106 protein-coding genes, 1 tRNA gene and 2 pseudogenes (2 of these 109 only partly in view) are annotated in these 112,983 nt (G+C 71.8%); 58 read left to right on the forward strand and 51 right to left on the reverse strand.

The genetic code is table 11. The features are described 5' to 3' along the window. On the forward strand, positions 1-647 hold the 3' portion of the coding sequence (locus F4554_RS03220; RefSeq protein WP_179785985.1) for a sigma-70 family RNA polymerase sigma factor. It extends 571 nt beyond the left edge of the window; the window shows 647 of its 1,218 coding nt (coding positions 572-1,218); the start codon falls outside the window, past its left edge; the stop codon is at positions 645-647. 241 nt (positions 648-888) lie between these two features. On the opposite strand, the gene F4554_RS03225 is transcribed toward F4554_RS03220, so the two are convergent. The 3 genes from F4554_RS03225 to F4554_RS03235 form a co-directional block, all read right to left on the reverse strand. After that, the gene (locus tag F4554_RS03225) at positions 889-1,848 is read right to left on the reverse strand and encodes a carboxymuconolactone decarboxylase family protein (protein WP_238341205.1); all 960 of its coding nucleotides are present in this window, start codon (positions 1,846-1,848) and stop codon (positions 889-891) included. A gap of 216 nt (positions 1,849-2,064) precedes the next feature. Beyond that, positions 2,065-2,451, reverse strand: a complete 387-nt coding sequence (locus F4554_RS03230; protein ID WP_179785987.1) for an MmcQ/YjbR family DNA-binding protein — start codon at positions 2,449-2,451, stop codon at positions 2,065-2,067. Between the two features lie 65 nt (positions 2,452-2,516). Further along, positions 2,517-4,175, reverse strand: a complete 1,659-nt coding sequence (locus F4554_RS03235) for an FAD-dependent oxidoreductase (RefSeq protein WP_179785988.1) — start codon at positions 4,173-4,175, stop codon at positions 2,517-2,519. 221 nt (positions 4,176-4,396) lie between these two features. On the opposite strand from F4554_RS03235, the pseudogene F4554_RS33435 reads away from it, so the two are divergent. From F4554_RS33435 to F4554_RS03255, 5 genes and pseudogenes are all read left to right on the forward strand, one after another. After that, positions 4,397-4,651: pseudogene (locus tag F4554_RS33435) on the forward strand (nucleotide-binding protein); the annotation flags it as partial. A gap of 85 nt (positions 4,652-4,736) precedes the next feature. After that, positions 4,737-4,994 (forward strand): hypothetical protein, encoded by a 258-nt coding sequence (locus tag F4554_RS33440; RefSeq protein ID WP_337796316.1) that lies wholly within the window; start codon positions 4,737-4,739, stop codon positions 4,992-4,994. Between the two features lie 91 nt (positions 4,995-5,085). Beyond that, positions 5,086-6,033, forward strand: a complete 948-nt coding sequence (locus tag F4554_RS03245) for a nucleoside hydrolase (RefSeq protein WP_179785990.1) — start codon at positions 5,086-5,088, stop codon at positions 6,031-6,033. Between the two features lie 451 nt (positions 6,034-6,484). Further along, on the forward strand, positions 6,485-8,065 hold the full coding sequence (locus F4554_RS03250; RefSeq protein ID WP_179785991.1) for an alkaline phosphatase D family protein: 1,581 nt from the start codon (positions 6,485-6,487) through the stop codon (positions 8,063-8,065). Between the two features lie 44 nt (positions 8,066-8,109). Continuing rightward, positions 8,110-9,057: a galactose-binding domain-containing protein gene (locus F4554_RS03255; RefSeq protein WP_179785992.1), complete on the forward strand. Its 948-nt coding sequence runs from the start codon at positions 8,110-8,112 to the stop codon at positions 9,055-9,057. A gap of 149 nt (positions 9,058-9,206) precedes the next feature. Here F4554_RS03255 and F4554_RS31395 read toward each other — a convergent pair whose 3' ends face one another. Beyond that, entirely contained in the window at positions 9,207-11,381 is a 2,175-nt protein-coding gene (locus F4554_RS31395) for an HNH endonuclease signature motif containing protein (RefSeq protein WP_202889123.1), read from the reverse strand. Between the two features lie 447 nt (positions 11,382-11,828). Between F4554_RS31395 and F4554_RS03265 the strand changes: the two genes are divergently transcribed. Further along, positions 11,829-12,137 (forward strand): ATP-binding protein, encoded by a 309-nt coding sequence (locus F4554_RS03265; RefSeq protein ID WP_179785993.1) that lies wholly within the window; start codon positions 11,829-11,831, stop codon positions 12,135-12,137. 29 nt (positions 12,138-12,166) lie between these two features. Here F4554_RS03265 and F4554_RS31845 read toward each other — a convergent pair whose 3' ends face one another. Beyond that, entirely contained in the window at positions 12,167-13,642 is a 1,476-nt protein-coding gene (locus F4554_RS31845; protein ID WP_179785994.1) for a phosphoribosyltransferase, read from the reverse strand. A gap of 384 nt (positions 13,643-14,026) precedes the next feature. Here F4554_RS31845 and F4554_RS03275 point away from each other — a divergent pair, with 384 nt between their 5' ends. The 4 genes from F4554_RS03275 (at position 14,027) to F4554_RS03290 (ending at position 17,965) form a co-directional block, all read left to right on the forward strand. After that, complete coding sequence (locus F4554_RS03275) at positions 14,027-14,800, forward strand: sigma 54 modulation/S30EA ribosomal C-terminal domain-containing protein (protein ID WP_179785995.1); 774 nt, start codon at positions 14,027-14,029, stop codon at positions 14,798-14,800. Between the two features lie 68 nt (positions 14,801-14,868). Continuing rightward, complete coding sequence (locus F4554_RS03280) at positions 14,869-15,291, forward strand: CBS domain-containing protein (RefSeq protein ID WP_179785996.1); 423 nt, start codon at positions 14,869-14,871, stop codon at positions 15,289-15,291. 20 nt (positions 15,292-15,311) lie between these two features. Next, positions 15,312-16,889: an AAA family ATPase gene (locus F4554_RS33445; protein WP_202889124.1), complete on the forward strand. Its 1,578-nt coding sequence runs from the start codon at positions 15,312-15,314 to the stop codon at positions 16,887-16,889. A 77-nt stretch (positions 16,890-16,966) separates the two neighbouring features. Further along, complete coding sequence (locus F4554_RS03290; protein WP_179785997.1) at positions 16,967-17,965, forward strand: sigma-70 family RNA polymerase sigma factor; 999 nt, start codon at positions 16,967-16,969, stop codon at positions 17,963-17,965. Between the two features lie 71 nt (positions 17,966-18,036). Here F4554_RS03290 and F4554_RS03295 read toward each other — a convergent pair whose 3' ends face one another. After that, the gene (locus F4554_RS03295) at positions 18,037-18,495 is read right to left on the reverse strand and encodes a DoxX family protein (protein WP_202889125.1); all 459 of its coding nucleotides are present in this window, start codon (positions 18,493-18,495) and stop codon (positions 18,037-18,039) included. Between the two features lie 102 nt (positions 18,496-18,597). On the opposite strand from F4554_RS03295, the gene F4554_RS03300 reads away from it, so the two are divergent. Both F4554_RS03300 and F4554_RS03305 read left to right on the forward strand, forming a co-directional pair. Beyond that, on the forward strand, positions 18,598-18,801 hold the full coding sequence (locus tag F4554_RS03300; RefSeq protein ID WP_179785999.1) for a hypothetical protein: 204 nt from the start codon (positions 18,598-18,600) through the stop codon (positions 18,799-18,801). 31 nt (positions 18,802-18,832) lie between these two features. After that, positions 18,833-19,312 (forward strand): STAS domain-containing protein, encoded by a 480-nt coding sequence (locus F4554_RS03305; protein ID WP_202889126.1) that lies wholly within the window; start codon positions 18,833-18,835, stop codon positions 19,310-19,312. Here F4554_RS03305 and F4554_RS03310 read toward each other — a convergent pair. Next, complete coding sequence (locus F4554_RS03310; RefSeq protein ID WP_179786000.1) at positions 19,223-20,239, reverse strand: sigma-70 family RNA polymerase sigma factor; 1,017 nt, start codon at positions 20,237-20,239, stop codon at positions 19,223-19,225. The genes F4554_RS03305 and F4554_RS03310 overlap by 90 nt on opposite strands. Before the next feature lie 590 nt (positions 20,240-20,829). On the opposite strand from F4554_RS03310, the gene F4554_RS03315 reads away from it, so the two are divergent. From F4554_RS03315 to F4554_RS03325, 3 genes are all read left to right on the forward strand, one after another. Continuing rightward, positions 20,830-21,513, forward strand: coding sequence for a putative N-acetylmannosamine-6-phosphate 2-epimerase (locus tag F4554_RS03315; protein ID WP_179786001.1), 684 nt, complete (start codon positions 20,830-20,832; stop codon positions 21,511-21,513). Positions 21,514-21,600: 87 nt separating this feature from the next. Beyond that, the gene (locus tag F4554_RS03320; protein ID WP_179786002.1) at positions 21,601-23,274 is read left to right on the forward strand and encodes a DUF4127 family protein; all 1,674 of its coding nucleotides are present in this window, start codon (positions 21,601-21,603) and stop codon (positions 23,272-23,274) included. Between the two features lie 85 nt (positions 23,275-23,359). Beyond that, positions 23,360-24,388 carry an N-acetylglucosamine kinase gene (locus tag F4554_RS03325; protein WP_179786003.1) on the forward strand — a complete coding sequence of 343 codons (1,029 nt, stop codon included), beginning with the start codon at positions 23,360-23,362 and terminating at the stop codon, positions 24,386-24,388. A gap of 66 nt (positions 24,389-24,454) precedes the next feature. On the opposite strand, the gene F4554_RS33450 is transcribed toward F4554_RS03325, so the two are convergent. The 6 genes from F4554_RS33450 to F4554_RS03355 form a co-directional block, all read right to left on the reverse strand. Next, a complete protein-coding gene (locus tag F4554_RS33450; RefSeq protein ID WP_202889127.1) occupies positions 24,455-25,210 on the reverse strand; it encodes a UTRA domain-containing protein in 756 nt (251 codons plus the stop codon). A gap of 46 nt (positions 25,211-25,256) precedes the next feature. Further along, positions 25,257-25,454 carry a hypothetical protein gene (locus F4554_RS03335; RefSeq protein ID WP_179786004.1) on the reverse strand — a complete coding sequence of 66 codons (198 nt, stop codon included), beginning with the start codon at positions 25,452-25,454 and terminating at the stop codon, positions 25,257-25,259. Positions 25,455-25,592: 138 nt separating this feature from the next. Then, positions 25,593-26,060 carry a carboxymuconolactone decarboxylase family protein gene (locus F4554_RS03340; protein ID WP_179786005.1) on the reverse strand — a complete coding sequence of 156 codons (468 nt, stop codon included), beginning with the start codon at positions 26,058-26,060 and terminating at the stop codon, positions 25,593-25,595. After that, on the reverse strand, positions 26,057-26,944 hold the full coding sequence (sigJ, locus tag F4554_RS03345; RefSeq protein ID WP_179786006.1) for an RNA polymerase sigma factor SigJ: 888 nt from the start codon (positions 26,942-26,944) through the stop codon (positions 26,057-26,059). Before sigJ ends, F4554_RS03340 begins: the two co-directional genes overlap by 4 nt. Position 26,945: 1 nt before the next feature. Then, positions 26,946-27,566 carry a GNAT family N-acetyltransferase gene (locus tag F4554_RS03350; protein ID WP_179786007.1) on the reverse strand — a complete coding sequence of 207 codons (621 nt, stop codon included), beginning with the start codon at positions 27,564-27,566 and terminating at the stop codon, positions 26,946-26,948. Then, positions 27,563-29,185 (reverse strand): serine hydrolase, encoded by a 1,623-nt coding sequence (locus F4554_RS03355; RefSeq protein ID WP_179786008.1) that lies wholly within the window; start codon positions 29,183-29,185, stop codon positions 27,563-27,565. The genes F4554_RS03350 and F4554_RS03355 overlap by 4 nt, the downstream gene beginning before the upstream one ends. Before the next feature lie 157 nt (positions 29,186-29,342). On the opposite strand from F4554_RS03355, the gene F4554_RS03360 reads away from it, so the two are divergent. The 3 genes from F4554_RS03360 (at position 29,343) to F4554_RS03370 (ending at position 32,210) form a co-directional block, all read left to right on the forward strand. After that, complete coding sequence (locus F4554_RS03360) at positions 29,343-30,023, forward strand: class I SAM-dependent methyltransferase (protein WP_179786009.1); 681 nt, start codon at positions 29,343-29,345, stop codon at positions 30,021-30,023. Beyond that, positions 30,023-31,186 carry a cytochrome P450 gene (locus F4554_RS03365; RefSeq protein WP_238341210.1) on the forward strand — a complete coding sequence of 388 codons (1,164 nt, stop codon included), beginning with the start codon at positions 30,023-30,025 and terminating at the stop codon, positions 31,184-31,186. Before F4554_RS03360 ends, F4554_RS03365 begins: the two co-directional genes overlap by 1 nt. Positions 31,187-31,259: 73 nt before the next feature. After that, positions 31,260-32,210 carry an MIP family channel protein gene (locus F4554_RS03370; RefSeq protein WP_179786010.1) on the forward strand — a complete coding sequence of 317 codons (951 nt, stop codon included), beginning with the start codon at positions 31,260-31,262 and terminating at the stop codon, positions 32,208-32,210. Here the strand turns inward: F4554_RS03370 and F4554_RS03375 are convergent. The 8 genes and pseudogenes from F4554_RS03375 to F4554_RS03405 form a co-directional block, all read right to left on the reverse strand. Then, complete coding sequence (locus tag F4554_RS03375) at positions 32,205-32,876, reverse strand: nucleoside/nucleotide kinase family protein (RefSeq protein ID WP_179786011.1); 672 nt, start codon at positions 32,874-32,876, stop codon at positions 32,205-32,207. The two genes, F4554_RS03370 and F4554_RS03375, sit on opposite strands and share 6 nt — an antisense overlap. Then, on the reverse strand, positions 32,876-33,838 hold the full coding sequence (gene nrfD / locus F4554_RS03380; RefSeq protein ID WP_179786012.1) for an NrfD/PsrC family molybdoenzyme membrane anchor subunit: 963 nt from the start codon (positions 33,836-33,838) through the stop codon (positions 32,876-32,878). Before nrfD ends, F4554_RS03375 begins: the two co-directional genes overlap by 1 nt. Then, on the reverse strand, positions 33,835-34,785 hold the full coding sequence (locus F4554_RS03385; protein WP_179786013.1) for a 4Fe-4S dicluster domain-containing protein: 951 nt from the start codon (positions 34,783-34,785) through the stop codon (positions 33,835-33,837). The genes nrfD and F4554_RS03385 overlap by 4 nt, the downstream gene beginning before the upstream one ends. Continuing rightward, a pseudogene (gene fdh / locus F4554_RS03390) lies at positions 34,785-37,490 on the reverse strand (formate dehydrogenase); the annotation flags it as partial. The gene F4554_RS03385 and the pseudogene fdh, both read right to left, overlap by 1 nt. Positions 37,491-37,502: 12 nt before the next feature. After that, positions 37,503-38,069, reverse strand: coding sequence for a molybdopterin-binding domain-containing protein (locus F4554_RS34215; RefSeq protein ID WP_202889129.1), 567 nt, complete (start codon positions 38,067-38,069; stop codon positions 37,503-37,505). A 48-nt stretch (positions 38,070-38,117) separates the two neighbouring features. After that, a complete protein-coding gene (gene selB / locus F4554_RS03395) occupies positions 38,118-39,992 on the reverse strand; it encodes a selenocysteine-specific translation elongation factor (protein ID WP_179786015.1) in 1,875 nt (624 codons plus the stop codon). Between the two features lie 12 nt (positions 39,993-40,004). Continuing rightward, the gene (gene selA / locus F4554_RS03400) at positions 40,005-41,345 is read right to left on the reverse strand and encodes an L-seryl-tRNA(Sec) selenium transferase (protein ID WP_179786016.1); all 1,341 of its coding nucleotides are present in this window, start codon (positions 41,343-41,345) and stop codon (positions 40,005-40,007) included. A gap of 63 nt (positions 41,346-41,408) precedes the next feature. Further along, a tRNA-Sec gene (locus tag F4554_RS03405) sits at positions 41,409-41,503 on the reverse strand. A gap of 190 nt (positions 41,504-41,693) precedes the next feature. On the opposite strand from F4554_RS03405, the gene F4554_RS03410 reads away from it, so the two are divergent. The 4 genes from F4554_RS03410 (at position 41,694) to F4554_RS03425 (ending at position 46,087) form a co-directional block, all read left to right on the forward strand. Beyond that, positions 41,694-42,113, forward strand: coding sequence for a DUF3224 domain-containing protein (locus tag F4554_RS03410; protein WP_179786017.1), 420 nt, complete (start codon positions 41,694-41,696; stop codon positions 42,111-42,113). Further along, positions 42,110-42,991: an SDR family oxidoreductase gene (locus tag F4554_RS03415; RefSeq protein WP_179786018.1), complete on the forward strand. Its 882-nt coding sequence runs from the start codon at positions 42,110-42,112 to the stop codon at positions 42,989-42,991. The genes F4554_RS03410 and F4554_RS03415 overlap by 4 nt, the downstream gene beginning before the upstream one ends. Positions 42,992-43,008: 17 nt before the next feature. Next, the gene (locus F4554_RS03420) at positions 43,009-45,243 is read left to right on the forward strand and encodes a catalase (RefSeq protein ID WP_202889130.1); all 2,235 of its coding nucleotides are present in this window, start codon (positions 43,009-43,011) and stop codon (positions 45,241-45,243) included. Between the two features lie 241 nt (positions 45,244-45,484). After that, on the forward strand, positions 45,485-46,087 hold the full coding sequence (locus F4554_RS03425; RefSeq protein ID WP_179786019.1) for a hypothetical protein: 603 nt from the start codon (positions 45,485-45,487) through the stop codon (positions 46,085-46,087). A 93-nt stretch (positions 46,088-46,180) separates the two neighbouring features. Here the strand turns inward: F4554_RS03425 and F4554_RS03430 are convergent, their stop codons facing one another. Next, positions 46,181-47,551, reverse strand: coding sequence for an FAD-binding oxidoreductase (locus F4554_RS03430; protein WP_179786020.1), 1,371 nt, complete (start codon positions 47,549-47,551; stop codon positions 46,181-46,183). Between the two features lie 106 nt (positions 47,552-47,657). Between F4554_RS03430 and F4554_RS03435 the strand changes: the two genes are divergently transcribed. Continuing rightward, positions 47,658-48,305, forward strand: a complete 648-nt coding sequence (locus F4554_RS03435; protein ID WP_179786021.1) for a DUF1707 SHOCT-like domain-containing protein — start codon at positions 47,658-47,660, stop codon at positions 48,303-48,305. A gap of 11 nt (positions 48,306-48,316) precedes the next feature. Here the strand turns inward: F4554_RS03435 and F4554_RS03440 are convergent, their stop codons facing one another. Genes F4554_RS03440 through F4554_RS03450 form a run of 3 tightly spaced genes read right to left on the reverse strand, consistent with a single transcriptional unit; the run spans position 48,317 to position 49,714 of the window. Continuing rightward, entirely contained in the window at positions 48,317-49,114 is a 798-nt protein-coding gene (locus F4554_RS03440; RefSeq protein WP_179786022.1) for a class I SAM-dependent methyltransferase, read from the reverse strand. Then, positions 49,111-49,305: a hypothetical protein gene (locus F4554_RS31410; RefSeq protein WP_202889131.1), complete on the reverse strand. Its 195-nt coding sequence runs from the start codon at positions 49,303-49,305 to the stop codon at positions 49,111-49,113. Before F4554_RS31410 ends, F4554_RS03440 begins: the two co-directional genes overlap by 4 nt. Continuing rightward, a complete protein-coding gene (locus F4554_RS03450; RefSeq protein WP_179786023.1) occupies positions 49,283-49,714 on the reverse strand; it encodes an NUDIX hydrolase in 432 nt (143 codons plus the stop codon). Before F4554_RS03450 ends, F4554_RS31410 begins: the two co-directional genes overlap by 23 nt. A 20-nt stretch (positions 49,715-49,734) precedes the next feature. Between F4554_RS03450 and F4554_RS03455 the strand changes: the two genes are divergently transcribed. After that, a complete protein-coding gene (locus F4554_RS03455) occupies positions 49,735-50,571 on the forward strand; it encodes a hypothetical protein (protein ID WP_202889132.1) in 837 nt (278 codons plus the stop codon). Between the two features lie 10 nt (positions 50,572-50,581). Here F4554_RS03455 and F4554_RS03460 read toward each other — a convergent pair whose 3' ends face one another. Further along, positions 50,582-52,147, reverse strand: coding sequence for a DHA2 family efflux MFS transporter permease subunit (locus tag F4554_RS03460; RefSeq protein ID WP_179786024.1), 1,566 nt, complete (start codon positions 52,145-52,147; stop codon positions 50,582-50,584). 186 nt (positions 52,148-52,333) lie between these two features. On the opposite strand from F4554_RS03460, the gene F4554_RS03465 reads away from it, so the two are divergent. Further along, positions 52,334-53,155 carry a TetR/AcrR family transcriptional regulator gene (locus F4554_RS03465; protein WP_179786025.1) on the forward strand — a complete coding sequence of 274 codons (822 nt, stop codon included), beginning with the start codon at positions 52,334-52,336 and terminating at the stop codon, positions 53,153-53,155. Positions 53,156-53,171: 16 nt separating this feature from the next. Here the strand turns inward: F4554_RS03465 and F4554_RS03470 are convergent, their stop codons facing one another. From F4554_RS03470 to F4554_RS03480, 3 genes are all read right to left on the reverse strand, one after another. Next, on the reverse strand, positions 53,172-53,987 hold the full coding sequence (locus tag F4554_RS03470) for a ferritin-like domain-containing protein (protein WP_179786026.1): 816 nt from the start codon (positions 53,985-53,987) through the stop codon (positions 53,172-53,174). Between the two features lie 88 nt (positions 53,988-54,075). After that, positions 54,076-55,206 carry a DNA polymerase III subunit beta gene (dnaN, locus tag F4554_RS03475; RefSeq protein WP_179786027.1) on the reverse strand — a complete coding sequence of 377 codons (1,131 nt, stop codon included), beginning with the start codon at positions 55,204-55,206 and terminating at the stop codon, positions 54,076-54,078. A 116-nt stretch (positions 55,207-55,322) separates the two neighbouring features. Then, complete coding sequence (locus F4554_RS03480) at positions 55,323-56,231, reverse strand: aldose 1-epimerase family protein (RefSeq protein WP_337795856.1); 909 nt, start codon at positions 56,229-56,231, stop codon at positions 55,323-55,325. 112 nt (positions 56,232-56,343) lie between these two features. Between F4554_RS03480 and F4554_RS03485 the strand changes: the two genes are divergently transcribed. Next, positions 56,344-57,240, forward strand: coding sequence for an SDR family oxidoreductase (locus F4554_RS03485; protein WP_238341211.1), 897 nt, complete (start codon positions 56,344-56,346; stop codon positions 57,238-57,240). Between the two features lie 69 nt (positions 57,241-57,309). Next, positions 57,310-58,467, forward strand: a complete 1,158-nt coding sequence (locus tag F4554_RS03490) for an NADPH:quinone reductase (protein ID WP_337795857.1) — start codon at positions 57,310-57,312, stop codon at positions 58,465-58,467. A gap of 55 nt (positions 58,468-58,522) precedes the next feature. Here F4554_RS03490 and secD read toward each other — a convergent pair whose 3' ends face one another. Then, on the reverse strand, positions 58,523-60,940 hold the full coding sequence (gene secD / locus F4554_RS03495; protein WP_179786029.1) for a protein translocase subunit SecD: 2,418 nt from the start codon (positions 60,938-60,940) through the stop codon (positions 58,523-58,525). 83 nt (positions 60,941-61,023) lie between these two features. Continuing rightward, on the reverse strand, positions 61,024-61,542 hold the full coding sequence (locus tag F4554_RS03500) for a hypothetical protein (protein WP_179786030.1): 519 nt from the start codon (positions 61,540-61,542) through the stop codon (positions 61,024-61,026). Positions 61,543-61,819: 277 nt separating this feature from the next. On the opposite strand from F4554_RS03500, the gene F4554_RS03505 reads away from it, so the two are divergent. Together F4554_RS03505 and F4554_RS03510 are read left to right on the forward strand one after the other, a co-directional pair. Continuing rightward, positions 61,820-62,845, forward strand: a complete 1,026-nt coding sequence (locus F4554_RS03505) for a 1,4-dihydroxy-2-naphthoyl-CoA synthase (RefSeq protein ID WP_179786031.1) — start codon at positions 61,820-61,822, stop codon at positions 62,843-62,845. Positions 62,846-63,088: 243 nt separating this feature from the next. Further along, complete coding sequence (locus F4554_RS03510) at positions 63,089-64,081, forward strand: alpha/beta fold hydrolase (protein WP_179786032.1); 993 nt, start codon at positions 63,089-63,091, stop codon at positions 64,079-64,081. A gap of 12 nt (positions 64,082-64,093) precedes the next feature. Here the strand turns inward: F4554_RS03510 and F4554_RS03515 are convergent, their stop codons facing one another. Beyond that, a complete protein-coding gene (locus F4554_RS03515; protein ID WP_179786033.1) occupies positions 64,094-65,275 on the reverse strand; it encodes a GNAT family N-acetyltransferase in 1,182 nt (393 codons plus the stop codon). 109 nt (positions 65,276-65,384) lie between these two features. On the opposite strand from F4554_RS03515, the gene F4554_RS03520 reads away from it, so the two are divergent. After that, on the forward strand, positions 65,385-66,437 hold the full coding sequence (locus F4554_RS03520) for a zinc-binding dehydrogenase (protein ID WP_179786034.1): 1,053 nt from the start codon (positions 65,385-65,387) through the stop codon (positions 66,435-66,437). Positions 66,438-66,696: 259 nt separating this feature from the next. On the opposite strand, the gene F4554_RS03525 is transcribed toward F4554_RS03520, so the two are convergent. The 3 genes from F4554_RS03525 to F4554_RS03535 all read right to left on the reverse strand — a co-directional run bounded on the left by F4554_RS03525 (position 66,697) and on the right by F4554_RS03535 (position 69,343). Beyond that, complete coding sequence (locus F4554_RS03525) at positions 66,697-67,215, reverse strand: helix-turn-helix domain-containing protein (protein WP_179786035.1); 519 nt, start codon at positions 67,213-67,215, stop codon at positions 66,697-66,699. Positions 67,216-67,365: 150 nt separating this feature from the next. Then, positions 67,366-68,004 carry a response regulator gene (locus tag F4554_RS03530; protein ID WP_179786036.1) on the reverse strand — a complete coding sequence of 213 codons (639 nt, stop codon included), beginning with the start codon at positions 68,002-68,004 and terminating at the stop codon, positions 67,366-67,368. A 16-nt stretch (positions 68,005-68,020) separates the two neighbouring features. Then, on the reverse strand, positions 68,021-69,343 hold the full coding sequence (locus F4554_RS03535; protein WP_179786037.1) for a sensor histidine kinase: 1,323 nt from the start codon (positions 69,341-69,343) through the stop codon (positions 68,021-68,023). Positions 69,344-69,467: 124 nt separating this feature from the next. Here F4554_RS03535 and F4554_RS03540 point away from each other — a divergent pair, with 124 nt between their 5' ends. Continuing rightward, positions 69,468-70,520: a phosphotransferase gene (locus F4554_RS03540; protein ID WP_179786038.1), complete on the forward strand. Its 1,053-nt coding sequence runs from the start codon at positions 69,468-69,470 to the stop codon at positions 70,518-70,520. Here F4554_RS03540 and F4554_RS03545 read toward each other — a convergent pair. The 3 genes from F4554_RS03545 to F4554_RS03555 form a co-directional block, all read right to left on the reverse strand. Further along, entirely contained in the window at positions 70,517-72,265 is a 1,749-nt protein-coding gene (locus tag F4554_RS03545; protein ID WP_179786039.1) for a carboxylesterase/lipase family protein, read from the reverse strand. The two genes, F4554_RS03540 and F4554_RS03545, sit on opposite strands and share 4 nt — an antisense overlap. 178 nt (positions 72,266-72,443) lie before the next feature. Next, the gene (locus tag F4554_RS03550) at positions 72,444-72,767 is read right to left on the reverse strand and encodes an MDR/zinc-dependent alcohol dehydrogenase-like family protein (protein ID WP_202889133.1); all 324 of its coding nucleotides are present in this window, start codon (positions 72,765-72,767) and stop codon (positions 72,444-72,446) included. Between the two features lie 74 nt (positions 72,768-72,841). Further along, entirely contained in the window at positions 72,842-73,864 is a 1,023-nt protein-coding gene (locus F4554_RS03555) for a helix-turn-helix domain-containing protein (protein ID WP_179786040.1), read from the reverse strand. A gap of 215 nt (positions 73,865-74,079) precedes the next feature. Here F4554_RS03555 and F4554_RS31415 point away from each other — a divergent pair, with 215 nt between their 5' ends. Further along, entirely contained in the window at positions 74,080-74,619 is a 540-nt protein-coding gene (locus F4554_RS31415; protein WP_202889134.1) for a hypothetical protein, read from the forward strand. A 75-nt stretch (positions 74,620-74,694) separates the two neighbouring features. Here F4554_RS31415 and F4554_RS03565 read toward each other — a convergent pair whose 3' ends face one another. After that, the gene (locus F4554_RS03565) at positions 74,695-76,035 is read right to left on the reverse strand and encodes a C1 family peptidase (protein ID WP_179786041.1); all 1,341 of its coding nucleotides are present in this window, start codon (positions 76,033-76,035) and stop codon (positions 74,695-74,697) included. Positions 76,036-76,216: 181 nt separating this feature from the next. Here F4554_RS03565 and F4554_RS03570 point away from each other — a divergent pair, with 181 nt between their 5' ends. The 4 genes from F4554_RS03570 (at position 76,217) to F4554_RS03585 (ending at position 78,742) form a co-directional block, all read left to right on the forward strand. Then, positions 76,217-76,555, forward strand: coding sequence for a YidH family protein (locus F4554_RS03570; protein WP_179786042.1), 339 nt, complete (start codon positions 76,217-76,219; stop codon positions 76,553-76,555). A gap of 19 nt (positions 76,556-76,574) precedes the next feature. Continuing rightward, positions 76,575-76,901, forward strand: coding sequence for a DUF202 domain-containing protein (locus tag F4554_RS03575; RefSeq protein ID WP_179786043.1), 327 nt, complete (start codon positions 76,575-76,577; stop codon positions 76,899-76,901). A gap of 183 nt (positions 76,902-77,084) precedes the next feature. After that, the gene (locus tag F4554_RS03580; protein WP_179786044.1) at positions 77,085-77,702 is read left to right on the forward strand and encodes a DUF47 family protein; all 618 of its coding nucleotides are present in this window, start codon (positions 77,085-77,087) and stop codon (positions 77,700-77,702) included. Positions 77,703-77,746: 44 nt separating this feature from the next. Beyond that, positions 77,747-78,742 (forward strand): inorganic phosphate transporter, encoded by a 996-nt coding sequence (locus F4554_RS03585; protein WP_179786045.1) that lies wholly within the window; start codon positions 77,747-77,749, stop codon positions 78,740-78,742. A 62-nt stretch (positions 78,743-78,804) separates the two neighbouring features. Here F4554_RS03585 and pstB read toward each other — a convergent pair whose 3' ends face one another. Genes pstB through pstS form a run of 4 tightly spaced genes read right to left on the reverse strand, consistent with a single transcriptional unit; the run spans position 78,805 to position 82,630 of the window. Beyond that, the gene (pstB, locus tag F4554_RS03590; protein WP_179786046.1) at positions 78,805-79,581 is read right to left on the reverse strand and encodes a phosphate ABC transporter ATP-binding protein PstB; all 777 of its coding nucleotides are present in this window, start codon (positions 79,579-79,581) and stop codon (positions 78,805-78,807) included. Between the two features lie 18 nt (positions 79,582-79,599). Further along, a complete protein-coding gene (gene pstA, locus F4554_RS03595; RefSeq protein WP_179791272.1) occupies positions 79,600-80,475 on the reverse strand; it encodes a phosphate ABC transporter permease PstA in 876 nt (291 codons plus the stop codon). Positions 80,476-80,510: 35 nt separating this feature from the next. Further along, positions 80,511-81,500, reverse strand: a complete 990-nt coding sequence (gene pstC / locus F4554_RS03600; protein WP_179786047.1) for a phosphate ABC transporter permease subunit PstC — start codon at positions 81,498-81,500, stop codon at positions 80,511-80,513. A 5-nt stretch (positions 81,501-81,505) separates the two neighbouring features. After that, positions 81,506-82,630 (reverse strand): phosphate ABC transporter substrate-binding protein PstS, encoded by a 1,125-nt coding sequence (pstS, locus tag F4554_RS03605; protein ID WP_179786048.1) that lies wholly within the window; start codon positions 82,628-82,630, stop codon positions 81,506-81,508. Positions 82,631-82,999: 369 nt separating this feature from the next. On the opposite strand from pstS, the gene F4554_RS03610 reads away from it, so the two are divergent. Further along, on the forward strand, positions 83,000-83,428 hold the full coding sequence (locus tag F4554_RS03610; protein ID WP_238341212.1) for a VOC family protein: 429 nt from the start codon (positions 83,000-83,002) through the stop codon (positions 83,426-83,428). Positions 83,429-83,444: 16 nt separating this feature from the next. Here F4554_RS03610 and F4554_RS33455 read toward each other — a convergent pair whose 3' ends face one another. From F4554_RS33455 to mshD, 3 genes are read right to left on the reverse strand one after another with little or no spacing between them, the layout of a single operon-like run. Further along, complete coding sequence (locus F4554_RS33455) at positions 83,445-84,341, reverse strand: NUDIX domain-containing protein (RefSeq protein ID WP_179786049.1); 897 nt, start codon at positions 84,339-84,341, stop codon at positions 83,445-83,447. A gap of 56 nt (positions 84,342-84,397) precedes the next feature. Then, complete coding sequence (locus F4554_RS03620; protein WP_179786050.1) at positions 84,398-86,554, reverse strand: RNA degradosome polyphosphate kinase; 2,157 nt, start codon at positions 86,552-86,554, stop codon at positions 84,398-84,400. A 45-nt stretch (positions 86,555-86,599) separates the two neighbouring features. Further along, entirely contained in the window at positions 86,600-87,574 is a 975-nt protein-coding gene (gene mshD, locus F4554_RS03625) for a mycothiol synthase (protein ID WP_179786051.1), read from the reverse strand. Between the two features lie 36 nt (positions 87,575-87,610). Between mshD and F4554_RS03630 the strand changes: the two genes are divergently transcribed. Both F4554_RS03630 and F4554_RS03635 read left to right on the forward strand, forming a co-directional pair. Further along, entirely contained in the window at positions 87,611-89,446 is a 1,836-nt protein-coding gene (locus tag F4554_RS03630; RefSeq protein WP_337795858.1) for a bifunctional metallophosphatase/5'-nucleotidase, read from the forward strand. A gap of 74 nt (positions 89,447-89,520) precedes the next feature. Further along, positions 89,521-90,585 (forward strand): LLM class flavin-dependent oxidoreductase, encoded by a 1,065-nt coding sequence (locus tag F4554_RS03635; protein WP_179786052.1) that lies wholly within the window; start codon positions 89,521-89,523, stop codon positions 90,583-90,585. A 63-nt stretch (positions 90,586-90,648) separates the two neighbouring features. Here the strand turns inward: F4554_RS03635 and F4554_RS03640 are convergent, their stop codons facing one another. Then, entirely contained in the window at positions 90,649-91,413 is a 765-nt protein-coding gene (locus F4554_RS03640; protein ID WP_092650296.1) for a winged helix-turn-helix transcriptional regulator, read from the reverse strand. Positions 91,414-91,498: 85 nt separating this feature from the next. Between F4554_RS03640 and F4554_RS03645 the strand changes: the two genes are divergently transcribed. The 8 genes from F4554_RS03645 (at position 91,499) to F4554_RS03675 (ending at position 96,702) form a co-directional block, all read left to right on the forward strand. Further along, positions 91,499-91,768, forward strand: coding sequence for a MoaD/ThiS family protein (locus tag F4554_RS03645; protein ID WP_337795859.1), 270 nt, complete (start codon positions 91,499-91,501; stop codon positions 91,766-91,768). A 15-nt stretch (positions 91,769-91,783) separates the two neighbouring features. After that, positions 91,784-92,371, forward strand: coding sequence for a sigma-70 family RNA polymerase sigma factor (locus tag F4554_RS03650; protein WP_272955869.1), 588 nt, complete (start codon positions 91,784-91,786; stop codon positions 92,369-92,371). Next, complete coding sequence (locus F4554_RS03655) at positions 92,368-93,141, forward strand: zf-HC2 domain-containing protein (RefSeq protein WP_179786053.1); 774 nt, start codon at positions 92,368-92,370, stop codon at positions 93,139-93,141. The genes F4554_RS03650 and F4554_RS03655 overlap by 4 nt, the downstream gene beginning before the upstream one ends. Before the next feature lie 26 nt (positions 93,142-93,167). After that, positions 93,168-93,497 carry a thioredoxin family protein gene (locus tag F4554_RS03660; RefSeq protein ID WP_337795860.1) on the forward strand — a complete coding sequence of 110 codons (330 nt, stop codon included), beginning with the start codon at positions 93,168-93,170 and terminating at the stop codon, positions 93,495-93,497. Positions 93,498-93,754: 257 nt separating this feature from the next. Next, the gene (locus F4554_RS03665; RefSeq protein WP_179786054.1) at positions 93,755-95,161 is read left to right on the forward strand and encodes a glycosyltransferase; all 1,407 of its coding nucleotides are present in this window, start codon (positions 93,755-93,757) and stop codon (positions 95,159-95,161) included. A 114-nt stretch (positions 95,162-95,275) separates the two neighbouring features. Continuing rightward, positions 95,276-95,362 carry a putative leader peptide gene (locus F4554_RS33945; protein WP_354938856.1) on the forward strand — a complete coding sequence of 29 codons (87 nt, stop codon included), beginning with the start codon at positions 95,276-95,278 and terminating at the stop codon, positions 95,360-95,362. A gap of 171 nt (positions 95,363-95,533) precedes the next feature. Next, the gene (locus F4554_RS03670; RefSeq protein ID WP_179786055.1) at positions 95,534-96,385 is read left to right on the forward strand and encodes a sulfurtransferase; all 852 of its coding nucleotides are present in this window, start codon (positions 95,534-95,536) and stop codon (positions 96,383-96,385) included. After that, entirely contained in the window at positions 96,382-96,702 is a 321-nt protein-coding gene (locus tag F4554_RS03675; protein ID WP_179786056.1) for a DUF1416 domain-containing protein, read from the forward strand. Before F4554_RS03670 ends, F4554_RS03675 begins: the two co-directional genes overlap by 4 nt. A gap of 160 nt (positions 96,703-96,862) precedes the next feature. Here the strand turns inward: F4554_RS03675 and F4554_RS03680 are convergent, their stop codons facing one another. Further along, positions 96,863-97,822: an NAD-dependent epimerase/dehydratase family protein gene (locus tag F4554_RS03680; protein WP_179786057.1), complete on the reverse strand. Its 960-nt coding sequence runs from the start codon at positions 97,820-97,822 to the stop codon at positions 96,863-96,865. 190 nt (positions 97,823-98,012) lie between these two features. Between F4554_RS03680 and F4554_RS03685 the strand changes: the two genes are divergently transcribed. Beyond that, complete coding sequence (locus F4554_RS03685; protein ID WP_179786058.1) at positions 98,013-99,536, forward strand: sugar transferase; 1,524 nt, start codon at positions 98,013-98,015, stop codon at positions 99,534-99,536. Positions 99,537-99,901: 365 nt separating this feature from the next. Here F4554_RS03685 and F4554_RS03690 read toward each other — a convergent pair whose 3' ends face one another. Further along, positions 99,902-101,038, reverse strand: coding sequence for an LCP family protein (locus F4554_RS03690; RefSeq protein WP_179786059.1), 1,137 nt, complete (start codon positions 101,036-101,038; stop codon positions 99,902-99,904). 405 nt (positions 101,039-101,443) lie between these two features. On the opposite strand from F4554_RS03690, the gene F4554_RS03695 reads away from it, so the two are divergent. The 5 genes from F4554_RS03695 (at position 101,444) to wecC (ending at position 105,297) form a co-directional block, all read left to right on the forward strand. Next, positions 101,444-101,581: a hypothetical protein gene (locus F4554_RS03695; protein WP_179786060.1), complete on the forward strand. Its 138-nt coding sequence runs from the start codon at positions 101,444-101,446 to the stop codon at positions 101,579-101,581. 6 nt (positions 101,582-101,587) lie between these two features. After that, positions 101,588-102,202, forward strand: coding sequence for a heme-binding beta-barrel domain-containing protein (locus F4554_RS03700; protein ID WP_179786061.1), 615 nt, complete (start codon positions 101,588-101,590; stop codon positions 102,200-102,202). Positions 102,203-102,263: 61 nt separating this feature from the next. Then, on the forward strand, positions 102,264-102,734 hold the full coding sequence (locus F4554_RS03705; protein WP_179786062.1) for a Fur family transcriptional regulator: 471 nt from the start codon (positions 102,264-102,266) through the stop codon (positions 102,732-102,734). A gap of 180 nt (positions 102,735-102,914) precedes the next feature. Then, positions 102,915-103,904, forward strand: a complete 990-nt coding sequence (gene ygfZ / locus F4554_RS03710; RefSeq protein ID WP_420360744.1) for a CAF17-like 4Fe-4S cluster assembly/insertion protein YgfZ — start codon at positions 102,915-102,917, stop codon at positions 103,902-103,904. Positions 103,905-104,028: 124 nt separating this feature from the next. Beyond that, positions 104,029-105,297 (forward strand): UDP-N-acetyl-D-mannosamine dehydrogenase, encoded by a 1,269-nt coding sequence (gene wecC, locus F4554_RS03715; RefSeq protein ID WP_337795861.1) that lies wholly within the window; start codon positions 104,029-104,031, stop codon positions 105,295-105,297. 6 nt (positions 105,298-105,303) lie between these two features. Here the strand turns inward: wecC and wecB are convergent, their stop codons facing one another. Continuing rightward, positions 105,304-106,500: a non-hydrolyzing UDP-N-acetylglucosamine 2-epimerase gene (wecB, locus tag F4554_RS03720; protein WP_202889136.1), complete on the reverse strand. Its 1,197-nt coding sequence runs from the start codon at positions 106,498-106,500 to the stop codon at positions 105,304-105,306. Between the two features lie 133 nt (positions 106,501-106,633). Between wecB and F4554_RS03725 the strand changes: the two genes are divergently transcribed. Beyond that, entirely contained in the window at positions 106,634-107,659 is a 1,026-nt protein-coding gene (locus tag F4554_RS03725; RefSeq protein ID WP_179786064.1) for a sialidase family protein, read from the forward strand. Here F4554_RS03725 and F4554_RS03730 read toward each other — a convergent pair. Continuing rightward, positions 107,656-109,086 (reverse strand): polysaccharide biosynthesis tyrosine autokinase, encoded by a 1,431-nt coding sequence (locus F4554_RS03730; protein WP_179786065.1) that lies wholly within the window; start codon positions 109,084-109,086, stop codon positions 107,656-107,658. The genes F4554_RS03725 and F4554_RS03730 overlap by 4 nt on opposite strands. Before the next feature lie 360 nt (positions 109,087-109,446). Here F4554_RS03730 and F4554_RS03735 point away from each other — a divergent pair, with 360 nt between their 5' ends. The 3 genes in view from F4554_RS03735 to F4554_RS03745 are tightly spaced (each overlapping or abutting the next) and all read left to right on the forward strand, a layout consistent with a single transcriptional unit that may run on beyond the window. Then, entirely contained in the window at positions 109,447-110,700 is a 1,254-nt protein-coding gene (locus tag F4554_RS03735) for a glycosyltransferase (RefSeq protein WP_179786066.1), read from the forward strand. Beyond that, a complete protein-coding gene (locus tag F4554_RS03740; RefSeq protein WP_179786067.1) occupies positions 110,697-112,058 on the forward strand; it encodes a lipopolysaccharide biosynthesis protein in 1,362 nt (453 codons plus the stop codon). The genes F4554_RS03735 and F4554_RS03740 overlap by 4 nt, the downstream gene beginning before the upstream one ends. Beyond that, positions 112,051-112,983, forward strand: partial view of an oligosaccharide repeat unit polymerase gene (locus F4554_RS03745; RefSeq protein WP_179786068.1) — the 5' portion only. Its footprint extends 645 nt past the window's final position; only the first 933 of its 1,578 coding nucleotides appear in the window; it begins with the start codon at positions 112,051-112,053; its stop codon lies beyond the right edge, outside the window. Before F4554_RS03740 ends, F4554_RS03745 begins: the two co-directional genes overlap by 8 nt.

Genomic DNA, 112,983 nt, shown 5'->3' on the forward strand with positions numbered 1-112,983 from the left:
TCAACGAGGGGTACGCCGCGAGCGGCGGCGAGCGACTCGTCCGGGCGGAGCTGTGCGCGGAGGCGATCCGGCTGGGCCGCGTCCTCGCCGAACTCATGCCGGACGAACCGGAGGCGCTCGGCCTGCTGGCGTTGATGTTGCTGGTCGAGTCGCGCCTGCCGGCGCGCACCAGCGCGGACGGTGACCTGATCAGGCTGGCCGAGCAGGACCGCTCACTGTGGGACCGGGCGCTGGTCGCGGAGGGCCAGACGCTCGTACGACGGTGTCTTCGGCGCGGGCGACCGGGGCCGTACCAGATCCAGGCGGCGATCAACGCCGTGCACAGCGACGCGCCCACCGCCGCCGCGACGGACTGGGCGCAGATCGTCGCGCTGTACGACCAGTTGCTGGCGCTCGGCCCGAACCCGGTCGCGGCGCTCAACCGTGCGGTCGCCGTCGCCGAGGTGGAGGGCGCTGCGGCGGCGCTCGCGCTGGTCGACGAGCTGGACCTGGGCGGCTACTACCTCTTCCACGCCATCCGGGCCGACCTGCTGCGCCGGCTCGGCCGGGACGAGGAGGCCGTACGCGCGTACGACGCGGCCATCGCGCGCAGCGGCAACCAGGCCGAGCGGTCCTTCCTGGAGCGGCAGCGAAACCTGCTGACCTGACGACGGCACCTGTTCGCCCGACGACGACACCAGCTCACCCGACGACGACATCAGCTCACCCGACAACGAGACCAGGTCACCTGACAGAACCGGCAGGCCCGCCGGCAGTAAGCGACCGGGCGCCGTGTCAAGTGAATCTTGACGCGGCGCCGGTGATGGGCAGCCGACAGGCGACGGGTCTGCCGGACGGATCTGTCGAGCGTTGGCCGTCTGGCTCCTCTGCCTTCTGGCTGCCTCGGCCTTACTGGTCGCGCTTCATCCAGCCGCTGACCTTTCCGCGCAGCTTCTCCTCGATGGTCTCGTCCTTCTCGCCTTCTTCTGTCAACTTCTCCTTGGCGCCCTGCGCCTGCTCCTTGGCGCCCTGCGCCTGTTCGCCGAGCCCCTGCTGGCCCTGGCCGGTTCCCCCCGCTGTTTCCCGAACGCCTTCGGCACCCTGGCGGGTGCCTTCCTCGACACGCCCCTCAGCGGCCTCGCGGGCGCCGGTGACGCCCGACGCACCCTGCTCGCCGCCGGTGCCGCCGACGAAGCGTTCCTCCGTGGACTCTTCGTACGTCGCGGCACCACCACCCGCACCGGAGCCCTCGACGAACCGCTCCTCGGTCGTGGTTTCCGCGAAGCCGGCCGGCCCGCGTCCTTCAGTGCCACGTCCTTCAGGGCCACGGCCTTCAGGCCCGCGTCCTTCGGGGCCACGGCTTTCGGGACCTCGTTCCGGCCCGCCCTGTTCGATCCTGCTCTCCTCGAGGCGGCCTTCCTCGATCCGTTCCTCACCGAGCCGGCCTTCCTCGCGACGTCCCTCCTCCTCGCGGCGCTGCCCCGGTATCGCAGTCGCGGCGCCTGCCGCGCCACCTGCCACTCCGCCTGCGGTCGTACCTGCCGCCGCGCCTCCCGTAGTGCCGACGCCTCCTCCGGAGCCTTCCTCGGTGACGTCCTCTTCGGCGACGTACTCCGCCGCGAGCTCTGCCAGGCCGAACGCACGCAGCACGCTGCCCGCGGCGTCGACGACGCGCGAGCTGCCGACGATCGGTGCGATGGCGACGCAGACGCCCTGCGCGTCCTGTACCGTCAGCCCCGCTTCCCGGGCGACCGCGAGGTTGGCGAGGTACGACGCGGGTGCGGCGTCCATCGCGATCAGTGCGGCAAGTCGGGCGATGTGGTAGGTCCGCGGGTCGAGTTCGGAGTTGGGCAACGTGTCGACGTTCATCTGGGCAAGTTGCGCGAAGATCGGGTGTTCCCCGTGCGAAAAGGCTCCCAAGGTTCCTTCAGGTGTCTGTGCCGTCATGGCGTTCCCTTCCTGGCAGACCGGGCGGCCCAGAAATGATGTCTGCCGCCCCCCACAGACCCCACAAGACATCGCGACGGACACTGCGCCTCACCCCGATCGGGTGAAAGCGCTCAGGGTCTTTTCCCCTGAACAGACCTAGGGTCGAGCCACGTCGAACTCCTTCACCAGTTGACGCGGTGCCTGGCAGCGCCACGCGTCGGTGAGCAGTTCCTCGAGCTCGTCGACCGGTACGTTGGCCAGCCGGACGAGCACGGCCGGGTATCCGTTGTAGTGCGGCTCGGTGAAGAACTTCTCGCTGTCGGAGGCGAGCAGCGCCTGCTTCTCGCCCTCGTTCGCCACCCGTACCGCCAGCACCTCCGGCTGCGGCACCCGGGCCTTCTTGGGATGGACCCGCTCCATCCACACCCAGGCGAAGCCGCGGTCCTTGCCCTTGTTTCGTACGGAGAACCCGAAGTGGTCTTCGCCCTCGGAGGTGTCCGGCAGCGCGAGCGCGATCCGGCGTACGTCGTCCTGGTCGGCCATGCCTACCTCCGGTGAGCTACTGGCGCGGGTCGGGTGGGAATCCGCCGGTTCGGCGACCTGGTTCCCTACTCGACCAGCTGGGGGTACGGAGGGCGCCGGCTGGTGGACAGGGTGCGGATCTCGCGGGGCCAGGCCAGCTCGATGCCGAGCCCGTCGGCCAGCAGGCGCTGGTAGTCACCTCGCCGTGCGGGCTCCGCGTACACCTCACGTGGCCGCCGGCCGCCGTCCAGACAGTACGCCGCCAGGGCGCCGACCGCCTCGCCGATCGCCCACTCCACCGGATGCAGGCGGTAACAGCCGTTGGTGATGTGGGTGGAGCCGATGTTCTTGTTCGCGGGCAGCAGGTTGTCCACCCGAACCGGGACGAGGGCGCCGAGCGGGATCTGGAACGGGTAGGAGTCGATGTCGACGTACGTACGGCCCGCAGTGCTCGGGTGCAGGTCGATCCGGTAGTTGCCGAGCCCTACGGAGTCGTCGAACTGCGCCGGCCCGTCCGGCCCGGCGGCCTCCACCCCGACGTGCAGTTCGGTGACGGTGAACTCCGCGCGGATCCGGCGGGACTCCCGGACGTAGGGCCGCATCGCCAGCCCGTCGGCCGTACCCGTGATGTCCGGCCGCAGCCGCAGCCCCGGATATCCCTGGCCGCCGTCCTCGCGCGGAGCGCTCGTCTGCATCCAGTGCAGCAGCGACAGGGACAGCTCGCGGCTCTCCCGCAGGGCACGCTCCCGGTCGGCGTCGTCGGCACCCAGCAGCGGCGTCTCCCAGTAGTCGTTCTGCGGCCAGTTGACCAGCGTCACGTCCGACTCCACCAACGCCTGACCCGAACTTCTGCCGGAGTGCCAACCGGAGTCGCGGCGGTAGTTCGTCCGGGCCACGATCCGGCGGTAGTGCCAGAAGTCGCGGGACCGGTCGGCGTCGGAGTCGCCGACGAAGATCGGGCGATGGCGGGGTTCGAGCGTCTCCGGGGCGACGTCGGTCCAGGACAGCTGCGGACCCGGCCAGAACGGCGCGACGTGCGTACGCCAGTGCTCGTAGCTCGCCGGCGGATCCACCGTGTGGTCCTCGCCGGGCCGGTGCTCGACGGCGAAGCACCAGGTGATCGCCTGCTGGTCGAGCGGGTTCGCGGTGGCCGGCGCGTGCGGCTCACCGGTCTGGTCCTGACCCTCCGCCCCGACGACGTGCTCGACCCCGCCGAGCGCGAGGAGATCACCGAGCTCGGTGGCGTCCACGACGTACGCGGCGGCCACCGTCACCTCGCCGCCCTCGGAGGCACGCAACGTCACCGCCTCCACCGAGTCGCCCCGGCCGTGCACCGTCACCGGCGCGTGGTGCAGCAGGACGGTCAGCCTCCCGGCTGTGAGGTAGGGCGCCAGCACCTCGTGGATCGCGGTGACGGCGGCGGCGGGTTCGGCGCACAACGGGCTCACCGAACCCCTGCCCGGGTTGAGCAACGGGTCGTCGGCCGCCTCCTTCGTCAACGGCAGGTTGCGGCGGTAGAAGTCGCGGATCCGCCGGCGCAGGTCGCGGTAGCTCGGCGAGGCGTACCGGCTCTCGATCCACGGGTGCTCGTCCGGCGGCACCGCCTGGCTGGTCAGCTGCCCGCCCAGCCAGCCGCTCTCCTCGGTGAGCACCACTCGCCGGCCCAGCCGCAGCGCGGTCAGCGCGGCCGCGACCCCGCCCAGGCCGCCGCCCACCACCAGCACGTCGGTCCGCGTCTCCCGCATCGTCCCTCACTCCCCGGTCGCCGGCTCTCTGGTCGCGCTCTTCTGGCCGTACCCGGCCGCTCGCGCCCTGGCGCTCCCGTAGCTCCGGTCGCCGACGCTACCGGTCGTCTCCGGAGCGCGGCACCGGACACCGGGCACCGGATTGGCTGACTTGGGACGTGCTCTTCGGGCGCGGGTCTCGTGTCGCGGGCCCTCGGCGAGGTAGCGTCGGACAGGTGATCGTGGTTTCAGCCGCACTGAAGGGCGGGGTCGGCAAGACGACCACGTCCGTCTACCTCGCCGCGCTCGCGGCCTCCGGCCGGCGTTCGGTCACACTCGTGGACGCCGACCCGCAGGCCAGCGCGGCCGAGTGGATCGAGTACGCCGCCGACGAGCGACTGCTGAAGGTCTCCGTCGTGGAGGCGCCCACCGAGCGCCTGCTCGGCAAGGCCCTGGACGGCGCCGACGCCGACGACGTGGTGGTCGTCGACACGCCCCCGGCACACGAGCGACTGCTCAACAAGGCGCTCGGCAAGGCGCACGTCGTGGTGATCCCGGGTCGGCGGCATCGAGACGTCCCGGGTGGAGGCGGTGCTCGAGGTCGTACCCCCCGACACCCCCACCGGTCTGGTGGTCTGTTCGGCCCGCACCTACACCCGCAGCTACCAGGAGGCGCTCGGGTCGTGGTCGGAGTCCGGCATCACGGTGTGGGGGACGGTGCCCGAACGCGTCGCCATCACCGCCGGCCCCGACGGCCCGCTGTGCCCCGACGGTCTGGAGGCGTACCGCCAGGTGTGGCGCCGCGCCCAGACCGCCGCCCGTTCCTCCCAGAGCCGATAGGCGATAGGCCCGCAGCCGTCGTCCGGAGGCGGTAGCCGGAGCCGGTCGCCGCTCTGGAGGTACGCCCGGAGGCGCCCGTAGGCTCGCCTTCATGCTTCCCGTACACACGCGAACCCTCCCGTCCCAACGCCGCGTCATCATCGACACCGACGCGAAGAACGAGGCCGACGACCAGTTCGCGATCGTGCACGGGCTCCTCTCGCCCAGCCTCGACGTCCGGGGCATCGTCGCCGCGCACTTCGGCATGCGGCCCGGCCGCAGCGAGCGCAGCATGCTGGACAGCCGCGAGGAAGTCGACCTGCTGCTGGAGATGATGGGCCTGACCGGCAAGGTCAGGGTCGAGAACGGCTCGCCGTACGCACTGCCGGACGAGCTGACGCCGATCCTGTCGCCGGGCGCGGAGCTGATCGTCGAGGAGGCGATGCGGGAGGACGAGGGGCCGTTGTACGTCGCGTTCTTCGGGCCGCTGACCGACATGGCGGCCGCGCTGCTGGCCGAGCCGCGGATCGCCGAACGCGACGTCACGGTGGTCTGGATCGGCGGGCCCTCCTACGGGCCCGAGCCCGCCGCCAACCGGCCGGAGTTCAACCTGGCCAACGACATCGTCGCGGCCAACGTCGTCTTCGCCTCCGCCCTGCCGGTATGGCAGATCCCCCGGTCGACGTACGTGATGACCGCCGTGAGCTACGCCGAGCTGGACGAGAAGGTGGCCCCGTGCGGCGAGCTCGGTGAGTACCTCGTACGCCAGTTGGTCGAGTGGAACGCCGCCCACGCACGCGGGCCGATGGAGTACCGCGCCCTGGGCGACTCACCGGCGATCGGCGTCCTGCTGAACGAGAACTGCGGCCGCATCGTCGAACGCCCCGCGCCGACCTTCCGCGCCAACGGCAGCTACGACCTGGACAGGACGCACCGTCCGATCCGGGTCTACGAGACGATCGACTCCCGCTTCCTCTTCGAGGACTTCTTCGCCAAGCTCCGCCAGTTCGCCCGGGCTGACCGTCGGTCCCCGCGGACGGTCGACCGGTTCGCCGAGTAGGTACGCCCGAACAGATTCGCCGAGTGGGTTCGGCGAACAGGCTCACCGGTTTACGGCCCCGCACCTTCCACAGCTTGTCGATCGTTGTTCGTTTTCCGTTGCCCCGTCGTGGGTAGTGCGCTTTCCGCAACGCTTCGAGGATGGTATCGGCTCGGTAAAATCTGGGACCGGTGAATTGCTGAGAACCGGTTTCGGTTCTATCTGTGTCAGTGAAGACCTCGCTGGCAGTGAAGACCCGTCTCTGGCAGCGATGACCTGTCATTGACACGTGTTGCTGTACCCGTGCGGCTGAACGAGTTGTCGTCTTGTTGTCTGGTTGCAGTTTGGTCATGTCAGGGGGCTGGCGTTGGTAGACCTACGACGTCACTGGGAACGCGAAGAACGCGCGCTCTGGAATCGCCGCGAGTTCGTCCGACTGAGTGGAATCAGTGCGTTCGGGCTCGCGTTCAGCATGGTCGACCGTACGGCGACGCACACCACCGCGGCGCCGTCGTTCCGGTCCGATCCGTTCACCCTCGGGGTCGCCTCCGGTGACCCGCTGCCGAACTCCGTGGTGATCTGGACCCGGCTCGCGCCCGATCCGATGGACTCCTTCGGCGGAATGCAGCCGACGAGGTACGCGGTCGAGTGGCAGGTCGCCGAGGACGAGGCGTTCAGGAAGGTCGTCCGGGGCGGAGCGGTGCTCGCGCAGCCCGAGTACGTCCACTCGGTGCACGTCGACGTGGACGGCCTGCAGCCTGACCGGGAGTACTTCTATCGGTTCCGCACCGGGCCGCAGATCTCCCCGGTCGGTCGAACCCGGACGGCTCCGGACCCGGCCGCTGACCTCGGCAGGCTGCGGTTCGCGACGGTCTCCTGCGCGGCGTGGTTCGACGGCTACTACACCGCGTACAAGCATCTGGCCGAGGAGGATCTGGACGTCGTCTTCCACCTGGGCGACTACATCTACGAGTACAGCGTCCAGACCAACGGCGGCCGTCCGGGCTATCCCTCGCTGCCTGACAAGTACAACCGGGTCACCACGCTGCTCAGCGACTACCGGGATCGGTACGCGCTCTACAAACTGGACCCGGACCTGCAGGCCGCGCACGCGGCGTTTCCCTGGATCGCGACGTGGGACGACCACGAGGTGGTCAACAACTACGCCGACGAATACCACCCGAGCCTGCCGCCGGCCGACTTTCTCGTACGTCGTGCGAACGCCTACCGTGCTTACTGGGAACACATGCCGTTGCGGCTGCCGCAGGAGCCGGTCGGGCCGGACGCGGCGTTGTACCGACGGTTGACGTTCGGCCGGCTGGCAGAGTTCAGCGTGCTCGACACCCGGCAGTATCGCTCCGACCAGGCCTGCGGCGACGGCTTGCAGATCAACTGCGCCCAACGCCTCGACCCGTCGCGGACGCTGCTCGGCGACGATCAGGAGAAGTGGTTGCTGGACGGTCTCGGCGCCTCGCAGGCGCGCTGGAACGTGATCGCGCAGCAGATCATGCTGTCACAGTGCGACTTCACCACCACCCCGGATCAGGCGTTCAGCATGGACCTGTGGGACGGGTACAAGCCCGCCCGTGACCGGGTGGTCGGCGGGCTGACCGAACGCCACGTCCCCAATCCGGTGGTCCTTTCCGGTGACTTCCACCGCGCGATGGCCGCGGAGGTGAAGACGGACTTCGACGATCCGGCCTCCGCCACGGTGGCGACGGAGTTCGTGGGTACGTCGATCACTTCGGGCATGGACGGCGCCGACCGCGACGAGTACGCCGAACCGTTCCTGGCCAACCAGCACATTAAGTTCTACAGCGCGCTGCGTGGGTACGTGCGGTTCGACCTGACACAACAGGAACTGCGGTCGGACTATCGGGTTGTTCCCTACATTCGGCAGCCCGGTGCGCCCGTGCAGACCAGAGCGAGCTTCGTCACCGAGGACGGTCATCCGGGTCTGCAGCCGGTCGCCGACAACCCGACGCTGGGTGCGCGTCGCTACTCCGAGAGCATTCCGCCGCCGGAGCCCCTGCAGTACCCACCGGACAAGTAGATCCGGCCCGGAACTGCCCGGGCCGAGTGGGAGGTGAGCTCGAAGTGACCGAGGGCAAGGGATCTGGAACACCGCTCGGGTCGCGGCGACGGCGGCGGATTCGTTACCCGGTGGCGCTCGTCGCGGCGTGCGCCACCGGAGTGCTCGCGTTGGTCGGGTCGGCGACCGCGCCGGCCTCGGCGTCAGTCCGGAACACCGCACCGCCGGGTGCTGACAACCTCACCTTGACAGCGACGCCGAACACGTTGCAGATCCTGGCCGTGCCCTGTGGTGCGCGGATGGTCGACGTCGCCGTACGCAACGACGCCTCGCAACCGACGTACGCCGACGTCCTGCTCACGCCCGACGCTCCGCTCAAGGCCTCGCCCGACGTGATCTCCAGCTACCTGCCGGCCGGGTACACGCTGCACACGCCCGTACAGGTGTCTGCTCCGTTGGGCAGCACCGACTCCGACGCCCAGATCATCGTCAAGGCGGGCCGGACCGGCCGCGGATCCCAGATCTCGGTACCCGTCGTGGTGAAGGCAGCGCCGAGCGGGCCGGGAGCGAACCTCGCCATCTCGTCGACGGTGAGCGCGTCGTCCACCCACCCGAACTTCAAGGCCTGCGGCGCGATCGACGGGGACAGCAACTCCGACCACTGGCAGACCACCACCGGGTGGAACGACGGTACATCGCGGGTCTTCCCTGACTGGTTGGCCGTCACGTTCGCCCAACCGCACCAGGTGAGCCGCGTCGACATGCGCACGCTGAACTCCACTCGCTACCCCGCGACCCGGTACGGCCTGCGCGACTGGGACGTGCAGGTGTGGGACGCCGGCGCCAATGGCGGCAGCGGTGACTGGCGTACGGTCGCCAGCGTGCGCGGAAACACCACCGGCGTGGTCAGCTCGACGTTCGATCCGGTGTCCACGACCGCGGTGCGCATCTTCATCATCGCTTCGAACGACGCGACGTACTCCCGCATCGTCGAACTCGAGGTCTACGAGTGACCGGCACCCGTGCCGCTTGAGGGCGCGGACGTCGCATCCCACGTCAGTTGTCCACTCACCATCCGCGTCGGCGGTCCGCGTCGCCTGTCCGAATGTCGCCTGTCCGTGTCGGGTGTCCGCGTGTCGCCTGTCGGTGTCGGGTGTCCGGGTCAGTTCAGCGCAGCCTGGGCGTCGAGGATCACGCTGACGGCGTAGTCGAGGTCCAACGGGTCGCCGGACCACCACGGAGGAGTGAGCACGTCCTCACCGAGTGCTCGCCGGAGGTCGACCCAGCGATCGAGTACGGACCGGGCGAGATTCCGGTCGGAGATGGTTCCGCTGGGATCGTGTGAGTTGCCGCTCCCGCTTGGGTCGTATGAGTTGCCGGTTCCGCTGGGGTTGTGTGCGTCGCCGCTCCCGCGGAAGTGCGCGTCCACGGGCCTGTCGGCGGGTGCACCGGTGATGCCCGGCAGTGAGGGTGTTGCCGGAACCTCGGTGCCGTCGGGTCGGTAGAAGCCGAACGTTGCGCCCGGGCGGGCCGCGAACGTGTGCCCACCTTCGTGGACGAGCCAGTGGTGGAACCGGCAGATCAGAACGAGGTTGGCCAGGCTGGTCTCGCCGCCGTGACACCAGTGGCGTACGTGGTGGATCTGGAGTCCGTGCCGGGTCGTGCATCCGGGCGCCTGGCAGGCGTGGTGTGCGCGGATCCTGACCGCTCGTGCGGTCGCGGCCCGCGGGAACCTTGTGGGGTCGCCGAGGCCGTGGACCTGGCCGTCGCCGCCGATGTGGAGGTTCGTCACCGTCGCTTCGCAGGCAAGCCTGTCCGCGGTCTCCGGAGCGAGAGGAATGCCGTCATCGAGGTGGGCAGCCTGGTGTGGAGCGGGGCGCGGAGTCCCCTCGTCGGCGGAAGGGATGGCGGCGGCGGGGGTGAACATCCCTGGCCCCGCAGCGGGGTTCAGGTGGACGATGACGCGGTACTTGTCGGCGGAGTTGAGGAACGCCGGCGTGTTGGCCAGCAGTGTCTCCGCCATCAGGACGAGCGCGTCGGCTGCCAGGGCTCCGCGGTGGCGGTGTGGGACGGCCGGCGGGGTGTCGCTCGGTGGTACGGCACTCGCTGCAGTCTGACCTGACCGGGATTCCTCCGCGGAAGAATCCGACCGCGGACCGTCCGACCGCGGACCGTCCGGCGCGGACGGGTAACAGGCCTCGGCTGAGGCGGTGGTGTCGTCGCGGCTCGCGGAGTCGGGCATGTCGGTGACGCCGGTGGGCTCGGCGGTGCCGGTGATGCCGGTGGGCTTGGCGGAGTCGGTGGTGCCGCTGGGCTCGGTGGCCCCGGCAGTGGGTCCGGATGCAGTGGGTGAGGCGGGCGGAGCGGGTGAGGCAGGTGAGGCGGGTGGTTTGGTTGTCGGGGGTGGCGCGGACTTCCTGGCGAGCAGCGTGTCGAGCGCGGCTTCGAGCGCCGCGACGACCGTCGCACCTTCGTCCGGGGCCAGCCGTCCGCGAATGACCAGTGAACCGTCCTCGTCGTAGAACCATGTGACCCCGCGCCGCATCGCTCGCCGGTGGTTCTGTTCCTTGGAGCGTGCCGCCGAACAGCCGCGAGCGATCCGGTCGAGCTGAGCAGCGGTGGCACTTCGTGCGAGGTTGAGCAACTCGTCCTCGGCGTCCGTATCACCCTCGGCGCCAGCATCACCGGCGTCGGCATCAGTATCACCGGCGTCGGCATGACTGTCGGCGTACGCCTCGCCGTTCGCATCAGCCTCGGCCCCTGCAGTGTCCGCGTCTTCGTACCACTCAGCGCCCATGTGGCTTGCGCCCTCTCGGGCCCCGCCTTCCACGGTGCCGGAGCGTTCCTGAGCGTCGGCGTGCGCTTCTGCGCCCGGGGGTTCCTGAGCTTTCGTGGGTTCCTCCGCCCGGGCGTTCGGGTTGTCGGATCGACCGGATCGAGGGCTCGGCTGAGTGGTCTCGTCACGGGTCGTGTCCCGGTCTGCGTGGGACGGACGGTGGTCGGCGCCGGCGATCCGGGTGAGGGCGCGCACCTTGGAGTAAGACAGCCGACCGGCGGCGAACTCCGCGGCGATCTTCGGGAGGCCTTCGAGTGCCCGCCCGACACGGAGGTGTTCGTACGCGGCGGACAGACTCATCCCGCAACGCCAGGACAGCCACTGTGCGGTGGACCTGCACCCGGACGTGCGCCAGCCCTCGCGGCGGTCGAAGGCGACGATCAGCCGCAGCCACTCGTGCGTGGCGATGGCGATCCTGGATGCGAGGTCGCAGATCTCGGCCTCCAGGCCCTCCAGCGACCTGGGCGCACCTCGGCCGGCCGTACTGGCGCCCGTCGTCACCGAACTCGTCGCGGAGGTGGATGTCGGCGGAGACTGTCTCCCTCCGGTACAGGTCTCGTCTGGTGCTGCGGGACGGGGGATCCGTGCCACGGGCGTGGACGCCGACACGGGCGCGTCTGTCACAGCGGTGAAGGTCGCCGCGGAGGCATTGCAATCGCTCATGTGTTCGATGCTAGACCTGGCCACGGACAAGGCCACTGGTTCCGGGATACGGGCCTGATCGGCGAGGCGCGTTCGCGCCGGATCGCAGAGCGCCGCCGGTCCCGGCAGTTGCGGCCAGGAGCCCCGGGAGACGAGTACAGGAGAAGCAGCTACCGGCCCTTCCGGATTCTTCCGCGGAAGAATCTGCGTCGGTCCGTCCTTGCGCCGAAGTCGGCGCCCGTACGCGAGCGCCTGGGAGCCGGCGCCGGTCTGGGGAAGCGATCTGTGCACAGCAGGCGCTCTGGGGTGAGGAGGTTCCCGGGCCGAGGGGGAGCCGCCCTGATCGACAACGTGTTCGCCCACACCTCCGACGGGGCTTCGTTCGTGTTGTCGGTGGCCAGGCGGCGCGGGGGCCCGTTCGTCGTCGCTGTCGAGGACGCCGGCCGCGGAATCGCCGACCTGGCCCTGACCCGGCGCGGGCGCAGCGGGGTTGGTTCCACCGGGCTGGGGCTCGATGTGGTCCGCCGCGACGCCGAGGAGGCGGGTGGGCGCCTGCTGGTCGGGCGGTCGCCGGCCGGCGGTGCGCGGGTGGCACTGGAACTCCCGCCCGCCTGAGTCAGGGTTGGGCAGTCGACGTGGGATCGTCAGTGGGATGCCTTGGCGCGCAGGTGGCTGGTGAACCAGCGGGTCGCCTCGGCCGCGACCGCCTCGAGGGTGCCGGGTTCCTCGAACAGATGGGTGGCGCCTGGTACGACGTGTACGGACTTCTCGCAGTGCAGGTGCCGGGCCGCATCGAGGTTGAGGTCGACGACGACCGGGTCGTGGCCGCCGACGATCAGCAGTGTCGGCGCCTCGACGAGTTCGAGATCGGAAGCGGCGAGGTCGGGCCGGCCACCACGGGAGACGACCGCGGTGATGTCGGCCGGAGGTTCGCCCGCCGCCGACTCGAGTGCCGTCGACTCGGCCGCTGCGGACAGGGCCGCCGCCGCTCCGGTGCTGGCGCCGAAGTAGCCGATCGGCAGGTCATGTGTCGCCGGTTGTTCGCGCAGCCAGGCCGTCGCTTCCAGCAGCCGGGTGGAGAGCAGGGGGATGTCGAAGACGTTGGCGCGATCGCTTTCTTCCGCGGAAGAAAGCAGGTCGAACAGCAGGGTGCCCAGGCCGGCGTCGTTCAGCGCGGAGGCGACGTACCGGTTGCGCGGACTGTGCCGGCTGCTGCCGCTGCCGTGCGCGAACACCACCAGCCCGGTCGCGTTCTCCGGCAGCGTGAGGTGACCGGCGAGGCGCTGCGTACCAGCCGGGATGGTGACCTCCTCGTCCACGACCGGCGGGTCGTCGTCGAGGCGTGCTCCTGCCCTCGTGCCCGACCTCGTGCCCGACCTCGTGCCCGACCTCGTGCCCGACCTTGTGCTTGACCGTGCGCCTGACTTTTCCGAGTGGGCCGAGTGGGCCGAGTGGGCCGAGTGGGCCGAGTGGGCCGAGTGGGCCGCGTCCTGTGCCTCGTGCAGTAGCGCGACGACCTCGCTGTCGGGCGTCTGCCGGAAGTCGGCGTAGAACTCCCCGATGGCGAAGAACGCCTCCGGGGTGTCCAGGCAGACCACCTCGTCGGCGGCCTTCGCGAGGTGTTCGACCGCGCGGGGCGAGGCAACCGGAGAGGCCAGGATCGTGCGGGCCGCGCCGAGCTGGCGGGCCACCTGACACGCGACCCAGGCGGTCGACCCGGTGGCGATCCCGTCGTCGACGACGATGACCGTACGACCGGCCAGCCGGGTCTGTGGGCGTTTGCCGCGGAACGCCTGCGCGCGCCTGGTGAGCTCGGCCCGTTCGCGTTCCTCGACGGCCCGCAACTCCTCCGGTCGAACGCCGGACGTCTGTACCAGCGCCTCGTCCACGAACCGCACGCCGCCCTCACCGATCGCCCCCATCGCGAGCTCCGGCTGGAACGGCACGCCCAGCTTGCGGACGACGAGGACGTCGAGTGGCGCGTCGAGTGCCCGGGCGACCTCGAACGCGACCGGTACGCCACCCCGAGGGAGCCCGAGAACCACCACGTCGGGCCCTTTGTGCGGCATCAGCCGGGCGGCGAGCTGTCGGCCGGCCTCCTTCCGGTTCCGGAAGAGCATCGTCAGCCTCCTCAACCTCGGGACGCGACTCGGGACGCACCCTCGGGGCGCAACTCGGGACGACCACCGAGTCAACGGGTCATACCCACCGTGGCGCGGGTCATGACCGGGGATCGAGTTCGATCCAATGCCCGTGCGGCGGGAAATCACAGTGGCGAAAGTCCGTCGGCCAGCCGCTGACATGCGGTCGCGAGCCCGTGCCGAGCCCGCCGGGTTGGGGCGGTTGATCCTGGGTGACCTTCGTCCCTGGCCTGTGACGTGCAGAGCGGCGAGCGTGCTGGTGGGGGCCGAAGACGAGGGGCCGGTGCGTCGCGGGGGAGTGCCGGGGTGCGTCGCGGGGAGTGCCGGGGCAGGCCGGATCGGACGCGAGCCTGAGGGGGACCGATGGCCAGATCAGCACACAGGTCGACGGCGGCACCGGGAGCTGTGGAGGGTACGCCGGTCGAGCTGACCGTCCGGGGCGAGGTGCCCGAGGAGGCCGCCGCGTACGCCGTCCGCAAGGTCGAGAGTGTCCTGGAGGCCACCCGTGCGCGTGCTCTGTACGCGCATGTCGTGGTCGTCGTCTCCCAGAACCCTGCGCAGGACCAGCCGGTTCGGATCGAGGTGGGCCTGGACGTCGACGGCGTACCCGTACGGGCGGTGGTCAGCGGACACGACGCCCTCGAGGCCGCCGACCTGATGAAGGACCGGTTGCGCCGCCGGCTGGTACGGCTACGGGACCGGGAACGTACCCGTCACCGCTGGACCGGCGAGACGTCCGAGCACGAGTGGCGGCACGGAGACCAGCCCCGTCGCCAGGAGCCGCACTTCCCGCGCCCGGTCGAGGAACGGACCGTCGTACGCCGGAAGACGTTCGCGCTGGTGCCGCTGACGGCGGAGGAGGCGGTGTACGAGATGGACGTCCTCGACCACGACTTCTACCTGTACACGGACCGGGAGACCGGACGGGACTCCGTGACCGTACGGGGCGGGGTGCGGGGAGGGGTGGACATGGAGCCGCCGGGCGCGGAGCCGCCGACCCTGAGTGAGGCGGCCGCACGGGAACGGCTGGATGCGGGTGGTGAGCCGTTCGTCTTCTACCTGGACCCCGGGAGTGGGCGTGGCCGGGTCATGTACTGGCGTTACGACGGCCACTACGGCCTGATCAGCGCGGAATGACGGCGGAACGAAGAAGGAGCCGTACGAACAAGCTGTACGAACAAGCTGTACGAACAAGGAGGTTCGAGATGACGACCGCACGGGAAATCATGCACGCCGGAGTGGAATGTGTCGGCGAACATGAGAACCTGCAGAACGCCGCCCGCCGGATGCGCCAGCAGAACGTGGGCGCGCTGCCGATCTGCGGTGACGACGACCGGCTGCACGGAATCATCACCGACCGGGACATCGTGGTGAAGTGCGTGGCGGCCGGCGGCGACCCCGCGCTGATGACGGCAGGTGAGCTGGCGCAGGGATCGACGTTCACGGTGAGCGCCGACGACGACATCGAGAGCGTCCTCCGGTTGATGGAGGAACACCGGATCCGCCGGTTGCCGGTGATCGAGAACCATCGGCTGGTCGGCATGATCAGCGAGGTGGACCTCGGCCGCCATCTGAGCGAGGACCAGGTGAGTCACTTCGTCGAGGTCGTCTCGGCCGCAAAGACCTGAGCGAGATCCTGGGCGGAGCAGTGGACGGCGAAGGTACCGCCGACTTCTCCTCCGCCGCGCTGGCCGAGAGCCATTCCGCGGTGGTGGTGTTCGTCGGCGACCGGGCTTACAAGGTGAAGAAACCGGTCGACCTCGGATTCCTCGACTTCACCACGGTGCGGGCCCGGGAGGAGGCGTGCCGCCGGGAGCTGGAGCTCAACCGGCGGCTCGCGCCGGACGTCTACCTCGGCGTTCGGCACGTCGTCGACGACGCGGGCGACACCCGGGACTGGGTGCTCGTCATGCGCCGCATGCCGTCCGCGCGCCGGTTGTCGACGCTGGTCGAGGCAGGCGTGGACGTACGCCGGGACCTGCGGGAACTCGCCCGGCTGCTGGCCGCCTTCCACGCCCGCGCTCCGCGTGACGCGAAGGTGGCGGCCGCCGGCCGGCCCGCCGCGCTGCTGCGCCGGTGGCGGGACAACCTGGCCGGGACCGAACCGTTCGTGGGCGGGGTACTGGATCCCGCGACGGTGGCCGAGATCGACCGGCTCGTCCAACGGTACGTCGGCGGGCGGGGTGCGCTGCTGGACTCGCGGGCGCGCGCGGGGCTCGTCGTCGACGGGCATGGTGACCTGCTGGCCGACGACGTGTTCTGCCTGCCGGACGGGCCGCGGGTGCTGGACTGCCTGGAGTTCGACGACTCTTTGCGGTACGTGGACGGGGTCGACGACGCGGCCTTCCTCGCGATGGACCTGGAACGCCTGGGCGCGCCCGACCTGGCCGAGAGCTTCCTCGGCTGGTACGGCGAGTTCACCGGTGGGCTGCCGGTGGCGTCCCTGGTCCACCACTACGTGGCGTACCGGGCGTTCGTCCGGGCGAAGGTGGCCTGCCTGCGGTACCGGCAGGGGATGGCGCCGGCTCAGGCGACGGCACGGCAGTTGGCCGCCCTGGCCCTCGACCACCTACGGGCGGGGGAGGTGCGGCTGGTGCTGGTGGGCGGCCTGCCGGGTACCGGCAAGTCGACCGTCGCCGGCGCGCTCGCGGACCGGCTTGGTGCCGTCGTACTGCGTACCGACCAGATCCGCCGCGAGATCCGCCGGGAGGGCCGCGGCGAGATCCACCCTGAGCAGCCGAGCCCGCGGCTGCCCGCTCCACGCGGGGAGAGTGGTGGTGTCCGGGGGGAGAGCGGCTACGGACGTGGGCGGTACACGCCGGCGCGGGTGCACGCCGCGTACCGGGAACTGCTCACCCGCGCACGTCGGCTGCTCGCTCGGGGCGATTCGGTCGTTCTCGACGCCACCTGGAAGGACGCCGCCGAACGCGACGCGGCGAGACGGCTCGCCAGGGACACCTCCAGCACGCTGACGGAGGTCCGGTGTGTGGCGCCGGCCGACATCGGTGAGCGGCGGATCCGTGCGCGGGTGCGTGACCTGTCCGAGGCGACGGTGGAGGTGGCGCGGCGAATGGAACGTACGTACGCGCCGTGGCCGCAGGCCGTGGAGATCGACTGCGCGGGCCGCCCCGAGGACGCGCTGGCGGCTGCCTGGGCCGCGGTTCGCGACCCGACGCAGACAGGCTTGTCGGTGGGGTCGCCTACGGTTTCCCCACCGACGACGTGAGGTCGACGACAGGCCGGTGACGTGAGGTCGGACCTGAGGTCGGACCTGAGGTCGGTGACGTGAGGGGAGCATCCCGGATGACCAGTTCCGTGGCGACGAGTGACCAGCGCGGTGAGCTGGGCGCACTGCTCGACCGGCACCGGGTCGAGCTGACCGGCTACTGCTACCGCATGCTCGGCTCGGCGTTCGAGGCTGAGGACGCCGTGCAGGAGACCATGCTGCGGGCCTGGCGCTACTACGACCGGTACGACGGGCGGGCCTCGCTGCGCTCGTGGCTCTACCGCATCGCGACCAACGTGAGTCTCGACGCGCTCGAGGGCCGGAAGCGACGGGCCCGGCCGATGGATCTCGGGCCGGCGCAGACGGCGGACAACTTCGCTCTCGGCGAGCCGCTCCCGGACGCTGTGTGGGTGCAACCCGTGCTTGACGGGCAGGTGCTGCCGGCCTCGGGCGACCCGGCCGAGGTGGCCGTGGCCCGCGAGTCGATCCGGCTGGCGTTCGTGGCCGCGTTGCAGCATCTGCCTCCTCGCCAGCGCGCCGTGCTGATCCTGCGGGAGGTGCTGCGCTGGCGGGCGAGTGAGGTCGCGGAGCTCCTCGGCACCAGCGTGGCCTCGGTCAACAGCGCCCTGCAGCGTGCCCGGGCCACGCTGGAGGCGAGCGACGTGACCTCCGCCGACTCTGTGCAGACGGTGCGGATGGACGACGAGGAGCTGCAGAAGCTGCTGGCCCGTTACGTCGACGCGTTCGAACGCTACGACATGGACGCGCTGGTGGCCCTGCTGCACGAGGACGCCACCCTGTCCATGCCGCCGTACGCCCTGTGGGTGCACGGTCCGGCGGAGATCGCCACCTGGATGAGCGGCCCCGGCATCGGGTGCGCGGGTTCCCTGCTGGTCCCGGTCGGGGTCAACGGGTCACCAGCGTTCGGTCAGTACCGTCGCGACCCCGCCGGTGGGCACGTCGCGTTCGCGCTCCAGGTGATCGAGATCGCCGATGGTGCGGTGACCGCGATCAACGCGTTCCTGGACACCGAGAAGATGTTCCCGTTCGCCGGCCTGCCCCTGCGCCGGGACTGAGCTTCGCACCGAACCGGCGAGCCGGCTCAGCGGCCCGGCTCTGCGGCGCCGCCGCCGGTGAACTCCCTGGCTCAGCGGCGGCGCAGGCGACCGAAGAGTTCGGTGGTGCGACCTCGGCGGCCCCAGGCGACGAAGCCGACGACCACCGCGACGATCACCGGAGTGGCGGCGTTCTTGCCGTCCATGACAGTGAGCTGGGTGATGAACGCGCCCACCATCAGGCCGATGAACGCGAGCCCGGCCAGACCGGCGAGCAGCGGGACGAGGAGGGCGATCGCGCCGGCGAGTTCGAGGATGCCGACGAGGTACATGAACCAGTCACCGAAGCCGATCTTGTCGAAGACGACCGTCGCGGACGGGTGGGCGACGAGCTTCGGTGCCGCGCTCACCAGGAAGAAGGCGGCTGTGAGTGCCTGAACCACCCACAGCGTGACGTTCATCCGGCGGCCAGGTCGGTGGCCGGCTCGTACCGCGGAGGGCGTGGGGTTGCTCGCTGTCGTGCTCGCTGGGTTGTTCGCTGTCGCGCTCACTGTCGTCTCCAGGTTCGTCTTCTGCCGCCCGTGCCGGGTGCTCCGGTCACGCGGGGATCTCCACGGGCTTTGACGACCGCGCCCCGGCGAACTCATCGGTACGTGCGGACGAACTTCGGAGCAGGCCGGGCGGAGCAGCGAGGGGAGGTGGCGAGGCGGGAGGAGGAGCAGCGAGGCGGGGAGGCGTGGCGAGGCCGGGGGAGCAGCGAGGCGGGGAGGCGTGACGAGGCGGGGGAGGCGCAGCGGGCGCCGCGGATCAGCGGGGCCGAACAGCCGGGCGGAGCGGTGCGGATCCGGGCTCGGTGACCGATGAGTTGTGCACGGTTCGCGGGTCGAAGTGATCGTGAATGACCGGTGGGGAACACGAGGGCGAACCGGCGAGGACAGGCAGGCGGCACCGGACGCGGATTCGGACGGTGCGCTGTTCATCTTCCTGGAGGGGCCGATCGAGCGCTCGGAGATTCCGGACCTGTGCGCGCGTTTCGCGGAGATGGTGGGTGAGCGACCCGGTGGGCGCGTCATCTGCGACGTCGCCGGGCTCACCGAATCGGACGCGGTCGCGGTGGAGGCGTTGGCGCGGCTGCAGTTGACGGCGCGCCGGCTCGGCTGCCGCCTGTGGCTGCGGCACGCCGGCCGCGGGTTACGACAACTGATCGAGCTGGTCGGGCTGGCCGACGTGGTGCCGACGTTGCCGGCAGGCGCTCCCACCCAACGGTGTGAGGACGGGTCAGGGATCGAGGCGGGGCGGCAGTCCGAACAGCGGGAACCACCGGTCGGTGTCGAGGAAGTTGTTCAGCCCGACGATCCGGCCCCCTGAGATCTCGATGACCTGCAGCGCCCACGGCTCGTGGCCACCGCCGGCGGCCGGGCGGTACTGACCGAAGGCGGGCGAGCCGTTGGCGACGGTCGGCAGGAGCCGCGAGCCCCGGCAGCCGCAGCCCGTGCCGAGCATCCACGCCTGGATCTCCGCGTGTCCCCGCAGCCACAGGTCGTACGGCGGCATCGACAGCGTGGCGTCCTCGCGCAGCAGCGTGGTGAGGGACTCCAGGTCGTACCGCTCGAACGCGTCGACATACCGCTTGAGCAGGTCGCGTTGCTCCTCGCTCAGCGGCGCGTAGACGTCGGACTCGGTGACGTTGGCGGCCGCCAACGTGGCGCGGGCGCGCTGGAGGGCGCTGTTGACGGACGCGACCGTGGTGCCGAGCAGTTCGGCGACCTCGTTCGCATGCCATTGCAGCACCTCGCGCAGGATCAGCACGGCTCGCTGGCGAGGAGGCAGGTGCTGCAACGCGGACACGAACGCGAGCCGGACCGTCTCCCGGCGGGCGGCCACCTCGGCGGGGTCGGCGTCCTCGGGCACCACTCGCCCGTCGGGGATCGGCTCCAGCCAGGTCACCTCGGGCAGCGCACCCGGAAGCGGTGCGGACGCGGTGGAGGCGGCCTGAAGGTCCATCGGCCGGGCCCGGCGGTTGCGGCCGTTCAGCAGGTCGAGGCAGACGTTGGTGGCGATGCGGTAGAGCCAGGACCGGAAGGCCGCCCGGCCCTCGAAGCGATCGAACGCGCGCCACGCCCGGACCAGCGTCTCCTGCACGGCGTCCTCGGCCTCGAACCCCGAGCCGAGCATCCGGTAGCAGTAGCCGGTCAGCTCCGTCCGGTGGCGCGCGAGGCTTGCCTCCAGCTCGGCGGCGTTTCGGGGCACCTCGCGCACGTCGGTCGCGGTCACGCCGGTCGCTGCTTCGGTCATCGGAACCTACTCCTGTCGATCAGCGCCACCTCGGGCGTCGATCAGCGGCCTCGATCCGCGCCGGCACCGGCCCTGGGCGGCGACGCGAACGTCCGGGCATCGTAACGGCCGGATCCGACAGAGTGCACCCACTTGAGCCCGCTGATCCCGAATACCGGCGACGAAGTGACGCTGCGCAGTCGTAGAGGGACTGTGCAGACGTGAAGGGAGCTGTGCGGTCGTGAAGGAGCTGTGCGGTCGTGGAGGGAGCTGTGCGGTCGTGGAGAGAATGAGCCGGGTGGAGCGTTGTTCGGTACGACGTCCACGGACTCCCGCAAAGGTCCGGATCAATTGCCGGTCCCAGTTGCCGGCCAGCCAAGGAGAAGAAGCCCTCGCCGTTGAGCTCGACGACCGCTTCCACATGGTCCTGACGTTCCGTGTCGCGCACGGGCTCACCGGGGATCTGGCTGGACTGGCGGCGTCAGTCGGGCAGACATTGGTACTGTCCTTTGTCTCGACTCTTGATCGTGCCCAGACCGAGCGGACGACGAGCCGAGCGGACGACGAGTGAACGGAGTGCGGATGGCGACCAGCCCGAGAGGAGTTCGGCGGTGAGCGCGGCGGTGCAGGCCCTCGAGGGCGGACTCGTGGTGTCGTGTCAGGCGGGTGCCGGGCATCCGCTGGCCGACCCGGAGGTCATCGCGCGGCTCGCGGCCTGCGCGGAAGCCGGTGGGGCGGTCGGCGTACGCGTCGAGTCGGCCGAGGACGTGCGCGCGGTACGGCGCCGGATCGGGCTGCCCATCATCGCCATCCGCAAGGTCGACGTGGGTGCGCATCGCCCGTTCATCACGCCGACGCTGGCCGACTGCGCCGCGCTCGCCGAGGCGGGTGCCGACATCATCGCCCTGGAGGCGGTTCCGGACAACCGCGCCCAGGCCGACGAGGCGGGCGACCTGATCCGGGCCGTGCGCGAACAGCTCGGCCGCCCGGTGATGGCCGACGTCGCCACCCTGGAGGAGGGCCTGGCCGCGTGGTCGGCAGGAGCGGACCTGGTGGGTACCACCCTGTCCGGCTACACCCTCGCCTCGGCGTCCCGCATCGGTCCCGACCTCGCACTGCTGGCCGACCTCGCGAGCCACGGCGTGCGCGCCGTCCTCGAAGGCCGGGTGGACCGGCCCGAGCAGGTCCGGGCGGCGTTCGGGGCGGGGGCGTGGACGGTGGTGGTGGGTACGGCGATCACCGACCCGATCTCGCTGACCCGCCGGTACGCCGCCGGTGTGCCGCGCAAGCTGTGACCGGTGTGTTGCGCAGGCAAGCTGTGACCGGTGCGCCTCCCAGTCTGTGAAGAGTGTGAGTTCGACCAACCCTGGAAGGGATTTCCCGTGCGTATCGCGTTGTTGCCCCTGGACGAACGACCTGTCAACGCGACCTTGCCCGCGCACATCGCGGCGATCGCGGGAGTGGAGGTACTCACTCCGCCGGCGGAGTTGCTGCCGCGGATGCGTACGCCCGGACGGGCCGACGAGCTGGCCGGCTGGCTGGCCGAGGTGGCCGCAGAGGTCGACGCGCTCGTGGTGTCGCTGGACATGCTGGGGTACGGCGGGCTGATCGGTTCGCGGACGACGCAGGACGCTGCCTCCGCCGTGGTGCAGCGGCTGGCGATCCTGGAGAACATTCGGCCACGCTTCCCCCGGCTGCCGATCACCGCGGTGACGACGGTGATGCGCGCGTCGCGTTCGTACAGCCCCGCCGAGGAGCCGGAGTACTGGTCCCAGCACGGTGTCGAGCTGCACGACCTTGGCGGTGCGCTGCACCGGGAGTTCCTCGGCGAGCCGCACGAACGTGAGCGGCTGGCCGCGACGGTGCCGACCGACGTACAGGCCGACTTCTGGCTGCGGCGGCTGCGCAACCACACGGTCGACCTGTTCACCCTCGGCCTGGCCGGGCGGGGAACGCTGGACACGCTGCTGGTGACCGCCGACGACACCGCACCGCGGGCGGCGGGTTCGCTGGAACAGGTCTGGCTGCGGCACTGGGTGTCGGCGACCGGGCTGGACACCCGGGTGCTGATGTATCCGGGCGCGGACGAGGTGGGGTCGGTGCTCGTGGCGCGTGCCCTGGCCGACGGTGCGGCTGGTGAGCTGCACGAGCGGGTCGAGCAGGTCGAGCAGCGCGAACAGGACGGAGCGGTGCGGATCGCCGTGGAGTTCCGCGAGGAGGGCGGCGCGGACCGGATCGCGCCGTACGAGAACGTCCCCATCGCCGCCGGGGTCGCCCGGCAGATCGCCGCCGCCGGCGCCGAGGTGGTGCCGGCTGAGCCGACCGATGTGGAGTCGAGCCGTGCGGAGTCGAGCCGTGGGGAGTCGGGCCGTGGGGAGTCGGGCCGTGCGGAGTCGAGCCGTGCGGAGTCGACTGGTGGGAAGCCGATGGGCGGGGAGGCAGGCGAAGCGGACGCGGTGATCGTGGTGCACGCGCCGGACCCGCACCGCGGCGACTGGGCACGTCGTGGCGAGGCCACCGACCGGGCAGTCGTGGAGGCGGTCGTGGACCGGGTGGCCGAGCTGGTCGAGGTGGGCCACAGCGTGGGTGTGGCCGACGTCCGGTACGTCAACGGCGCCGACCCCGCCCTGGTCCGCGCACTCGCCGACCGCGGTGTGCTGGACCGGATCCGGGCGTACGGCGGCTGGAACACCGCCGGCAACACGGTCGGCTCGGTGGTCGCGGCACTGGTCGCGCACGTCGTCGGGCACCGTCGCGGCGGCGTCGACGAGATCGCGGAGAGCCGGTTGCGCTGGCATCGGATCGTCGAGGACTACGCGTACCAGGCGGTGGTCCGCGGCGAGCTGGCGCAGGAGCAGCCGTACGGTGACCACATGTCCGTGCCCTTCCCCGACCCGGCCGACGTCGAGAGCTACCTGGAACGCTGCGCGAAGCGGCTGCCGGAGGTTGCCGAGGAGCTGGGTGGGGCCGACGCGCGCCGCTGGCTGATCAGTTCGCCGCGGCTGCCGTGGGGGCGCACCTTCGAGATCGACTTCGACCTGGTGCCGCGGGCATGAGGGGCCCGGGCACGAGGATCCTGGGCATGAGGGGCTTGGACGTGACGGGCCTGGACGTGCGGGGCCTGGACGTGAGGTTCACGGCGTGAGGATCGCGGCGGTCGACGGAGGGCAGACCGGCCTGCGCCTGCGGGTGGTCGGGTCGGACGGAAGTACGGCGACGGCGACGGCGGGCGGGTTCGACTACGACGCGGGTGACCCGGCGGCGACCGTACTCGCGCTGGTGGAGCAGGCCTGGGCCCGGCTGCCCGCGGCGCAGCGAAAGCCGGTCGACCGGGTCGGCATGGGCCTGACCGGGGACCACCGCCCCGAGGAGGTGCGCCGGATCGAGGCGGGGGTCGCGGACCTGCTGGGAGCGGCCGAGGAACAGGGCGCGGGACAGGGCGCGGGACAGGGCGCAGGACGGGTCGGGGGACGAGTCGAGGTACGCATTGCCCACGACGCGGTGACCGCGCATCTCGGCGCGCTCGGCGGGGCGCCCGGCGTGGTCGTGGTGGCGGGTACCGGCGTGGTGGCGCTGGCGAGGACGGGTGCCACGGGTGCCACGGGCACGGCTGCCACAGGTGCCACCGTGCGGGTGGACGGCTGGGGTCACCTGCTCGGTGACGAGGGCGGCGGTTTCGCGGTGGGCCGGCACGGGCTGCGGGCCGCACTCGCCGCGTACGACGGCAGAGGGCCACGGACCGAACTCGTCGCCGCGGCGGTGGACCGGTTCGGTCCGCTGGACGGGCTGCCGCGCCGGCTCTACGGGACGGGCGGCACGGTGGCCGACGTGGCGGGGTTCAGCCGGCAGGTCGCCGAGGCGGCCCGCGCGGGCGACCCGGTGGCGGTGGAGATCTGGCGCGACGGCGTGACCGCGTTGGTGGGTACGACCCGTGCGGCCGTGGCGCGCTACCTGGAGCTGGCCGCCGAGCCCGGCACGGCGGCGGGCACGGCACCGGGCACGGTGGCCGATCCGGTGGCGGTGTCGTGGGCGGGCGGGCTCATGGGAGTGACGGATCTGGTACGGGAGCCGTGGCAGCGGAGGGTCGCGGCCGAGCTTCCGCAGGCGCGGGTGGTCGACCCCGCAGGCGAAGGCCTGGACGGTGCCGTCCTGCTCGCCGCCGGCGACTGAGCGACCAGCCGACGGCGCTGAGCACGCGACGGCGTGCAGACCAGGAGCCAGGGAACCAGGCGGGAGTTACTGGCGGCGGAGCGTCTGTTCCAGGCTGTACCGGTCGCCGCGGTACAGCGACCTGGCCAGCTCGACCGCGCGCCCGCGTACGTCGTAGGTGACGCGTTCCACCAGCAGGGCGGGGGTCAGCGCGGGTACCTCCAGCAGCGCGGCCTGCTCGCGGTCGACGACGGTGGCGCGTACCTCCTGCTCGGCCCGGTCGAGGGTGATCCGGTAGCGGTTGAGCAGCGTCTCGTACAGCGAACCCTCCACCGGCGAGTCCAGCAGGTCCGGAACGAGACCGGCGACCAGCCAGACGTCCTCCAGGCACATCGGCACCGAGTTGGCCAGCCGGAGCCGGACCAGGTGGACGAGCGGCTCGCCGGGGCTCACCCCGAGGCGCCAGCCCTCCCGGGCGCCTGCGACGGTCTGCTCGGCGCGCAACAGCTGCGCCCCCGGCGCGAGGCCCCGGGTGCGCATGTCGTCGCTGAACGAGGACAGGAGTTCGCGTTTGCGGATGGCGGGTTCGGCGACGTAGGTGCCCGAACCCTGGATGCGGTAGACCACGCCCTCGCCGACGAGTTGCTCGACGGCTCGGCGTACGGTCAACCGGCTCACCCCGAGGTCGGCGCACAACTGGCGCTCGGTGGGCAGCCGCTCGTGCGGCTCGAGCCGGTCGCGGATCAGGCCGAGCAGGTGCGCGCGGACCGTGGCGTACTTGGCGACGGTGCCGCCGCTGGACTCCGCATCCGCCACGCCGATCGCCTCCCTGGCCGCGGGCACGCGCGCAGGGACCTCGCCTGCAGGGTCGCTGCCCGCAGGACACACCCTAGGAGGAAGGCTGCGGCAGCTCGCACTTCACCTTGGGGTTGGCGCCCACGTAGTTGAGCGGCCCGGCGACCACGGTCACGGCGATGGTGCCGGCCTTGGCGCAGCTCTGGTCGGAGCCTGCGAGGTAGCCCCGTTGGGCGACGGCGACGACTCCGATGAGCAGCCAGATGGCGATGATGACCCCGACGATCTTCATGTGCTGTGCTCCTGTCCCGGGCGGGCGCAGGGGCCCGCGACGCCGACGAGTGGTTGATGATCGCACGTCGCGAGCCCTACCGCTGAAACGCCTGCCGAACGCCCGACCGGGAGGGATCAGGTCGGACCGGGGATCGGATCAGCTAGCGGCGGCGGTGCGCAGCGCCCCGGCGGGGGTACGGGTGATCGCCATGATCCGGTTCCAGGCGTTGCTGTGGGAGATCGCGAAGATCAGCCCGGCGAGCTCGGCCTCGCCGAAGTGGCGGGTCGCCTCGTCCCACACGGCGTCGGGGACGGTCTCCCCGCGGTCGGCGAGCCGGGTGGCCTCCTCGGTCAGCGCCAGCGCGGCGCGTTCGGCATCGGTGAAGAACGGCGCGTGCCGCCAGGTCCCCACCGACCACAGCCGTTCGTCGGTCTCGCCGGCCTCCTTCGCCTGGTGCAGGTGCATGTCGAGGCAGAAGCTGCAGCCGTTGATCTGGCCGGCGCGGATCTTGACCAGCTCGAAGACGGCCGGCGGCAGGCCACTCTCCCGTACGTACCTCTCCACCTGCCGCATGGCGCGGACGGCCTCGCCGGCGTGCTCCATGATGTCGATCCGGCGCTTCATCTGATGCTCCTCAGCTTCTCGGGATTGCGGACGATGTGGAGCTCGGTGATCCGGCCGCCGGCGACCGTCAGCCCGACGACGCTGTCCAGCCGCCCGGCGCGGTAGCGCAGCAGGCCGGGCAGGCCGTTGACGAGCGCGTGCCGTTGCTGCGCCGGCCCGAGACTGCGAGCCGTACGGACCAGGAAGCGGGCCACCTTCTCCGCGCCCACGACCGGCCGCCGGGCCGCGAGCACCTGGCCGCCGCCGTCGGTACGAAGGACGACGTCGGGGTCGAGCAGCTCGACGAGTGCCGCCAGGTCCATGCCGTCGCAGGCGCGCGCGAACGCGGTCACCGCGCTGCGGTGCGCCTCCGCGTCCACCTCGAACCTCGGCGCGCGGGCGGCCACGTGCTTCCTGGCCCGGGCGGCGAGTTGCCGGCAGGCGGCCGGTTTACGCCCGACGGCCCGGGCCACCTCGGTGAACTCCAGGCCGAACACGTCGTGCAGCACGAACGCCGTGCGCTCGGCCGGGCTCAGCGACTCCAGGACGACCAGCATGGCCAGGCTCATCGACTCGTCCAGGGTCACCCGGTCGGCCGGGTCCCCGGTCACCAGCGGCTCCGGCAGCCACGGGCCGACGTACTTCTCCCGCCGCCTGCGGGCGGAACGAAGCGCGTCCACCCCCAGGCGGGACACGGTGACCACCAGCCAGCCGGTGAGGTCCCTGATCCTGTCGATCTCGTCGGGGTCGATACGGCTCAGCCGCAGCCAGGCGTCCTGCACCACGTCCTCGGCCTCGTCCAGACTGCCGAGCAGGCTGTACGCGACGCCGAGCAGGCGCGGCCGCAGGGCGGTGAACTCGGCCGCGAGACCCTCGGCCGCCGGAACGGAGGTGTCGTACTCCACGTCAGGAGGACGAGCCGGCCTCCGTCGGTGTGACACCGGGCGCGGTCGGCCAAGCCTCGGTGGACTCGGCGGGGTCGGTGGACTCGGCGGGGTCGAGGAACTTCGACATCCACACGTCGTCGACGTACTCGCCGTCGATCAGGAACGCCGCCCGCAGGCTGCCCTCGACCACGAACCCGTGCTGCTCGTACAACCGGCGCGCTGTCGTGTTGGTGCCGAACACCCGCAGGCTGAGCTTGCGCGCGCCGCGGCCGCGGGCGTACGCCTGTGCCGCGACCAGGAGCGCTGAGCCGACTCCCTGCCCGCGGGCGGCCGGTGCCACCGCGAACCCGTAGATCCCGAGGACGTGCGCACCCTCCGGAAACGGCACCATCGGGGTGATCCGGACGTATCCGGCCAGTGAACCGTTCGACACCGCCACCAGGTGCAGGTCGGGAGTGTTGTGGTCGTCGAAGAACGACGTGCGGGTTTCGCCTTGCAGGGAAGGGAAACCGGACGTCGAGTTCCAGGACGCGCCGTCGATGGCGAGCAGGGCGGCGTCGTCCTCCGCGCGGGCCCGCCGGACGGTGAGGCGGGTGGAGTGGTTCTGCACCGCGCCAGCCTGCCACGCGACGTCGTTCATGGTGCCTCCGGTGTGGGTGCGGACCTGGGCGGTGGAGAGGAGGTGGGGGAGGAAGTGGGCGGAGACGACGGGGCCGGAGGTGACGTACGGATCAGGGCCGCCACGCGGACCGCGAGCAGAGCGAGGCCGGTGACCGCCGCCACTCCGAGCCACAGGTGCACCGTCACCATCGACCAGAACAGCTGCTCCCGGGTGAACACCCGCCCGGCGAACGTGCCCACCAGCCAGGGCAGTCCGGCCAGCAGCACCGTGGGGACCAGCAGCCAGACCATGCCGGGGACCACCCGCCACAGCGACCGCGTCCGGCGCCGCCGCGCCCAGGCCCGGGCGCGCAGGATCTCCCAGCATCGGACCAGCAGGGTGAGCACGGTGAGCGCCGCCAGGACGTACTCGACCAGTCGCGTCGGCGGTTGCACCGGCGCCGGCTCGCGCCCCTCGAGCTGGGCGAGTACGCCCTCGGTGATCGCGTGGTAGGGCACGAGTCCGTTGTAGGTGTTGAACATCAGCGCTACGCCGTAGCCGGTGCCGGGGACCAGCGCCTGCTCGGCGTAGTAGGTCGACAGGACGCCGTTGTGGGTGAGCCGGGGCTGTCCGTCCTCGGGCCGCTCGGCCATCCAGCCCATGGCGTACGAGGTGTCCAGGTCGGCCCGTCTGGTCGGTGGGGTGTGCTCGGTGGCCAGGCTCGGTGCGGAGACGATCTGCCGTCCGGCGTACCGGCCCTGGGAGTTCTGCATCGCCAGCCAGTGACCGAGGTCGGCGGCGGTGGACACCACCGCGCCGTCGCCGCCGAGGAAGCCGTCGAGCTCGGGCCGCGCGACCGTGCGGGTGAAGGCGAGTGCGTACCCGCGGGACAGGCGCGGCGCGGTCGACGGGATCAACTTGGTGTACGCCAGCAGGGTGTCGTTCATCCGCAGGGGTGCGAACACGTTGTCCCGCAGGTAGGTCGCGAACGGCTTCCCGCCCACCACCTCGACCACCCGGGCGGCCACGTCGTAGTTGGCGTTGAAGTAGTGGAACCGCGTCCCCGGCGAGCTGACCAGCTTCGCGGCGCGCAGGCTCGTGACCCGTTCGGCCAGGCTGTGTGGCGCCGGCACTGTCTGCTCGGGGAAGCCCTGGTCGCTCAGGCCGCTGGTGTGGTTGAGGAGCTGACGGACGGTGATCCGGGCGCCGCGGGGATCGTCGCCCGCGAAGTTCGGGAGGTACGTGCGGACCGGGGCGTCCAGCCGGACCCGGCCGGCGTCGACCAGTTGCAGGACGGCCGTCGCGGTGAACGACTTGCTCACCGAACCGAGCCGGAACTGCGTGCGCGGGGTGACCGGCACACCGGCCGAGGTGTGCCCGAAGCCGCGCACGTGCACGACGTCCGGCCCGTGGGTGACGACCAGGGCGGCGCCGGGGATGGCCTGTGCGGCCAGTTCGTCGCTCACGAACCGGTCGATCGCGGCGAAGTCGGGCGAGGACGCGGGCGTTGCCGACGTTGCCGACGTTGCCGACGTTGCCGACGCGGGACGGGAGGTGGCCCCGGCGACGGCGACGAGCGCGGCGAGGGTGAGCAGCGCCGCGAGGATCGCGAGGGCCGCGGACACGAACACCGCGCGGGTGCGTGCGGTACGCCGCACTGGTCGCTCCCTCCCCCTCGGCGAGAACCGGACGATCGGGATCCTATGTGCCGAGCTGTCGCGCGACCCCGACATTTCCGTACGTTCCCTCGCAGGGACCGGCCATGATCTCTCGCGGGGGTTACGACGGACGGTGACTGCGCCATAGTGGACAGCGATGGGGGCGCGACCGAAGTGGTGGCAGCGGCGGACCGTGCGACTGGGCCGGCATCCGCTGTTCGCTCGGGTGTACGCACGCCTGGCGCCGGCGATGGACCGTGCCGGGCTGGCCGACCGCCGCCACCGGCTGCTCGCCGGGCTGACCGGCCGGGTGGTCGAGATCGGTTCCGGCAGCGGCCTGAACTTCGCTCACTACCCGGCCGAGGTCGCCGGGGTGCTCGCGGTCGAGCCGGAGCCGAGCATGCTCAGGTACGCCGTCCGTAACGCCGCCCACGCGCCGGTGCCGGTGGCGCTGGTGGACGGCACCGCCGAGAAGGTGCCCGGCGCGGACGGGGCCTTCGACGCGGCCGTCGTCTCGCTGGTGCTGTGCTCCGTACCCGACCAGCAGGCCGCCCTGGCGGAGCTGCGCCGGGTGATCCGCCCGGGCGGCCAGCTCCGCTTCCTCGAACACGTCCGCGCCGACAGCCGTGGCCTGCGCGGCCTGCAACGCGTACTCGACAAGACGGTGTGGCCGGCTCTGGTCGGCGGCTGCCACCTGTCCCGCGACACCCTCGCCGGCATCGAGGCGGCCGGGTTCGCCGTGAACCACCTGGAACGGTTCCGGTTTCCCGACGGGCCGCTGCCCTCGCCCACCAGCCCGCACATCCTCGGCACCGCCACCCGAACCGGAGGCCCGTGATGAGCCCGACGACCCCGACGAGCCCGATGTCCCCCGACGTGCGCAAGGTGACCACCCCCGCAGGTGACCCGGCCTGGCTGGTCACCGGCTACGACACCGTGAAGCGGCTGCTCGCCGACCCGCGTCTCGGCCGTTCGCACCCCGAGCCCGACCGGGCGGCCCGCTTCTCCGACGCGCAGATCCTCGGCCGCCCCGAGGAGGCCCGTCCCGACGAGGTGGCCGAGCACCGGCAGCTGCGCCGGCTGCTGGCGAAGTCGTTCTCGGCCCGCCGGCTCGCGTTGCTGCGGCCGCGGGTCGAGGCCGTGGTAGCCGAACTCCTCGACGACCTCGCGGCCCGCCCGCAGCCGGCCGACTTCCACGACGCGATCTCGTTTCCCCTGCCCGCGCTGGTGATCTGCGAACTGCTCGGCGTTCCGTACGAGGACCGGGAGGACTTCCGGCGCTGGTCCGACGACGTCGGCGACATGAGCGACGGGCAGCGTTCCGCGGCCGGGATGGCCGCCCTGCACGCGTACATGCGCGAGTTGGTCGAACGTCGCCGGGCCGAACCGGCCGAGGACGTCATCACCGACCTGGTGACCGCGCAGGTGGACGGCCGGCCGGCGTACGACTCCGACAGCGCCGCACAGCTCGGCGCCGGGCTGCTGTTCGCCGGGCACGAGACGACGGTGACCGCGATCGACTCCGGCGTCGTCCTGCTGCTCACCCACCCCGAGCAGGTCGCCGAACTGGAACGCGGGCCCGAGGCCGTGTCCCGGGTGGTGGAGGAGATCCTGCGCTTCGGGCTGCCGAATCCGGGTGCGGAGCAGGAGGGTGCGGCCGGCCTGCCGCGCTACGCCAACGCCGACATCGAGGTGGGCGACACCACGATCGCGGCCGGCGACCTGGTGGTGCTGGACCTGCGCGACGCCAACCAGGACACCGTGCGGTTCCCCGAGCCCGCGGACTTCGACGCACGGCGGACCGACAACCCGCACGTGACGTTCGGCCACGGACCGCGGTTCTGCGTGGGCGCGCCGCTGGCCCGGATCGAGCTGACGGCGCTGTTCGAGACGCTGTTCACGCGGTTCCCGATGCTGCGGCTGGCCGTACCGCCGGACCGGCTGCGGCCACGCAGCCATCTGCTCACCGGCGGCTGGGCCGAGCTTCCGGTCCGTTGGTGACCCAAATGGGAGGTTAAGTACCTCCCTGTGAGGCAAGACAGGGGAAGGAGGTCCACGGGGAAAGGGGCGAGGCGTGAGCGAGGAGATCCCCGCGTTGCGGCGGGGTCCGCACGGACTGAAACGCATCGGCGGTACGTGGGGAGAAATCCTCGCCGAGTTCCTGGGCACCTTCATCCTCATCATGTTCGGTGACGGCGCGGTCGCGATGGCGGTCGCCGGCCTGCCCGGGTCGGGGCGTACCGCCACGTCGGTCACGTCGTTCGTCGGCGTCGGCGACTGGCTGCTGATCGTCTTCGGCTGGGCGTTCGCGGTGATGTTCGCCGTGTACGTCGCGGGCGGGATCAGCGGCGCGCACGTCAACCCCGCGGTGACGCTGGCGTTCGCCGTACGCCGGCAGTTCCCGTGGAACAAGGTCGGCCCCTACATCGGGGCGCAGGTGGCCGGAGCCTTCGCCGGGGCCGCCGTGGTCTACGCGGTGTACCAGTCGGCCATCAACGCCTACAACGCGGCGGCCCAGACGCCGAAGAGCTCCGGCCACGCGCTGCCGACGTTCTCCATCTTCGCCACCTTCCCCGCGCCGTACTTCCACGGCAGCTGGGTCGGTCCGTTCATCGACCAGGTGGTCGGCACCGCGCTGCTCCTACTGCTGATCGTGGCGGTCATCGACAAGCGCAACCTGGCGCCCGCGGGCAACATGGGCCCGCTGGTCACCGGTCTGGTGGTGGGCGCGGTCGGCCTGTCGTTCGGCGCGAACGCGGGGTACGCCATCAACCCCGCTCGCGACTTCGGCCCGCGCTTCTTCGCCTGGATCGCCGGCTGGGGTGAGGTGGCCTTACCGGGTTCGATACCGGGGGCGTTCAGCTGGTACTTCTGGATACCCATCGTCGGGCCGTTCGTCGGCGGCGTGATCGGCGTGATCGTGTACGACTACTTCATCGGCGACGTCCTCGCGGCGCGGCGGGCGGAGGCGGAGCCCCGCCCGGCCGGGCGGGCCGGCGAGGGCTCGGCCGAAGTGGATTCATGACCCCTCGACCACGGCAGGGCGTTCGGGATTGTCCAGGCGAACCACGACCTGTGCCGCCTGCGCCGGTACGGCCTCCGCGGCGTACCGGTCGTAAGCGGGCAGGGTCCACCGATCGTCGCCGGGCGTCTGCCGGGCAAGCGCGGCCGGCGACAGTTCCAGGTGCACGGCGAAGTCGATCGGCAGCCAGCGGCCGAGCAGCAGCGAGCCGCTGAGCACCAGCACCCCGCCGGGCGGGACGGTCACGTAGCCGGCGCGGTGCGCCCGGTCGGTCCGCGCGTTCCAGAGCGCGGGCAGCACCCGGCCGGTGCCGCCGGGGTCGAGGGGTTCGAGCACCTCGCGGATCAGGCCGGCGTCGTCCAGCCAGTCCTCGTACAACACGTCCGGGTCCTCCCGGCCGCGTTCCAGGCGAAGGGACGCCGGGCGCAGGTAGTCCTCCGCCCGAACCCGCAGCACGGCCCGGCCGCGTTCGCGCAGTGGTTCGGTCAGCGCGTCCGCCCACCGGTCGGGGTGGGTCGCCGGTGCGCCGTCGATCGCCACCCGGATCCAGGTGGCAGTGCCGGTGCCAGGGTCGTTGTCGTCGCCGTTGGCGGGGCCGATCGGCAGGTTCGCGATCGTGTCCGCGAGTTCGGTGACCAGCAGGTCGGGGCTGACCGCACGGACCCGCATCACCGCGGCGGGGAGCCGGAGCCGCCCGTCTGGGTGGCTTGGCGTTCGCGCTGCGGCACCACGACGTACTTCGGGTCGGCCGCGGACGCCCGTCCGGCGTAGAACACGCCGAACCGCGTGCACACCCCGCCGGCGAGCAGCGAGACGCCGGCCGCTGCGGACAGCAGTCGGCTGTTCCGGTCGGACACCAGGCGGCTGCGCCGGCCGGCCAGAGCCAGCCCCGCGCCGACACCGGTGAGGATCCGCCCGGCGGACATCAGCCTGCGCGGGCGGCCGGTGCGATACGGCTCGCCGACGATCCCGCCGGTGCGTTCGATCCGGGTGGCGGCGGCGAGTTCGATCCCGGCGCCGAGCACCGCCATCCGGCGGGCCGGTTCCAGCTCCGCCGGCGGCGCGGCCAGCAACGCGGCGCCGGCCCCGCTGGCCAGCGCGCTTCCGCCGAACACGAACGGCAGTTCGCGGTGGTATTCGTGCCAGGCCGGGATCGCGGTGTCGGCCAGCAGCACCGCGGTGTAGGTGGACAGCGCCGGCCCGAGCACACCCGAGGCGAGCCCCGCCGCGCGTCCCCACGCCGGCAGCACCCCGGTCATGGTGGACACCGCCGCGGCGGCGGCCGTACCGGAGAACGGCGCCAGGATCCACGACCCCACCGACAGCGGCGAGGTCGGCTTGAACACCCGCAGCATGTTCAGGAACCGGGTCGGCCGGTGCAGGTCGTGCACCAGCGCGGCCACGCTGGCGGTCGACCCGAGCGCGGCGGCGTAGCGTCCGGTGCGGGCCAGCCCGTCCTGCCCCGTGAGGTCGGCGACCGCCGCCATCGTCGCCGACGCCCCGGCCATGCCACCGAGGAAGAGATAGAGGGGTACGTCGGGCACCTTCCAGGTCGGCTCCTTGAGGATGGGCCGCCCGTAGTAGGACCGGAACTCCGCCTTCGGAACCTGGAGTTCTTCGCGGGTCCTCACCGCCGCCTCCCCAGGAACGACGCCGCGACCGCGACCGCGACGGTGGCCGCCGCGAGGCCCGCCTGGCGCCACATCGCCGGCAGGTCGCGGGTGGTCACCACCGGGTCCGGCGGCAGGCCGTACACCTCCGGCTCGTCCAGCAGCAGGAAGAACGCGCCGTCGCCGCCCACGCCGTCGTCGGGGTCCGCGCCGTACAGCCGGGCGGTGTCCACCCCGGCCTCCTGCAGCGTCGTCACCCGCTCGCGGGCTCGTTCCCACAACTCGTCCAGCGGTCCGAACTGGATCGACTGCGTCGGGCACGCCTTCGCGCACGCCGGCTCCAGCCCGTCGCCGAGCCGGTCGTAGCACATCGTGCACTTGAACGCGCCGCCGTTGTCGGGGCGGATGTCGATGACGCCGTACGGGCAGGCCGAGACGCAGTAGCCGCAGCCGTTGCACACGCCGTCCTGCACGACCACGGTGCCGAACTCGGTCCGGAAGAGAGCGCCGGTCGGGCAGACGTCCAGGCAGGCCGCGTGCGTGCAGTGCTTGCAGACATCGCTGGACATCAGCCAGCGCAGGGCGCCCGCGTCGTCGCCGGTGGAGCCGTCGCCGGTGCCGCCGTCCTCGCCGACGGTGCGGGCGGTGGCCGGGTCGAGCTGGGCCGGCGTACCGACTGCGGGCATTCCGAGGTCGACCGTGGGACGTCGCGCCGGCGCCTCCTGCTCGACGAACGCGACGTGCCGCCAGGTGCTCGCCCCGAGCGCGCCGGTGTTGTCGTAGGAGTGGCCGAGGAAGTTCAGGCCGTCCTCGGGCAGGGCGTTCCACTCCTTGCAGGCGACCTCGCAGGCCTTGCAGCCGATGCACACCGAAGTGTCGGTGAAGAAGCCCACCCGCGGCGGATGGTCCTCCGGGTGGCCCGCGTCGGCGGCCGGGTCGGCGAGGGGTCCCGCCAGGCGGTTGGTCATCAGGTCGCCTCTCCTGTCGGGGTGTCGGCTCCCGTCGGGGTGTCGGCCGGCAGGCCGGCCCGCAGCTGGTAGCGGTCCATCATGGCCAGCAGTCCGCGCCCGCGGGGCCTGCGGCCCGGCTGGATGTCACAGGTTGCGGCCTTCGCCTCCTGGATGTGCACGTTGGGGTCGAGCACGATCGAGAGGAGCTCGTTGGCCGCGTCGCCGGTGCTCAGCCCGTTCGGGCCCCAGTGGTACGGCAGCCCGACCTGGTGGACGATGCGCTTCCGTATTCTGATCGGCTTCATCCGCGCGGTGACCAGCACCCGCGCCTCGATCGCCGTCCGCGCGGAGACGATGGTCGCCCAGCCGAGGTGGGTGAGGCCCCGCTCCTTCGCCAGCTCCGGCGACACCTCGCAGAAGAACTCCGGCTGCAGCTCGGACAGGTAGGGCAGGGTGCGGCTCATCCCGCCGGCGGTGTGGTGCTCGGTGAGCCGGTACGTCGTGAAGACGTACGGGAAAACCGCCGAGCCGGGCTCGTTCTCGCCCGAGCCGTAGCGGTTGTACCGGCGCGGGTAGCGCTGCCGGACGGGGTTGGCCTGCTGGGCGTACAACGGGTTCTCGACCGGGGACTCCTCCGGCTCGTAGTGCGCCGGCAGCGGGCCGTCGGTGAGGCCGGACGGTGCGAACAGCCACGCCTTGCCGTCGGCCTGCATGATGAACGGGTCGGTCCCGGCCAGGGCGTCCTGGGCGCGGGCGCCCTCCGGCGGGACGTAGTCGGGCCGCTTCGTGGGTTCGAAGTCGGGCACGTCCTCACCGGTCCAGCGTTCCTGCTCGGCGTCCCACCAGACGTACTTCTTGCGTTCGCTCCACGGCCGTCCCTCGGGGTCGGCGGAGGCGCGGTTGTAGAGGATCCGGCGGTTGGCCGGCCACGCCCACGCCCACTGCGGCGCGACCAGGCTCTGCTCCTGGCCGGGCCTGCGGTCCGCGGCGTGGTTGTGCTCTCCGGCGTAGACGCCGCAGTAGATCCAGCACCCGCAGGCGGTGGAGCCGTCGTCGGCGAGTTCGGTGTACGCCGAGAGCGCGCCGTCCGGCCCGACGCCGTTGATCTCCCGCAGGACGGCCTCGGCCGACGGATCCGCGGTCGGGCCCTCGGTGGGGTAGTCCCAGGTCAGGTCCAGCAGCGGACGGTCGCGCTCGTCGGTCGAGTCGGCCAGCCTGGCGCGCAGCAACCGGCCGAGGTGGTAGTAGAACCACAGGTCGCTGCGTGCGTCGTCGGGCGGCTCGACGGCCTTGTGGTGCCACTGCAGCAGCCGCTGGGTGTTGGTGAAGCTGCCGTCCTTCTCGGTGTGTGTGGCGGCCGGGAAGAAGAAGACCTCGGTGCCGATCTCCTCGGTGGACAGCTCACCGGTCTCGATCTCCGGCCCGTCCTTCCAGAACGTCGCGCTCTCGATCAGCTGGAGGTCGCGGACCACCAGCCAGTCGAGGTTGGCCAGGCCGAGCCGCTGCAGCTTGGCGTTGGCCGAGCCGACCGCGGGGTTCTCCCCGGCGAGGAAGTAGCCCTTGCACTCCCCGGCGATCTGCGCCATCACCGTCTGGTAGGTGCCGTGGTCGCCGCTGATGCGGGGCAGGTAGTCGAAGCAGAAGTCGTTCTCCGGCTGGGCCGCGTCGCCCCACCAGGCCTTCAGCAGGCTGACGGTGTAGCTGCGCATGTGGCCCCAGAAACCGGTCTGTCCCGCGTCGGCGGCGACGTAGGAGTCGAGGCTCAGGTGCCGGTGCGCGTGCGGCATCGGCAGGTAGCCGGGCAGCAGGTTGAACAGCGTCGGGATGTCGGTGGACCCCTGGATGCTGGCGTGGCCCCGCAGCGCCATGATGCCACCGCCCGGCCGGCCTATGTTGCCCAGCAGTGCCTGCAGGATCGAGGCGGTGCGGATGTACTGCACCCCGACGGTGTGCTGCGTCCACCCCACGGAGTAGACGAGCGCGGTGGTGCGCTCTCGGCCGGAGTTCTCCGTCACCGCCCGGGCGACGTCGAGGAACTGCTCGACCGGGATGCCGCAGGTCTCCTCCACGACCTCCGGGGTGTAGCGGGCGAAGTGCCGTTTGAGCACCTGGAAGACGCACCGCTCGTGTTGGAGGGTGGGATCCATCTTCGGCTTGGCACGCAGAGCCGCGCCGCCACTGCCGTACGCCTCGGCGAGCGCCGCCGCGCGGTGTCGCCGGTCGGCGTCCCCGGCGTCCGCCTCGACGTCGAACGCCCGGTCGCGCTGTCCCGCGGCCGGAGCCGTCTCCACACCCTCGTACATCCAGGAGTGGCTGTCGTAGTGGCTGTTGGAGGGGTCGTAGCCGGAGAACAGCCCGTCGAGGTCCTCGGTGTCGCGGAAGTCCTCGCGCAGGATCGCGCCCGCGTTGGTGTAGGCGGCGACGTACTCCCTGAACTCCAGGCCGTTGCTCAGCACGTGGTTGATCAGCCCGCCGAGGAACGCGATGTCCGACCCGGCCCGCAGCGCCACGTGCGTGTCGGCGACCGCGCTCGTACGGGTGAACCGCGGGTCGACGTGGATGACCCGCGCGCCCTTGGCCTTCGCCTCCATCACCCACTGGAACCCGACCGGATGGCACTCGGCCATGTTCGAGCCCTCGATGAGGATGCAGTCAGCGTTGCTCAGGTCCTGCTGGAACGTCGTGGCGCCGCCGCGACCGAAACTGGCTCCCAGACCGGGAACGGTTGCGGAGTGTCAAATGCGGGCCTGGTTCTCGATCTGCACCGCCCCCATCGCGGTGTAGAGCTTCTTCATCAGGTAGTTCTCTTCGTTGTCCAGCGTCGCCCCGCCCAGGCTCGCGATGCCCATGGTGCGGCGGGTCGGCCGGCCGTCCTCCTCGTCCTGCCAGGTGTCGCGCCGGGTCGAGAGCACCCGGTCGGCGACCATCTCCATCGCCTTGTCGAGGGGGATGCGTTCCCAGTCGGTGCCGTACGGCCGCCGGTAGAGCACGGTGGTGACCCGGCTCGGGCTGGTGACGAGCTGCTTGCTGGCGGAGCCCTTGGGACACAGCCGGCCACGGGAGATGGGGGAGTCGGGGTCGCCCTCGATCTGGGTGACCCGGCCGTCCTTGACGTAGACCTTCTGGCCACAGCCGACCGCGCAGTACGGGCAGATGGACTTGACCACCTTGTCGGCCTGCTCCGTGCGCGCCCGCAGGTGGCGGGTGTGGTCGGAGGTGACCGCGGCACCGCGGCCGAGCGGGTCCTGACCGGTGAGCTGGCGATAGACCGGCCAGCCCTCGATCCACTGTCGTACGCCCATGGCCGCCTCCCTGCGGTTCCGCGTGAGGAGTGTGGTGCGCGTTCGACCCTAGCGCCCCTCGCTGGTACTGGCGCGCGGGGCGAGCCTGCGGCTGCTGTCGGGCAGCCGCTCGGTGACGCCGCGCTCGTCGAGCAGCTCCAGCAGGGGGACCGCCACCCGGCGGGTGGTGCCCAGCGCGATCCGCGCCTGGCTGAGAGTGAACGGCTGGTCGAGGGCGGCGAGAGTGCGCCGGGCCTGGTCCGGGGCGCCGGGCAGCAGCACCACCGTGTCGGTGACGCGGAGCAACCGGCCGGCGCGTACGGCGGCGGCGAGCTCACGGGTGCCGAGACCGAGTTCGGCCAGCCGGGCGGCCTCGGGCGCGGCGAACGGTTCGGCCGCCAGGTCGTCCTCGACCGCGCGCACCGCCTTCTCCACCGCCGGGGGCAGCGTCGCCTCGGTGCCGAGCCGGCGCACCTGCCCGTCCCGCAGCAGCAGGCGGGCGGCACCGGCCACGGCCGGCAGCAGGGCGGCGGGGACGCCGAGGCGTTGCCGGAGTACGTCGGACGGCATGCCCGCGGCCAGCGGGTGCTCGCGTTCCCAGCCGGCCAGCTCCTCCGGCGCCCGTCCCAGCAGGTCCGCCCAGTGGTCGGCGTCGGCGCACCAGCCGGCGCCCACGTCGAGGCTGTCCGGCGGCAGCTCGGGCAGGCCCAGCGCGCGGAGCTCGTCGCGGCGCACCAGGCCGTGCTCGCGCAGGTGGAGGCCGGCGACGTACGCGGCGAGGCGGGTCGATTCGTCCGGGCCGGCCGGGTCGGCTGGGTCGGCTGGGTCGGCTGGGGTGGCCGGGGAGTTCGCTTCAGGTACGACCGGCGCGAGGGACCGCGCCCTGGTCCGGGCCGCACCCCGCCGGCGCAGTCCGGGCGGAGCGGCGTCCAGCACCAGCACCCCCGCGGCGACCTGGTGCCGGCCGGGGTCGCGGAGCAGGCCGCGGTCGCCGGTGCGCAGCGGGAGCGGCCGGTCGAGGGTGAGCCGGGCCGCGCCCGGTCCGAGCGGACGGACCCGCGCCGGCACCGCGGCCGCGCCGACGTGCAGCACCAGAGTCCCCGGCAGCTCATCCCCGGCGTACCGGAGCGCCACGTCGACGACCTCGGTCTCGCGCCAGGCGTCCGGGGTGACGAGGGCGTCGCCGCGGCCGACGTCGGAACGGTCGACGCCGCGCAGGTTCACCGCGACCCGGGCGGTCCCGGGGACGCTCCGCAGGTCCTCGCCGAGTGCCTGCAGGCCGCGGACCCGCACCAGCCGGTGCTCCCCCCGGCCGGCGACGGCGAGGGTGTCGCCGACCGTGAGGGTTCCCGCGGTGAGCGTGCCGGTCACCACGGTGCCGGCACCGCGCACGCTGAACGAGCGGTCCACCCACAGTCGTACGTCGGCGTCCTGGTCCGGCGTCGGCAGCCGGCGGGTCAGCCCGACCAGCTCGGCCAGCAGGTCGTCCAGCCCCGCGCCGGTGCGGCCGCTGACCGCGACCGAGGGCACGGCGCCGAGCGTGCTCGCCGCGAGCTGTTCCAGGGCCTGTGCCCGGGCGGGTTCGGGGTCGGCGAGGTCGGAGCGGGTGACGACGAGCAGCCCGTGGCGTACGCCGAGCGCGTCCAGCGCGGCGAGGTGCTCGGCCGACTGCGCCCGCCACCCCTCGTCGGCGGCCACCACGAACATCGCGGCCGCCACCGGACCCGCGCCGGCGAGCATGTTGGGGACGAAGCGTTCGTGGCCGGGCACGTCAACGAACGCCAACGGCCGGCCGCCGGGCAGCCGCGTCCAGGCGAAGCCCAGGTCGATGGTCAGCCCTCGCCGGCGTTCCTCGGCCCAGCGGTCCGGCTCCATGCCGGTGAGGCGGCGGACCAGCGTCGACTTGCCGTGGTCGACGTGGCCGGCGGTGGCGACGACGTACATCCCGTGCCGTCCTCAGGTCCCCGACGAGGACACGGAACCGGAAACCGAGCTCGCGGCCACGCGGGCGACCGCGTCCGCGACCACGGTGTCGTCCTCGGGCGCGACGGTGCGCAGGTCGAGGACGCAGCGGCCCTCGTGCACCCGGCCGACCACGGGCGGGTCGCCGGTACGCAGCGGCACCGCCCACGCCGCGGGTACGCCGACGCCCCAGCTCGCCAGCTCCACCTCGGGCGCTCCACCTCCACCGACGGCCGACCGGCAGGCCACCGCGGTGGCGTCGATCCCGGCCCCGGTGAGCGCGGCGGCGAGCTTGTCCGCCCGTACCCGCAACTCCTCAGGGCCGGCGTCCAGCGCGGCGCGCACCGGCGGAACCGGCCCGCGCAGCGTCGCCTCCAGGGCCGCGAGGGTGAGCTTGTCCACCCGCATCGCCCGGGCCGCCGGGTGCCGGCGGACCCGCTCCACCATGTCGCGTACGCCGAGGATCAGTCCGGCCTGCGGGCCGCCGAGCAGCTTGTCGCCGCTCGCGGTGACCAGTGTCGCGCCCGCGCGCAGGGAGCTCGCGGCGTCCGGCTCGTCCGGCAGCAGCGGGTGCGGGGCGAGCAGGCCGGAGCCGATGTCGACCACGACGGGCACGCCCAGGCGCTCGCCCAGGTCGGCGAGGTCGGCCACGTCCACCCCGGCGGTGAAGCCGGACACGACGAAGTTGGACGGATGGATCTTCAGGACGAACCCGGTCTGCGGCCCGATCGCCGCCTCGTAGTCCGCGAGCGTGGTCCGGTTCGTCGTACCGACCTCGCGCAGCCGGGCACCGCTCGCGGCGAGCAGGTCCGGGATCCGGAAGCCGTCGCCGATCTCCACGAACTCGCCCCGGCTGAGCACGATCTCCCGGCCCTGGGCCAGGGTCAGCGCGACCAGCAGCAGGGCGGCGGCGTTGTTGTTGACGACGTGCACCCCGCCCGCGTCGGGTACGGCCCGGGCGAGCGCGTCCAGAGCGCCGCGTCCGCGCCGGGCCCGGGCGCCGGTGGCCAGGTCGTACTCCACGTCGGTCGTCCCGGCGGCGACGTCCAGCGCCTCCCGGGCGGCGGCCGACAGCGGGGCGCGGCCGAGGTTGGTGTGCACGATCACGCCGGTCGCGTTCACGACCCGGCGCAGGCTGGTGGCCGACGCGGGCAGGTCGGCGAGCACGACGTCGACGAGGGCCTCGGGCTCGACCTGGCCGGCGCGGACGCGTTCCTGCGCGGCGGTGACGGCGGCCTTCACGGCATCGCGGCCGAGGCCGCGGGTCGGCTCGGCCAGCCGGGGGTCGGCGAGGACCACGTCCGTACGGGGTACGCGGCGGCGGGCGTCGGTCATCGCGTTCTCACTCCGGGGTGGAGGACAGGCCAGGCACGTGTCGGAAAGGTGGGCGTGGCGTGGTGGCGGAGGCGGACGGGAATCGAACCCGCCAGCGACAGCTCCTGCCGCTCATCGGTGTTGAAGACCGTGCCGGCCACCAGGCCGGAGACGCCTCCACGGACCACCGCCACATCATGGCAGCCGATGGTGGGTGACCCCGCCGTGGTCCGATCCGCGTCGTCGGCGAGGTGTCTTTTCCTGCGTCTGCCGGATTCCTGACACAGATTGACAGGTACGGCTGGGACGCTCGTCTCGCAGTCCGGCGAACGGCCGGGCCAGGACAGGCCAGGACAGGGAGGAACCGCGATGGGACACCGCGCGACCGGAAGCTTCGAGATCACCCGCTGGGACGCCACCACCGAGGAGGAGGACGGCGGCGTGACCATCGCGAGCGTCCTGGTCGGCAAGGAGTTCCGCGGCGGCCTGACGGGGACGAGCGCCGCCCGGCTGCTCACGGTCACCGGGCAGGTACCCACGTCGGCGGCGTACGTCGCGGTAGAACGGATGACCGGCAGCCTGGACGGCCGTACCGGTAGCTTCGTGGTCCAGCACTCGGCGACGATGGAGGGCGACGGTGGAGAGCAGCACAGCACCATGACGGTGACCGTGGTCCCCGACACCGGGACCGGCGAGCTGGCCGGAATCCGCGGCGAGGTGACCATCACCGTGCACGAGGACGGAAGCCACACCTACGCCATCGAGTACGACTTCGGGCAGCTTCGGTGATCGACACCGGGCTGGCCGGCCGGGTGGCGGTGGTGACCGGCTCGAACAGCCCCGTCGGCATCGGTGCCGCGATCGCCCGCGCGCTGGCCAGCGAAGGCGTGGCGATCGGGCTCGCGTTCCTCCCGACCCCGCCCCCACCGGCCGAGCCCTCGACCGGGAGCGGGACCGAGGACCCGGCGGACGAACCCGGCGCACGGGCGTACGCCGAGGCGACCGCCTCCGACGGCGCCCAGGTGCTGGCGGAGGTACGCGCCGAAGGTGTCGAGGCGGAGATCTTCGTCGTCGACCTGGCGGACCCGCGGGCCTGCGCCGGTCTGCTCGGCGAGGTGGAGCGCACCCTCGGTCCCGTCGACATCCTCGTGAACAACGCCGCCCTCTCCGTACCCGACACGTTCGTCCCGCAGCGCGACCCGGTCTTCTACTTCGACGGCCACCCGGTCCTGGACGCGGCCAACCTCGACCGGCACTACGCGCTCAACACCCGCGCGCCGGCGCTGCTGATGGCCGACTTCCACCACCGGCTGCTCGAGCGTGGCGGCGGCTGGGGCCGGATCGTCAACCTCAGTACGGACGGCGCGCCGCAGTTTCCGGGCGAGGTCTCCTACGGCGCCACGAAGTACGCGCTGGAAAGCCTCACCCGTTCCGCGGCGCAGGAGATGGCCCCGGCCGGCGTCACCGTCAACACCATCGCGCCCGGTCCGGTGCAGACCGGCTGGATCGGGCCGGACCTCGCCGAGACCGCGGCGGCGATGAGCCCGTTCGGCCGGCTCGGGCAGCCCGACGACATCGCCGACATCGCTGTGTTCCTCGCCTCCGACCAGGCGCGGTGGCTGTCCGGGCAGACGTTCTACGCCGGCGGCGGCAAGCGCACGTTCTGACATCCGCCCGTCCGTTCGTGGTCGCCCGCGAGTACCGGCCCGTGCCCCGGGTAGGGGCGCAGGACGAACGCAACGACCCCTGGGGGCTGGGAATGGACGACCCGACCACGAACGATCCGACGACGGCATCCGGTGACGGGCACCTCCGCGAGGACGCCGACAGCAAGGACCGGCAGCTCGAGGCGTCCCGCGTGGACGTCGAGGGCACGCACCTGACCACCGACCAGGGCGTTCGCGTCGACCACACCGACGACTCCCTGACCGTCGGCGAGCGCGGTCCGACGCTGCTGGAGGACTTCCACTTCCGGGAGAAGATCACTCACTTCGACCACGAGCGCATCCCGGAGCGGGTGGTGCACGCGCGAGGTGCGGGTGCGTACGGCTACTTCGAGGCGTACGAGTCGATGGCCGACGTCACCGTCGCCGACTTCCTGGCCGAGGCCGGCCGGCGTACTCCCGTGTTCGTGCGGTTCTCCACCGTCGCCGGCTCGCGCGGGTCGGCCGACACCGTGCGCGACGTGCGCGGGTTCGCGACGAAGTTCTACACCCGGCAGGGCAACTACGACCTGGTCGGGAACAACATGCCGGTGTTCTTCATCCAGGACGGCATCAAGTTCCCCGACTTCGTGCACGCGGTGAAACCCGAACCCCACAACGAGATTCCGCAGGCCGCGTCCGCCCACGACACGTTCTGGGACTTCATCGGGCTGCAACCGGAGTCGCTGCACATGGTGATGTGGGCGATGTCGGACCGGGCACTGCCGCGCAGCTACCGGATGATGGAGGGCTTCGGCGTCCACACCTTCCGGTTCGTCGACGCCGAGGGGCGCGGCACGTTCGTGAAGTTCCACTGGAAGCCGCTGCTCGGCGTCCACTCCCTGGTGTGGGACGAGACGCAGAAGATCGCCGGCAAGGATCCCGACTTCAACCGGCGGGACCTGTGGAAGGCGATCGAGTCCGGCAGCTACCCGGAGTGGGAGCTCGGCGTGCAGTTGGTACCGGAGGAGGACGAGTTCGCGTTCGACTTCGACCTGCTGGACCCGACGAAGATCATCCCGGAGGAGCAGGTGCCGGTCCGCCGGATCGGCAAACTGGTGCTCGACCGCAACCCGGACAACTTCTTCGCCGAGACCGAGCAGGTCGCGTTCCACACCGCGAACGTCGTGCCGGGCATCGACTTCACCAACGACCCGCTGCTGCAGGCGCGCAACTTCTCCTACCTCGACACGCAGCTGATCCGCCTGGGCGGCCCGAACTTCGCCCAGATCCCGGTCAACCGGCCGACCGCCCCGGTCACCACCAACCACCGGGACGGCTACCACCAGCACCAGATCTACCGCACGCAGTCCAGCTACGCCCCGAACACCGTCGGCGGCGGCTGCCCGGCGGTGGGCGGTGACGGCGAGGTGTTCCGGCACTACCAGGAACGCGTCGACGGCCACAAGATCCGTAAGCGGAGCGAGAGTTTCAAGGAGTACTACAACCAGGCCACGTTGTTCTGGAACAGCATGTCCGCGCCGGAGAAGGAGCACATCGTCGCGGCGTTCCAGTTCGAGCTGGCCAAGGTCGAGCGCAAGTACATCCGCGAACGCGTCGTCGAACACCTCAACCGGATCGACCACGAGCTCGCCGTCGCGGTGGCCAAGGGAGTCGGCGTCGAGCCGCCGGCCTCGGCCGACCGCCCCAACCACGGAAACTCCTCCCCGGCACTGAGCCAGGTGCGCCCCGGCGCGCCGATCGACACCCGGATGGTCGCGGTGCTCGCGGCCGACGGCGTGGACGAGGTGCACGTGAACGCGCTGGTGGAGAACCTCTCCGGGATGGGCCTGCTGCCGGAGGTGCTCGGCCTGCGCGACGGAAAGCTCACCACCACGAACGGCTCCACCGTCGAGACCGACCGCCGGCTGAACACCATGGCGTCGGTGCTGTACGACGCGGTGGTCGTGCCCGGTGGGGCCGAGGCCGCGCAGGCGCTGTCCCGCGACGGCGAAGCCGTGCACTTCCTCGCCGAGGCGTTCAAGCACGCCAAGACCGTGGGCGCGGTGGCGGAGGGGATCGACGTGCTCTCCCGGGCGCCCATCGGTGAGGTCATGGTCGCCACCGACGCCGACCAGCCGGTCAACGACCGCGGCGTGATCACCCAGGGGCGCGGTCCGGACAAGAACCGTCTGGAGGACTTCTGCCGGATGTTCGCCGAGGCGATGAGCCTGCACCGGCACTGGGACCGCGAGACCGACGCCGTACCGGCCTGACGTACGACGCACTCGTCGAAAGGTGGTGCGGAAATCCCTTGTCCGTAAGGGATCTCCGCACCACCTCTTGTTTGTGTCCACCCCGGATTGACAGCGGTCCGGCGGCAGTCGTGCCTAGGATGATGAGTCGGTAACAGAGTCCTGGGCCGCGTGCGGTGTGTCCGGCAGAATCGGAGGAGTTTCTCCTTGCTGTGCGGCACATTCGCCCCGGCCGCCGCGTCGGCTTTCCGCGGGGGGAAACATGAGCAGGGACAACGCCAGGAGTGAGCGCGGCGGTTTCACGTGGAGTGACCCGCGGGCGTTCTTCGGCCTGTTGGTGATCATCGGGTTCGCCGGATTCGTGGCGTACCTGTCTCAACAGGCGGGTTCGTGGGACCACTACGTGAGTCTGTACGCCGGAGTGGCCGCGGTCGTCGCGGCGACGCTGGGTGCGGTGATGGGATTCTCCCTCAACCAGGGAAGGATTTCCGACGCCAAGACCGAGATGAACCACGCCGTCCTCGAACGCCAGGAGATGCAGGAAAGGATCGAGAGCGCCTACGCCGTCCTCGCCGACGCGCGGGAGACGCTGGCGAAGGTGGAGGTCGTTCTGCGCGAGACCAGCGCCCTGCGGGCGGCCCGGAAGAACGACCCGTCCAAGCACGTCGAGAGCCTCGGGTTCGAGTCCGAGACGCTGGCCGAGGCGGCGAGCTCGGTGCGGGAGCAGTTGCCCCCGGAGGCCGAGCTCGTCGACGCCACCCGGGTGCACGAGGTGGACCCGAGGTTCGACCACCTCGCCCTGAGCGCGGACGAACTCCTCGAGGAGGTGCGCGCCCGGCACCGCTACCTGCGCCGGATCGACTAGGTTCCGCAGGACGGACCCTCGACCCTGGAAACGTGTGCGAGAGAGGTCCTGGCCGATTCTTCCGCGGAAGAATCGGCCGGCCCGGCGTGCCGGTCAGGGAACGATGTTCTGGTTGAGGTGGAAGAGGTTTCCCGGGTCGTACGCCTGCTTCACCGCGACCAGCCGGTCGTAGTTGTCCCGGTAGTTGGTGGGCGTCTTCGGCTGGTCGTCCTCGGACATGAAGTTGACGTACCCCGCTTCCGCCGAGTACGGCGCGACGGCCTGGTAGTAGGCGCGTACCCAGCCGATGTTGGCCTCGTTGTCGGCCGGGTCGGGCCAGACGCCGGCGATGACGGTCGCGAACGTCATGTCCCGGTTGGCGAAGGCGGTGGCGTCGCCGTCGACGCGGTGCGCCGCGCCGTTGATCGGGTAGATGTGCATGGTGGAGTTGACGGCCGGCAGTCGCGGCCCGAACTCGCAGTGCGCCGCGATCGCCTCGTCGGTGAGCTCGCGGGCGAACGCCGCCTTCCAGTAGTGCTGCATCCCGGGCGGCACGAGCGCGTCGAACATCGAGTTGAGTGCCGGGTAGGGCATCGGGCCGAGGTGCTCGGCGACGGGCGGCGCCACCTCGCGGATCGGTGCGACGGCCCGCTCGGCGTCCTCCATCGGCCCGGCCCAGCAGGTCACCAGTCCGACGAGCGGGACGCCGTGGCGTTCGACCGGGATGAACGGCAGCGGCGGGCCGAGCTGGAACGCCGGGAACACCGACAGCCGTTCGTCCGCGGTCTGGATGAAGTCGCGGTAGAAGCGGAGAACGTCGGCGGCGTGGTCGATGTCGAAGAAGATCGGCCCGGCGTAGACGTCGCACACCGGGTGCAGCCCGAACTCCATCGACGTCACCACCCCGAAGTTGCCGCCGCCACCCCGAAGCGCCCAGAACAGGTCGGCGTTGTCGTCCGGGCTCGCGAGGAGGAACCTCCCGTCGGCGGTCACCACGTCCGCACTGCGCAGGTTGTCGCAGGACAGGCCGAGCGACCGGTCCAGGTGGCCGATGCCGCCGCCCAGGGTGAGGCCGCCGATGCCCGTGGTGGAGACGATTCCGCCCGGCGCGACCAGCCCGAACGCGTGGGTGGCGGCGTCGAAGTCGCCCCAGGTGGCTCCGCCCTCGGCGCGTGCGGTGGCGGCCCGCGGATCGACCCGTACGCCACGCATGCCGGCCAGGTCGAGCACCACTCCGTCGTCGCAGGTGCCGTACCCCGGCACGCTGTGCCCGCCGCCCCGCACCGCGAGGTCGACGTCGCTGTCCCGGGCGAAGTCCACGGTCGCGCGGACGTCGCCGGCGTTCGTGGCCCGGACGACCACCCGCGGTCTGCGGTCGATCATCGCGTTGTAGACCCGCCGTGCCGGCTCGTACTCGACGTCGGCTGCGGTGACCACGCGGCCGCGCACCCGCTCGCGGAGGTCGTCGACAGTGGGTTTGTCCATGATGTCCTCACCGCCCTCGGGCTCGTTCGCAAGCGGAGGGAAGCGAAGGGGAGGCCCCCCTTAATCACACGCTACGTCGGCCGGTGAGGGCGGTTATTCTTCCGCCATGACAAACCTGCCTGAACCAGTGCGACCCTCCGGGGCGTCGCACCTGCGTGCCTCCGACGCCGATCGGGAGCGGATCGTCAAGGTGCTGGGGGAAGCGCTGGCCGACGGGCGGTTGGACGTCCAGGAGCACTCCGATCGCCTCGACGCCGTCTACCAGGCCAAGACGATGGGCGAGCTCGAGCCGATCACCTACGACCTCGCCGTGACGTCGCCGCAGCCGCAGGCGCGACCGGCCGGCCGGTCCGCGAACGCCCCCGTGGTCGACCCGGCCGGTGCCTCCGACCGCGTCGACCAGATGATCGCGATCTTCGGCGGGGTCGAGCGGAAGGGCCGCTGGCGGCTACGCCGGCGTAGCCGGGCGGTGGCGGTCTTCGGCGGCGTCGACCTCGACCTCAGTGACGCGACGTTCGACGCGCCGGAGGTGGTGATCGAGCTGTTCGCGATGTTCGGCGGCGTCGACGTCTCCCTCCCGGAGGGCGTGGTGGTCCGCAACGAGGCCAGCGGCATCATGGGCGGGATCTCGGTCAAGACCGGCGACACGGACCCGCCGCCGGACGCGCCGGTCGTGGTGATCAGGGGTGTGGCGATCTTCGGCGGGGCCGACTTCCACGCCAAGCGCCGCAGGCGCAACCACTTCGACCACTGATTGCGGGCGGCTCAGCGACGGCGGGCGATGCACGTGTAGATGTGCTGGGTGAGCTCGATCCGATCCACGCCGAGAGTGCCGAGCGTCGTGCGCACCTTCGTGGCCAGCGCGTCGCGTTCGTCCTGTTCGCGGGCGGCGACCTGGCCGTACGACAGCAGGAGGGAGACGTAGGTGTCCACGTCCAGGTCGTACGCCTGCGCCGCCCAGTCGTACTCCGGCTGCTCGAACACCCCGGACGCGGCGAGCTCGTCCCGGCCCTCGGCGCCCAGCCCTTCGAGGTACTCCCTGAACGTCGCCGGGTCGTAGACGAAGTCGGGCTCGTCGGCGAACGCCTGCGCGTTCATCGCGTTCTGGAGGTCGTCGGCGAGGATCGGGTGGGTCCAGATCAGCACCAGGTGGCCGCCGGGTGCGAGCAGCGAGGCCGCCTTCTCGTACGACACGGCCGGGTCGACCCAGTGGAAGGCGTTCGCCGACCAGATCGCGGCGAACGGGCCCTCCTCCCCGGCGTACTCCTCGAAGAAGTCGCCGCGCACGACGAACCCGGTGTCCTCGTCGAGGTGGCGGACCAGCCGGGTCCGCAGCGCCGGCCCGGGTTCGAGAGCGACTACCGGCAGGTCGCGCGCCCGAAGCTCCTTCGTCAGCTGCCCGGTGGCGGCGCCTACCTCCAGCACGGTGTCGCCGGGCCGCAGGCCGGTGCGCTCGACGGCGCGGGCGACCACGTCGGCGGGGATGCTCGGCCGGCCCGCGTCGTAGAGGTCGACCACCCGGTCGAAGTTCAGCCGTCCGCCACGTGCGGTGTTGCCCTTCATCGCGTACCTCCGAGGGATTGGCGTACGTGCCGCAGCCAGGTCGCGCGGTCGGTGCCGTTCAGGATGTGCGCGGCGCCGGGCAGTTCGACCAGTGTGGCATCGGCGATGCCGGCGGCCACGGGGGTGCCGCCGGCCCGCATGGTTCGAGGTCCGGCACCGATGTCGGAGTCAAGCCGGGTTGGCGGCTTCACGATCGAGGTTTCGCCACGCGCGGACCGAACGCAGGTAGCCCGCGGGCATGAGCAGCCCGGCCGCCTCCTCGACGGTGAACAGCCCGAGGTCCACGTGCTCGTCGCTGCACACCGGTGCCGTGGAGTCGAGCACGTGACAGCCGTAGGTGAGGACGAGTACGTCGACGCCCGGGGAGATGGCGTACTGCCAGGCGTCCAGCATCGGCCCGACCCGCACGGCCCAGCCGCTCTCTTCCGCGACCTCCCGGGCCACGCACCCGGCCGGGTCCTCGGCGTACTCCAGCTTGCCGCCGGGCAGCTCCCACTCCTCGCGCTCGTTGCGCAGCAACAGGACGCGGTCGCCCCGGAAACACACCCCCTTGACCGAGACCAGATGGCGGTACGAACGTCTCGCCGGCGTCTGTGACATGCCGGATAGTCTGCACAGGTGTGAGGCTCAGACGCACCGTGCACGTGACGTACGCGAGCGAACCCGGCAGCCCCGACCTCGAAAACGAGGACTTCCTGTCCGCCGGGCCGCGGCTTGCCGTGGTGCTCGACGGCGTGACCCCGATGGTCCGCACCGACACCGGGTGCCGACATGGCGTGGCGTGGTACGCGCGGACGCTCGGCGGCCACTTCGTACGGCTGGCGGGCCGGGACGACGGCCAGGTCACCGTGCCGCTGGCCGACTGCCTGGCCGGGGCGATCGTCGCGACCCGGGACGCGCACGCCGGGACCTGCGACCTCGCCCACCCGGACAGTCCCGCGGCGACGGTGGCCGCGGTCCGGCTCCGCGGCGACGCCCTCGACGTCCTCGACTACCTCGTGCTCGCCGACTCGGCCGTACTCCTCGACCTGGGCGAGGAGCGCCTCACGGTGTTCACCGACCACCGGGCCGGCGACGTGGGCCGGCGGCTGCGGGCCGAGGGCGAGGTTCCCTCCGCACCCCGGGTGCGGTCCTTCCGTAACCGGCCGGGTGGCTACTGGGTCGCGGCGGACCGGCCCGAGTCGGCGTACGAAGCACTGGTCGGGACCATCGACGCGACCGGCCTGCGCCGGCTGGCGGTGGCCAGCGACGGCGCGACCCGGCTGGTGGACACGTTCGGGACGTACGACTGGCGGGGGATGCTGGACGCCCTCGCGGCCGACGACGGCCCGGCCGGCTGGATCGCGCGGACCCGGGAGACCGAGCGCGCCGACGCCACCGCGGAACCGGCGCGGCGGCGAGGGCGGGGCAAGGTGCACGACGACGCCTCGGTGGCGTTCCTGCGACCGACCCCCTGAGGGTCGGCGCTCAGCTGGCCGAGTCGGCCGGGATCGCCTCTCCCTCCGGGCCCGCCGGCCCGGCCGGACCCACCTGGCCGGGTTCACCGCGCAGCGGCACCGCCTTGATCGCCCAGCCGATCACGAACGCGGCCAGCGCGAACGGCGCCGCCCACAAGAAGACGCTGTGCATCCCGTCGGCGATCGCGGTGAGCACCGTGTCGCGCGCGGCGGCCGGAAGCTGGTGCAGGGTGGCCGGGTCGATGTGTGCCCCGCCACCGCCGGCCAGCTTGTCCGCACCCGGCATGCCGGCGAGGGAGTCGGTCAGCCGGCTGGCGAAGATCGCCCCGAACAGCGACACCCCGAACGACCCGCCGATCGAACGGGCGAACGTCGAGGTACTGCTGGCCACGCCCATGTCCTTGGCCTCGACGCTGTTCTGCACGATGAGGAGCGTGACCTGCATCAGCAGGCCCATCCCGATGCCGAGGATCACCATGTAGACCGACAGGGTGAACTTGCTGGTGTCGGTGTCCATCAGCGACAGCAGGAAGACGCCCACGGTCAGCATCGCGCCGCCGGCGATCGGGAACGCCCGGTAGCGGCCGGTCCGGGTGATCACGGTGCCGACGACGAGGGACACCACCAGCGACGCCGCCATCATCGGCAGCAGGAGCAGGCCGGAGTTCGTGGCCGACGCGCCCTGCACGGTCTGCTGGAACAACGGCAGGAACGTCACCGCGCCGAACATCGCGAACCCGACCAGGAAACCCATCAGGGTGGCCGCGGTGAAGTTGCGGTCCCTGAACAACCGCAGCGGCAGGACGGGTTCGACGGCCCGGCGTTCGGCGATCACGAAGCCGGCCACGGACACCACGCCGAGGGCGGCCAGGCCGAGGATCTGCGCCGAACCCCAGTCGTACTGCGTACCGCCCCAGGTGGTCACCAGCACCAGGGACGTGGCGGCGACGGTCAGCAGCGCGGCGCCCAGGTAGTCGATGCGGTGGCTGATCCGATGGCGAGGCAGGTGCAGGGTCGTGCCCACGAGGACGAGCGCGAGTACGCCGACGGGGATGTTGACGTAGAACGCCCAGCGCCAGGAGAAGTGGTCGGTGAGGAAGCCCCCGAGCAGCGGGCCGCCGATCGTGGCCGCCGCCATCGTCGCGGACATGTAGCCCTGGTAGCGCCCGCGTTCCCGGGGCGGGATGAGGTCGCCGATGATCGCCATCACGCCGACGATGAGCCCGCCGGCGCCGAGGCCCTGCAGGGCACGGAACCCGATCAGCTGGACCATGCTCTGCGCCATCCCGGACAGTGCGGAGCCGACCAGGAAGATCACGATGGCACCGACGAAGAGCCGCTTGCGGCCGTAGAGGTCGCCGAGCTTGCCGTAGAGCGGTGTGGAGACGGTGGACATCAGGACGTAGGCGGTGACCACCCAGGACAGGTGGTCCAGGCCGCCGAGCTCGCCGACGATTCGCGGCATCGCGGTGCCGACGATCATCTGGTCGAGCATGGCGAGCAGCATCGCGAGGAGCAGGCCGGGCAGTACGACGAGGACTTCCCGTCGAGCCGGTGGGGTCAGGGTGGTGGTCACTGGGATCTCCGCTGGTGAGACTGGCCGGCTGCGCCGCTGGGGCGCCGTGGCACTGCGCTGCCGCACGCTGGCCTACTTACCGGCCGGCTAGTAGGCTTACTTGCCGTACGGTAAGTTGCTAACTGACCGGCCGTCAAGTAAATACCTCGTCAAGTCAGGCTTCCCCGCCCCGGCCACGGAGGACACATGCCGCAACGCCCGAACGAGCCGTCCGATCAGCCCCGGCGCACCCGGTCCACCGGAAGTGGCCGGGCGAGCGGCCGGTCGGGTAGTCGCGCCACGGGGCGGTCGGAGGGGCGGGCAGAGTCCCGGACGAGCCGGTCGGAGAAGAGCCGGTCGGAGAAGGGCCGGTCGGGTGGCCGGTCGGACACCCGGAGCCGGATCCAGGAGGTGGCGCTGGAACTGTTCGCCGAGCAGGGTTACGACTCCACCTCGTTGCGGGAGATCGCCGACCGGCTCGGGGTGACGAAGGCGGCGCTGTACTACCACTTCCGGTCCAAGGAGGAGATCGTCGTCGCGACGGTGGAGGACTTCCTCGCCGACATCGACGACCTGGTCGAGTGGGCGGAGGAACAGCCCCGGACCAGCCGGACCAGGCACGAGGTCCTGCGCCGCTACTCCGACATCGTGCGCGTCCGGTTCCCGTCGATGAGGTTCTTCCAGCAGAACCCGGCCGGGATGCACCGGTCCGGGCTGGGCGAGCGGTTCCAGGAGCGGATGGGCGCGCTGCACGGAGTGCTCTACGACGGCGGGCCGCCGCAGAACCGGGTCCGGGCGCTGCTCGCGATCGTCAGCATGCACATGGCCGCGGCGCTCAGCAGGGACTCCGGCATGCCCATCGGCGTGGGCCTCGGACTGAGCGTCGAGGAGGCGAACCAGGCTGCCCTCGACGTCGCGTTCGACCTGGTCGACGCCGAGGATGCCGCGAGCGCGAAGGGCACCACCGACGCCGAGGACCCTGCGAGCGCGAGGGGCGCCGAGGACTCCGGCGACTCCGAACGCGGCTGACCTGCGTCGGGCCAGGTCAGGTCGATCCGGGGAGGTCGCCCGGATGCGGCCCGAACCGTCCGACTGCCCGGGACACCAGCCCGAGTCCGCTCAGGCCGGGCAGCCGGTCGATCTTGCGGTCGAGGGCGCCGACGACGCCGCGGCCGCTCTCGTCGCCGAAGAGATAGCCGAGCAGGAACCTCGTCTCCGACCTGGGCATCACCGTCGAACCGACCGGGCGCCACCGCGTGCGCAGCGCCCACCGGGTGAGCCGCCGGGCCCGCGCGCTGCGGGCGAGCCGGGTGCGGGCCTCGGAGGTGTAGAACGCGACGTGCCGGGTCTCCTGGCGCATGATCCGGCGCAGCACGGTGGTGAGGACGGGATGGTCCTCGCGTTCGATCACCCGGGCGTACGCGGCATGGGTGGACCACTCGTTGATCGCGCCCCAGCTCATGTGCGTGGCGATGAAGTCCTCGCCGATCGCCGCCGCCGCGAGGCACTGGCTGATCGGGCTGACGACGTTGGCGATGCCCTGGGTCCGGCGGACGGTCCGGGCCCGGCCGGGGCCGTGGTCCTCGCCGTGCACGGCCAGGATCTGGTCGATGACCTCCCCGTGCCAGTACTCCTCGTAGTTCCACATGGTGAGGAACGTCGTGATGCGCGGGTTCTGGTGCGACGGCGTGACCAGCAGGTCACGCAGGTAGCAGACCGTGTGCGTCTCGACGTCGGCCATGTAGTGCAGCGTGCGCAGCGCCTCCGCGGACAGCGGCCGCTCGCGGAACCCGTCGAAGTCGATGTCGTCGACCTGCACGGGTTGCGCCGCACGCTTGTAGGTCTCCAGTTCGAACGCCATGCCCACCTCCGACCGGCCATTCGGAGCCGGTTCGGGTACGGATGGGTGTGGGGTCAGACCGGACCGCCGGCGCTGGAGCCGGCAGAGGTCAGGCTGGCAGGCGGCGCGGCATGGCGACGTAGACCACATCTGGTTGGGACTCGGCGTCGGGTGCCGCGCAGCCGGTGAGCAGAGCGGGGCGGATGCCCTCCTGAAAGCCCAGCCGGACGTACTCGGTGTCGAAGCCCTCCAGGCCGTCGAGCAGGTAGCCCGCGTTGAAGGCGACCGTGCCGCCGTCCCCGTCGAGGTGCCCCGCGAGGCGTTCCCGGCCGCGGGTGTCGACATCCCCGGCAGCGCCCACGACCACCTCGTCCGGGCCAATCGTCAGGACGACCGCGGCGTACCGGTCGGCGACGATGCACACCCGCCGCAGCGCCGCGCGCAGCTCCTCGACGGCCAGGACGACGGTGCCCACGAAATCGCTCGGAACCTTCGTCCGCAGCGCGGGGTAGGTGTCGTCGAGCAGGCGGAGCGTGGTGAGACGCTCGTCGATGCCCAGGCTGAGCACGGCCTCGCCCGCACCGCCGAGGCCGACGGTGAGCAGGTCGGAGCCGGCGCCGAGGCTCTTGGTCGCGTCGGCGAGCATCCGCGCGGGAACGACGGCCCGGGCGGGCAGGTCGGCTCCGGTCGCCTTCCACGGCACCTGGTGGATCGCCACCCGGAACCGGTCGGAGGAGGTGAGCGTGACCGACTCCTCGTCGAACTCCAGCAGCGTGCCGGACAGCACGGGTACGGCGTCGCCGCGGATCGCGATGCGCGACATCTGGGCGACGGCGCGGGCGAACGGTGCGGCGTCGAGCGCCCCCACCGATGCGGGTGGCGCCGGCAGCTCGGGATAGTCGGCCAGCGGCATCGTCGGCAGGGTGAACTCGGTCGCGCCGGCGCTGATCTCCACCACGCCCTCGCGGGTGTGCACCCGCACCTGCCCCTGGGGAAGCGCGTGCACGATCTCGGCGAAGACCCGGCCGGGCAGCAGCAACTCGCCCGGCTCGTCGACCTCGGCAGCGAACACCACGGTGGAGCTCGCCTCGTAGTCGTAGCCGGTGAGACGGACGGCATCGTCGGCGGCGGACACCCGCAGCCCGCTCAGCGCCGGGATCGGCGCGGCGGTGCCCGCCGTGTGCCTGGCGGCGAAGGTGGCGGCCCGGCCGAGCCGGGTGCTTTCGCTGGCGAATCTCATGGCGTCCTCCGTGATGTCACTGCCCGCCCGAGCCGGTCCGGGTTCCTCCAGGGTGTTCAGACCCTAGAGGTCCCCACCGACAGGCCGGGCGGAACGGACGGAGTGACGACGCCGGGTCAGATCGCGGCGATCGTCCAGCCGACCTCGTGCCGCTGGCCGGGCGCGAGGACCACCAGGTCGGTGCCGGAGTTGAACGCGTCCGGCGGGCAGGTCATCGGCTCCACCGCCAGGCCGGAGCGGTCGAGCTCGGGCTCCGGCCGGTCGGCGGTGTGCACCTGCACCCACGGACAGCCGGCATCCCATGCCAGCTCCACTCCGGACCCCTCGGCGGTGCGTACCCGCGCGCGGACCACGCCGTCGGCGTCGGCGGCCAGCCCGGTGTAGGCGTGGTCGAGGAAGGTCGTCCCGATGGCCTTGGGCGTACGGAAGTCGTAGTCGGTGCCGGCCACCTCGGCCAGCCCCTGCGGCACCAGCCGGTCCTCGCTGACCTGGAGGTACCGGCCCGCGGGCAGCTCCAGCGTCCAGTCGTCGACCCGGCCCGGCCCGGCCACGAGGTAGGGGTGCGGCGCGCAGCCGAACGGCGCGTCGACGTCGCCTGCGTTGACCGCGGCGATCGTGCAGGCCAGGCCGGCATCGGACAGTTCGTACGCCGCCCGCAGGTCGAGCAGGAAGGGGTAGCCGGTCTGCGGGAACAACCGGTGCGCGAGCTCGACCCGCTGCGGGGAGTGGTCCACGACCTGCCAGGTCGACCAGGCGACCAGGCCGTGCAGCGCGTTGTGCCGGTCGGGTTCGGTCAGCGCGAGCTGGTGGCTCTGCCCGCCGAAGTCGTACGTGCCGTCGATGACGCGGTTGGGCCACGGTGCGAGGACCGCGCCGCGGAAGACCGGGCGTACCTCGTCGGCGGCGAAACCGGCGACCAGGTCGCGCCCGTCGTGCCGTAGCTCGCGCAGGGTCGCGCCGACCTCGGTGACGGTCGCCGTGTAGCCCGCCGCGCTGATGGAGTGTTGTTCGCCGCTCGCCTGCACGTGATGGTCCTTCCTCCGCGTCGTCCGTCGGACGAAACCATCCTGCCCTACCCGGATCTTGCCCGGCTCCGGCTCCGGGTGGCGTGCGGGCGAGTTGGGTAGGTTGAACCGCATGGCCGAGCCGACAGGAACCGGGGCCGAGGAAGCAGAGCCCATGGGTGCGGATTTCCCCGATGCGGGATCAACGAGACCAGGGCCCGCAGGAGCTGAGCCCACCGATGTCGAGGCGGACGCCGAGCTGATCGGAGCCGTGCTGACCGGCGCCGAGCTGACGGGGAAGGGTGCGATCGTCACCGGCGGCTCGCGTGGCATCGGCCGGGCGATCGTCGAGCGCCTGGCCCTCGACGGTGCCGAGGTGGTGTTCACCTACCGGAACGACGAGGCGGCCGCGACCGAGGTCGTCGCCAAGGTGGCGGCGGCCGGCGGCGTCGCGCATGCGGTACGCATGGACCTCGTCGACGCGGCCCAGGTCCGGGCGCTGTTCGCGGAGGCGGAGCGGCTGCTCACCAGGCTCGACATCGTGGTGCACAACGCGGTCGCGGTGCAGGTCAGCGAACGCACGACGTTGGCGCTGACCAGCGACGGCGACTTCGACGTGATGGTGACCGCCAACGTCCACGGCGCGTTCGTCGTACTCCAGGAGGCTTCCCGGCGGCTCCGCGACGGCGGCCGGATCATCACGATCTCCACGCTCAACACGCAGGTTCCGGTCGCCGCCAACGGGCTCTACCAGGCCGCCAAGGGCGCGATCGAACTCCTCACCGTCACCGCGTCCAAGGAGCTCGGCGGCCGCGGGATCACCGCCAACATCGTTTCGCCGGGTGCCACCGACACCGACCTGCTGCGCGCGTCGAACCCTCCGGAGGCGCTCGCCGCCATTCCGAAGATGACGGCGCTCGGCCGGCTCGGCACCCCCGACGACATCGCGAACGTCGTCGGTTTCCTGGCGCGTTCGGAGGCCGGCTGGCTGACCGGGCAGAACATCCGCGCCACCGGCGGCCTGCCCTGATGGGAACGGCCTGATGGGACGTACGTACGTGGGCGGACGGCCGGGTTTCCGTCCGAGGGGGCGGACCCGGTGACGGGGCGCAGCCTGCTCGGCCCTGGCGAGGAGGACGACGATCCCGCCCCGAGCGGACCTGTGCGCCCTGACCCTGTACGCCCTGACCCTGCGGGCCTGACCGACCTGCCGGAGTCCGACCCGCCCGACCACGACCCGCCCGCAAGCCCGGACCCGCCGGGCGTGCCGGTCACGATGCGCGCGGCGTACGTCGACCGGCTCGGGCCGGCCGAGGACATCCGGGTGGGCGAGCTCGTCGTACCCGCCCCGGCGCCGGACGAGGTGCTGGTCCGGGTGGAGGCGGTGGCGGTCAACCCGGTGGACACCTACATCCGGTCGGGTCGCTACCGGACTCCGCTGCCGGGGTTTCCGTTCGTGGTCGGCCGCGACCTGGTGGGCGTGGTCGAGGCGTGCGGTGTCGCGGCCGATGCGTTCGTGCCGGGGCAGCGGGTGTGGACGAACGGCCTGGGGTACGCCGGCCGGCAGGGCGCGGCGGCCGAGTACGCCGTCGTCCCGGTCGACCGTCTCTACCCGTTGCCGGACGGGCTGGACCCGGTTCGGTCGGTGGCGGTGTTCCACCCGGCGGTCACCGCGTACCTCGGTCTGTTCCGGCACGTCGGTGGCGTCGGCCCCGGTGACACGGTGGTGGTAGGTGGCGCCGCCGGCAACGTCGGTAGCAGCGTCAGCCAGCTCGCCGCGTTCGCCGGTGCCCGGGTGATCGCCCTCGCCCGGACCGAGGACGCCACCTGGTGCCGCAAACACGGCGCGGCCGCCGTCGTCGACTACCGCGTGGAGGACCTGCGCGAGCGGCTGGCCGAGGAGGCGCCCGGCGGCGCGACGGTGTGGTTCGACACCTCCGGGCGGATCGACCTGGAGCTCGCGGTGGAGGTCCTGGCCGACCGGGGCGCGGTGGTCCTGGTCGCCGGGCGGCCCGAGCCCGCGGCGCTGCCGATCCCGCTGTTCTACCTGAAGTCGTTGCGGCTGCTCGGCTTCGTGATCACCACTGCCCCGGCCGCCGAGCTCGCCGACGCCGCCCGGGTGGTCGGTGCACACCTCGCCGAGGGCCGCCTCGACGTACGGATCGGCGAGGTGCTCCCGCTCGACCAGGCCGCCCGGGCGCACCAGCTGGTGGAGCACCGCGTGCGCGGCCGGGTGATCCTGGTGCCGCGGACCTGACCACCAGGCCCACAGCACCAGGATCCCGCCCCGACCAAGGACGGCCGTCGCCCGCCTACACGACGGCGCCCGTACCTGACCGCTGCGCCCGCTTCCGCGCCGCCTTCTCCGGCGACTTCGTACGGACCCGCGGTGGTCCGGTACCACTCCTCGCCTGCAGCTCCACCGCCAGCGGAGTCGCCGCGAAGGTGGAGGAGTACGTACCGACGAACAGCCCCACCAGCAGCGCGACCGCGAAGTCGGTGAGCGACTCCCCGCCCAGGATGGCCAGCGCCGCCAGGATGAACATCGCGCCCAGCCCGGTGTTCACCGTCCGCGGCACCGTCTGCAGCACCGCGAGGTTGGCGCTGCGGGCGAACGGCGTCTTCGGGTTGCCGGCCCACAGCTCGCGGATGCGGTCGAACACCACCACGGTGTCGTTCACCGACAGGCCGATGGTGGTGAGCGCCGCGGCGAGGAAGACCCCGTCGATCGGCTTGCCCAGCCAGGCGAACAACCCGGTCACGATCACGATGTCGTGGAACATCGCGAGCACCGCGGCGACGCCGAACGTCCATCGGAACCGGATCGCGAGGTAGAGCATCTGCGCCAGCAGCGCCACCCCGAGCGCGATCAGCGCCTTGACCCGGAGCTCGTTGCCGAGGCTCGGGCCGATCAGCTCGTCGCGTTCCTTGGTGATCTTGCCGCCCAGCTCGCCGAGGGCCTGCTGGATCTCCAGTGCCTGGTCGGTGCTGAGCTTGCCGGTACGGACGGTGATGTTGTCGCCGCTGGACTCCTGGACCACCGCGCGCGGGAAGCCGGCGTCGGTGACGGCCTGCCGGGCGTCGTTCACGTCGACGGGCTTGCTGGTGGAGTACTCCACCAGCCGTCCGCCGGTGAACTCCACGCCGTAGTCGAGGCCGCGGACCACGATTCCGGCGCCGGCCACGATGACCACGAGGGCGCTGAGCGCGAGCCACAGCCGGCCGCGCTTCATCAGGTCGGGGTTGCGCTCGATCAGCCAGGTACGGACCCGACCGATCGAGCTGAGCCCGGTGATGCCCGGGCGGTTGCGTACGAACGAACGCCGGACCGCCCAGTCGGTGAACAGCCGCGCCACGATCAGCGCCGACACCATCGAGGCGAGGACACCGATCGACAACGTGACGCCGAAGCCGCGTACCGGCCCGGAGGCCAGGAAGAACAACAGCCCGGCGGCCAGCAGCGTGGTGACGTTGGAGTCGATGATCGCCGACCACGCACCCTTGTAGCCGCGCGACAGGGCGGTGGACAGGCCCTTCTGCTGGTTGGCGGCGTACTCCTCCCGGGCGCGTTCGAACACCAGCACGTTCGCGTCGATCGCCATCCCGATGGCGAGCACGAACCCGGCCAGGCCGGGCAGCGTCAGGGTGGCGCCGAGCGCGACCAGGATGGCGTAGGAGATCAGCGCGTAACAGGCCAGCGCGACCGTGGCCAGCGCGCCCATCAGCCGGTAGACGAGGATGATGAACAGCCCGGTCAGAGCCAGGCCGATCGCCGCGGCCTTCGCGCTCGCCTCGATCGCCTCCGCGCCGAGCGTCGGGCCGACGGTGCGCTGCTCGATGATCTCGACCGGCACCGGGAGGGCGCCGCCCTTGATCAGCACCGCGAGCTCCTGCGCCGACGCCTGGTCGAAGTCGCCGGTGATCTGGGTGCTTCCCCCGCCGATGCCGACGTTGCAGCCGACGCTCGGGTCGACCTGCGGGGAGGAGATCACCTTGTTGTCCAGCACGATCGCGATCCGCCGGGTCGGGTCGCCCGGCTGGGCACAGGCGGCCTTGCCGGTGAGTGCCTTCCACGCGCCGCCGCCCTGGCCGTTGAAGTCGATCGTGACGAACCAGCTCACCCCCTGCTGCGGGTCGGTGGCCCCGGCGGCGTCCTTCACGCCCTCGCCGGTCAGCGCCGAAGGGCCGAGGCGCAGCCGCTGGCCGCTCTCGTCGCCGATGATCCGCTCGCCCGCCTTGGCCTTCTCTCCCTGCTGGGCGACGCCGAGGACCGGGTGGAACGTCAACTGCGCCGTACGGCCGATGACCTGCTCGGCCTCGCGCGGGTCCTGGACGCCGGGCAGCTCGACGATGATCCGGCGCTCACCGGACCGGGTGAGGTTGGGCTCGGAGACGCCGAGCGCGTCCACCCGGCGGTTGAGGACCTGCAGGGCCCGGTCGGTGGACTCGGCGTTGGCCTTGGCGGTGGGGCTGTCCCGGGTCTCCAGGACGATCTGGGTGCCGCCGCGCAGGTCCAGCCCGAGCCTGGCCGGTGTGCTGACGGCGAAGTACAACGCGAGGGCGAGGACGCCGAACGTCAGCAGGGCGCGGACGAGCGGCGCGCGTGATCTCGGCGGCCGGGACGCGGGTCTGTTCCTGGAAGACGTGGAAGACGTGGACCTGGACGAGCGTGCGCGCGCCGACGGGCGGGCGGACGCGGAGGGGCGTTCGGGCGTGGAATCTCCGGACACGGTGGCTCCGAGACGGTGTGGCGGGACTGGACGCGGACGCCTGCGCGTGATGCCGCACCGGCTGACGGTGCGGTGGTCGCGGTTCAGGCAGCGTGGGGTCCCGGTGGCGCCCGGACGCCGGTGCCGCCGAGGGCGGCCGGTGCGTGACCCGTGCGGTCACGGTCGGTGGAGGGGTGGCCCGTCCGGACGTACGGGTCGGGCCGGTCCGTGGAGACGGCCCATGCCGTCGGGTGCGCGGTGCCGGGGCCGTGGGCGTGCCCGCGGGCGGCGGTGGTGCTGTGGGCGGGCCGGGTGAGATGTGCGGCTCGATTGGCCGGCTGCGACGACTGCGCCGACTGCGCCGACCGTGACGACTGGGTACGCCTGGACTGGGCGCGCTGGCGTTGCTCCGTACCCGCCGACCCGCCGGTATGCCCGCTCACGGTGCTGATCGCCCGGTGGACGCTCGCCGCGGCAGGTGCGCCGCCGGTGAGCAGACCGGCACAGACCGCCCCGGACAGAAGCAGCCCCACCAGGACTGCCCAGGTCCGCCGGAGCGCGGCCGGAGACGTCGTGCCGGCGGACGGCCCCGTGCGGGACACGGCGGTCGACGTGCGCGCCACGGCGGGTCCCTCCGGTCGGGGTCGGTCGGCGGTGCGTGTTCTGCGGTGCTGTTCGGTGGTACGTGGGGGTCGCGGCGGTACGTGGTGATTCGGCCGCGCCCGCGGCTTTGGCACCGGTCGAGATCAGCGTCCCCGGGAAGTGGTCAGTCTAGGCATGCGTGGGAAGGGCGTGCTCTCCCGCGGCGATCCGGTGGTGTTCCGCCTCCGGGCGGCGTCCGCCCCGCTCGGAGGCGGTGGCACGATCGACGCAAGGGATGCGGAGCGAGAGGCGGTAGGCATGGCGGTGGGGTCTGCGGGATCGGCTGAGTCGGCGGGATCGGCCGGGTCGGCGGGATCGGCCGGGTCGGCGGGATCGGCCGAGAACGGGTCGGCGGCCGGCGACCGGGTGTCGGAGCTGTTCGACCCGGCGGCATGGAAGCCGGTCGACGGGTTTGACGACCTCACCGACGTGACCTACCACCGCGCGCTGGACCAGGGAACGGTTCGGATCGCGTTCGACCGGCCGGAGGTCCGCAACGCGTTCCGCCCGCACACCGTCGACGAGCTCTACCGCGCGCTCGACCATGCCCGCACCACCCCGGACGTGGGGTGCGTGTTGCTGACCGGCAACGGACCCTCGCCCAAGGACGGCGGCTGGGCCTTCTGCTCCGGCGGTGACCAGCGCATCCGGGGCCGCTCCGGCTACCAGTACGCCGACGACACCGGCGCCACCAGTGGCACCGCCGGCGGAACGGCAGACCGGGCGCGGCTGGGCCGGCTGCACATCCTGGAGGTGCAGCGGCTGATCAGGTTCATGCCGAAGATCGTGGTCTGCGTCGTACCCGGCTGGGCCGCGGGCGGCGGGCACAGCCTGCACGTGGTCGCCGACCTCACCCTGGCCAGCCGTGAGCACGCGCGGTTCAAGCAGACCGACGCCGACGTGGCCAGCTTCGACGGCGGGTTCGGGTCGGCCTACCTCGCCCGTCAGGTAGGACAGAAGTTCGCCCGGGAGATCTTCTTCACCGGCCGCGCCTACGACGCGGAGGAGGCGCACCGGATGGGCATGGTGAACGCCGTCGTCCCACACGCCGACCTCGAACGCGAGGCCCTCACCTGGGCACGTGAGATCAACGGCAAGAGCCCGACCGCGCTGCGGATGCTGAAGTACGCCTTCAACGCCGTCGACGACGGCCTGGTGGGCCAGCAGCTGTTCGCCGGCGAGGCGACCCGGCTCGCCTACATGACCGACGAGGCGCAGGAGGGCCGGGACGCGTTCCTGGAGAAGCGTTCGCCCGACTGGTCCGAGTTTCCCTTCTATTACTGAGTTCTGCCGGGTTTACGGCGACTACTGCCTGTCAAGGCAGGCTTTCGTCGACCCTCCTCCGCGTTGTGTCGTTGGGCTCTGCGCTCGCAGGACCCGTGGCCGCGGTGTTTTTGGCGTGCCGATCCCCTGGTCGGCCTAGCCTGATCCGTAAGGATCCGGGGCGGACAACGAGGTCACCCTGGATCCGTTGCGGAGTGACAGCTGCGTGGGCAAGCTCGTGCCGTCCGGGGGAGGCGCTGCCCTGTGCAGGAAGCCGCAGGCGTCTTCGAGCGCTCGGGCTCCGCTCTTCGCTACCGGATGGCGGGCCCGGAGGACGGCCCCGTCGTCGTCCTGGGTGCCGGCCGCTGGCTGGACCACCGGATGTGGGATCAGCAGCTGCCGGCGTTGTGGGAAGCGGGATACCGCACCCTCACGTGGGATCTGCCGACGCCCCGGCCGCGTGGACGCCGCGCGTTCGGACGGGGACGCTTTGCCCGTAGGGTGTCCGCGCGTCCGCCCGACGCCGTACCCGACGTGTCCGTACCGGTCGAGTCCGTGCCGATCGACCAGGTGCGCACGTATCCCGCACCGGTCGTCAAGGAGAACCTGACAGTACGCGGACTGGCCGAAGCCCTGCTGGAGTTGGCGGATCGGCTCCGCGCGCATCGTCAACTCGCCCTTGTCGGCCACTCCCTCGGTGCCGAGGTGGCCCAGGAGGCCGCGTTCCTGCGTCCGGAACGAGTGGCGGGACTGGTCGTCGTCGCCGCCGGCTGCCTCACCCTTCCGCGCCGCCCGTGGCCGATGTCGTGGACGGTGCCGGTGCACCGGTGGGCGAACCTCGCGGCGCTCGCCTTCGCGTCGAGGTCGGACGCCCACATCCGGCACGGAGCCGCCCGTGCGGCCGGGGTCGGCGCGGCGACCCAGACCCACGCGTACACGGCAATGGAACGCTTTGACAAGTCGCGGTTGACACAGGTGTGGCGGGCGGGCGTGGCAGCAGTGCACCCCGAACCCGACTACCGGATCGACCAGCCGCTGCTGCTCGTACGAGGTGAGTACGACCGGACGAGCCGGCTCGGCCGGCAGGCCAGACGGTGGCTCGACCGGGACCCGCGAGCGGAGTACGAGGTGGTGGACCGGGCCGGCTACCTCGCCAACCTGGACAACCCGCAGGCGTTCAACCGCCTGCTGCTTGAGTTCCTGACCGCCCGGCATCCGGTGCCGCGAACCCGTTGGCGCAGGTACCGGGCCGGCTGAGGTGGCACCTGCTCACCGAGCGGTCGAGCGTGCCCAGGCGCGCACCGCCGCCTCTCCGCGCAGCACTGCGCTGTGCAGGTCGGCCGCGGAGACGGGCTCGCCCCGGGCGTCGGTTCGCAGCCGGGCGCGTGCCTCCCACACGCCGTCGGCGTACTTCGTCAGCACCGGCAGCCCGGCCCGCGCGAACAGCCGCTCCGTACCTGCCCGGCCTGCCTGCGCGGCCGTGCTGACCGCCACGAGTTCGGTCACGCCGTCGGCGAGGGCGCGGCGGGCCAGGCCGCGGACGAGCAGCGTTCCGATGCCGTGCCGTTGCCATCCGTCCTCGACCAGCAGCCCGACCTCGTGCGCCCCGCCCGACCGATCCTGGGGCGCGTCCTGCGGCAGGCACTGAGCCATCCCGACCAGCTGGCCGGACTCCGCGAACGCCAGCAGGGAGAAGCCCTCCGGGGGCGCCGCGAGGCGTTCGAGCCAGCGGACGGGCAGCCGTTCGCCGTCGTCGGCGACGAACCTCGCCTCCCGCGCCGACCGGCTGCACCGGGTCAGCAGGTCGGCCACGTGACCGGCGTCCTCCGGCCCGCCGAGCCGGATCCGCAGCCGCGACCCGTCCGGCAACACCACCCGGTCACCGGCGTTCGCCTGATCCCGGGCGACCACGGCGGCCACGGCGACCAGCCGGTCCACGCGGGCACGTTCCACCCAGGTGAACGGCGCCCACTCCCGGTGGACGACGACGAAACCGCGCCGGCCCGGCCAGCCGACCGTCAGGTGATGCGGAGAGTCCGGTGGCGGATGCCCGCACAGGTCCGCGCTGTCGGCGCCGACGAGCCCGCACAACAGCCCGGGCAGCGCCGCGGGGTCCTCGACCAGTCGGGCGGCCAGGGTGAGGGCCTGGCTTGGGCCGTCGACGAGTTCCTGCACCCGTGCGCGGCGGACGCGTACCGGCTCGGCACCGGCCGTGTCCCCGGCGTTGTCCGCGCGGTCCGCACCGTCGGTACTCGCCAGCGCCCGCGCGAGGTCACCCGCATCGATCGCCTCGGGGACGTCGACGAACAGGTCGTCGTGCACGTGCTCGAGGTCGCAGCCGTGGACGTCGATGCCGACGACGTTGCCGCGCACGGCGCCGAGCGCCGTGGCCAGCTGGGCCAGCTTGCCGGGAATGTCGCGGACTCTGGTCCGCACCTGCCACAAGGTCACGGATTCAGGGTGTGGTGGCTATGTTTCGGGCCGGGGCCGGTCAGTGTTGCGACCACGAAAATTCCGCTGGATACGATGCGGACGAAAGCCGCCACCGCGAAGGAGACCGATGCGCGCCGCGAGGATGTACGGCCGGCAGGACCTGCGGATCGAGAACGTTCCCACGCTCGGCAGCCCTCCGCCCGGCTGGGTGCGGCTGAAGGTCGAGGCGGCCGGGATCTGCGGCACCGACCTCGAGGTCTACCTGAACGCCCGCCGGTCGAAGGAGCCGCCGCTGGCCGAGCGCGAACCGCTGACGATGGGCCACGAGTCCGCCGGGGTGGTCGTGGAGGCCGGACCCGGCGTGGACCTGCCGGTTGGCCGGCGGGTCGCGGTCGAGGGCCACCTGTTCTGCGGGGAGTGCTTCTGGTGCCGGCGCGGCGACTACGCCCTGTGCGTGAGCCTGCGGTCGACCGGCCAGGGTGCCGACGGGGGACTGGCCGAGGAGATGCTGGCACCCGCGCGCATCTGCCTGCCGTACTCCGACGCCATCACTCCCGAGGAGGCGGCGGTCACCGAACCCACCTCGGTCGCCGTGCGCGCCGTGAGGCGTTCGCGGCTCGAACCCGGCTCGACGGTCGCCGTCGTCGGCGGCGGGACGATCGGGCTGCTGGTCGCCCAGGTCGCCCGGCTGCGAGGCGCCGAGAGCGTCGTGGTGGTGGAGCCGGTGGCCGAGCGCCGCGCGCTCGCCGAACGCCTGGGCGCGGACCGGGCGGTGAGCCCCGACGACGCCGAGGACGCGCTGAAGGACCTGACCGACGGCGTGGGGCCGGACGTGGTGTTCGAGGCGGGCGGCAGGCTCGCTGCCGTACGCAGTGCGGTGCGGTGGACCCGCAAGGGCGGCCGGACGGTCCTGGTCGGCGTCAGCGGCGACACTCTCGACCTGAACCTCATGTCGTTCCTGCTGGGCGAGAAGGAACTCATCGCCTCGCTGTCGCACACCTACGACGTCGACTTCCCCGAGGCGATCGGGCTGCTGGAGTCCGGGAAGGTCGACGTACGCCCGCTCATCACCGACCGGATCGGCCTGGAGCAGGTGGTCACGCACGGGTTCGACGCGCTGCACCAGGAGCCTGCCGCCCACTTGAAGGTCATCGTGCTCCCGAACGGCCAGCCCGCCTGACGAGCACGGAGGATCTCAGGGATCCAACTGTGGGTTCATTGATTTCGTAGGTCTGACATCCACTCGGCGAAGAATGCGCGTACGTCAGCTACTCGATCGGACCGAACGGGAAGCTCTCGATCGGGCAGGCGGTTCAGCCTCCCGAGCATGTCGGCAAAGACGGAGACATCGAATCCTGGGTCCTCGTGTTGCGCCCATGAGACAAGACCAGTTGGGCGGCTGCTCGCTGGAGGTCCGTCAGCCCGGCATCGGCGCTCATCTACGCCGCCGACGGTAGAGAGCGTTCGATGAGTGGACCCCATGCCCGAGCGATGTCGGGAGGGAGGACCAGGTCCGGCCACAGGTCGATGAGGAGGGCGCCGTCGACGTAGGTAAGGATGTCGTCGGCTGAGCCTTCGCGGAGGACGATCTCGTATACCCGCGCACGTTGACTCCGGTCGGCAAGGTCGTACGTCAGGTCAGGCGCTGACCAGTTCAGATGTAGTGGCAGCTTGATCTGGGCGAACGCCTTCCCCAGCTGCAGCCGAGGAAGTCTGGACGGAACCGGAACCAGCCGTCCGGCCCGCCCCTCGACCTCCACGAACTCGATCGAGGGCGTGAGTTCGAGTTCGAACCCGGCAGCGCGCGCGATGCGTTCCGCCGTGGCGAATGTTGGTGTCTTCGAGCCCGTCAGGTAGGCCGACAGGGTCGGTCGTGACGTACCAGCGCGTCGAGCCAACTCGGCTCGGGTCAGATTCGCCCTGCGACGGGCGTCTTCGAGCAAGTCTGCCGCAGTCACTGAGGCCTCCCGAATTCCGTATCCAGTTGGATACGGAGCAGGCTCCGGTGTCCCGTCGGGACCTGTCGCGCGGCGGTATCGCTTGGCTCGGAGTACGAGCTGTTCCGACCCGGAATGCCGGTTATGCGTTGACCCAGCCGAACGGCGCGGTCAGGGGCGGAGGTAGGCGAGGACGGCCATCACCCGGCGGTGGTCGGACAGCGACGGCGCGAGGCCGAGCTTGGCGAAGATGTTGCCGATGTGCTTCTCCACCGCGCCCTCGCTCACCACGAGCCGTTGGCAGATCGCGGTGTTCGTACGGCCTTCGGCCATCAGCGCGAGCACCTCGCGTTCGCGCGGCGTCAGTGAGGCCAGCGGGTCGCGCCGGGCGACCAGCAGCTGCGCCACCACGTCGGAGTCGAGGACCGTGCCGCCGGCCGCGACCCGGGTCAGGCCGTCCAGGAACTCGTCCACGTCGACCACGCGGTCCTTGAGCAGGTAGCCCACCGCGCCCACCCGGTCGGCCACCAGGTCGGCCGCGTAGGACTCCTCGACGTACTGCGACAGCACCAGGACCGGCGCACCGGGCAGCCGTTTGCGTACCTCGATCGCGGCCCGCAGCCCCTCGTCGGTGTGGGTGGGCGGCATGCGGACGTCGACCACGGACACGTCCGGCTCGTAGGCGACCACGGCGTCCACCAGAGAGGGTCCGTCGCCCACGGTGGCCACCACCGTGTGGTCGGCCTCCTCGAGCAACCGGACCAGTCCCTCCCGGAGGAGTACGGAGTCCTCCGCGATCACCACGCGCACGACAGGTCCCTTCGCCTCAGGCGTTCTGCGAGCTCTTGCACGGGAGTTCGGCGGTGAGAACGGTCGGCCCGCCGACCGGGCTGGTCACCGCGAGCAAGCCTCCCACGCCCCGTACGCGCTCGGTGAGTCCGGCCAGGCCGTGCCCCTTGGCGGTGTGCGCGCCGCCGACGCCGTTGTCGGTGACGATGACCCGGACGTGGCCGGCGGTTCGGCGCACCTCGACCGTGCACCGGGTGGCGGCGCTGTGCTTGGCCACGTTGGTGAGCGCCTCGGCGACCAGGAAGTACGCGGTGTTCTCCACCATCAGCGGCAGGTGCTCGCCGTCGGGTACGTCCACGTCGAGGTCGACCGGCACCGTGGACCGCCCGGCGACCGCGGCCAGCGCGGCCCGCAGCCCGCGGTCGGCGAGGATCGGCGGGGCGATCCCGCGGGACAGCGCCCGCAGCTCCTCCAGCGTCTCCCGGGTCGCGGTGATCGCCTCGGCCAGCATCGGCTGCACGGTCGCCGGGTCCCTGGCCAGCCGGCGCTGCGCGGAGGACAGGTCCATCGCCAGCCGGACCAGCCGCTGCTGCGGCCCGTCGTGGATGTCGCGTTCCAGCCTGCGCAGCGCCTGGGCCTCCGCGGAGACGGCCGCGTCGCGGCTCTCGGTCAGGTCGGACACCTGGCCGTGGAGTTCGGCCACCCGGTCGCTGGTCAGCATGGCCCGGGCCAGGGCGGCGTTGAGCTCCGCGCAGCCGCGGACCACGGCGGGCAGGGTGAACAGGAAGAACAGTCCGGCAACGGTGCTGACGGCGGCGTCGATCTGCCACGCGTCACCGAGGCGGAGCTGCGTGCCGAGCCCCTCGTAGCCGACGGTCCGGTCCAGGATCCAGATGTAGACGGAGGACGTGAGGCCGGCCAGCGTGCCCGCCCACCAGGTCAGCGTGAACGCGAACCCCAGGACGGCCGGGAACAGTCCGAGGAGGCCGTGCCCCCAGTCCGCCCAGGACTGCGCCTGCCGCAGCGGGGCGAGCATCCGGCCCACCCGGGTGTGGGGATGCCCGCCGACGTACGCGGGGCGCCGGGCCGGCCAGCCCTGCACCCGCGACAGCCGTGCCCGGTCCACGGACGCGAAGCCTCGGGCGACCTTCATCGTCCCGGCCAGAACCGGCAGCCCGAGGAAGGTGACTGTCGTTCCCACCCCGAACAGGAACAACACGATCAGCACCACGAACCGCACGATCGCCAGTGGAAACCCCACCAGGACGTAGAGCGACCGGCCGCCGAGCCGGTGCCAGTAGCCGCGGCGGCCGGTCTCGGCCGGCGCCCCGCGAGCCAGGTCAGGGGTTGCGCTGGTCATGTCAGGGACAGTACGGGCCGGTGCACGGGCTTCTCCATCCGGCGGACTCCTGGTTCGCTGGTGGGGATATCCCTACCCTCGTGGACCCTGGGTGGATCCCGTACCCGTTGGGAGGCGGTTCGGCGTGCGGCTGAGCGAGGACACCGTGGTGCGTCATCTGCGTGACCGGGGCGTGCTCGCCCCGGACACCCCGGCGAGTGCCTCGGTGCTGTCCGGCGGGGTGAGCGGGGCGACGTTCCTGGTGGTCGCGGACGGTGGGGACGGTGGGCCCGGAAGCGACGGCGTTCGGACGTACGTCGTCAAGCAGCCGTTGCCCTTCCTGGCGGTGGCCGACGAGTGGCCGGCCCGGGTCGAACGCGCCGGGGTGGAGGCGGCAGCACTTCGCTGGTACGGCGAGCTGACCCCCGCCCACCTCCCCCGCCTGGTCGACTACGACCCGGGCGGCTTCGTCGTCACCATGACCGCGGCCCCGCCCGGCTGGACCGAGTGGCGGAAGGCGCTGCTGGCCGGCGTGGTCGACGTCGCGGCCGGCGCGACGCTGGGGCGGGTGCTCGGCGCCTGGCACGCCGCCACGGCCGAGCCGGGAGTACGCGAACGGCTCGCGGCGTACGGCGACCTCACGATGTTCGTGGAACTGCGCGGCGACCCCTACCACCGCACCGTCGCCGCCCGCCGGCCCGACCTCGCCGCCCCGGTGCTCGGCTGCCTGGACGAGCTCCTCACCCGGCCGAGCTGTCTGGTGCACGGCGACTTCTCCCCGAAGAACGTGCTGGTCGATCCCGCCGGAGCGGTCGGCGGGCTGTGGGTGCTCGACCACGAGGTGGCGCACGCGGGCAACCCGGTGTTCGACGTCGCGTTCATGCTGCACCACCTGGTGATGAAGAGCGTCCACCTGGCCGACCGGCCCGACGTCGCCGCGCGGCTGGTGCGCTGCGCGGAGGCGTTCCGTACGGTATACGCGGAGGCCGGCGGTCTGGCCGTGGACGAGGAGGCGGTGGTCCGGCACACCGGCGCCCTCCTGCTCGCCCGGGTCCACGGCAAGTCGCCGGCGGCGTACCTCACCGGCGAGGAGGCCGCCGCCGTGTCCGCCCTCGGCGCGCGGGCCGTGGTGGGCGGACTCGGCGGCGTCGCGGACCTCTTCCCGCGTACTCCCGTCGGCGAGGACCTGATCGGCTAGCGGTCGGTGGCACCGGCGTTCGCCGCGAGCTCAGTGGCTCGGTGGCCACGTCGATCTAGGTCGCCTGAAAGGTGCGCCCAGAACCCGCACTGGTGCCGGGCGGCGAGGTCGACCGGCGCCACACCGCCGTCGGCCCGCGTGGCCAGCGCCGGCGCCGCCGTGTCACCGGGCCCGAACGCCCGCCAGGCAGGCAGCCCGGGCCCGTTCGGGTTCCCCGTGGCGGCGAACCTCGTCCAGTAGCCGACCATCTGGTCCGACAGCCGCTGCTGCGCCAGGTCGAGGTGCAGGCCGTAGGCGCTGAAGTCGAAGACGTACGGCAGGTCCAACGCGTGCGCGGCGCCCAGCCGGAAGTTCGGCGGCGGCGGGGCGCCGAGGTCCGGCGCGGTCCGGTCGGCGAACTCGTAGGCGTAGGTCGTGGTCCTCCTCGCCAGCAGTTGGTTGCCCCGCAGCGTCGGGCAGGCCCACGGCCGGTCGGAGATGACCGCCGCCCACGCCTGGGCCGGCGTACCGAACGCGGCGACCGGATAGTGCGCCGCGACCTGCCGGCCGGCGTCGGCGCCGAACGTGCCGGTGAGCAGGTCGAGGTACGCCTGCTCGGTCAGCGGCTGGTTGTTCTCCAGAGCCGCCGCGTTGCCGGCGCCCTCGTCGCGGTTGCCGCCGGAGATGACCGGCACCTTGCGGAAGTGCCCGGTGCGCAGCGCCTCGGCGGGGTCGCGGGGGAGGAGCGGTGTGCCGTACGCCGGCATGTTGTACGGCTGGTCGACCCCGAGCAGCTTCTCCGGCTCGACCTTGCGCAGGCAGGCCAGTGCGAGTGCGGTGCGCGGGTCGGCGCAGTGCAGGTCGGCCGCGGTCTCCTTGCCGAACTCCTCGACCTCCGCCAGCGGTGCGTACGGCGCGAACGCGGGCATGCCGGGGTACCAGGTGTTCTCCGGCCACTCCAGCAGGCACGAACCGCTCTGCATGATGCCCTTCTGGAACAGGCCCGCGGCCGCCGGAGCGGTCAGGAACGCACACGTGCTCATCCCTCCGGCGGACTCACCGGCCAGCGTCACGTTGTGCGGGTCGCCGCCGAAGGCCCCGATGTTGTGGCGCACCCACCGCAGCGCGGCGAGCTGGTCCTGCAGTCCGAAGTCGCCGCCGCCGCGCAGGCCGGGCAGGGCGAAGTACCCGAAGACGCCCAGCCGGTAGTTGACGGTGACCACCACGACGTCGCCGCGGACCGCCATCCGGCGGGCGTCGTAGCTGCTGCCCGCGCCGGAGGTGAACCCGCCGCCGTGCACCCACACCACGACCGGACGAGTGCGCTTCGGGCCGGCGGTGTTCTTCGTACCGGCCGTGTCTTTCGTGCCGGCGGAGGCCGGGGTGGTGACGTTCAGGTAGAGGCAGTCCTCGGTGGTGCTGCCGCCGGGCACCTCGCCGGGGGTCTGCGGGCACGGGTTGCCCGGCCTGGTCGCGGGCCGGACGCCGTCCCAGTGGGCCGCCGGGCGTGGGTTCGCCCACCGCAGCCGGCCGGTGGGCGGTGCCGCGTACGGGATGCCCTGGAAGAGGCGGTAGTCACCGGTCGCCGTCCCCGCGACGAGACCGCGGTCGGTACGCACGACCGGGCGGTCCGGCGTACCGGCTGTGGGTGGAACGGCTGTGGGTGGTGGAACGGCGGCGAGCGCCTGCCCGGCCAGCAGGCTCGCCAGGCTCACCGTGAGGCCGACGGCGGCGACCACCGCCGACGCACCGATTCGCTTGCGCATGCTCATCTCGCTTCGCTGTAAGGGATCCGGGCTGCGGCCCGGTACCGATCGGAACGGGACCACAGTGATTACAGCGAGCGGGCCGGCACCCCCACCAGCGGCGATGGGTGCGGACGAGCCCTACGAAAGTGCGTTTCCGGTACGCCGTACGGCGGTCGCGGCCGACGTCCGGCTTCGATCACACGGTCTTGCCGGCGAGCATCCCGTGCGGGTCGAGGACGAACTTCTTCGCCTCCCCCCGGTCGAAGTCCTCGTAGCCGTTCGGCGCCTCCTCCAGCGGAAGGACCGTCGCGTTCACGGCCTTGGCGATCTGTACGCGATCGTGCAGGATCGCCTCCATCAGCGCGCGGTTGTAGCGCATCACCGGGCACTCCCCGGTGCTGAACTGGTGCGCCTTCGCCCAGCCCTGGCCGATCCGGATGGGCAGGACCGTCGGCGGTGGGACAGCTTCCGGACTTTCGACAGTAGTCCCGGTCAGGCCCGTGGAGGGGGCGCGGATCACGGTCTCGGCGGTCCGGGAGCTTGGCGGTCCCCCGAAAGACCCGGCGACGGAGGGAAGTCCGCGAAGGTGCACGGTCACCGATCGCCGGTGGGCCTCCTGGCCAGGGTTTGGTCGGTGGGCCTCCTGGCCAGGGTTTGCCGGCGGTACTCCCGCGGCGGCAGGCCGTAGGCGGCACGGAACGTACGGCTGAAGGCGGCGGCCTGGGTGAAGCCCCAGCGGGCACCGACCTGGCTGACGGGGGTGAGTTGCTGCGTGGGGTCGGCCAGGTCGGCGCGGCACCGGTCGAGCCGGAGTTCGCGGATCCACGCGCCCACCGAGCGGCCGTGTTGTTCGAAGATCTGGTGCAGGTAGCGCGTCGAGACGTGGTTGGCCGCCGCGACCGCACCGGGAGTGAGGCCGGGGTCGGCGAGGTGGGACTGGATGAACGCCTGGATCTGCAGGTACAGCACCTGACGCCGGGGTCCGGGTGGGGGCGAGTCGTCGGCGTCGACGTGATCGGCCAGCAGCGCGGTGAGCACGTCCACCAGAACGGCGCCGAGACGGACGGACCCGGCACTGTCACCGGGCGTCGCGGACGGGGCCCTGCTGGTCAGGTGGGCGAGGAAGCGCGCGAGCAGGTCGCCCATGCCGTCCCGTCCCGAGAACGGCACCGCCAGCAGCCGGATCACCTTGTCGTGGGGCAACGGCACCATCGCCCTCGGGACCTGCGCCACCACGGACGCCGCGACGCCATCGGCAGTCACGCACGCGGTGAACGGCAGCGAGGTCGAGCACACCAGGAGGTCGCCCGGGCCGACGACCGCCCGGCGACCGGCGTGGTCGACGCACTGCCGGCCACTTTGGACCAGCGCGACGGTGTACGCCTCCGGGTCGGCCCTGCGGATCAGGTTCGGCGTACGCAGCGACCGAAGCGAGGAACACCGCAACGTGGCCACACCCCCGGCGCCGAGCTCCGTCGCCGCGAGGGCGGCCCGGAAGCCGTCGGCACGATCGGCGTCCACCTCGGTCGACGTGAGCAGCGTGTGCGAGGTCAGCTCCCGCCACGCCTCCAGCCGCTCCGCCGGCGCCAGCTCGTCGGTGTCGAGCAGGCGGTGCATTCTCCCCACCCCTTTCTCCGCGAACCGTCGTCGTCCCGGCGGGCGTCACACCGGGCGTCACACCGGGTGCGTCGGTGTCGTCCTCATTGTGCGCGCGGAGTGTCAAGAACCCCGCGCTCCGCGCCAACGACACGGGTCGGTCGCTCCGGTCGGATGGTTCCTGGCCGGGTGCCCGCGCGTTCTCGGCCCCACATCCGAAGAAAGGAAGAAATCCGATGAAGACCTTCACGTTGGCGGTCGCCGCCGTCGCGGCGTTCGGAGCGCTGGCCGTCGCGCCGGCGGCCCAGGCCACCTCCAGCCAGGCCTCGACCAGCCAGGCCACCTCCAGCCATCCCGCTACCAGCCAGGCGAGGACGTCGGCGACGACATCCGACGCGGTGAGCCTCGTGCGCCCGGCGGCGTTCGAGGACGACGTTGCGACGCCGGGCACCCATCCGTCGTTCGCGAGCGGTGAGTGCGTCACAGGGCGCGGATACGAGGTCTGCTTCAAGCGGTACGGCGACGTGATCTGGGTGCAGGGCAGCCCGGGATCCGCGGTCTGGGAGAACTGGCTACGGAACAGCACCGGCTGGCACAAGTGGCGCACAGGGGAGTGCGTGAACACGCACAGCGGCTGGGGTTACTGCAACAAGGACTTCTACGAGGACTCCTCGAAGAACGCGCTGGGTGGGCACGGAAGCGGTCTTCGTCTGCAGTCCTGCCCCATCAACACCGGCTACTGCAGTCCCCAGATCTGGATCCGGAACAACGCGTAAGCACCGGAAAACGCGGGCGGGGAGGAGATCGTCGATCTCCTCCCCGCCCGCGTCCGCGGCGCCTACTGCGACGATCTACCGGGCGCGGGCGAGCGCACCCATCGGGTCCCAGGCGGGCAGGACGATCGGCTCCTCCGCCAGCGCGGCCCGCAGGTCCTCCGGCAGCGCGTCACGGTGGACGGCGATCTCGAAGACGTACTCGTCGAACCACGAGTCGTTCATCGTGTAGAAGCCCTTGTCGGCGTCCTTGTCACCCCAGCTGTTCTCCACCCGCCAGCGGCGGATCATCTCGCCGTCGACGTCGACGCCGGTGAACAGCATGGCGTGCGTCATCGCGGTCTCGTGATAGAGCAGCCGCTCGGCCTTGTCCAGGTCGAACGTCGTGTCGTAGACCGAGCCGACGTCGTACAGGTCGGCGTCCCAGATGCCGATGTCGCGGCGCATCATCTTGCCGACGTCACAGCCGAACCACACCGGCTCACCGTTCACGATGGAGTTCCGGGCCAGCCGCTTCATCACCGCGACGTCGACGTTGAGGTAGACGACCGCGCCGCCGCCGACGACGTTGCCCAGCCGGTCGACGGTGAACGTCCGGCCGCGCGGGCTGGTCTCCCGCGGGTCGTGCACGAGACACACGTAGTCGTCGATCGGGATCCCGACGTAGCGCTGCGCGAACTCCAGCGGCGTGAGGTCGCCGTCGCGGTGGAACACCCGGTCCTTGTCCGTCCACTGCCAGGTGAACGTCTCCGGCGGCGTGCCGAGGTGCATGCACAGCGCGCGGTGCACCACGTCCAGCAGTTGCCGCTTGTGCGACCGGGCCGCGTCGGTCCCGCCGTCGCCGGCTGCCAACGCCCGCAGGTCGCGGGCGCCCTGGCGGAGCAGTTGGCGCAGGACGGAGTTCATCCGGCCGGTCGAGGACGAGCTCTGCGTCTCCGGCATCGCGGACTTGGGGACCAGCCCGTGCTTGCGGACCAGGGCCGCGAACATGTTCCACTGGCCACCGTCTCCGGCGACGTCCTGGAGCAGGAACGCGACCGTCCGGTCGTCGAGGTCCCGGTCGGCGGTGTCGATGATCGCCTCGAGGAAGTAGTTGGCGCGTTCGAGCTTGTCCCAGAACATCAGGTGGTTCTGGGAGAACTCGAACGACTTGAGGTTCATCCGCCGCATGGCCTCGACCCGCAGCAGGTTCAGGCCGGCGAACATCCAGCAGCGGCCGCTGTTCTTCTGGTTGGTGGCGGTCCAGTCGTCGAGCAGGTGGGAGACCGAGTGGTCGGTGCGTACGACGATCTCGCGGTCGAGAGTGAGGTCGTCGAGGGTGGTCTGCGTCAACGCGTTCTGGACGAGCCGGTAGGCCGGGTTACGGGTGAAGCTCTTGCGTAGGAGTGCGACGTCGTCGGTGGTGAGAGACGCATCCATGACGGGAGAATCCTCCAGGCTGGTCGTGGTGGAGTCGGTCGGTGAAGTGGGCCGGGCACGTGGTGACGAACACGGTGCGTACGTGCGGTGGGTGTGCGCGTTCGGTGAGTCTCAGAACCGACCCTAGACTCGTGCCGCCGTGTTGTCGGCAGTCCAGCCGCAAGATCGACGGAGCGTGATCATGGGGGGCACCGAACCCGACTACCGCTTCAGCCTGGCCAACGAACGCACCTTCCTCGCGTACCTTCGTACCGGCCTCGCCCTCGGTGCCGCCGGGGTGGCCGCGGTCCAGTTCCTCACCTCGGTGGAGCCGGCCTGGCTGCGGCGGGTGTTCGGCCTCGTGCTCGCGGTCGGGGGCATCGCCACCACGCTCGGCGCCTACCTGCGGTGGCGGCGCACCGCCGCCGCGATGCGCCGGGGCGCGCCGCTTCCGGCCACGCTGATGCCGCTCGGGCTGGCGTTCACGGTGTTCGTGGTGACCGCTCTGGCGATCTATCTGGTCGCGTTCGGTCAGCAGTAGCGGGACGGAGGTACGCACAGTGAGCCCGCCGGCGCAGATCTACTCCCGGGAGGGCCAGCTCGAACGGACCGCGCTGGCCTGGAACCGCACCATCCTGGTCCTGGCGGTCAACGGCGCGCTGCTGGTACGCAGCGCGCCCGCTTGTGGCGCCTGGGCCGAAGTAGCCGGATTGTGTGTACTTTCTGTCACTCTTGCGGCGTGGGCCGTCACCAATCGTGCATATCGGCGTCAGTCGGCCGGACCCGCTGCGGCTCTGCTCACCCGCGGCATGTTCACTGTCGTAGCCGTCATTGGGTTCGTGGGCGTGGGGGTACTCGACCTGCTGGCGGTGGTCACCCATCGCTGACCCAGAGCTTGACCGACCGCTGACCCAGAGTTGACCCCAGAAGTTGACCGAACACCCCGGTGCCAGGTCGCTGACCTGCCCGTTGACCCTCTCCCGCCCCGCCGCCGAGCCAGAACCCAACGACAAGCCCTAGCATTGCCATGGCCTGCTCGCCGACGGGGACCGTTCGACAGGAGTTTCGCCGTGCGCTTCCGATTCACTCCGGTGGACACGACGTTCTACGACCTCTTCGCCAAGTCCGCCAGCATCCTGGTCGACGGCGCTCGGTTGTTCGCCGAGATGCTCGCCGCCGACGCTGACCGGACGGCGAGTGCCCGGCTGATGAAGGACGCCGAGCACCGCGCCGACGAGGCGACCCACGAGATCATCCGCCGGGTCAACAGCACTTTCGTCACACCGTTCGACCGCGAGGACATCTACCGCCTCGCCGCCGGCCTGGACGACGTCATGGACTACATGGAGGCGGCGGTCGACTCGATCGTCCTCTATGAGCTGGACCAACTGCCGGAAGGCCTCGAGCAACAGGTCGAGGTGCTCCAGCGGGCCGCGGCGCTCACCGCCGAGGCGATGCCGCGGCTGCGCACGATGCGCGACCTGGAGGAGTACTGGATCGAGGTCAACCGGCTGGAGAACCTCGGTGACCAGATCCACCGGCAGATGCTCGCCAAGCTGTTCAGCGGCGCCTACGACGCGTTGACCGTGCTGAAGGTCAAGGACGTGATCGAGCTCGTGGAGCTCGCCGTCGACGCGTTCGAGAAGGTCGCCAACACGGTCGAGCAGATCGCGGTCAAGGAGTCGTGAGTACGCCGGTACGCGCGGGCTCCCGCCCGGGGTCTGGAGGATAGATGGAGCTCGCCCTCGTCGTCGCGGTCGTACTGATCGCCCTGGCGTTCGACTACACCAACGGTTTTCACGACGCGGCGAACGCGATCGCGTCCTCGGTGTCCACCCGCGCGCTCACCCCGCGCACCGCCCTGGCGCTGGCCGCGGTGATGAACCTCGCCGGCGCGCTGATCTCCGAAGGCGTGGCCGAGACGATCGGCAGCGGCATCATCACCCCGGAGACCGACGCGCACGGCATGACGGTCGTCCTCTCCGGCCTGGTCGGAGCGATCAGCTGGAACCTCCTGACCTGGTGGCTCGGCCTGCCGTCCTCGTCCTCGCACGCCCTGATCGGCGGGCTGATCGGCGCCGGTCTCGCGGCGTCAGCCTCGGTGCACTGGGCGACCATCGGGAAGAAGGTCCTCCTCCCGATGGTGCTGTCGCCGCTGATCGGGTTCCTTCTCGCGTACGTCGTCATGCTCAGCCTGCTGTGGATCTTCCGGAAGGCGAACCCGAGCCGGGCCTACCGCGGCTTCCGCGCCGGGCAGTCGGTGTCGGCGGCGGCGATGGCGTTCGGGCACGGCCTGCAGGACGCCCAGAAGACGATGGGTGTGATCGTGCTCGCCCTGGTCACCGCCGGGCTGCACACCGGGACCGACGTGCCGCTGTGGGTGAAGCTGGCCGCGGCCACCGCGATCGCGCTGGGTACGTACTCCGGCGGCTGGCGGATCATGCGCACCCTCGGCCGCCGGGTGATCAAGCTCGACCCGGCCCGCGGCATCGCTGCCGACAGCACGGCCTCCGTGGTGCTCTACGTGATGGCGATCGGCTTCCACGCCCCCGTCTCGACCACCCACACGGTGAGCGCGGCGATCATGGGCGTCGGCTCGACGCAGCGGCTGTCGGCGGTGCGCTGGGGCGTGGCCGGCAACATCGTCACAGCCTGGGTGCTCACCATCCCCGCGGCCGCCGCGGTCGCCGCGGTCGTCTACTACGCCGCTCGGCTCTTCCTGCCCTGACCGGCTGGCCGGCTGACCGGCCGGTGACGTGGGCTGACCGGCCGACCCGGCCTGCGCGCCGGTCAGCCGAACCGGCCGGTGATGTAGGCCTCGGTGGCCTTTTCGGACGGGTTCGAGAAGATCTTCTGCGTACTGTCCATCTCGATCAGGTGCCCCGGCTTGCCCTGACCGGACAGGTTGAAGAACGCCGTGGCGTCGGACACCCGGGCTGCCTGCTGCATGTTGTGGGTCACGATGACGATCGTGAAGCGTTCCTTCAGCTGGGAGATCAGGTCCTCGATCGCCAGCGTGGAGATCGGGTCCAGCGCCGAGCACGGCTCGTCCATCAGCAGCACCTGCGGCTCCACGGCGATCGCCCGGGCGATGCACAACCGCTGCTGCTGCCCGCCGGACAGCGAGCCGCCGGGCCGGTTCAGCCGGTCGTGCACCTCCTTCCACAGGTTCGCGCCCTTCAGGGATCGCTCCACCGCGTCGTCCAGCACGCTCTTCTGGCGTACGCCGTTCAGCTTCAGCCCGGCGGCGACGTTGTCGTAGATCGACATCGTCGGGAACGGGTTCGGCCGCTGGAAGACCATGCCGACCACGCGGCGTACCGCCACCGGGTCGACGTCTGAGCTGTAGAGGTCCTGGTCGTCCAGCATGACCTTGCCCTCGACCCGGGCGCCGGGCACCACCTCGTGCATCCGGTTGAGGGTGCGCAGCATCGTCGACTTTCCGCACCCGGAGGGGCCGATGAAGGCGGTGACGTTACGCGGCTCGACCGTCATGTTGACGCCCTCGACCGCCTTGAACGCGCCGTAGTAGATGTCGAGGCCGGAGACATCGATTCGTTTCGCCATGGTGTCTTCTTCCTCTTCCTAACGCTTGCGTACGGCGCTGAACCGGGCGACGGCCCGCGCGAGAAGGTTGAGGACCAGTACCAGCAGGACCAGCGTCAGGGCCGCGGCCCAGGTGCGGTCCACGGCCGGCTGGAGAGACTCCGTACGGTCCTGGTTGATCATCGTGGGCAGGGCCGCCATGTTGCCCGCGAACGGGTTGAAGTTGATCGCCGCCGTGTAGGGGCCGAGGATCAGCAGCGGCGCGGTCTCGCCCATGATCCGGGCCAGGCCGAGCACCACGCCGGTGACGATGCCGCTGAAGGCGGTCGGCACCACGACCTTGAGGATCGTCTTCCACCGGGGTACCCCGAGCGCGGCGGAGGCCTCGCGCAGCTCGTTCGGCACCAGCCGCAGCACCTCCTCGGTGAGCCGCAGCACGGTCGGCACCATCAGCAGGACCAGCGACAGGCTGACCGCGAACCCGGTCCGGCCGAACCCGAGCAGCGTCACCCACAGCGCGTAGACGAAAAGTGCGGCGACGATGGACGGGATACCGGTGAGGATGTCGACCATGAAGCTCACCGCGCGGGCGATCGGGCCGCCCCGGCCGTACTCCACCAGGTAGATGGCGCCGAACACGCCGACGGGCACCGAGACCACCGCGCTGCCGAGCGCGATGATGAGCGACCCCATGATCGCGTGGTACGCGCCGCCGCCCGCGGTGCGGGAGGTCATGCCGAGCTGGGACTGCTCCCACCAGTTCAGGTCGAGCAGGAGGTGGAAGCCCTTCGAGCCCACCGTCCACAGGATCCAGGCGAGCGGGACCAGGGCGAGGAGGAAGCAGGCCACGATGATCACCGTGGCCGCGGCGTTGCGTACGCCGCGAGCCTTCGACCGGCTGTTGGTCAGGTCCATTCCGGAGCCGGCCGGGCGGGCGGGGCTGAGCGCGCTCACCTGCTCCTCCTTCCGGCGTGGTGCAGGACGAGCCGAGCCAGCGCGTTGACCGCGAACGTCAGTACGAACAACACCAGGCCGGCCGCGATGTAGGCGCCGGTCTTCTCCGGCGAGTCGAACTCCGAGGCGTTGTTGGCGATCTTGCTGGCGAACGTCTCACCACCGGCGAACAGGCTGGCGGTGAACGGCGCACCGGGGCTCGGCGCGGACAGGATGATCATGATGGCGATGGTCTCGCCGAGCGCCCGGCCCAGGCCGAGCATGGCGGCGCTGACGACCCCGGACCGGCCGTACGGCAGCACGGTCATCCGGATCATCTCCCACTTCGTAGCGCCGAGGGCCAGTGCGGCCTCGCGGTGCTCGGCGGGGGTCTGCGCGAAAACCTCACGGGCGAACGCGGCGATGATCGGCAGGATCATGATGGCCAGGACGACGCCGGCGACGAACACCGTGCCGGTGTCGGCGATCCCCGGCTTCAGCAGCGGGATGCCCAGGTTGTGGGCGGTCAGGAAGTTGCCGACCGGTGCGATTTTCGGCGCGAGTTCGGTGATCCCCCACAGCCCGAAGATGATCGAGGGTACGGCGGCCAGCAGGTCGACGACGTACGTGACCGGCCGGGCCAGCCGCTTCGGCGCGTAGTGGGTGAGGAACAACGCCACTCCGAGCGCGACCGGCACCGCCAGCAGCAGTGCGAACCCCGAGACGAGCACGGTCGTCCACAGCAGGTCGACGATGCCGAACTTCGGCGGGTTCATGCCGGGCAGCCACTCCCGCGACAGCAGGAAGTTGGCCTGGTTCGCTCGCAGGGCGGGGACGGCCAGCCAGAGCAGGAACGCCGCGACGAAGACGACCATGGCGATGATGAGCAGACCCGATCCGCGGGCCAGGCCGCTGAAGAACCGGTCGCCACCACGGCCGGTCGGCCCCAGGTCCAAGCCCTGGGGCCGACTGTCGAGGAGTTCCTGGCGGGAACTGTTCGAGGTCATCGAGGTCAGCTGATCGCCTTGATGGTGGCCTCGTCCTTGCTGCGCACCTGCTCAGGCAGTGGGGCGTAGCCCAGGTCGGCGAGGCCGGCCTGGACCTGCTTGCTGGCGTAGGTGCTGAGGAAGCTCTTCACCATCTTGGTCTTGGCCGGCTCGAGGCCCTTCGAACACACGACCTCGTAGGTGACCAGAACGATCGGGTAGGCGCCGTCGGCCTTGGTGGCGTAGTCCAGCTTGAGCCGCTGGTCGTTGCCCTGGCCATCCGGCTTCGCGGCCCCGACGGCCTTGGCCGCCGACTCGCCCGTCAGGGCGACGGGCTGCCCGGAGCCGGTGTCGATCTTCGCCATCGGGAGCTTGTTGTCCTGGGCGTAGGACCACTCGACGTAGGTGATCGAGTTGGCCGTGGACTTCACACCGGCAGCCACCCCGGCGGACTTGTTCTTGCCGGAGCCGATGCCCGCCCAGGTCTTGGAGGGCTCCTTCTTCCACGCGCCGCCGGAGCTGGCCTGGAGGTACTTCGTGAAGTTCTCCGTGGTGCCCGACTCGTCGGAGCGGTAGAAGACCACGATCTTCGAGCTCGGCAGCTTGGCGCCCTTGTTCAGCTTGGCGATCGCCGGGTCGTTCCAGGTCTTGATGGTGCCGTCGAAGATCTTCGCGGCCGTCGGGCCGTCGAGCACCAGGTTCTGCACGCCCGCGACGTTGTAGGAGATCGCGATGGGGCCGACCGCCATCGGCACGTGCCACGCCGGGTTGCCGTTGCACCGCTTCTTGGCGGCGTCGACCTCGGAGCTGCCGGCGCCCCCTTCCGCCGCCGTCTTCAGGGCGGAGTCGGAGCCGGCGAAGTCGACCTGGCCGGCGTTGAACTGCTTGATGCCCGCGCCGGAACCGGTGGGGTTGTAGTTCACGGTGACGTCCGGGCACTGCTTCTGGTAGGTCGCGATGGCCTGCTCGATCGCGTTCTTCTGTGCCGTGGAGCCTTCCGCGTTGAGGGTGCCGGAGGGGCACGACCCGCTCTTGGTCGGCTGGGCGGCTGTGTCGCTGCCAGCCTGGGTCGGGTTGCTCCCGCAGCCGGCCAGCGCTACGGCGCCACCGAGTGCCGCGACCGCGAGTGCGGCGAACCGGGTGTGCTTCACGTCGTTTCCTTGCCCTTCGATCTCACGGAAATCCGTTGTCTCCCAGGACGGTAGGGAGGCCAGGTGACGCGCTGGACGGGCCTACATGAACGGAGGATGAACGTCGCCGGGCCGCGACGCGAAGCCCGCCCGACGCTGTGGCGGACGTCACGTGAACACGCACGCTGTGTCACTTCTTGCCGGGTTTCGGACGGGTTTGCCTCGGGGTATGCCCGAAGGTCCGGTTCGCGGGCATGCCGTGGAGTTCTGGGCTCGTCCCGCGAGCCGTCCGGTGGGTCGGGGTTCCTCGCGCCGATGAGTTCGGCCGGGCCGGGCGGTCCTGGTTCCGACACCACGAGTATCCGACAGCGTGGACCACAGGAGGCCAGGATGAGCGAACGGACGAACGACCGGATGGAGCAGGCGGGCGCAGGCGTCCGGGTGACCGGGGTGGCGACGGTGGCGGTGCCGGTCGCCGACCACGACCGCGCGCTCGCGTTCTACGTGGGTACGTGTGGATTCGAGGTGAGGTTGGACGGTTCCTTCGGCCCCGGCCAGAGGTGGGTGGAGGTGGCTCCGCCATCCGGGGGAGCGGCAGGGGGTACGACGATCGCCCTGGTCGGCGCCCGCGAGGAGGCGCCCGCCGGGGTGGACACCGGCATCCGGCTGGCCACCAGCGACGCCGGCGCCGACCACGCGTACCTGCGTGCGCATGGCGTGGACGTCGACCCCGAGGTGCTGCGCTGGCCCGGGGTGCCGCCGATGTTCGGCCTGCGCGACCCCGACGGCAACCACCTGTACGTCGTCGAGCGCGCCTGACCGCCTTCCCTCCGGGTCAGCGGCCGGAGAGGGCTTCCGCGGGCGGGTGGCGTTCGACGGCCACGGGGGTGCGGCCGGCGAGGTGGAGTACGACGGCCTCGCCGGGCTGCAGCGGCATCGGCGTCACGCCGAGGCCCGCCCACAGGTCCGGCAGGGTCGGCCGGTGGGTGCACACGGCGGTCGGTTCCGGCGCGTCCAGCAGGCGCATCGCCTGTTCGCCGACCAGTGCCGGGTCGGTGTCCTCGGCGAACGCGGGCTCCGGCTCGATCCGCACGCCGGCGGCGGTGGCGTACGGCAGCACGGTTTCCACGCACCGCCGGGCGGGTGAGCTGATCACCCGGGTGATGCCGTACGCCGCGAGCGCGCCGACGAGTTCGGCGGCCTGGGTGTGGCCCTCGTCGCAGAGGGGCCGCTCCAGGTCGTCGCCGGTCCAGCCACGCCGGGGCAGCGCCGATCCGTGCCGGACGAGCACCAGCGGCCGGGTCGCCCGCGGCGTGAAGGTGGCCAGCAGCGAGCGGTCGCGGGGATGGGTGAGCTGGCGGGCGGCCTCGCCGAACCGCAGCCAGGCCCGCCGGTCGACCTCGTGCCCGGGCGTGAAGTCCGCCCCGTCGTCGAGGGGGACGGCCTGCCAGTAGCGCACCACCTTCACCGCCCCGCCGGCCAGCGGATAGCGCACGGGGGGCATCGGCGCCCCGAGCACCACCCTGATGCCGGTCTCCTCGGCGACCTCGCGGACCGCCGCGGCCGGCGCGCGTTCGCCCGGCTCCAGCTTGCCCTTGGGGAAGGACCAGTCGTCGTACTTCGGCCGGTGCACCAGCAGCACCTCGGCGCGTTCGTACGCCGACGGCCGCCACACCACCGCACCGGCCGCCTCGACCACCCGGTCCCTGGGCTCGGTGCTCCCCTGGGTCACGGCTCAGCTCCCCACGACGGCCGGTGTACGCACCGGCGCCACCACCGGCGGCCGGCTCATGCCGCCCCCTGCCCGCCGGCCACCTTCAGCCGGTGGCGCAGCTTGACGGTGATGAGGTGCTGCTGCAGGTCACGCAGCGGCGTGCCGTCGGCGTCGAGGTGGTGGCGGACCCAGTCGCCGCCGCCTTCGAGGTGCCACGCGGACGTACCTTCGTCGAAGGCGAGGTCGAGCAGCTTGGTCAGCTCGGTCACGTGGTCGTCCTGGGTGACCTGGGCGAGCGCCTCCACCCGCCGGTCGAGGTTGCGGTGCATCATGTCGGCCGACCCGATCCACACGTCGGTGTCGCCACCGTTGGCGAACCAGAAGATCCGGGAGTGCTCCAGGAACCGCCCGAGGACGCTGCGGACGCGGATCGTCTCCGACAGCCCGGGCACTCCGGGCCGCAGTGCACAGATCCCGCGGATCCACAGGTCGATCGGGACGCCGGCGCTGGACGCCTCGTACAGTGCGTCGATCACCGCCTCGTCGACCAGCGCGTTGACCTTCCACCGGATGCGGGCGGGCCGGCCGGCGCGGTGGTGGGCCACCTCCCGCCGGATCCGCTCGACCAGCGACGTACGCACCGAGCGCGGCGCCACCAGCAGCCGGTCGTACTCCGTGCTGCGGGCGTACCCCGACAGCGTGTTGAACAACGCGCTCAGGTCCGCGGCGAGCACGGGGTCGCTGCTGAGCAGCCCGAGGTCCTCGTACAGTCGGGCGGTCTTGGGGTTGTAGTTGCCGGTGCCGATGTGGGCATAGCGGCGCAGCCCGTCGGGTTCCTCGCGGACGACGAGTGCCAGCTTGCAGTGGGTCTTCAGCCCGATCAGGCCGTAGACGACGTGACAGCCGGACTGCTCCAGTTGCCGGGCCCAGCGGATGTTGGCCTCCTCGTCGAACCGGGCCTTGATCTCCACCACCACCAGCACCTGCTTGCCGGCCTCGGCGGCGTCGATCAGCGCGTCGACGATCGGCGACTCCTCGTTGGTGCGGTAGAGGGTCTGCTTGATCGCGAGCACGTGCGGATCGGCGGCGGCCTGTTCGATGAACCGCTGCACGCTGGTGGAGAACGAGTCGTACGGGTGGTGCAGCAGCACCTCCCGCTGGCGTACGGCGGAGAACACGTCCGGTGGATGCGCGCTCTCCACCTCGGCGAGGTCGCGGTGGGTCACCGGCACGAAGGCCGGGAACTTCAGCTCGGCCCGGTCGACGTCGGCGATCGCGGACAGGCCGGACAGGTCAAGCGGCCCGGCCAGCCGGCACACCTCCTCCTCGCTGACGCCGAGCTCGGACACCAGCAGCTCCAGCACGTGCGGGTCGATGGACGCCTCCACCTCCAGCCGCACCGGCGGCCCGAACCGGCGGCGCAGCAGCTCCCGCTCCAGCGCCTGCAGGAGGTTCTCCGCGTCGTCCTCCTCCACCTCCAGGTCCTCGTTGCGGGTCACCCGGAACGAGTGGTGCTGGAGGATCTCCATGCCGGGGAAGAGCTGGTCCAGGTGCGCGGCGATGACGTCCTCCAGCGGGACGTAGCGCTGCTTGTCCACCGGCACGAACCGCGGCAGGATCTGCGGCACCTTCACCCGGGCGAAGTGCTCACCGCCGGTCTGCGGGTTGCGCACCACCACCGCGAGGTTGAGGGACAGCCCGGAGATGTACGGGAACGGGTGCGCCGGGTCGACCGCGAGCGGCGTGAGCACCGGGAACACCCGGGCGCCGAAGAGGTCGTGCATGCGGTTCTTGGCGTCCTCGCCGAGGTCGTCCCAGCGCAGCACCTCGATGCCCTGGGCCACCAGCTCGGGCAGCACGTGGTCGTGGAACGCGTCGGCGTGGCGCACCATCAGCTCCCGGGTGCGCGCCCAGATGCTCTCCAGCACCTCCTTCGGAAGCAGCCCGGAGGCGGCCCGCACGGCGACGCCCGCGGCCATCCGGCGCTTGAGGCCGGCGACCCGGACCATGAAGAACTCGTCCAGGTTGTTGGCGAAGATCGCGAGGAACCGCACGCGTTCCAGCAGCGGCATCTGGGGGTCCTCGGCGAGCTCGAGCACCCGGGTGTTGAAGTGCAGCCAGGACAGCTCCCGGTCGAGGAACCGGTCGTCGGGCAGGTCGCCCTCGGTCACGTCGTACGGGGGTTCGACGTCGTACTCGGTGATCTCGGGTCGCGCGATCTGGGTGCTCACGCTGTCATCGTTTCACCGCCGCGTGAACGAGCGGTAGCGCAGATCTCAGCCGGCCGGTTCGTGGTGGTACATCACGTCTGTGGCGGCCCGGGCGAAGCCCAGCCGCTCGTAGAGGCCGAGCGCGGCGCGGTTGTCGGCCTCGACGTACAACATCACGGTCGGCAGGCCACGGTCGCGGAGGTACGCCAGGCCGGCCGCGGCCAGTGCCTTGGCCAGCCCGCCGCCCTGGGCGTGCGGGGCCACGCCGAGCACGTAGATCTCGCCCGCCGGGCCGGGCTCGCCGCCGCGTACCTGCCCGGTGTGCACCTTCGTCCAGTGGAAGCCGGCCAGCTCGCCGTCGCGCTCGGCGACGAAGAAGCCCGCCGGGTCGAACCACCCGGCGCCGATCCGGGCGTCGAGGTCGGCGCGGGTCCAGCGGCCCTGCTCGGGGTGGGCGGCGAACGCGGCCGCGTTGACCGCCAGCCAGGCCTGCTCGTCGCTGCCGGGAACGAAGGTGCGGATCGTGACCCCGGCCGGCGGCGCGATGTCCGGAAGCGGCCGGGCGTGCGGTCCGTTCAGCGGGCGGCGCATCCAGGCCAGCGCCCGGTCGGCGGTGAACCCGGTGGCCGCGGCCAGCCGGGCCGCTCCCGGGTGCGGGCCGTGCGCCCACACCTGCACCGGCACCGGGCCCGCCTCGGCGACCAGCGCGTCGGCCAGCACCCGGCCGACGCCGCGGCCGCGGTAGTCGGGGCGGACCACCAGGTCGGCGGTGGCCGCCTCGGCCGGGATGCCGTCGGTGTCGTTCGTGCTGACCGCCGGCAGGTCCAGGTGGGCGTACCCCACCACTTCGCCGCCCTCGCCGTCGGCTCGGGCCAGCAGGTGGCGGGTGGCGTCGGGCGGGCCGAGGAGCAGGGTCGCGCGTTCGTCGAGGGCGCGCACGCCGTCCTCGGCCGCGGCGGCCTCGACCAGGGCGTCGACCGCTGTGCGTTCGGACGCCGAGAGGCGACCGGTGATCTTGATTTCACCCGGCGAGTTACCCACACCGCTACCGTACGGGTCACCCACCGAGAGCTGGGAGTGCTGGGACTCGGCGCCGTCGCCGCCGGGCTGGTGGGCACGGTCGGCGCGGACCCCGCGGCGGCCGACACCGGTCCGCGTACCGACCTCACCCTCACCGTCCTGCACACCAACGACGACGAGTCCCAGCTCCTCGGCGTCGGCGTCGACGGCGACACCGACGGCGACGGCACGATCGAGCCGGACGAGACGCGCGCCTACGGCGGCGCCGCCCGCTACACCACGCTGTGGCAGCAGCTGCGCCGGCAGGCCGAGACCGGGCGACCGGCTCAGGGCGGCAAGCGCGCCGTGGTGTCGATCTCCGGTGGTGACAACTACCTCGCCGGGCCGGAGTTCTCGGCCAGCATCGAGCGCGGTGTGCCGTTCTACGACGCGCTCGCCCTGAGCCGGCTCGGGCTGGACGCGTCCGCCATCGGCAACCACGAGTTCGACTTCGGGCCGGACGTGTTCGCCGACTTCGTGACCAGCGTGCGGAGCACCGCGGGCTCCGGCGGCTCGTTCCCGTTCGTCTCGGCCAACCTCGACGTGAGCGGCGAACCCGCGCTGGCGAAGTACGCCGGCCAGGGCGTCATCCGTGCCACCACCGTCGTCGGTGACCGCGGCGAACGCATCGGCGTGATCGGGCTGACCACGCCGGAGCTGCCCACCATCTCCAGCCCGCGCAACGTCCGGGTGCGCACCGAGCTGGCCCGGATCGCCAACGCCGAGGCGAGCGCGCTCACCCGGCAGGGTGTCGACAAGATCATCCTGGTCAGTCACCTGCAGGACATCGACAACGAGCTCGCGCTGGTGCCGCAGCTGCGCAACGTCGACGTCGTGCTCGGCGCCGGTGGCGGGGAGATCCTGGCCGACCGGGGTGACCGGCTGATCCCCGGTGACAGGGCCGAACGTGGCTACCCGCTGTGGGCGACGGACGCCGACGGCCGCCAGGTGCCGGTGGCAACCACGACGGGCAACTACAAGTACGTCGGGCAGCTCGTCCTGCGCTTCGACCGTGCCGGCCGGTTGCTCGGCGCCGACGACGAGCGCAGCCGCCCGGTTCGGGTGGCGGGTGTCGGCGCCGACGCGGTGGCGAAGGACGCGTGGACGCGCGCCAACGTCGAGGCCCCGGTCGCGAGCCACCTGGCCTCCTTGCGGGAGACGGTCGTCGCCGACAGCGAGGTACCGCTGAACGGCGTCCGGGCCGACGTCCGCAGCAAGGAGACCAACCTCGGTGACCTGGTGGCCGACTCGCTGGTGTGGGCGGGCAAGCAGAAGGCGGCGGAGTACGGCGTACCCGCGCCGGTGGTCGGCATCCAGAACGGCGGCGGCCTGCGCAACGACGCGGTGATCCCGGCCGGTCCGGTGACCGCGCTGGACACCTACGACGTCGCGCCGTTCGCCAACTTCGTCGCGGTCGTACCCGACGTGCCCCGGGCCACCCTGCGGCAGCTCCTCGAGCGTGGGGTCGCCGCGGCGCCGTCGGCCGCGGGAGCGTTCATCCAGGTGTCCGGGCTGTCGTTCAGCTACGACGTGAGCCGCCGGGCGCAGGTGGTGAACGAGTCGACCGGGGAGATCCTCACCCCGGGCGAGCGCGTCCGCGACGTCGTACTCGACGACGGGACGGTGCTGGTCCGCGACGGCCAGGTGGTCGACGGCGCGCCGGTACCGGTGGCGACGAACGACTTCTCCGCCCGCGGCGGGGACGCCTACCCGCTGAAGGGCCTGGACTTCACCCCGGTCGGCACGACCTACCAGGGCGCGCTGCGCGGCTACCTCGAGGAGGGGCTGTCGGGGAAGGTCCGGGCGGCCGACTACCCGGTCGGGGGCGAGGGCCGGATCACCGCCACCAGCTGACGTACGAGCACCGACGTGCGTGGGCCTCACGTACCAATCCCGACAATGCCTACTCGTTGGGTATGGTTTGGTGCATGAGCCCCGAGTTCCTCTGGTACATCCCGAACCAGGTCCAGGCCGGTCACCGCGGCGACGCCGTGGTCGAGGGTCACAACAGCCTGGAGGCGCTCACCAGCCACGCCCGAGCGCTCGAGGACCACGGCTGGGACGGCGCGCTCCTCGGCACCGGCTGGGGCCGGCCGGACACCTTCACGGTCGCCACCGCCCTGGCCGCGCGGACGACGACGTTCCGGCCGCTGATCGCGATCCGGCCCGGTTACTGGCGGCCGGCGAACTTCGCCTCCGCCGCCGCGACCCTGGACCACCTCAGCGACGGGCGAGTGCTGGTCAACGTCGTGTCCGGCAGGGACAACCTGGCGGCGTACGGCGACAGCGAGGGCGACCAGGCCCACCGCTACGCGCGCACCAGGGAGTTCCTCCGGATCGTGCGCAGACTGTGGACCGAGGAGAACGTCACCTACCACGGTGAGCACTTCGACGTCACCGACTCGACCGTGGAGCCCCGGCCGGTGGTGCGTGGCGATCGCAGGCACCCCCGGCTCTACTTCGGCGGCGCCTCCGAGGCGGCCGAGAAGGTGGCCGCCGCCGAGGCCGACGTCCAGCTCTTCTGGGGCGAGCCGCTCGACGGCGTGCGCGAGCGGATCGAGCGGCTGAAGGGCCTCGCCGGGAAGCTGGGGCGCGAGCACGCGCCGCTGGAGTTCGGGCTGCGGATCACCACCCTGGTCCGGGACACCACCGCGCAGGCCTGGGCGGACGCCGAGGCCAAGGTCGCGGAGATGGCGAAGGGGAAGGTGGCCGGCTCCCGGCATCCGAACTGGCGGGGTGCCGTCGGGCAGCAGCGGCTGCTCGACCTGCACGCGCGGGGAGAGGTGCTGGACGACAACCTCTACACCACCCCGGGCAGGTACGGCGGCGGTGGCGCGGGCACCACCTGGCTGGTCGGTTCGGCCGAGGACGTGGCGAAGTCACTGCGGAAGTACGAGAGCCTGGGCATCTCCCACTTCGTACTCTCCGACACGCCCTACCTGCCGGAGATCAGACGGCAGGGAGACCAGCTCCTGCCGCTGCTGCGCGACTGACGTACGAAGGCGGCCGGGCGGGAGAGCCGCCCGGCCGCCTTCGAGTCGTGGGTCGGTGCAGGGTCAGGAAGCCTCGCCGGTGAGCGACCGCGCGTCGTCGGGCACCCGCGGCGAGCCGGAGGAGTCCTCGTCGTCCTCGGGCACGGGGGTGACCGGCGGCGAGACGAAGCGGTAGCCGACGTTGCGGACCGTGCCGATCAGGGATTCGTACTCCGGGCCGAGCTTGGCCCGCAGCCGGCGTACGTGCACGTCGACGGTGCGGGTGCCGCCGAAGTAGTCGTACCCCCACACCTCCTGCAGCAGCTGCTGCCGGGTGAACACCCGGCCGGGGTGCTGGGCGAGGAACTTCACCAGCTCGAACTCCTTGAACGTGAGGTCGAGCGTGCGCCCGGCGAGCCGGGAGGTGTAGGTGTCCTCGTCGATGACCAGCTCACCGCGCCGGATGACGTTGGGGTGCTCGTCCTCGGTGGTCTGCAGGGCGAGCTTGCCGATCGCCACGCGCAGCCGGGCGTCCACCTCGGCCGGGCCGGCGTTGTGGACCAGGACGTCGTCCAGGCCCCAGTCGGCGTTGACGGCGGCCAGGCCGCCCTCGGTGACGACCACCAGCAGCGGAACTCCGATGCCGGTGGTCCGGATGATTCTGGTCAGGCTGCGGGCCTGCACCAGGTCGCTTCGTGCGTCCACGAGTACCGCGTCAGCCGGGCCCACGTCCAGGAGTGCGCTCGCCTCGGCAGGTGCCACGCGCACATGGTGCGCGAGCAGGCCGAGTGCCGGAACGATCTCCGCCGACGGCTGAAGGGCGTTCGTGAGCAGGATAATTGTGCTCACCGGACGTCTCCCCTGGTCAGTGGGGACCTGGCACTCGGGACGGCGCTGTCGCCCAGGTCCGCCGGTTGCAGGCAGGATATCCCACGTGTCTTCCCCGATGACGGTGACGGTGCGCTACTGGGCGGCCGCGAAGGAGGCTGCCGGACTGGCCGAGGAGCAGGTGGAGGCGGGCACGCTCGCCGACGCCCTCGCGCAGGCCAGGTCCCGGCACGGCGACCGGCCGCGGTTCGAGCAGGTGCTCGGGCTGTGCTCGGTGCTGGTCGACGGCGACCCCGTGGGCGGCCGCGACCCGGCGACCGTACGCCTGGCCCCCGGTGCCCGGATCGAACTGCTTCCGCCGTTCGCGGGCGGCTGAGGACGGGTTTGCTCGATGAATGAACCACCTCGCCCTCCGCGCCGTGTGGACGACATGGGTGCGGCGGCGCCGGAGGGCGCGACCGCTGACGAGGAGCTGGTCCGCCGGCTGTACGCCGAGCACGGGCGAGCTCTGTTCGGCTACGTCCTGCGGCTGGTCCGCGGTGACCGGCAGCGGGCCGAGGACGTCGTACAGGAGACGCTCCTGCGGGCCTGGCGGCATCCGGAGGCGCTCGACCCGGCCCGGGGCCCGGCGCGGGCGTGGCTGGTGACGGTGGCCCGCAACGTGGTCTTCGACGGGGACCGGGCCCGCCGGGCGCGGCCGCCCGAGGTGGGCGAGGAGGCGCTGGACGTCGTACCCACCGGCGAGGAGGATCTCGATCGGGCGATGGTGGCATGGGAGGTCATGGAGGTGCTGGCCGAGCTCCCGCCGCACCACCGGCAGGTTCTGGTGGAGGTCTACTACCGCGGCAACTCCGTCGCCGAGGCGGCCAAGCAGCTCGGCGTACCGCCGGGGACGGTGAAGAGCCGCACCTACTACGCCCTGCGTCAGCTGCGGCTCCTGCTGGAGGAGCGCGGCCTCACCGCGGAGGTGGCGCTGTGAGCGAGCACGCCTACTCCTGCGCCGAGGTACGCGCCGCGATCGGCGCGCACGTGCTCGGGGCGCTGGACGCGAGCGAGGCGGCCGCCGTCGACACCCACCTGGCCGACTGTGCGGAGTGCCGTGCGGCATACGACGAACTGGCCGGGATGCCCGCGCTGCTCGGCCTGGTCGGCGCGGAGGAGGCCGCGGCCGTCGGTACGGCGCTGCCGGAGTCCCCGGGCTCGGCGGGCTCTGCCGACGAGGTGGGCCTGCGGCGACTGCTGGCGCGGGTCCGGGCCGAGCGCGCCCTGGAACGACGCCGCCGGCTGGTCGTGGCCCTGGCGGCCGCCGCGGTGACCTTGGCGGTCGCCGGCGTCGGCGGCTGGGCGGTCGGGCAGGCGCTCGCCCCTTCCGGTCCGCCGGTCGCCGGCGCCACTCCCACGCCCGCGCCCACCCCCACATCCACGCCCACGCCCACGGCGCACGTGACCGCGCCACCGGTGCGCTGGTCGGCGACGAACGCCACCCTCGCCGTCGACGGAACCGCCACCATCAACGGCGTTCCGTGGGGCACCAAGGTCGACATCGTGCTGCACGGCGTGAAGCAGGGGCAGGTGTGCTCGCTGACGGTGTACGACCGGTCCGGTCGGCGCTGGGACGGCGGGAGCTGGCGGGTGGCCTACGGCGACGGCGTGCGGTGGAGCGGCGGCATCGCCGTACCCGCGAACGAGGTGGTCAGGATCGAGATCACCGCCACCGGTGAGCACCCGCTGCTCACCATCGACGGCTGAGCGGGCAGACCTCGTACCCTGCACGGGTGGACGACGATCGGCTGGACGCGGGCGTCCTGGGTGTCCCGCTCGGCGCCCGGGCGACGCTGGTGCAGTTCTCGACGGCGTTCTGCGCGCCCTGCCGGGCGACCCGGCACGTGCTGCGCGCCGTCGCGGCCACCGAGCCGGGCGTGGCCCACGTCGAGCTGGACGCGGAGTCCCACCTGGAGCTGGTCCGCCGGCTGGACGTACGGAGTACGCCCACCGTGCTGGTCCTGGCCGCCGACGGTCGGGTCGTCACCCGGGCGAGCGGGGTGCCGCGCCGGCCGCAGGTCGTGGCCGCCGTGGACCGGGCGGCCGACACGCGTTCGGCCTGAGCTCGTTCTGTCCGACAGTCTTTCGAACCTGAGCGCACCGACCGCGCCGAACCCCCCTCGTCTTGTGGTCTGCTCCGTTCGGGCCGGATTCGGGCCGAAAGGCCACGCCTACGGGCGTTCCATCCGGGTAGGAACGCGCGTGTGGAACAGCGGGTGCCGGGCAGGTCCGGGCGATCCCCGATGGGAGCATGCGTGGGGTCTGGGCCATGATGTCCCGAATCGTCCGGGTCACGCAGGCCGACACAAGGAGCCGGTCCATGGACCTCCGCCCACTGATCGGGGCACGTCGTATCCGCCGCGGCCGTACGTCCGACCGGGGTGACCTCGCAGCGGTGATCGCGCTCGACCCGGCCGCCGCGGCTCGTACGGCGCGGCCGACGCTGCGGGTCGCGCACTTCACCGACACCTACCTCCCGCGCCGTGACGGCGTGGTGACCTCGCTGCAGTCCCTCACCGCCGCGATGTCCGAGCTCGGCCACGCGAGCCTGCTGGTGGTGCCGCGGCACCCCGACCAGCCCGCCGACGAGGAGCTGCTGCGGCTGCGGTCACTGCCGTGCGGGGTGGCGCAGTTCAGGCTGGCGGCCTGGCCGCGCAGCCGGCACGTGGAGCGGGTCGCGCACTGGCTCCCGCACGTGGTGCACGTGCACACGCCAGGTCCGGTCGGCCTGCTGGGCATCTTCGCCGCGCGCCGGCTCGGGTTGCCGCTGGTGCAGACGTACCACACAGATCTGCGCGCCTACGCCGACGCGTACCGCCTGCCGACCTCGGTGATCGAGGGCGTCCTGCGCTGCTACGCCCGCCGGCTGGGTTCCCCGAAGCTGGCACTGCCGCACGGCGGCAGCCGCACCGCGCGCCGCGACGCGCTGGTCGACGCGGGCACCGGCCTGCTGCTGGCCGACGCCGACGCCGTGCTCGTACCGACTCCCGCGATCCTCACCCGCTGCCGGCTGCCGATCGACGACGACCGGATCTACGTCGCGCCCACGGGGGTCTCCCTGCCGGACGTGCCGACCGGCGCGGGGCCGGCGTTTCGGCGGCGGTACGACATCGGGCCGGACGAGCCGGTCGTGCTGTTCGTCGGGCGGGTCAACCGCGAGAAGGGCATCGACCTGCTGACCGAGGCGTTCGGCCGGCTGCGCGACGTCGTGCCCGCGGCCAGGCTGGTGCTGGTCGGCGCGGTGTACGACTCCCGCTGGGTGCAGCGGCTGCTGGAGCAGGCCGGTATCGCCGACCGCACGGTGCTCACCGGCCAGCTGCCTCCCGCGGAGGTGGCCGCCGCGTACGCCGCGAGCGACGTGTTCGCGTTCCCGTCGCTGACCGACACGCAGGGGCTGGTGATCCAGGAGGCCGCGCTGGCCGGGCTGCCCGCGGTGCTCGCCGACGAGGCGCTGTACGCCAGCGGGCCACTGGCGGGCACCGGTGTGCTCGCCGGGCCGGACCCGATGCGCTACGCCGAGGCGCTGGAGGACCTGCTGACCAACCCGGTCCGGCGGGCACACGTGGGCGAGGAGGCGCGCCGCCAGGCGCGGCGGAACCCGCCGTCGGAGTACGCCCAGCGGATGGCGGCGATCTACGGCCAGGCGGTACGCAGGGCGGGATCGGCGACCCGGCTGTCGCGGGGCGAGCGGCGCGGTCCGTTCCGGTCCCGGCGGCTGATCGCCTGACGCCAGGGGTTGCGAAGTAGCCCCCGGGACCGTCCTGATGGGCGTCTCACCAATTGACCTGAATTCCCAACATGTGAGACGACCGTGACAGGGTCGGGCAGGGTCCGTACGCTGATGCTCGTGCTGCGGAGGACCCTGCTGACCAAGCGCCGTGCGGTGGACAACTGCCGCACCTCGACCTGTTTGTGTCCGGCCTCCTGAACGACGGCCGTCCGCTCCACCCGTCGCCCCGCTCCGCGCCGACTCGTACCAGCGGGTTCGAACCTCACGCCGTCCGCGACGCCCCTGACGATCCAGGGCCACCGCGCCCCGAATGCTCGCCCGCCGCGCTCTGCGGCAACGTCCCACAACCGCACGCATGGAGGTTTCCGCATGAGCCGTGACTCCGTCCTCGTCTCCGCCGAATGGGTGGAAGGACATCTGGACGACCCCAACATCGTTCTGGTCGAGGTCGACGAAGACACCAGCGCCTACGACAAGGGCCACATCAAGGGCGCCATCAAGCTGGACTGGCGTGAGGACCTGCAGGACAAGGTCCGGCGCGACTTCGTGGACAAGCAGCAGTTCGAGAAGCTGCTGTCGTCCCGCGGCGTCGGCAACGACCAGACCGTGATCCTCTACGGCGGCAACAACAACTGGTTCGCGGCCTACGCCTACTGGTACTTCCGCCTCTACGGCCACCAGGACGTCAAGCTGCTCGACGGCGGCCGCAAGAAGTGGGAGCTGGACAGCCGCGGACTGGTGGAGGACGTGCCGTCGTACGCCCCCACGCAGTACGTCGCCTCCGACCCCGACCTGTCCATCCGCGCGTTCCGCGACGAGGTCGTGGACGCCATCGGCCAGCTCAACCTGGTCGACGTCCGCTCGCCCGACGAGTACTCCGGCAAGCTCCTCGCCCCGGCGCACCTGCCGCAGGAGGTCGCTCAGCGGGCCGGCCACGTGCCCACCGCGGTCAACGTGCCGTGGAGCAAGGCGGCCAACGAGGACGGCACGTTCAAGTCCGACGACGACCTGCGCGAGATCTACGGCAATGCCGGCGTCGACTTCGGCAAGGACACCATCGCCTACTGCCGGATCGGCGAGCGCAGCTCGCACACCTGGTTCGTGCTGCACGAGCTCCTCGAGCAGCCGAACGTCAAGAACTACGACGGGAGCTGGACCGAGTACGGCTCCCTCGTGGGTGTTCCCGTTTCCCTCGGTGACCAGCCTGGAGATGCCTCATGAGTGCCAACGACGGTTGCGGCGCGCCCACCGGCGGCGCCGCTCTGGCCGGGGTCAACCTGGCCAAGGAAGCAGTGATCCAGGGTGTCGTCCGCGCGGACGCCGCCCCGGTGTCGGGCGCCTACGTGCGCCTGCTGGACGGGTCCGGCGAGTTCACCGCCGAGGTCCCGACCGACGCGGACGGCGTGTTCCGCTTCTTCGCCGGCCCGGGCACCTGGACCGTACGGGCGCTCGCGCCGCGCGGTGCCACGGCGGAGGGCTCGGTGCAGGCCGAGCTCGGCAAGATCGCCGAGGTCGAGCTCGCGCTCACCCCGGCCTGAGTCACTGCGCGGGCCGTACGCGGGTCCGCACACAGAACGAACGCAGAACGAACGCCTCGCGGGGCGTCCCTTCCCGGGACGCCCCGCGTCGTGCGTCCGCGGCCAGGCGTTCAGCACCCTGTTCGGGCTGGTCGAGTGGGTGGTCCGGGCGGCTCGGTCGTCAGACCAGCTCGGGATGGGCCCGGAACCACTCGATGGTCAGGCGAAGGCCGTCCTCGACCGGCACCTTCGGCTCCCAGCCGAGGAGGTCCCGGGCGCGGGAGATGTCCGGTTGGCGCACGCGCGGATCGTCCTGCGGGCGGGGGACGAACGCGAGCTCCGACGCCGACCCGGTGAGGTCGCGGATCCACCGGGCCAGGTCGAGCACCGACAGTTCGTGCGGGTTGCCGAGGTTGACCGGGCCCGGGTGGTCGGCGTGGGCCATCGCAAGGATGCCCTCCACCGTGTCGTCGACGTAGCAGATCGAGCGGGTCTGTGAACCGTCCCCGGCGATGGTGAGCGGCTGGCCCTTCAGCGCCTGACGGACGAACGTCGGGATGGCACGGCCGTCGCCCGGACGCAGCCTGGGCCCGAACGTGTTGAAGAGGCGTACGACCGCGGCGTCCAGCCCGTGGGTGGAGCGGTAGGCCATGGTGAGCGCCTCGGCGAAGCGCTTCGCCTCGTCGTAGACCCCGCGGGGCCCGACGGGATTGACGTTCCCCCAGTACTCCTCGTCCTGCGGGTGGACCAGCGGGTCGCCGTACACCTCGGAGGTGGAGGCGAGGACGAAGCGGGCGCCCTTGTCCCTGGCCAGGCCGAGCGCGTGCAGGGTCCCGATCGAACCGACCTTGAGCGTCTGGATCGGGAGCTGGAGGTAGTCGATCGGTGAGGCGGGGGAGGCGAAGTGGAGCACCAGGTCGACCGGGCCGCCGACGTGGATGTAGTCGGTCACGTCGCACCGCAGCAGCCGGAACGCCTCGTGGGGAAGGAGGTGTGCGACGTTCTCCGGCCGTCCGGTGAGGAAGTTGTCCAGGCAGAGGACCTCGTAGCCGTCGCCCAGCAGCCGCTCGCACAGGTGGCTGCCGAGGAATCCGGCACCACCGGTGACCACGGCCCTGCGCGTCGTACTGAGATGTCCCACTTCATCCCCCTCACCCGATCTGATGTCGAATGGTATTGCCTGAGGGGTTACGGTGTTCCCGGCTGTCCGGATCGGACGATATGAGTGGCCTGTAACGATGTCCTGGCCGTTGCACCGATCCCGCCGGCAACCGATGGGGCGCGTGGTACGTAATACGCAGAAGACGTTCGGGGGGACGGACAACAAAACCATGGTGACGCTGAAGCAACTCGACGAGACGATCGCCGGACGGGCCGTAGCCGGCACCACGGCCCCGTTGCCGGACCGCCGGGCCACCGCCCGCGGCATGGCGTGGTTCGCCACCGTGGTGATGGTGCTGGACACGGTGCTGATCCTGTGTGCCGGCATGCTCGCCGCCGTGTCGCGGTTCGGCGAGCCGACCACCTACATCGCCGGGGGATGGCGCGGCTCCAACCTCAGCGGCGTGCCCTACTCCGCCGTCGTGGTGATGGTGGCCGTCGTGTGGATCGCCGTCCTGGCGGTGCGCGGCGGCTACTCCGGCCGTACGTTCGGCTCCGGTGCGGACGAGTACAAGCTCGTGCTGAGTGCCAGCGTCGTGACCGCCGGGCTGATCGCGATCCTCTGCTACCTCGCCAAGATCGAGCTGTCCCGCGGCTTCCTCGGGTTCGCGTTCCCCATCGGCGCCGTGCTCCTGGTGGCCGGCCGCTTCAGCGCCCGCAAGGTCCTGCACCGGCTGCGCGCCGCCGACCGGCTCGTCCACCGCGTCCTGCTGGTCGGCATGCCGGCCGGGGTGGCCGAGCTGCTCGAGGTGATGCGCCGCGAGCCCAAGATGGGTTTCGCCGTCGTCGGCGCCTGCCTGCCGCGGCTGTCCAAGGACCCCGGTGACGAGGTGGCCGACCAGGAGCTGCCGATCTACGGCTACCTCGACGACGTCCGTTCCGCCGTCGAGCGTTCCGGCGCCGACACGGTCGTGGTCAGTGCGCTGCCCGGCCGCTCGTCGCGGCTGCTGCGCCGGCTGTCGTGGTCGCTCGAGGGACTCGGTGTCGACCTGGTGGTCGTGCCCAGCCTGACCGACGTCGCCGGCCCGCGCATCCACCACCGGCCGGTGGCCGGCCTGCCGCTGCTGCACGTGGAGGAGCCGGAGTTCACCGGCGCGCGCCGCATCGTGAAGAGCATCTTCGACCGGGTGGGCGCCGGGATCATCACCATCCTGGCGACGCCGGTGATGCTGGTGATCGCGCTGGCGATCAAGTGCGACGACGGCGGCCCGGTGCTGCTGCGCCAGACCCGGGTCGGCGTCCACGGCAACGAGTTCACCTGCTTCAAGTTCCGGTCGATGGTGGTCGACGCCGAGCAGCGGCTGGCGGAGCTGCGGGCGGCCAACGAACACGACGGGGTGCTGTTCAAGATCCGCAACGACCCGCGGATCACCCGGGTGGGCCGGGTGATCCGGAAGCTGTCCCTGGACGAGGTTCCGCAGCTGTTCAACGTGTTGCGTGGCGAGATGAGCCTGGTCGGCCCGCGGCCGCCGCTGCCGGCGGAGGTCGAGGCCTACGCCGAGGACGTACGCCGCCGGCTGCTCGTCCGGCCCGGCATCACCGGCCTGTGGCAGGTGTCCGGCCGGTCCAACCTGTCCTGGGACGACTCGGTGCGCCTCGACCTCTACTACGTCGAGAACTGGTCGCTGTCGGCCGACCTGGTGATCCTCGCCAAGACGATCGGTGCGGTGCTCAGCCGCAACGGCGCGTACTGACCGACACCACCGCGTTCCGCCCCGTTCCGCCCGTTTCCCCGGCCGGGCGCCGGCCCTTGCCTGCTCGACCCCTGACTTCCTTGCCTGCTTGACCCCTGGCCCTGGCCCCGGCCTTGGCCGTGGTTCGGTTCCTCCGGGCCGCGGTCTGTCTCGCCGTGTGGGCCCAGCGGGGACTCTCCCTCGCCCGTGCCCTTCTTCACGCGGGCATGCAACGAGCGAGGGCCCTCCCTGCGCGGCTCGCGCACTGGGAGGGCTCTCGCTCGCGATTTCCGTACGACCTGTTTGCGTACGACCGGCTTCCGTACAACCAGTTGACGTACGACCGGCTTCTGGCCTCGGCTCCTGGCCGCGGTGGTGATCCCGGGTCAGCGGACCCGCTCGCCGAGTACCTCGTCCTGACCGTGGGCCTTCAGCCAGTCGCCGACCTTGTCGTCGCGGATCGCCTTCCACAAGGTGTCGTCCTTGGCCTTGTCGAGGTAGACGACCGACTGGCTCCCCTCCATGCCGGTGCCCTTGTACGGCGCCGTCATGAACGTCACGTTGCTCTGCCGGAGGTCCTTCATCTCCAGGGCCAGCGAGCGCATCTGCCCGGTGCTGAACTCCTCGTCGACGGAGAGGTTGTGGGTGATCGCGTCCAGCGCCCGGCCGAGCTTCAGCGGGTTGGTCAGCGTGCCGTCGGACATGGTTTGCCGCATCAGCGCGCGCAGGAAGTTCTGCTGGCGCTGCATCCGCCCGAAGTCGCCGTTTCTCAGGTGGTGGCGCTCGCGCACGTAGTCGAGCGCCTCCTCACCGGACAGCGTGTGCTGGCCGGCGGGGTACATCTTCCCGCTGGCGAAGCGGGTCTCCTGCTGGAACGACACCTGCACGCCGCCGAGCGCGTCGGTCAGCGCCTTGAAGCCGGTCCAGTCGATCACCGCGAGGTGGTCGATCCGCAGGCCGGTGAGCTTCTCCACCGTCTGGATGTAGAGCGGCGGGCCGCCGAAGGAGTAGGCGGCGTTGATCTTGTTGGGCCGGTGACCCGGGATCTCCACCCAGGAGTCGCGTGGAATCGAGATGAGATATGCGGCTTTCCGGTCGCCGGTGATGTGCAACACCATGATCGTGTCGCTGCGCTGGCCACGGCGTTCCCAGGCGTTACCCTTGCCGGCTCCGGTGGTGCCACCGGCGGCATCGTCGGTGCGGGCGTCGCTGCCGGCGAGCAGGATGTTCATGGCGTTCGCGCCCGGCGCGCCCTTCGCGGGCTTCTTCGGCCGCGTGGCCTCCGGCAACTGCGAGAACGCCGGCAACCGCGAGACCTGGTTGCCGAATTTCTCCGACAGCAGGTAGCCGGTCAGCGCGATGCCGCCGCCCAGTATGAGGACCAGCGACAGCAGGATCAGCAGCGTGGTCTTGGTACGGCTCGATCGGCGGCGGCGATGACCGGCGGAGCGGCCACGCGGGCCGTCCTCCTCCTCGCGCAGGCGGATCGAACGTAACCCTTCGTCGGTGCGGTAGTCACTCATTAGCGTCCCTGATCCTCATCCCCCGTGAGTGGCGGACGTCCGCCCCGGCTGAACTCGACGCGCGCAGCGCGTCTGCGAAGGATGTCCCGAACGCGGGAACCTTCGACAGCACTGACGCGCGACCGGCTGCCCTGGTTGTCTTCGAACGGGATACCCCGCTTCGCAGACGAAGTCGCACCTGCCGGCCGAGCAATATCGTACGGGGAGGGTGGAGCGGACCCGCCTCGTACGACCGGCAGGCGTGAGTTGCCCACCTTCGTCCGGAGTCCATTTTGTCCGGCCTTTCCTGGGTCTGTCGACCCCGGGGCGGGGCCCGGCACGTTTCCGGAGCGCTCCCGCGCCCCTCGCCGGGCCCGGTCGGACCGCGAAACCCTGATTCGCAGGGCAGACCCTAGACTCGGGCGCGTGTGGGAGGCGGCGTTCGTGGCGGTGCTGCTCGTGCTCGTGCTCGCCGTCGGCCTGCTCGGGGCGTACGTCCTCCGCAACCTGCTCCGCCGCCCCCGGCGTGGCCCACAGAACACCGACCAGCGAAACGGGAGTTGATCCGCCTTGTCGACGCCGGCGCCGTTCCAGATCCCCGGCGATCTGCACCCCGACTGCGTCCAGTTGGCCTTCCTGCTGGGTCGCTGGGAGGGCAAGGGACACGGCGACTACCCCACGATCGAGCCGTTCACGTTCGGTCAGGAGGTCGTCTTCAGCCACAACGGCAAGGCGTTCCTCTACTACACGAGCCGCACCTGGCTGCTGGACGAGGAGGGCACCGCGGTCCGGCCGCTGGCGATGGAGACCGGCTTCTGGCGGCCGCAGCCCGACCACGGCCTGGAGGTGGTGCTCGCGCACCCCACCGGGTACGCCGAGGTGTGGTACGGCCGGATCGAGGGCGCCAAGATCGAGCTCGCCACCGACCTCGTGGCCCGTACGACCACCGCCAAGGACTACTCCGGCGGCCAGCGTTTGTACGGCCTGGTGCAGGGCGCTTTGATGTGGACCTTCGACATGGCGGCGCGCGGGGAGAGCCTGCAGCCGCACCTGTGGGGCAAGCTCGAACGCGCCGGCGCGGTGGCCCCGGCCGGTGACGGGACGTCCGGCGCCGCGGCAGCCGAAGCTCCCGGACCGGAAGCCGTCGCGCCCGAGGCGGCGCCGCCCGCTCCGGAAGGTGACTGACCCCGGACGGCTCGCGCCGCGACGGGCGTTGCCCGACGCCGCCGAGCCTAGACTCGACCTGATGGGCGATTCGCACGACCACGACGCCGCGGCCGCCGGCGCGCTGCACGAGGAGCTGCGCGCCCGCGGGTACCGACTGACCCCGCAACGTCAGCTGGTGCTGGAGGCGGTCGAGGATCTCGGGCACGCCACGCCCGAGGAGGTTCTCAACGCCGTCCGGCGCAAGGCGCGCGGGGTCAACATGTCGACGATCTACCGCACCCTCGAGCTGCTCGAGGGACTGGATCTGGTCTCGCACGCCCACCTCGGCCACGGTGCCCCGACCTATCACGCCGCCACCACCGCCGACCACGCCCACCTGGTGTGCCGCGGCTGCGGCCGGGTGATCGAGGTGCCGCCGGAGGCGGTCGAGCCGCTGGCCGAACGCCTGCGCGAGCAGTACGCCTTCGACACCGACGTACGCCACCTGACGGTCTTCGGGCAGTGCGCCGAATGTCGCGAAGGAGTCGACTGCCCGTCACCGCGCGGGTGAGGAGGGCCACGGGCCATGGGACCTGCCCCCGGCACACCCCCGACCGGTCGGCCGGGTTGGCACCCGGGTCGTAACCTCGAACGCGTGACCAGCTCCTCCAGCACACCCGACCAGCCCGGCCGGCCCGATCAGCCCGGCCAGCCCGATCAGCCTGGCCAGGCGTCGGCAGCCGCCGCGGACCTGCCGTCGAGCCCGTTGCTCGAACTGCCCGGCGCAGTGGCCGCGGAATCCCCGGACGCGGCCGTCGCCGCGCACTACGGCGAGCCGCTGATCGAGCAGCGCCGCCTGGAACGCGACCGGGCCGGCTTCGTCGACCTGTCCCACCGCGGGGTCGTACGGGTCAGCGGGCCGGACCGGCTGAGCTGGCTGCACTCGCTGAGCACCCAGGCGCTGGAGCGGCTCGGGCCCGGTGAGGGCACCACCACGCTGATCCTTTCGCCGCACGGCCACGTCGAGCACGCGATGTACGGCGTCGACGACGGCACCGCGTTCTGGATGCACGTCGAGCCGGGCACCGCCGCCACGGCGGCCGGCTTCCTGGACTCGATGCGGTTCATGCTGCGGGTCGAGGTGGCCGACGTGAGCGCCGAGTATGCCGTGGTGTGGGAGCCGCGCGTGGACGGTGACGCCGGCGGGCGCCTCGTCCGGCGGGGTGGCGACCCGATGGGTGGGCGCGAGCTGTTCGTGCCGCGGGACGAGCTGGCCGCCTACGCCGAGACGGCCGGGCCGCCCGCCGGGCTGTGGGCGTACGAAGCCCTGCGGATCGCCGCCCACCAGCCCAGGCTCGGCTTCGAGACCGACCACCGGACCATTCCGAACGAGGTCGGCTGGCTGGACTCGGCGGTCCACCTGGACAAGGGCTGCTACCGCGGCCAGGAGACGGTGGCCCGGGTGTACAACCTCGGCCGGCCGCCGCGACGGCTGGTGTTCCTGCACCTGGACGGCTCGGTCGACCGACTGCCCGGCCACGGCGCCCCGGTCACCCTCGACGGCCGCGAGGTCGGCTTCGTCACCAGCAGCGCCCGCCACCACGACCTGGGACCGGTGGCATTGGCCCTGGTCCGCCGCAACGTCCCGGTGGATGCCGGGCTGCTGGCCGACGGCGTGGCCGCGGCGCAGGAGGTCGTGGTCGACCCCGAGGCCGGTCTGCACGTACGGGCACGGCGCTGACCAGGGTCTGACCAGGGTCTGACCAGGACAGGCCCTCGGCTCCTCCACCGCCGCGACCCGGCCTCGGGATAGGCTCGCCGCCGACCATTGGCTGGCGAGCCTGTCGAACCGGGGGCGCAGAGACGTGACGCGAGTAGTAGGAAGGGTGGCCGTCGTCGGCCTGGGCTACATCGGCCTCCCGACCGCGGCCGCGCTGGCCACCCAGGGTGTGGAGGTCCGCGGCGTCGACGTGAACACCGACACCGTCCGGGCGGTCAACCGCGGCGAGGTGCCGTTCGTCGAGCCGGACCTCGCGGTGGCGGTCAGCGGCGCGGTGTCGATGGACCGGCTGCGTGCGTCGACCCGGATGCCGGAGGCCGCGGCGTACATCATCGCCGTGCCCACGCCGTTCAAGCACGACCGCCGACCGGACCTGTCCTACGTTCGTGCTGCGGCCGAGGAGATCGCTCCGCGGCTGCGCCCCGGAGCGCTGGTCATCCTGGAGTCGACCTCCCCTCCGGGCACCACGCTGCAGGTGAGCGAGTGGCTCGCGGAGTTGCGCCCGGACCTGGTGCTGGCCCACCAGCGAGCCGCCGGGCCGGTCGACGTGCACGTGGCGTACTGCCCCGAACGCGTGCTCCCCGGGCGGATCATGATCGAGATCGTCACCAACGACCGGGTGATCGGCGGCATCACCCCGGCCTGCGCGCAGCGGGCCGCCGAGGTCTACCGCACCTTCGCCCAGGGCGAGCTGCACCTCACCGACGCCGGGACCGCCGAACTCACCAAGCTGGCCGAGAACGCCTACCGCGACGTCAACATCGCCTTCGCCAACGAGTTGGCGCAGGTCGCCGAGCGCCTCGGCGTGGAGGTCTGGGACGTCATCGAGCTGGCCAACCGGCATCCCCGGGTGCAGATCCTGCGGCCCGGCCCCGGGGTGGGCGGGCACTGTGTGGCGGTCGACCCGTGGTTCCTGGTGTCGGCGGCGCCCGAGGACACCCGGCTGATGCGGACCGCGCGGGAGGTCAACGACGACCGTCCCGGCCAGGTCGTACGCCGGATCGTCGCGGCGGCGCGGTCCCGCCCGGGTGAGCCGGTGGCCTGCTTCGGGCTGGCGTTCAAGGCCAACGTCGACGACCTGCGGGAGAGCCCGGCCGTGGAGGTGGTGACCGGGGTGGCCGCCGCGCTGCCGGACGTGCCGGTGCTGGTGGTGGAGCCGCACGTGCGCACGCTGCCCACGGCCCTGGGGGCGTACGACCGGGTGAAGCTGGTCGGTGCCCCCGCCGCGCTCGAACGGGCCGGGGTGCTCGCGTTGCTGGTCGACCACGACGAGTTCGCCGGGATCGAGCCCGAACACCTCGCCGGTGCCGAGGTGGTGGACAGCCGCGGTGCCTGGCGAGGCGTCGAACGGTGAGTGTGCTCAGCCGGTGAAGTCGGGCAGCCGTACACCCAGCCCGAGAAGTTCCTCGATCGCCGCGACACTGCGGGCGGCCGCCTTGCCGTCGCCGTAGGGGTTGACCGCGCCCGCCATCGCGGCGTACGCCCGCTCGTCGTCGAGGAGTTCGGTGAGCGCGTCGCGGACGGTCGCCCGGTCCGTGCCGACCAACCGCACCGTGCCGGCGGTCACGGCCTCGGGGCGTTCGGTGGTGTCGCGCAGGACCAGCACCGGCTTGCCCAGGCTGGGTGCCTCCTCCTGGACGCCGCCGGAGTCGGTGACCACCAGGTGGGCGCTGCCGAGCAGGTGCGCGAACTCCGCGTACGACAGCGGCTCGGTGCGCAGCACGTTGGGTTCGGCGCCGAGTTCGGCCGCCGCCACGTCGCGGACCACCGGGTTGCGGTGCACGGGGAACACGAAGTCGGTGTCCGGGTGCGCCCGGGCGACCTCGGCGACGGCGCGGAAGGAGTCCCGCATCGGCTCGCCCCACGACTCCCTGCGGTGGGCGGTGACCACCACCAGCCGCCGGCCGGTGGCCGCCGCCGCGTCGACCGTGCGGGCGAGGTCGGGGTCGGTGTAGGCGGGCCGGCGCCCGGCGACCTCGAACAACGCGTCGATGACGGTGTTGCCGGTGACGGTGATCGCCTCCGGCGCCACCCCGCCGGCCTCCAGGTGGGCACGGTTGGTCCGCGTGGGCGCCAGGTGGAGGGTCGCGAGCTCGGTGGTGAGCCGGCGGTTGATCTCCTCCGGGAACGGCGAGTAGCGGTTGTCGGTGCGCAGGCCCGCCTCGAGGTGGACCACCGGGACCTGCGCGTAGAACGCCGCGAGCGCGCCCGCGAACGTCGTCGTGGTGTCGCCCTGGACCACCACCGCGTCCGGTGCGATCTCGGCGACGAGGGGTTCGAGCCCGGTCAGGGCGCGGGTGGTCACCTGCCCCAGGGTCTGCCGCGCGGCGAGGATCGCCAGGTCGTGGTCGGGGGTGATGTCGAAGAGTTCGTGCACCTGGTCCAGCATCTCGCGGTGCTGGCCGGTCACGGCGACGACTGGTTCGATGTCGGCGGACTCACCGAGTGCCCGGACGACGGGAGCCATCTTGATGGCCTCCGGCCGGGTGCCGTAGACGAGCATGACGCGGGCCACGGTCGCTGAACTCCCCTTCGTCGAGGTGGGGGTTGCGGGCATCCGGTCGTGGGCTGGCGTGCGCGGACGCGGATGACCGCCGGACGGCGGTCAGGCTAGCGGGTGACCCGGTCGTGCCGACCGAGGTGTCGGGTTTTCGTATCCCGGGAATGCACCACACATGCGGTGGAAGGGCATGGTGGCAGTCACTGGACTGGCCGGGCTCGTGGTGGCGGACGCGATGTTCGTCACGATGGCGATCCGGCACTCGGCCGGTGAGTCGGTCCTCGGGACGGTCACGCAGAACTCGAAGACGGACAACTCGGCTACGGACAACTCGGCCGGCTCCCCGTCGCCCGGGGAGGAACCCCCGGCGACTCCGGGGCCCTCGCCCACCAGCGCGCCCGCGAGCCCGCCCGTCCGGTCCCGCGCGCTGGTCGACATCGGCGCGGGCGCCGCCGTCGCCCGGGCGACGACCGGTAAATGCGGCCGGGGCGGGGCGACCCTGCAGCTGTCCACCGACAGTGGCCGGACCTTCGACCTCGCCGACATACGTCCGGCCGAGGTCATCGTCCGGCTGATCACGAAGGACGCGCGGAACACGTCCCTGATCGGCGCGGACGCCGACTGTCGCAAGCTCGCGACGTACGTCACCACCGACGCCGGCCGGACCTGGACCAGGCTGGACGGCACCAGCGGCAACTGGTACCTCGAGCCCAGATCCGCGCCCCGGCTGCACGCACCCACCGGCGACGCCGTGGTCCCCTGCGAGAAGGGTGTCGACGTGGTCGGGTTCAGCACGCTGTCGTCACGGCGGGCGTTCGTCCTGTGCGACGGCGGCGAGGTGATGGCGACCGGCGACGGCGGCGCAACATGGAGCCGGCGCGGGAACGTGAAGGGGGGTGCCGACCTGGACTTCGTGAACGAACGAACCGGGCTGGTCGCTCGCACCGGCGTCCCCAACTGTGACGGAGTGCTGGTCAACCGCACCACCGACGGTGGGCGGAGCTGGAAGCTGATGGCCTGCGTGTCCGGTGACGAGGCGCGAAGCGGGGATCGTCCCGACATCTCCGCCGACGGCGATCGCGCCTACCTCGTCAGGGGAGAGGCCGTCTGGGTCACCACCGACGCCGGCCGGCAGTGGACCCGAGCGCCGTGGGGCCGGCAGTCTCCGCAGGGCGCCTCGCCATCGCCCTCCAGCCAGGCCGTCCCGGCCGGCTAACCCGTGGTCCGCGACCGGACGCCCACCACGCTCTCCACGCCGTCGTCGACGACCTCCTCGACCACCGCGTCGCGGCCGTAGTCGTATCCGTAGCCGTACGTCCGTGCGTCCGGCCCCCTGGTGGGCGCCATGTTGAGCACCGTGCCCAGCAGCCGCGCGTCGACCTTGGCGAGGTTGCCGACCGCGATGTCCACCTGGTCGGCGGTGGTGCTGCCGTGACGGACTACGAGAACAGCGCCGTCGGCCATCCGGGCCAGGATCGCGGCGTCGGTCACCGGAAGCAGCGGCGGCGCGTCGACGAGGAGGACGTCCGCGCGGCGTTCGAGGTCGCCGAGCAGCAACTCCATGGCCCGGGACTGCAGGAGTTCGCTCGGGTTCGGCGGCACTGGGCCGCCGGCCAGCACCTCCAGGGGGATGTCGCCCCACGGCTGCAGCGCGTCCTCGGCCGCGATCCGCCCGACCAGGACGCTGGTCAGGCCGACCGCACCCTCCACCCCGAGATACTCCGCCAGCCGGGGGCGGCGGATGTCACCCTCGACCAGCACCACCCGCCGGCCGGCCTGGGCGAGGGTGATGGCCAGGTTGCAGGTCGTCGTGGTCTTGCCCTCCGCGGGCACCGAACTGGTGACGACGATGCGCTTCGGCCGCCGGTCGACATCGACGAACTGCAGGTTGGTACGCAGTTGCCGGAAGGACTCCGACCGGAGCGAGCGCGGCTCCAGGTGGACCACCAGCGGCTTGGCCTGTGCCTGCGGGTCGTGGGGGATGACGCCGAGGTTCGGCGCTCCGGTCCAGGCGTTGAGCGCGTCGGTGTTCTTGATGGTGCGGTCCGTCAGTTCGCGCAGCAGGGCGACACCGGCACCGAGCACGAGGCCGGCGAGCAGGCCGAGCGCCAGGGTGCGCACCGGCTGCGGCGCCACCGGCGAATCCGGCCGGCTCGGGGAGTCGACGACGGTCGCCCGGAGCGGGGACGGCGATCGGGCGTCCGGGCGTTCGAGGTCCTTGGCGAACACCACGAACTGGCGGGACACGGCCTCGTTGATCCGCTGGGCGCGGGCCGGGTCGGTGTCCGTGGTGGTGATCTCGAGCAGGATGGTGTCCGGGAGCACCCGGGCGGAGATGTGTGAGCTCAGCTCCGCGGCCGACATGGGCAGCCGGAGCTTCTTCACCACGGCGGTGGTGACCGCATCGCCGCGTACGAGGTCGGCGTAGGAACGCGCACGCTGCTGCGACAACAGGCTGCCCTGGTAGGCGCTGGTCGTGGAGTCGTCCTGCGGCGTGACGCTGACGAACAGGGTCGCGGTGGACTCGTACGTCGGCGTCGTACGCAGGACGACGATCGCCGCGACGACCACCGTGACCACCACACACACCAGCAACAACTTCCACTGCGTGCGGATCAGTCGGAGACACTCTCGCAACTCCACCGGCGCAACCTTCCTGGGCGGTCCTTGTCGGTATCCGGCGGTGAAGCCCGGCGCGAGGTGGGACCGATCTCGGGCGAGGAGCATGAGACTCCTGTCCCGTGGCTGTGGTCCGAATCGGGCCGGCTCGCCGGACGTTCTTCCTGCATGCCGCGGGCTCGCACCGCGCGGCGGTGACGGGCTCACCGAAGTGGCCGGGTTTGACGCAGCGTACCGGAGTGGACACGTACTGTACGCGGGGCGGGCGTCGTTTACTCGTACGCCCGGCCGGGGGAGAAGTGCATGGGGTGCGGACCTCCCCGGGGCCGACGCGAGACCTGTGGACGGAGCGGACCCGTTGACCACCACCATCTGGACGAGGCGATGACCGCGAACCCCGCGTCCCACCCGCGAGCCGTCGACGCGCACACCTGCGCGGTCCGCCGGCCCAGGGCCGTGCACGTGTCGACGGTCCATGCCGCCACCGACATCCGGATCTTCCACAAGGAGTGTCGTACGCTCGCCGCGGCCGGCTACGACGTCGTGCTGTACGCCCGCACCGACGGGCTCCACGACGCGCCGTACGAGCAGGACGGCGTACGCGTGGTGCCGGTGCCGCGGCTGTCCGGCCGGGCCGCCCGGATGACCGTCGGGGTCTGGAGGTTGTTCCGCCCGCTGCTGGCCCACGACGCGGACGTCTACCACTTCCACGACCCCGAACTCGTCCCGCTGGCGATGGCTTTGCGGGCGTACGGGCGCAACGTCGTCTTCGACGCGCACGAGCCGCTGCCCGCGCAGATCCTGGCCAAGCCCTGGATCCCGCCCCGGCTACGTCCTCTGGTGGCCGGCGCCACCAGGATCCTGGTCAGCCTCGCCGGCCGAGGGGTGACCGCGGTGGTGGCCGCGTCGCCGCTGGTCGAGAGCGTCTACGCCGGCGCGCGCCGGATGGTGGTGGTGAACAACTTCCCGATCCTGCCCGGCGACGACCCGACCGACCGGCCGGACGTCGGCCAGGAGGCGGACGCCGAGCGCCCGGCGGAGATCCCGTACGACCGACGGCCGCGCGGGATCGTCTACGTCGGCGGGCTGTCGGACCTGCGCGGGCTGTCGGCCATGCTCGACGTGGCCCGGATCGCCGGCCCCCGGCACGGCGAGCGGCTGACCCTGATCGGGACGTTCATGCCGCCGGACCTGGAGGCACGGCTGGCCGAGCCGGAACTCGCCGGGCTGATCGAGTACGTCGGCGTGCAGCCGCCGAAGCGCGTCCGCGAGCTGCTGGGTGAGTCCCGCGTCGGCCTGATCCTGCAGGTCGGGCCGGAGGCGTACAAACGGAACCTCCCGACGAAGATGTTCGAGTACATGGCCGAGGGGATGCCGGTGGTGGCATCCCATTTCCCGCTGTGGAAGCAGATCCTCGACGAGGCGGAGGCCGGCGTCACCGTCGACCCCGAGGACGGCCGGGCGGCCGCGGAGGCGGTGTCGCGGCTGCTGTCGGACCCGGTGGAGGCGGCGGCGATGGGCCGGCGCGGACGCAAGGCGGTGTACGAGCGGTACTCCTTCGGGCCGGAGGCGGCGAAGCTGCTGGCGCTGTACGACAGCCTGCTGCCCGCCGACCTGCGCGCCGCCAGAGCCCCATGAGTGGCGCCGACCGCGTGACGTCCGACCTCCCCGCGGCCGGTGCCGCGCCGGTACGAACGGCCGTGACCGAGCCCGGCGTGGACGGTGCGCGCACCGTGCCCCGGCGGACCGGTGCCCGGCGCGGGGTGGCGGAGATCGTCCTCGGCGCGGTCCTCGGCCAGGGGCTGCTGATCGCCGCCGCTCCCGTCCTCGCCCGCCTCTACAGCCCGGCCGACTTCGCCCTCCTGCAGATCTTCACCGGTGTCGTCTCGATCGGCGCGGTGCTGGCCGGCCTGCGCATGGACCTCGCCATCCCGCTGGCGCGCGACGACGCCGAGACCCGCGCGGTGTTGCGGGCCGGGCTGGCCGGCACGGTCGTGGTGGCGGTCGCGATCTGGCTGCTGGGCGTGGCCGGTGCGGGGCTGTGGGCGGTCAACCCCACGCTGGCCGGCCTGCGGGCGGCGTGGTGGCTGGTGCCGCCGACCGTGGCGGTGATCGCGGTGTTCCAGCTGGTGAGTGCGGTGCTCGTCCGCAACCAGCGGTACCGCGACATCGCCGGGCGCAACGCCCTGCAGGGCGTCGGCACGGCCGGAGCGCAGCTCGGCTTCGGGTTCGCCGGGCTGGCACCGCTGGGGTTGCTGCTCGGCATGGGCGTGGGCCGGGCCGCCGGCCTGGCGTCGATCGCCCGCGGCGGGTTGTTCCCGGCTCCGGTCGCGGGCCGGCGGGAGCCGGTGACGGCCGGGCAGGTCCGCGCGGCGGTTCGCCGCTTCCGCAGGTTCCCGCTGCTCACCACGTGGACGGCGCTGCTGAACAACACCGGACAGTACGCGCCGTACGTCCTGTTCTCGTTGACGTACGGCCAGAACCCCACCGGCTGGCTGGCGTTCACCACCCGGCTGCTCGCCCTGCCGGCCACGGTGGTCGGGCAGGCGGTGGCGCAGGTGTTCCTGGGCCGGGGCGCGAGCGCCCGGCGCGACGCGACCGGCGAGCTGCCCCGGCTCACCTGGCTGGCCGTACGCCGGCTCGCGCTGCTCGGCGCCGGACCGGCGATCGTCTTGTCACTGGTCGGGCCGTGGGCGTTCGGCTGGGTGTTCGGCGCGCAGTGGGAACGCGCCGGGGCGTACGCCCAACTGCTGGCGCTGGCGTTCCTCGCGCAGTTCGTGGCCAGCCCGGTCTCCAACGTCCTCAACCTGGTGGAACGCCAGGGCCTCGCGCTGGGCTGGGAGGCCGTCCGGTTGGTGCTGGTGATCGGGGTGCCGTGGCTGGTGTGGCTGCTCGGGGGCTCCGACCTGGCCGGCGTGGCCGCCTACGCGGGGGTGCTGGTGTTCTCCTACGGCGGCGTCCTGGCGCTGGTCTGGTGGGTGATGCGCCGTGCCTAGTGCAGCGACCGGGCCGCGGGCGGCGGATCGGGAGACCTCCGGGCCGCGTACGTCCGACCGGATCGGGAACGGCCGGCCGAACTCCGGCCCGCGTACCCGGCGGGTGCGCATCCCGCGGCGCCGCCACCCGGGCGACCGGCCGCTGTCGCGCGGCGTGCCACGGGCTGGTGGCCGCACGGTGGCCTGGCTCGCGGTCTACGCGCTCGGCCTGATGGCGTGCCACTACCTGGTGATCGCGCCGGCGTTCGCCTACCTCGGGTTCGAGAAGGTGGCGCCCAACCCGCTGGTCGGAATCGCGGTGGCGCCGACCTACCTGCTGTGCGCGCGGCGGCTTCCGCTGTCGTGGGAGCGCCCCTCCGCGATCGTGTACTGGATGCTGTTCCTGGTCGTGGTGGCCCCGGTGCACGTCCTGCCGATGTTCACCACGGACCTGTCCACGGCGGTGTGGCTGATGGTCGGCGGGGTGGCCGCCGCGTTCTGGCTGCTGGGCGGGATCTACTCCGTACCGCTGTGGACGTTCCGCCCGCCGGCGATCCCGGCGCGGGTCTACTGGCCGGCGTACGCCCTGCTCTGGCTGGTGATGACCGGTGTCGTCGTCGGTTACTACGGCCTGCACCTGCGGCTGGTGTCGCTGTCGGAGATCTACGAGGTCCGTGACACCTACCGGGACTCCTTCGGCGAGGTTCCCAAGATCGCGGTGTACGTCGTTCCCTGGCTCGGCAACGTGATCGCGCCGGTCGCCATCGCCCGCGGCCTGATGACCAGGCGTTGGGGCTGGGCCGCCCTGGGTGTGCTCACCGAGCTGTACCTCGTCTCGATCACCGGTTTCAAGCAGTTGCTGTTCTCGTCGCTGCTGGCCGCCGGGGTGGTGGTGCTGGCGCGGACGACCGACCTCGCCCGGATCGGCCGGCGCGTCGGTGTCCTG

Origin of the sequence: Actinopolymorpha rutila (assembly GCF_013407855.1) — a bacterium.
GTDB lineage: Bacteria > Actinomycetota > Actinomycetes > Propionibacteriales > Actinopolymorphaceae > Actinopolymorpha > Actinopolymorpha rutila.

Excerpts from the sequence above, each read along its gene's own strand:
- F4554_RS03465 (WP_179786025.1), top strand. The coding sequence starts at position 52,334 with ATGCCGCAACGCCCGAACGAGCCGTCCGATCAGCCCCGGCGCACCCGG.
- F4554_RS33945 (WP_354938856.1), top strand. The coding sequence starts at position 95,276 with ATGCTCGTGCTGCGGAGGACCCTGCTGACCAAGCGCCGTGCGGTGGAC.
- F4554_RS03450 (WP_179786023.1), bottom strand. The coding sequence starts at position 49,714 with ATGTCACAGACGCCGGCGAGACGTTCGTACCGCCATCTGGTCTCGGTC.
- F4554_RS34215 (WP_202889129.1), bottom strand. The coding sequence starts at position 38,069 with ATGGGCGTACGACAGTGGATCGAGGGCTGGCCGGTCTATCGCCAGCTC.
- F4554_RS03375 (WP_179786011.1), bottom strand. The coding sequence starts at position 32,876 with ATGCGGGTCCGTGCGGTCAGCCCCGACCTGCTGGTCACCGAACTCGCG.
- F4554_RS03485 (WP_238341211.1), top strand. The coding sequence starts at position 56,344 with ATGGCCGAGCCGACAGGAACCGGGGCCGAGGAAGCAGAGCCCATGGGT.
- selA (WP_179786016.1), bottom strand. The coding sequence starts at position 41,345 with ATGACCGACGCCCGCCGCCGCGTACCCCGTACGGACGTGGTCCTCGCC.
- F4554_RS03675 (WP_179786056.1), top strand. The coding sequence starts at position 96,382 with ATGAGTGCCAACGACGGTTGCGGCGCGCCCACCGGCGGCGCCGCTCTG.
- F4554_RS03685 (WP_179786058.1), top strand. The coding sequence starts at position 98,013 with ATGGTGACGCTGAAGCAACTCGACGAGACGATCGCCGGACGGGCCGTA.
- F4554_RS03275 (WP_179785995.1), top strand. The coding sequence starts at position 14,027 with ATGGCCAGATCAGCACACAGGTCGACGGCGGCACCGGGAGCTGTGGAG.
- F4554_RS03430 (WP_179786020.1), bottom strand. The coding sequence starts at position 47,551 with ATGGACAAACCCACTGTCGACGACCTCCGCGAGCGGGTGCGCGGCCGC.
- F4554_RS03225 (WP_238341205.1), bottom strand. The coding sequence starts at position 1,848 with ATGAACGTCGACACGTTGCCCAACTCCGAACTCGACCCGCGGACCTAC.
- pstA (WP_179791272.1), bottom strand. The coding sequence starts at position 80,475 with ATGGACCTGACCAACAGCCGGTCGAAGGCTCGCGGCGTACGCAACGCC.
- F4554_RS03635 (WP_179786052.1), top strand. The coding sequence starts at position 89,521 with ATGAGCCCCGAGTTCCTCTGGTACATCCCGAACCAGGTCCAGGCCGGT.
- F4554_RS03290 (WP_179785997.1), top strand. The coding sequence starts at position 16,967 with ATGACCAGTTCCGTGGCGACGAGTGACCAGCGCGGTGAGCTGGGCGCA.
- F4554_RS03230 (WP_179785987.1), bottom strand. The coding sequence starts at position 2,451 with ATGGCCGACCAGGACGACGTACGCCGGATCGCGCTCGCGCTGCCGGAC.
- F4554_RS03545 (WP_179786039.1), bottom strand. The coding sequence starts at position 72,265 with ATGCGCAAGCGAATCGGTGCGTCGGCGGTGGTCGCCGCCGTCGGCCTC.
- F4554_RS03505 (WP_179786031.1), top strand. The coding sequence starts at position 61,820 with ATGGCGGTGGGGTCTGCGGGATCGGCTGAGTCGGCGGGATCGGCCGGG.
- F4554_RS31845 (WP_179785994.1), bottom strand. The coding sequence starts at position 13,642 with ATGCTCTTCCGGAACCGGAAGGAGGCCGGCCGACAGCTCGCCGCCCGG.
- F4554_RS03565 (WP_179786041.1), bottom strand. The coding sequence starts at position 76,035 with ATGGATGCGTCTCTCACCACCGACGACGTCGCACTCCTACGCAAGAGC.
- F4554_RS03365 (WP_238341210.1), top strand. The coding sequence starts at position 30,023 with ATGAGCCCGACGACCCCGACGAGCCCGATGTCCCCCGACGTGCGCAAG.
- dnaN (WP_179786027.1), bottom strand. The coding sequence starts at position 55,206 with ATGAGATTCGCCAGCGAAAGCACCCGGCTCGGCCGGGCCGCCACCTTC.
- F4554_RS03585 (WP_179786045.1), top strand. The coding sequence starts at position 77,747 with ATGGAGCTCGCCCTCGTCGTCGCGGTCGTACTGATCGCCCTGGCGTTC.
- F4554_RS03705 (WP_179786062.1), top strand. The coding sequence starts at position 102,264 with ATGGGCGATTCGCACGACCACGACGCCGCGGCCGCCGGCGCGCTGCAC.
- F4554_RS03310 (WP_179786000.1), bottom strand. The coding sequence starts at position 20,239 with ATGACCGAAGCAGCGACCGGCGTGACCGCGACCGACGTGCGCGAGGTG.
- selB (WP_179786015.1), bottom strand. The coding sequence starts at position 39,992 with ATGTACGTCGTCGCCACCGCCGGCCACGTCGACCACGGCAAGTCGACG.
- F4554_RS03335 (WP_179786004.1), bottom strand. The coding sequence starts at position 25,454 with ATGAAGATCGTCGGGGTCATCATCGCCATCTGGCTGCTCATCGGAGTC.
- F4554_RS03350 (WP_179786007.1), bottom strand. The coding sequence starts at position 27,566 with ATGAACGACGTCGCGTGGCAGGCTGGCGCGGTGCAGAACCACTCCACC.
- F4554_RS03385 (WP_179786013.1), bottom strand. The coding sequence starts at position 34,785 with ATGACCAACCGCCTGGCGGGACCCCTCGCCGACCCGGCCGCCGACGCG.
- F4554_RS03690 (WP_179786059.1), bottom strand. The coding sequence starts at position 101,038 with ATGAGTGACTACCGCACCGACGAAGGGTTACGTTCGATCCGCCTGCGC.
- F4554_RS03440 (WP_179786022.1), bottom strand. The coding sequence starts at position 49,114 with ATGAAGGGCAACACCGCACGTGGCGGACGGCTGAACTTCGACCGGGTG.
- F4554_RS03570 (WP_179786042.1), top strand. The coding sequence starts at position 76,217 with ATGGGGGGCACCGAACCCGACTACCGCTTCAGCCTGGCCAACGAACGC.
- F4554_RS03470 (WP_179786026.1), bottom strand. The coding sequence starts at position 53,987 with ATGGCGTTCGAACTGGAGACCTACAAGCGTGCGGCGCAACCCGTGCAG.
- pstC (WP_179786047.1), bottom strand. The coding sequence starts at position 81,500 with ATGACCTCGAACAGTTCCCGCCAGGAACTCCTCGACAGTCGGCCCCAG.
- F4554_RS03535 (WP_179786037.1), bottom strand. The coding sequence starts at position 69,343 with ATGACCAGCGCAACCCCTGACCTGGCTCGCGGGGCGCCGGCCGAGACC.
- F4554_RS03725 (WP_179786064.1), top strand. The coding sequence starts at position 106,634 with ATGGTGGCAGTCACTGGACTGGCCGGGCTCGTGGTGGCGGACGCGATG.
- wecB (WP_202889136.1), bottom strand. The coding sequence starts at position 106,500 with ATGCCCGCAACCCCCACCTCGACGAAGGGGAGTTCAGCGACCGTGGCC.
- F4554_RS03280 (WP_179785996.1), top strand. The coding sequence starts at position 14,869 with ATGACGACCGCACGGGAAATCATGCACGCCGGAGTGGAATGTGTCGGC.
- F4554_RS03410 (WP_179786017.1), top strand. The coding sequence starts at position 41,694 with ATGGGACACCGCGCGACCGGAAGCTTCGAGATCACCCGCTGGGACGCC.
- F4554_RS03665 (WP_179786054.1), top strand. The coding sequence starts at position 93,755 with ATGGACCTCCGCCCACTGATCGGGGCACGTCGTATCCGCCGCGGCCGT.
- pstB (WP_179786046.1), bottom strand. The coding sequence starts at position 79,581 with ATGGCGAAACGAATCGATGTCTCCGGCCTCGACATCTACTACGGCGCG.
- F4554_RS03245 (WP_179785990.1), top strand. The coding sequence starts at position 5,086 with ATGCTTCCCGTACACACGCGAACCCTCCCGTCCCAACGCCGCGTCATC.
- F4554_RS03735 (WP_179786066.1), top strand. The coding sequence starts at position 109,447 with ATGACCGCGAACCCCGCGTCCCACCCGCGAGCCGTCGACGCGCACACC.
- F4554_RS03235 (WP_179785988.1), bottom strand. The coding sequence starts at position 4,175 with ATGCGGGAGACGCGGACCGACGTGCTGGTGGTGGGCGGCGGCCTGGGC.
- F4554_RS03650 (WP_272955869.1), top strand. The coding sequence starts at position 91,784 with ATGAATGAACCACCTCGCCCTCCGCGCCGTGTGGACGACATGGGTGCG.
- F4554_RS03250 (WP_179785991.1), top strand. The coding sequence starts at position 6,485 with ATGGTCGACCGTACGGCGACGCACACCACCGCGGCGCCGTCGTTCCGG.
- F4554_RS03555 (WP_179786040.1), bottom strand. The coding sequence starts at position 73,864 with ATGCACCGCCTGCTCGACACCGACGAGCTGGCGCCGGCGGAGCGGCTG.
- F4554_RS03425 (WP_179786019.1), top strand. The coding sequence starts at position 45,485 with ATGAGCAGGGACAACGCCAGGAGTGAGCGCGGCGGTTTCACGTGGAGT.
- F4554_RS03340 (WP_179786005.1), bottom strand. The coding sequence starts at position 26,060 with ATGAAGCGCCGGATCGACATCATGGAGCACGCCGGCGAGGCCGTCCGC.
- F4554_RS03520 (WP_179786034.1), top strand. The coding sequence starts at position 65,385 with ATGCGCGCCGCGAGGATGTACGGCCGGCAGGACCTGCGGATCGAGAAC.
- F4554_RS03740 (WP_179786067.1), top strand. The coding sequence starts at position 110,697 with ATGAGTGGCGCCGACCGCGTGACGTCCGACCTCCCCGCGGCCGGTGCC.
- F4554_RS03435 (WP_179786021.1), top strand. The coding sequence starts at position 47,658 with ATGACAAACCTGCCTGAACCAGTGCGACCCTCCGGGGCGTCGCACCTG.
- F4554_RS31415 (WP_202889134.1), top strand. The coding sequence starts at position 74,080 with ATGAAGACCTTCACGTTGGCGGTCGCCGCCGTCGCGGCGTTCGGAGCG.
- F4554_RS03360 (WP_179786009.1), top strand. The coding sequence starts at position 29,343 with ATGGGGGCGCGACCGAAGTGGTGGCAGCGGCGGACCGTGCGACTGGGC.
- F4554_RS03670 (WP_179786055.1), top strand. The coding sequence starts at position 95,534 with ATGAGCCGTGACTCCGTCCTCGTCTCCGCCGAATGGGTGGAAGGACAT.
- F4554_RS03610 (WP_238341212.1), top strand. The coding sequence starts at position 83,000 with ATGAGCGAACGGACGAACGACCGGATGGAGCAGGCGGGCGCAGGCGTC.